The 113291-nt window shown below is 63.9% G+C and carries 108 protein-coding genes and 1 tRNA gene (2 of these 109 running past the window's edge); 65 read left to right on the top strand and 44 right to left on the bottom strand.

Features of this window, described 5'->3' with window-relative positions; all coding sequences use genetic code 11:
- Both phaC and F3I16_RS04450 read left to right on the top strand, forming a co-directional pair.
- Positions 1-938: the 3' portion of a class II poly(R)-hydroxyalkanoic acid synthase gene (gene phaC / locus F3I16_RS04455; RefSeq protein WP_160492512.1), read on the top strand. 745 nt of this gene lie to the left of the window's left edge; only the last 938 of its 1683 coding nucleotides appear in the window; the start codon falls outside the window, past its left edge; it ends in the stop codon at positions 936-938.
- 78 nt (positions 939-1016) lie between these two features.
- Positions 1017-1631: a TetR/AcrR family transcriptional regulator gene (locus F3I16_RS04450; RefSeq protein ID WP_160492511.1), complete on the top strand. Its 615-nt coding sequence runs from the start codon at positions 1017-1019 to the stop codon at positions 1629-1631.
- A 50-nt stretch (positions 1632-1681) separates the two neighbouring features.
- Here F3I16_RS04450 and F3I16_RS04445 read toward each other — a convergent pair whose 3' ends face one another.
- The 3 genes from F3I16_RS04445 to F3I16_RS04435 all read right to left on the bottom strand — a co-directional run bounded on the left by F3I16_RS04445 (position 1682) and on the right by F3I16_RS04435 (position 3303).
- Positions 1682-2446 (bottom strand): phasin family protein, encoded by a 765-nt coding sequence (locus F3I16_RS04445; RefSeq protein WP_160492510.1) that lies wholly within the window; start codon positions 2444-2446, stop codon positions 1682-1684.
- A gap of 10 nt (positions 2447-2456) precedes the next feature.
- Complete coding sequence (locus F3I16_RS04440; RefSeq protein WP_160489439.1) at positions 2457-2906, bottom strand: phasin family protein; 450 nt, start codon at positions 2904-2906, stop codon at positions 2457-2459.
- Positions 2907-3024: 118 nt separating this feature from the next.
- A complete protein-coding gene (locus tag F3I16_RS04435) occupies positions 3025-3303 on the bottom strand; it encodes a polyhydroxyalkanoic acid system family protein (RefSeq protein ID WP_160078213.1) in 279 nt (92 codons plus the stop codon).
- Positions 3304-3417: 114 nt separating this feature from the next.
- On the opposite strand from F3I16_RS04435, the gene ubiE reads away from it, so the two are divergent.
- From ubiE to F3I16_RS04385, 10 genes are all read left to right on the top strand, one after another.
- On the top strand, positions 3418-4188 hold the full coding sequence (gene ubiE / locus F3I16_RS04430) for a bifunctional demethylmenaquinone methyltransferase/2-methoxy-6-polyprenyl-1,4-benzoquinol methylase UbiE (protein WP_160492509.1): 771 nt from the start codon (positions 3418-3420) through the stop codon (positions 4186-4188).
- Complete coding sequence (locus F3I16_RS04425; protein ID WP_160492508.1) at positions 4188-4802, top strand: SCP2 domain-containing protein; 615 nt, start codon at positions 4188-4190, stop codon at positions 4800-4802. The genes ubiE and F3I16_RS04425 overlap by 1 nt, the downstream gene beginning before the upstream one ends.
- Entirely contained in the window at positions 4799-6388 is a 1590-nt protein-coding gene (gene ubiB / locus F3I16_RS04420; RefSeq protein WP_160492507.1) for a ubiquinone biosynthesis regulatory protein kinase UbiB, read from the top strand. The genes F3I16_RS04425 and ubiB overlap by 4 nt, the downstream gene beginning before the upstream one ends.
- Positions 6389-6515: 127 nt before the next feature.
- Positions 6516-6917 (top strand): phosphoribosyl-AMP cyclohydrolase, encoded by a 402-nt coding sequence (gene hisI / locus F3I16_RS04415; RefSeq protein ID WP_160078205.1) that lies wholly within the window; start codon positions 6516-6518, stop codon positions 6915-6917.
- Positions 6910-7245 (top strand): phosphoribosyl-ATP diphosphatase, encoded by a 336-nt coding sequence (locus tag F3I16_RS04410; protein ID WP_160492506.1) that lies wholly within the window; start codon positions 6910-6912, stop codon positions 7243-7245. The genes hisI and F3I16_RS04410 overlap by 8 nt, the downstream gene beginning before the upstream one ends.
- A 21-nt stretch (positions 7246-7266) precedes the next feature.
- Complete coding sequence (locus tag F3I16_RS04405) at positions 7267-7527, top strand: twin-arginine translocase TatA/TatE family subunit (protein WP_160492505.1); 261 nt, start codon at positions 7267-7269, stop codon at positions 7525-7527.
- A gap of 9 nt (positions 7528-7536) precedes the next feature.
- Entirely contained in the window at positions 7537-7890 is a 354-nt protein-coding gene (gene tatB, locus F3I16_RS04400; RefSeq protein ID WP_160492504.1) for a Sec-independent protein translocase protein TatB, read from the top strand.
- A complete protein-coding gene (gene tatC / locus F3I16_RS04395) occupies positions 7887-8675 on the top strand; it encodes a twin-arginine translocase subunit TatC (RefSeq protein ID WP_160492503.1) in 789 nt (262 codons plus the stop codon). The genes tatB and tatC overlap by 4 nt, the downstream gene beginning before the upstream one ends.
- On the top strand, positions 8672-9379 hold the full coding sequence (locus F3I16_RS04390) for a 16S rRNA (uracil(1498)-N(3))-methyltransferase (protein ID WP_160492502.1): 708 nt from the start codon (positions 8672-8674) through the stop codon (positions 9377-9379). The genes tatC and F3I16_RS04390 overlap by 4 nt, the downstream gene beginning before the upstream one ends.
- Positions 9380-9431: 52 nt before the next feature.
- Positions 9432-9845 carry a UPF0158 family protein gene (locus tag F3I16_RS04385; RefSeq protein ID WP_160492501.1) on the top strand — a complete coding sequence of 138 codons (414 nt, stop codon included), beginning with the start codon at positions 9432-9434 and terminating at the stop codon, positions 9843-9845.
- 24 nt (positions 9846-9869) lie between these two features.
- Here F3I16_RS04385 and dtd read toward each other — a convergent pair whose 3' ends face one another.
- Both dtd and pip read right to left on the bottom strand, forming a co-directional pair.
- A complete protein-coding gene (dtd, locus tag F3I16_RS04380; protein WP_160492500.1) occupies positions 9870-10307 on the bottom strand; it encodes a D-aminoacyl-tRNA deacylase in 438 nt (145 codons plus the stop codon).
- Entirely contained in the window at positions 10304-11275 is a 972-nt protein-coding gene (gene pip, locus F3I16_RS04375; RefSeq protein WP_160492499.1) for a prolyl aminopeptidase, read from the bottom strand. Before pip ends, dtd begins: the two co-directional genes overlap by 4 nt.
- 143 nt (positions 11276-11418) lie before the next feature.
- Here pip and F3I16_RS04370 point away from each other — a divergent pair, with 143 nt between their 5' ends.
- Complete coding sequence (locus F3I16_RS04370; protein ID WP_160492498.1) at positions 11419-11850, top strand: hypothetical protein; 432 nt, start codon at positions 11419-11421, stop codon at positions 11848-11850.
- A 22-nt stretch (positions 11851-11872) separates the two neighbouring features.
- On the opposite strand, the gene F3I16_RS04365 is transcribed toward F3I16_RS04370, so the two are convergent.
- A complete protein-coding gene (locus F3I16_RS04365; protein WP_160492497.1) occupies positions 11873-12427 on the bottom strand; it encodes an isoprenylcysteine carboxylmethyltransferase family protein in 555 nt (184 codons plus the stop codon).
- A gap of 104 nt (positions 12428-12531) precedes the next feature.
- On the opposite strand from F3I16_RS04365, the gene F3I16_RS04360 reads away from it, so the two are divergent.
- From F3I16_RS04360 to F3I16_RS04335, 6 genes are read left to right on the top strand one after another with little or no spacing between them, the layout of a single operon-like run.
- Positions 12532-12939: a beta-hydroxyacyl-ACP dehydratase gene (locus F3I16_RS04360; RefSeq protein ID WP_160492496.1), complete on the top strand. Its 408-nt coding sequence runs from the start codon at positions 12532-12534 to the stop codon at positions 12937-12939.
- Positions 12932-13816, top strand: coding sequence for an ABC transporter ATP-binding protein (locus F3I16_RS04355; RefSeq protein ID WP_160492495.1), 885 nt, complete (start codon positions 12932-12934; stop codon positions 13814-13816). The genes F3I16_RS04360 and F3I16_RS04355 overlap by 8 nt, the downstream gene beginning before the upstream one ends.
- Positions 13813-15000 carry an ABC transporter permease gene (locus tag F3I16_RS04350; protein ID WP_160492494.1) on the top strand — a complete coding sequence of 396 codons (1188 nt, stop codon included), beginning with the start codon at positions 13813-13815 and terminating at the stop codon, positions 14998-15000. The genes F3I16_RS04355 and F3I16_RS04350 overlap by 4 nt, the downstream gene beginning before the upstream one ends.
- On the top strand, positions 14982-15251 hold the full coding sequence (locus tag F3I16_RS04345) for an acyl carrier protein (RefSeq protein WP_160492493.1): 270 nt from the start codon (positions 14982-14984) through the stop codon (positions 15249-15251). The genes F3I16_RS04350 and F3I16_RS04345 overlap by 19 nt, the downstream gene beginning before the upstream one ends.
- Positions 15248-16366, top strand: coding sequence for a beta-ketoacyl synthase N-terminal-like domain-containing protein (locus F3I16_RS04340; RefSeq protein WP_160492492.1), 1119 nt, complete (start codon positions 15248-15250; stop codon positions 16364-16366). Before F3I16_RS04345 ends, F3I16_RS04340 begins: the two co-directional genes overlap by 4 nt.
- Positions 16363-16920: a hypothetical protein gene (locus tag F3I16_RS04335; protein WP_160492491.1), complete on the top strand. Its 558-nt coding sequence runs from the start codon at positions 16363-16365 to the stop codon at positions 16918-16920. Before F3I16_RS04340 ends, F3I16_RS04335 begins: the two co-directional genes overlap by 4 nt.
- A gap of 228 nt (positions 16921-17148) precedes the next feature.
- Here F3I16_RS04335 and F3I16_RS04330 read toward each other — a convergent pair whose 3' ends face one another.
- The 4 genes from F3I16_RS04330 to F3I16_RS04315 are packed head-to-tail and all read right to left on the bottom strand — an operon-like array spanning position 17149 to position 20652.
- A complete protein-coding gene (locus tag F3I16_RS04330) occupies positions 17149-18162 on the bottom strand; it encodes a BtrH N-terminal domain-containing protein (RefSeq protein WP_160492490.1) in 1014 nt (337 codons plus the stop codon).
- Positions 18159-18566 carry a hypothetical protein gene (locus F3I16_RS04325; RefSeq protein WP_160492489.1) on the bottom strand — a complete coding sequence of 136 codons (408 nt, stop codon included), beginning with the start codon at positions 18564-18566 and terminating at the stop codon, positions 18159-18161. Before F3I16_RS04325 ends, F3I16_RS04330 begins: the two co-directional genes overlap by 4 nt.
- A 3-nt stretch (positions 18567-18569) precedes the next feature.
- The gene (locus F3I16_RS04320) at positions 18570-19715 is read right to left on the bottom strand and encodes a beta-ketoacyl-ACP synthase III (protein ID WP_160492488.1); all 1146 of its coding nucleotides are present in this window, start codon (positions 19713-19715) and stop codon (positions 18570-18572) included.
- A gap of 19 nt (positions 19716-19734) precedes the next feature.
- Entirely contained in the window at positions 19735-20652 is a 918-nt protein-coding gene (locus F3I16_RS04315; RefSeq protein ID WP_160492487.1) for a dialkylrecorsinol condensing enzyme, read from the bottom strand.
- Here F3I16_RS04315 and F3I16_RS04310 point away from each other — a divergent pair.
- Positions 20629-21132: a DUF2141 domain-containing protein gene (locus F3I16_RS04310; RefSeq protein WP_256670065.1), complete on the top strand. Its 504-nt coding sequence runs from the start codon at positions 20629-20631 to the stop codon at positions 21130-21132. The genes F3I16_RS04315 and F3I16_RS04310 overlap by 24 nt on opposite strands.
- A gap of 299 nt (positions 21133-21431) precedes the next feature.
- On the opposite strand, the gene F3I16_RS04305 is transcribed toward F3I16_RS04310, so the two are convergent.
- From F3I16_RS04305 to bioB, 17 genes are all read right to left on the bottom strand, one after another.
- The gene (locus F3I16_RS04305; RefSeq protein WP_160492486.1) at positions 21432-22001 is read right to left on the bottom strand and encodes a lipocalin family protein; all 570 of its coding nucleotides are present in this window, start codon (positions 21999-22001) and stop codon (positions 21432-21434) included.
- Complete coding sequence (gene bamE, locus F3I16_RS04300) at positions 22001-22255, bottom strand: outer membrane protein assembly factor BamE (protein WP_160492485.1); 255 nt, start codon at positions 22253-22255, stop codon at positions 22001-22003. The genes F3I16_RS04305 and bamE overlap by 1 nt, the downstream gene beginning before the upstream one ends.
- Positions 22256-22325: 70 nt before the next feature.
- The gene (locus F3I16_RS04295) at positions 22326-22925 is read right to left on the bottom strand and encodes a DUF924 family protein (protein ID WP_160492484.1); all 600 of its coding nucleotides are present in this window, start codon (positions 22923-22925) and stop codon (positions 22326-22328) included.
- Between the two features lie 3 nt (positions 22926-22928).
- Entirely contained in the window at positions 22929-23936 is a 1008-nt protein-coding gene (locus F3I16_RS04290) for a class 1 fructose-bisphosphatase (protein WP_160492483.1), read from the bottom strand.
- A gap of 85 nt (positions 23937-24021) precedes the next feature.
- The gene (gene estP / locus F3I16_RS04285) at positions 24022-25980 is read right to left on the bottom strand and encodes an esterase EstP (RefSeq protein ID WP_160492482.1); all 1959 of its coding nucleotides are present in this window, start codon (positions 25978-25980) and stop codon (positions 24022-24024) included.
- A gap of 135 nt (positions 25981-26115) precedes the next feature.
- Entirely contained in the window at positions 26116-27480 is a 1365-nt protein-coding gene (locus F3I16_RS04280; protein ID WP_160492481.1) for a DUF3999 domain-containing protein, read from the bottom strand.
- On the bottom strand, positions 27477-31082 hold the full coding sequence (locus tag F3I16_RS04275; protein ID WP_160492480.1) for a DUF2339 domain-containing protein: 3606 nt from the start codon (positions 31080-31082) through the stop codon (positions 27477-27479). The genes F3I16_RS04280 and F3I16_RS04275 overlap by 4 nt, the downstream gene beginning before the upstream one ends.
- Before the next feature lie 392 nt (positions 31083-31474).
- The gene (locus F3I16_RS04270; protein WP_160492479.1) at positions 31475-33253 is read right to left on the bottom strand and encodes an acyl-CoA dehydrogenase C-terminal domain-containing protein; all 1779 of its coding nucleotides are present in this window, start codon (positions 33251-33253) and stop codon (positions 31475-31477) included.
- 162 nt (positions 33254-33415) lie between these two features.
- Positions 33416-34750 carry a GGDEF domain-containing protein gene (locus tag F3I16_RS04265; protein ID WP_218573101.1) on the bottom strand — a complete coding sequence of 445 codons (1335 nt, stop codon included), beginning with the start codon at positions 34748-34750 and terminating at the stop codon, positions 33416-33418.
- Between the two features lie 359 nt (positions 34751-35109).
- Positions 35110-36915: a phenylacyl-CoA dehydrogenase gene (locus F3I16_RS04260; RefSeq protein ID WP_160492477.1), complete on the bottom strand. Its 1806-nt coding sequence runs from the start codon at positions 36913-36915 to the stop codon at positions 35110-35112.
- A 168-nt stretch (positions 36916-37083) separates the two neighbouring features.
- Positions 37084-37836 carry a putative metalloprotease CJM1_0395 family protein gene (locus F3I16_RS04255; protein ID WP_160492476.1) on the bottom strand — a complete coding sequence of 251 codons (753 nt, stop codon included), beginning with the start codon at positions 37834-37836 and terminating at the stop codon, positions 37084-37086.
- Positions 37837-37883: 47 nt separating this feature from the next.
- A complete protein-coding gene (locus F3I16_RS04250; RefSeq protein WP_160492475.1) occupies positions 37884-38156 on the bottom strand; it encodes a hypothetical protein in 273 nt (90 codons plus the stop codon).
- Positions 38157-38250: 94 nt separating this feature from the next.
- Complete coding sequence (gene bioD / locus F3I16_RS04245; protein ID WP_160492474.1) at positions 38251-38940, bottom strand: dethiobiotin synthase; 690 nt, start codon at positions 38938-38940, stop codon at positions 38251-38253.
- A 1-nt stretch (position 38941) separates the two neighbouring features.
- Positions 38942-39745, bottom strand: coding sequence for a malonyl-ACP O-methyltransferase BioC (gene bioC / locus F3I16_RS04240; protein ID WP_160492473.1), 804 nt, complete (start codon positions 39743-39745; stop codon positions 38942-38944).
- Positions 39738-40469: an alpha/beta fold hydrolase gene (locus tag F3I16_RS04235; protein WP_160492472.1), complete on the bottom strand. Its 732-nt coding sequence runs from the start codon at positions 40467-40469 to the stop codon at positions 39738-39740. The genes bioC and F3I16_RS04235 overlap by 8 nt, the downstream gene beginning before the upstream one ends.
- On the bottom strand, positions 40462-41631 hold the full coding sequence (bioF, locus tag F3I16_RS04230) for an 8-amino-7-oxononanoate synthase (RefSeq protein WP_160492471.1): 1170 nt from the start codon (positions 41629-41631) through the stop codon (positions 40462-40464). Before bioF ends, F3I16_RS04235 begins: the two co-directional genes overlap by 8 nt.
- Positions 41632-41719: 88 nt before the next feature.
- The gene (gene bioB, locus F3I16_RS04225) at positions 41720-42778 is read right to left on the bottom strand and encodes a biotin synthase BioB (protein ID WP_160492470.1); all 1059 of its coding nucleotides are present in this window, start codon (positions 42776-42778) and stop codon (positions 41720-41722) included.
- A 72-nt stretch (positions 42779-42850) separates the two neighbouring features.
- Between bioB and F3I16_RS04220 the strand changes: the two genes are divergently transcribed.
- The 5 genes from F3I16_RS04220 (at position 42851) to rarD (ending at position 47354) form a co-directional block, all read left to right on the top strand.
- The gene (locus tag F3I16_RS04220; RefSeq protein ID WP_160492469.1) at positions 42851-43585 is read left to right on the top strand and encodes a ComF family protein; all 735 of its coding nucleotides are present in this window, start codon (positions 42851-42853) and stop codon (positions 43583-43585) included.
- 86 nt (positions 43586-43671) lie between these two features.
- Positions 43672-44415 (top strand): molybdate ABC transporter substrate-binding protein, encoded by a 744-nt coding sequence (gene modA, locus F3I16_RS04215; protein WP_160492468.1) that lies wholly within the window; start codon positions 43672-43674, stop codon positions 44413-44415.
- Positions 44378-45091, top strand: coding sequence for a molybdate ABC transporter permease subunit (gene modB, locus F3I16_RS04210; RefSeq protein WP_218573100.1), 714 nt, complete (start codon positions 44378-44380; stop codon positions 45089-45091). Before modA ends, modB begins: the two co-directional genes overlap by 38 nt.
- 61 nt (positions 45092-45152) lie before the next feature.
- Complete coding sequence (locus F3I16_RS04205) at positions 45153-46127, top strand: serine/threonine protein kinase (RefSeq protein WP_160492466.1); 975 nt, start codon at positions 45153-45155, stop codon at positions 46125-46127.
- A 333-nt stretch (positions 46128-46460) separates the two neighbouring features.
- Positions 46461-47354: an EamA family transporter RarD gene (rarD, locus tag F3I16_RS04200; protein WP_160492465.1), complete on the top strand. Its 894-nt coding sequence runs from the start codon at positions 46461-46463 to the stop codon at positions 47352-47354.
- 73 nt (positions 47355-47427) lie between these two features.
- Here rarD and F3I16_RS04195 read toward each other — a convergent pair whose 3' ends face one another.
- From F3I16_RS04195 to F3I16_RS04185, 3 genes are read right to left on the bottom strand one after another with little or no spacing between them, the layout of a single operon-like run.
- Positions 47428-48192 (bottom strand): TerB family tellurite resistance protein, encoded by a 765-nt coding sequence (locus F3I16_RS04195; protein WP_160492464.1) that lies wholly within the window; start codon positions 48190-48192, stop codon positions 47428-47430.
- A 1-nt stretch (position 48193) separates the two neighbouring features.
- A complete protein-coding gene (murU, locus tag F3I16_RS04190; RefSeq protein ID WP_160492463.1) occupies positions 48194-48865 on the bottom strand; it encodes an N-acetylmuramate alpha-1-phosphate uridylyltransferase MurU in 672 nt (223 codons plus the stop codon).
- Entirely contained in the window at positions 48862-49887 is a 1026-nt protein-coding gene (locus F3I16_RS04185; protein WP_160492462.1) for an aminoglycoside phosphotransferase family protein, read from the bottom strand. The genes murU and F3I16_RS04185 overlap by 4 nt, the downstream gene beginning before the upstream one ends.
- 127 nt (positions 49888-50014) lie before the next feature.
- Between F3I16_RS04185 and F3I16_RS04180 the strand changes: the two genes are divergently transcribed.
- The 11 genes from F3I16_RS04180 (at position 50015) to F3I16_RS04130 (ending at position 64094) form a co-directional block, all read left to right on the top strand.
- Complete coding sequence (locus tag F3I16_RS04180; RefSeq protein WP_160492461.1) at positions 50015-52786, top strand: LPS-assembly protein LptD; 2772 nt, start codon at positions 50015-50017, stop codon at positions 52784-52786.
- Entirely contained in the window at positions 52761-54059 is a 1299-nt protein-coding gene (locus F3I16_RS04175; RefSeq protein ID WP_160492460.1) for a peptidylprolyl isomerase, read from the top strand. Before F3I16_RS04180 ends, F3I16_RS04175 begins: the two co-directional genes overlap by 26 nt.
- Before the next feature lie 122 nt (positions 54060-54181).
- Positions 54182-55174: a 4-hydroxythreonine-4-phosphate dehydrogenase PdxA gene (gene pdxA, locus F3I16_RS04170; RefSeq protein ID WP_160492459.1), complete on the top strand. Its 993-nt coding sequence runs from the start codon at positions 54182-54184 to the stop codon at positions 55172-55174.
- Positions 55175-55268: 94 nt separating this feature from the next.
- Positions 55269-56081 (top strand): 16S rRNA (adenine(1518)-N(6)/adenine(1519)-N(6))-dimethyltransferase RsmA, encoded by an 813-nt coding sequence (gene rsmA, locus F3I16_RS04165; protein WP_160492458.1) that lies wholly within the window; start codon positions 55269-55271, stop codon positions 56079-56081.
- A 31-nt stretch (positions 56082-56112) separates the two neighbouring features.
- The gene (gene apaG / locus F3I16_RS04160; protein ID WP_160492457.1) at positions 56113-56493 is read left to right on the top strand and encodes a Co2+/Mg2+ efflux protein ApaG; all 381 of its coding nucleotides are present in this window, start codon (positions 56113-56115) and stop codon (positions 56491-56493) included.
- Positions 56493-57317 carry a symmetrical bis(5'-nucleosyl)-tetraphosphatase gene (locus tag F3I16_RS04155; protein WP_160492456.1) on the top strand — a complete coding sequence of 275 codons (825 nt, stop codon included), beginning with the start codon at positions 56493-56495 and terminating at the stop codon, positions 57315-57317. Before apaG ends, F3I16_RS04155 begins: the two co-directional genes overlap by 1 nt.
- Positions 57314-57643, top strand: a complete 330-nt coding sequence (gene glpE, locus F3I16_RS04150; RefSeq protein ID WP_160083045.1) for a thiosulfate sulfurtransferase GlpE — start codon at positions 57314-57316, stop codon at positions 57641-57643. The genes F3I16_RS04155 and glpE overlap by 4 nt, the downstream gene beginning before the upstream one ends.
- A 276-nt stretch (positions 57644-57919) precedes the next feature.
- The gene (locus tag F3I16_RS04145; protein WP_160083047.1) at positions 57920-59842 is read left to right on the top strand and encodes a PrkA family serine protein kinase; all 1923 of its coding nucleotides are present in this window, start codon (positions 57920-57922) and stop codon (positions 59840-59842) included.
- Positions 59843-59916: 74 nt separating this feature from the next.
- Positions 59917-61185 (top strand): YeaH/YhbH family protein, encoded by a 1269-nt coding sequence (locus tag F3I16_RS04140; protein ID WP_160492455.1) that lies wholly within the window; start codon positions 59917-59919, stop codon positions 61183-61185.
- Between the two features lie 11 nt (positions 61186-61196).
- Positions 61197-62762 carry a SpoVR family protein gene (locus F3I16_RS04135; RefSeq protein WP_160492454.1) on the top strand — a complete coding sequence of 522 codons (1566 nt, stop codon included), beginning with the start codon at positions 61197-61199 and terminating at the stop codon, positions 62760-62762.
- 99 nt (positions 62763-62861) lie between these two features.
- The gene (locus F3I16_RS04130; protein WP_160492453.1) at positions 62862-64094 is read left to right on the top strand and encodes a multifunctional CCA addition/repair protein; all 1233 of its coding nucleotides are present in this window, start codon (positions 62862-62864) and stop codon (positions 64092-64094) included.
- Positions 64095-64165: 71 nt separating this feature from the next.
- Here F3I16_RS04130 and folK read toward each other — a convergent pair whose 3' ends face one another.
- Both folK and folB read right to left on the bottom strand, forming a co-directional pair.
- Entirely contained in the window at positions 64166-64699 is a 534-nt protein-coding gene (gene folK, locus F3I16_RS04125) for a 2-amino-4-hydroxy-6-hydroxymethyldihydropteridine diphosphokinase (RefSeq protein ID WP_160492452.1), read from the bottom strand.
- Entirely contained in the window at positions 64696-65049 is a 354-nt protein-coding gene (gene folB / locus F3I16_RS04120; RefSeq protein WP_160492451.1) for a dihydroneopterin aldolase, read from the bottom strand. Before folB ends, folK begins: the two co-directional genes overlap by 4 nt.
- Before the next feature lie 76 nt (positions 65050-65125).
- On the opposite strand from folB, the gene plsY reads away from it, so the two are divergent.
- Positions 65126-65695 (top strand): glycerol-3-phosphate 1-O-acyltransferase PlsY, encoded by a 570-nt coding sequence (plsY, locus tag F3I16_RS04115; RefSeq protein ID WP_160492450.1) that lies wholly within the window; start codon positions 65126-65128, stop codon positions 65693-65695.
- Between the two features lie 20 nt (positions 65696-65715).
- Here the strand turns inward: plsY and tsaD are convergent, their stop codons facing one another.
- Positions 65716-66741, bottom strand: a complete 1026-nt coding sequence (gene tsaD, locus F3I16_RS04110) for a tRNA (adenosine(37)-N6)-threonylcarbamoyltransferase complex transferase subunit TsaD (RefSeq protein ID WP_160492449.1) — start codon at positions 66739-66741, stop codon at positions 65716-65718.
- A gap of 202 nt (positions 66742-66943) precedes the next feature.
- Between tsaD and rpsU the strand changes: the two genes are divergently transcribed.
- The 6 genes from rpsU to F3I16_RS04080 all read left to right on the top strand — a co-directional run bounded on the left by rpsU (position 66944) and on the right by F3I16_RS04080 (position 76324).
- The gene (gene rpsU, locus F3I16_RS04105) at positions 66944-67159 is read left to right on the top strand and encodes a 30S ribosomal protein S21 (RefSeq protein ID WP_021702507.1); all 216 of its coding nucleotides are present in this window, start codon (positions 66944-66946) and stop codon (positions 67157-67159) included.
- Positions 67160-67312: 153 nt separating this feature from the next.
- Positions 67313-69289: a DNA primase gene (gene dnaG, locus F3I16_RS04100; protein WP_160492448.1), complete on the top strand. Its 1977-nt coding sequence runs from the start codon at positions 67313-67315 to the stop codon at positions 69287-69289.
- Between the two features lie 67 nt (positions 69290-69356).
- Positions 69357-71201 (top strand): RNA polymerase sigma factor RpoD, encoded by a 1845-nt coding sequence (gene rpoD / locus F3I16_RS04095; RefSeq protein WP_160083065.1) that lies wholly within the window; start codon positions 69357-69359, stop codon positions 71199-71201.
- Positions 71202-71298: 97 nt separating this feature from the next.
- Positions 71299-75030 (top strand): bifunctional diguanylate cyclase/phosphodiesterase, encoded by a 3732-nt coding sequence (locus F3I16_RS04090; protein WP_160492447.1) that lies wholly within the window; start codon positions 71299-71301, stop codon positions 75028-75030.
- A gap of 16 nt (positions 75031-75046) precedes the next feature.
- A tRNA-Ile gene (locus F3I16_RS04085) sits at positions 75047-75123 on the top strand.
- Positions 75124-75250: 127 nt separating this feature from the next.
- Positions 75251-76324, top strand: coding sequence for a site-specific integrase (locus F3I16_RS04080; protein WP_160492446.1), 1074 nt, complete (start codon positions 75251-75253; stop codon positions 76322-76324).
- A 389-nt stretch (positions 76325-76713) separates the two neighbouring features.
- Here the strand turns inward: F3I16_RS04080 and F3I16_RS04075 are convergent, their stop codons facing one another.
- From F3I16_RS04075 to F3I16_RS04065, 3 genes are all read right to left on the bottom strand, one after another.
- On the bottom strand, positions 76714-77550 hold the full coding sequence (locus tag F3I16_RS04075; protein ID WP_160492445.1) for a hypothetical protein: 837 nt from the start codon (positions 77548-77550) through the stop codon (positions 76714-76716).
- Positions 77551-77934: 384 nt separating this feature from the next.
- Positions 77935-78477: a hypothetical protein gene (locus F3I16_RS04070; protein ID WP_160492444.1), complete on the bottom strand. Its 543-nt coding sequence runs from the start codon at positions 78475-78477 to the stop codon at positions 77935-77937.
- Positions 78474-79898: a MarR family transcriptional regulator gene (locus F3I16_RS04065; RefSeq protein ID WP_160492443.1), complete on the bottom strand. Its 1425-nt coding sequence runs from the start codon at positions 79896-79898 to the stop codon at positions 78474-78476. The genes F3I16_RS04070 and F3I16_RS04065 overlap by 4 nt, the downstream gene beginning before the upstream one ends.
- Before the next feature lie 89 nt (positions 79899-79987).
- Between F3I16_RS04065 and F3I16_RS04060 the strand changes: the two genes are divergently transcribed.
- From F3I16_RS04060 to F3I16_RS04045, 4 genes are read left to right on the top strand one after another with little or no spacing between them, the layout of a single operon-like run.
- The gene (locus F3I16_RS04060) at positions 79988-80212 is read left to right on the top strand and encodes a DNA-binding protein (RefSeq protein WP_160492442.1); all 225 of its coding nucleotides are present in this window, start codon (positions 79988-79990) and stop codon (positions 80210-80212) included.
- A complete protein-coding gene (locus tag F3I16_RS04055) occupies positions 80209-81042 on the top strand; it encodes a hypothetical protein (protein WP_160492441.1) in 834 nt (277 codons plus the stop codon). The genes F3I16_RS04060 and F3I16_RS04055 overlap by 4 nt, the downstream gene beginning before the upstream one ends.
- A 47-nt stretch (positions 81043-81089) precedes the next feature.
- On the top strand, positions 81090-81353 hold the full coding sequence (locus F3I16_RS04050; protein WP_160492440.1) for an XRE family transcriptional regulator: 264 nt from the start codon (positions 81090-81092) through the stop codon (positions 81351-81353).
- Positions 81338-81625 (top strand): hypothetical protein, encoded by a 288-nt coding sequence (locus F3I16_RS04045; protein ID WP_160492439.1) that lies wholly within the window; start codon positions 81338-81340, stop codon positions 81623-81625. The genes F3I16_RS04050 and F3I16_RS04045 overlap by 16 nt, the downstream gene beginning before the upstream one ends.
- A 4-nt stretch (positions 81626-81629) precedes the next feature.
- Here F3I16_RS04045 and F3I16_RS04040 read toward each other — a convergent pair whose 3' ends face one another.
- Positions 81630-83084: a MobA/MobL family protein gene (locus tag F3I16_RS04040; RefSeq protein WP_256670064.1), complete on the bottom strand. Its 1455-nt coding sequence runs from the start codon at positions 83082-83084 to the stop codon at positions 81630-81632.
- A 269-nt stretch (positions 83085-83353) separates the two neighbouring features.
- On the opposite strand from F3I16_RS04040, the gene F3I16_RS04035 reads away from it, so the two are divergent.
- The 12 genes from F3I16_RS04035 to F3I16_RS03980 all read left to right on the top strand — a co-directional run bounded on the left by F3I16_RS04035 (position 83354) and on the right by F3I16_RS03980 (position 99145).
- Positions 83354-83797 carry a conjugal transfer protein TraD gene (locus tag F3I16_RS04035; RefSeq protein WP_160492437.1) on the top strand — a complete coding sequence of 148 codons (444 nt, stop codon included), beginning with the start codon at positions 83354-83356 and terminating at the stop codon, positions 83795-83797.
- A gap of 48 nt (positions 83798-83845) precedes the next feature.
- Complete coding sequence (locus F3I16_RS04030; RefSeq protein WP_160492436.1) at positions 83846-86497, top strand: type IV secretory system conjugative DNA transfer family protein; 2652 nt, start codon at positions 83846-83848, stop codon at positions 86495-86497.
- Positions 86494-87588: a hypothetical protein gene (locus tag F3I16_RS04025; protein ID WP_160492435.1), complete on the top strand. Its 1095-nt coding sequence runs from the start codon at positions 86494-86496 to the stop codon at positions 87586-87588. The genes F3I16_RS04030 and F3I16_RS04025 overlap by 4 nt, the downstream gene beginning before the upstream one ends.
- A gap of 260 nt (positions 87589-87848) precedes the next feature.
- Positions 87849-88895, top strand: coding sequence for a hypothetical protein (locus F3I16_RS04020; protein ID WP_160492434.1), 1047 nt, complete (start codon positions 87849-87851; stop codon positions 88893-88895).
- 742 nt (positions 88896-89637) lie between these two features.
- Positions 89638-91359 carry an Eco57I restriction-modification methylase domain-containing protein gene (locus F3I16_RS04015; protein WP_256670063.1) on the top strand — a complete coding sequence of 574 codons (1722 nt, stop codon included), beginning with the start codon at positions 89638-89640 and terminating at the stop codon, positions 91357-91359.
- On the top strand, positions 91360-92100 hold the full coding sequence (locus F3I16_RS04010; protein WP_160492433.1) for a PaeR7I family type II restriction endonuclease: 741 nt from the start codon (positions 91360-91362) through the stop codon (positions 92098-92100).
- A 108-nt stretch (positions 92101-92208) separates the two neighbouring features.
- Positions 92209-93798 (top strand): AAA family ATPase, encoded by a 1590-nt coding sequence (locus F3I16_RS04005; protein ID WP_160492432.1) that lies wholly within the window; start codon positions 92209-92211, stop codon positions 93796-93798.
- Positions 93795-94685 (top strand): hypothetical protein, encoded by an 891-nt coding sequence (locus F3I16_RS04000; RefSeq protein ID WP_160492431.1) that lies wholly within the window; start codon positions 93795-93797, stop codon positions 94683-94685. The genes F3I16_RS04005 and F3I16_RS04000 overlap by 4 nt, the downstream gene beginning before the upstream one ends.
- A 315-nt stretch (positions 94686-95000) precedes the next feature.
- Positions 95001-96140, top strand: a complete 1140-nt coding sequence (locus F3I16_RS03995) for a Fic family protein (protein WP_160492430.1) — start codon at positions 95001-95003, stop codon at positions 96138-96140.
- A gap of 101 nt (positions 96141-96241) precedes the next feature.
- Positions 96242-97012, top strand: coding sequence for a nuclease-related domain-containing protein (locus tag F3I16_RS03990; RefSeq protein ID WP_160492429.1), 771 nt, complete (start codon positions 96242-96244; stop codon positions 97010-97012).
- Between the two features lie 31 nt (positions 97013-97043).
- On the top strand, positions 97044-97670 hold the full coding sequence (locus tag F3I16_RS03985; RefSeq protein ID WP_160492428.1) for a hypothetical protein: 627 nt from the start codon (positions 97044-97046) through the stop codon (positions 97668-97670).
- Entirely contained in the window at positions 97655-99145 is a 1491-nt protein-coding gene (locus tag F3I16_RS03980; protein ID WP_147289517.1) for a hypothetical protein, read from the top strand. The genes F3I16_RS03985 and F3I16_RS03980 overlap by 16 nt, the downstream gene beginning before the upstream one ends.
- Here the strand turns inward: F3I16_RS03980 and F3I16_RS03975 are convergent.
- The gene (locus F3I16_RS03975; RefSeq protein WP_081693943.1) at positions 99138-99890 is read right to left on the bottom strand and encodes a hypothetical protein; all 753 of its coding nucleotides are present in this window, start codon (positions 99888-99890) and stop codon (positions 99138-99140) included. The genes F3I16_RS03980 and F3I16_RS03975 overlap by 8 nt on opposite strands.
- Here F3I16_RS03975 and F3I16_RS03970 point away from each other — a divergent pair.
- From F3I16_RS03970 to F3I16_RS03955, 4 genes are all read left to right on the top strand, one after another.
- Complete coding sequence (locus F3I16_RS03970; RefSeq protein WP_021699892.1) at positions 99890-100606, top strand: thymidylate kinase; 717 nt, start codon at positions 99890-99892, stop codon at positions 100604-100606. The genes F3I16_RS03975 and F3I16_RS03970 overlap by 1 nt on opposite strands.
- Positions 100607-100656: 50 nt before the next feature.
- Positions 100657-101082 carry a hypothetical protein gene (locus tag F3I16_RS03965; RefSeq protein ID WP_021699893.1) on the top strand — a complete coding sequence of 142 codons (426 nt, stop codon included), beginning with the start codon at positions 100657-100659 and terminating at the stop codon, positions 101080-101082.
- A 501-nt stretch (positions 101083-101583) separates the two neighbouring features.
- Positions 101584-103350, top strand: a complete 1767-nt coding sequence (locus F3I16_RS03960) for a diguanylate cyclase (protein ID WP_160492427.1) — start codon at positions 101584-101586, stop codon at positions 103348-103350.
- A 225-nt stretch (positions 103351-103575) separates the two neighbouring features.
- Positions 103576-104739 (top strand): glutathionylspermidine synthase family protein, encoded by a 1164-nt coding sequence (locus F3I16_RS03955; RefSeq protein WP_160492426.1) that lies wholly within the window; start codon positions 103576-103578, stop codon positions 104737-104739.
- Here F3I16_RS03955 and F3I16_RS03950 read toward each other — a convergent pair.
- The 4 genes from F3I16_RS03950 to F3I16_RS03935 all read right to left on the bottom strand — a co-directional run bounded on the left by F3I16_RS03950 (position 104707) and on the right by F3I16_RS03935 (position 109077).
- Complete coding sequence (locus tag F3I16_RS03950) at positions 104707-105474, bottom strand: hypothetical protein (protein WP_160492425.1); 768 nt, start codon at positions 105472-105474, stop codon at positions 104707-104709. The genes F3I16_RS03955 and F3I16_RS03950 overlap by 33 nt on opposite strands.
- Before the next feature lies 1 nt (position 105475).
- Complete coding sequence (locus tag F3I16_RS03945; protein WP_160492424.1) at positions 105476-106345, bottom strand: hypothetical protein; 870 nt, start codon at positions 106343-106345, stop codon at positions 105476-105478.
- Between the two features lie 11 nt (positions 106346-106356).
- Entirely contained in the window at positions 106357-107154 is a 798-nt protein-coding gene (locus F3I16_RS03940; RefSeq protein ID WP_160492423.1) for a DUF1190 domain-containing protein, read from the bottom strand.
- Positions 107155-107289: 135 nt separating this feature from the next.
- Positions 107290-109077 carry an alkyl/aryl-sulfatase gene (locus F3I16_RS03935; protein ID WP_160492422.1) on the bottom strand — a complete coding sequence of 596 codons (1788 nt, stop codon included), beginning with the start codon at positions 109075-109077 and terminating at the stop codon, positions 107290-107292.
- Positions 109078-109174: 97 nt separating this feature from the next.
- Between F3I16_RS03935 and F3I16_RS03930 the strand changes: the two genes are divergently transcribed.
- The gene (locus tag F3I16_RS03930; RefSeq protein ID WP_160492421.1) at positions 109175-110083 is read left to right on the top strand and encodes a LysR family transcriptional regulator; all 909 of its coding nucleotides are present in this window, start codon (positions 109175-109177) and stop codon (positions 110081-110083) included.
- Positions 110084-110282: 199 nt separating this feature from the next.
- On the opposite strand, the gene speB is transcribed toward F3I16_RS03930, so the two are convergent.
- Both speB and F3I16_RS03920 read right to left on the bottom strand, forming a co-directional pair.
- Positions 110283-111236, bottom strand: coding sequence for an agmatinase (gene speB / locus F3I16_RS03925; protein ID WP_160492420.1), 954 nt, complete (start codon positions 111234-111236; stop codon positions 110283-110285).
- A 10-nt stretch (positions 111237-111246) separates the two neighbouring features.
- Positions 111247-112320 carry a polyamine ABC transporter substrate-binding protein gene (locus F3I16_RS03920; RefSeq protein WP_160492419.1) on the bottom strand — a complete coding sequence of 358 codons (1074 nt, stop codon included), beginning with the start codon at positions 112318-112320 and terminating at the stop codon, positions 111247-111249.
- A gap of 193 nt (positions 112321-112513) precedes the next feature.
- Here F3I16_RS03920 and F3I16_RS03915 point away from each other — a divergent pair, with 193 nt between their 5' ends.
- Positions 112514-113291, top strand: the 5' portion of a protein-coding gene (locus F3I16_RS03915; protein WP_160492418.1) for a LysR family transcriptional regulator. The gene runs 116 nt beyond the window's last position; the window shows 778 of its 894 coding nt (coding positions 1-778); the start codon lies at positions 112514-112516; its stop codon lies beyond the right edge, outside the window.

Below are 113291 nucleotides of genomic sequence, written 5' to 3'. Positions count from 1 at the left end.
AGACCTTCGTCATCAGCTGGCGCAACCCGGATGCGCGGCATCGCGAGTGGGGCCTGTCGAGCTACGTGCAGGCCCTCGAGGAGGCCGTCGACGTGTGCCGCGCCATCACCGGCAGCAAGGAGGTCAACCTGATGGGCGCCTGCGCCGGCGGCCTGACCATCGCCGCCCTGCAGGGCCATCTGCAGGCCAAGAAGCAGCTGCGCAAGATCGGCTGCGCCACCTATCTGGTCAGCCTGCTGGACAGCCAGGTGGACAGCCCGGCGATGCTGTTCGCCGATGAGCAGACGCTCGAGTCGGCCAAGCGCCGCTCCTACCAGAGCGGCGTGCTGGACGGTCGCGACATGGCCCGGGTGTTCGCCTGGATGCGCCCCAACGACCTGATCTGGAACTACTGGGTCAACAACTACCTGCTCGGCAAGGAGCCGCCGGCCTTCGACATCCTCTACTGGAACAACGACAACACTCGCCTGCCGGCCGCCCTGCACGGCGACCTGCTTGACCTGTTCAAGCACAACCCGCTGACTCGCGCCGGAGCCATGGAGATCTGCGGCACGCCGATCGACCTGAGCAAGGTCACCCTCGACAGCTTCAGCGTGGCCGGAATCAACGACCACATCACCCCCTGGGACTCGGTGTACCGCTCGGCCCTGCTGCTGGGCGGCGACAGCCGCTTCGTGCTGTCCAACAGCGGGCATATCCAGAGCATCCTCAACCCACCGGGCAACCCCAAGGCCACCTACCTGGACAACGGCAAGCTCAGCGGCGATCACCGCGCCTGGTACTACGACGCGAAGAAACAGGAAGGCAGCTGGTGGCCCGAATGGCTGGCCTGGACCCAGCAACGCTCCGGCGAGCGCCGCGAGACCGTGCTGAACATCGGCAACAGCAAGTATCCGGCCATGGAGGCGGCGCCCGGCACCTATGTGCACGTCCGCTGAAGAGCGACTAAAACGACTGGCCGGGGCGCGCCCGGCCGGTTATGGTCGGAGCTCCCGCGGCCACAGAACACTCATGGAATGAAGACTCGCGATCGCATTCTCGAATGCGCCCTGAACCTGTTCAACCGGGAGGGCGAGCCGAATGTCTCGACCCTCGAAATCGCCAATGAAATGGGCATCAGCCCGGGCAACCTGTACTACCACTTCCACGGCAAGGAGCCGCTGATCCTCGAGCTGTTCGAGCGTTTCCAGAGCGACCTGGCGCCGCTGCTCGACCCGCCCCTGGATGCCGAGCTGGGCGCCGAGGATTACTGGCTGTTCCTGCACCTGATCGTCGAGCGCCTGGCGCAGTACCGCTTCCTGTTCCAGGACCTGTCCAACCTGGCCGGGCGCCTGCCCAAGCTGGGCCGCGGCATCCGCCAGTGGCTCAACCTGCTCAAGCGCACCCTGGCCACCCTGCTGGCCCGGCTCAAGGCCGAAGGCCAGCTGCAGAGCGGAACCCAGTCGCTCGGCCAACTGGTCGAACAGATCACCCTGACCCTGCTGTTCTCCCTCGACTACCAGCGCATCGTCGGTGCCGATGGCGAAGTGCGCCTGGTGGTCTACCAGATCATGATGCTGGTCGCCCCCCACCTCACCCCCGGTTCACGCCACGCCGCCGAACAGCTGGCGCAGCGCTACCTGGAAGCCTGAAACGCAAACGCCCGGCACTGGGCCGGGCGCTTGTGGTACTGAGCGAAAACTCAGGACGGGGTAGCAGGCGCTACCGGAGCAGCGACCGGAGCCGCAGTGACAGCAGGCGCGGCAGCCGGAGCAGCAGCGGCCGGCTTGGCGGCAACCGGCTTGGCTGCGGCTTTCGGTGCAGCCGGCTTCTTCACCACGGCCGGCTTGGCCGCCGGCTTCGCAACAGGCTTGGCTGTGGCCTTGGCGACCGGCTTGGCAGCGGGTTTGGCCGCTGGCTTGGCGGCAGCTTTGGCAACCGGCTTGGCAGCAGCCTTGACCGCCGGCTTGGCAGCCGGTTTAGCGGCAGGCTTGGCGACCGACTTCACCGACACACCGGTGAGCTTCTCGATCTGCTTGGTCAGGGTGTCGACCTTGGTCTGCAGCGCCTTCACTTCGTTGCGGCTCGGCACGCCGAGGCGGGAGATCGCGCTGTTCAGACGCTTGTCGAAAGCCTCTTCCAGCTCGTTCCACTTGCCCAGGGCCTTGTCCTTGACTTCGTCGACTTTCGACTTGGCCGTGTCAACAGTCGAACCGACGGTGGTCTTCACCGCGCCCAGCTGCTTGTCGACTTCGGTCTTGGCTTGCTTCTCGGCTTTCTCGCCATCCTTGACCAGACCGTCGAACAGCTTGGTGCCGTCCTTGCTGACCTTGGAATAGGCGCCGAGACCGGCCAGCCAGATCTGCCGCGAATACTTCTCGACTTCGCCGATCCAGGAACTGGTTTCCTTCTTCGCCGCTGGCTTCTTAGCTGCCGGTTTTGCAGCGGTAGTTTTTTTAACAGCCATCCTGCTCTCCTTATTGGGTACGCGCGACACGTTCAAGCAATGCATTCAACTCGTCCAGCTTAGCAGAGAGTGCCTCAACGTCTTGCTTGGACGGAATACCCAGACGATTCAGTGCGCTGGCAACGCGGCTGTCGAAGGCTTTCTCGACCTTGTCGAGCTGCACTTCGACTTTCTCTTTAACGCCGAACACGCTGCTCTTGACGCTTTCCAGCTGGCTGCTGATCTGGCTGTTGGCCGCATCGACCTGCTCGGTCACCAGCTTCTTGCCCTGCTTCTCGACGCCTTCACCGGCCTTGACCAGTTCCTTGAAGTAACCAGCACCTTCCTGGCCGGCCTTGACGTAGGCACCCAGGCCTGCCAGCCAGACCTTGTGGGCATAGGCCTTCACGTCGGTCAGCACGGTGGCTTTGCTTTCGACTTCGACAGCGACTTTCTTCTTAACGGCGGCTTTAGTGGCCATGGGGCACCTCACGCTCAAGTGATGGAAAGTTGGTCCTTTCGCAGGACTTGAGCTCAAGGTAGGGAGAAAAATTAGAAATCACATACTAGGTGGCGAAATAGCTGCGCCACGTCAGCCTTCACGCCTGCAAATGCTTGTCCAGGGTGTCTTCGATTTCGCGCTTGATGGTGCCGCCCAAGGCCGACAGCAGCAGGCCGAGGTTGAGTTTGACCCGTACCTGGTCGGCACTCACTTCGATAGTGCCGTCGGCGCCGCTGCGCTTGAACTCCAGGGTATCGCCGGCCCAGCGGTATTTCACGTCGTATTCGCGCGCCAGGCGCTCGGCGAGCATCTCGGCCTTTTCGCGAGCGGCTTCGCGGCCAAGGGAATGGGAACGTTCGACGGTGATACGGGCCATGCACAACTCCGACAGCGACCTGGTGTCGCACGACTATACCGCGCCGCCTGGCGCCAAGACAAAGGCCGGCCACGGGTTTAGAATGGCCGCCACTTTGATTCCGGTGACCGCGACATGAACGATCCGCGCAAGGCCCACGACAGCGAACCGACCACCCACTTCGGCTTTCAGGACGTCCCGGAAAGCCAGAAGGCCGAGAAGGTCGCCGAGGTGTTCCACTCGGTAGCCGCCAAATATGACCTGATGAACGACGTGCTGTCCGGCGGCATGCACCGCCTGTGGAAGCGCTTCACCATCGAACTGTCCGGCGTACGCCCGGGCAATCGCGTGCTGGATATCGCCGGCGGTACCGGCGACCTGGCGCGCAAGTTCTCCAGCCTGGTCGGCCCGACCGGCGAAGTGGTGCTGGCCGACATCAACGAGTCGATGCTCAAGATCGGCCGTGACCGCCTGCTCGACAAGGGCGTGGCCGGCAACGTGGTGTTCGTCCAGGCCGACGCGGAGAAGCTGCCGTTCCCGGACAACCACTTCGACGTGGTCACCATCGCCTTCGGCCTGCGCAACGTCACCCACAAGGAAGACGCCCTGCGTTCCATGCTGCGCGTGCTCAAGCCGGGCGGCCGCCTGCTGGTGCTGGAGTTCTCCAAGCCCTCCAGCCCGCTGCTGGCCAAGGCCTACGACGCCTACTCGTTCGCCTTCATGCCGCTGGCCGGCAAGCTGATCACCAACGACGCCGACAGCTACCGCTACCTGGCCGAATCGATCCGCATGCACCCGGATCAGGACACCCTCAAGGCGATGATGGTCGAGGCCGGTTTCGAGCGCGTCACCTACCACAACATGACCGGCGGCATCGTCGCCCTGCACCGCGGCATCAAGCCCTGATGTTGTTGACCGGGCTCCTGGCTGGCGTCGAACACGGCCTCAACCGCGTGCTGGCCATGGACAGCACCGCGTTGCCGCGTCTGGCCCGGCTGGACGGCAAGGTCATCGCCATCGACTGCCAGAGCCCGGCGCTGCAGCTGTTCCTCCTGCCCAGCGGCGAGGGCCTGCAACTGGCCAGCCAGTGGAGCGCTGCCGACTGCACCCTGCGCGCCCCGGCCGCCAGCCTGCTGCGCCTGGCCCTGGCCAGGGACAAGACCAGCGTGCTGCACCGCCCGGAAGTCGAGCTGGATGGCGACAGCGCCGCCCTGCTGGAACTGACCAACATTCTCCAGGACCTCGAACTGGACTGGGAATACGAGCTGTCGCGCTGGCTCGGCCCGGTCGGCAGCCAGCTGCTCGGTGGCCATCTGCGCAGCCGGGCGAACTGGGCCGGCCACAGCCTGGACAGCCTGCGCCACAACCTCGCCGACTACCTCAGTGAAGAATCGCGCCACCTGGTCGGCCAGCGCGAGGCCGATGCGCGCTTCGCCGAACTCGACCAGCTCAAGCTCGCCCTCGACCGCCTCGACGCGCGGATCGAGCACCTCGCCCGCAAGGTAAAACCCTCCGAATGAAGCTGCTTGCCGCCCGCCGCCTGCTGCGCATCCTGCGCGTGGTGATTCGCTACCGCCTCGACGACCAGCTGCTGCACCTGCCGCTGCCCACCTGGATGCGCGTGCTGCGCTTCGCCCTGCCCTGGCGCTGGCTGCCGCGTCGCGCCTCAACCCTGAGTCGTGGCGAGGCCCTGCGCCTAGCCCTGGAAGACCTCGGGCCGATCTTCATCAAGTTCGGCCAGCTGCTCTCCACCCGCCGCGACCTGCTGCCGCCGGACATGGCCGACGAGCTGGCCAAGCTGCAGGACCAGGTTCCGCCCTTCCCCGCCGCCGAATCGGTGGCGCGCATCGAGCAGCAGCTCGGCGCCAAGGTTGGCGAAGTGTTCGCCCGTTTCGAAGTGGAACCGCTGGCCTCGGCCTCGGTGGCCCAGGTGCATGCCGCGCAGCTGAAGAGCGGCGAGGAAGTGGTGGTCAAGGTGATCCGCCCCGGGCTCAAGCCGATCATCCGCTCGGACCTGGCCTGGCTGTTCCTCGCCGCCCGCCTCGCCGAGAAGGCCTCGGCCGATGCCCGCCGCCTGCGCCCGGTGGAAGTGGTCAGCGACTACGAGAAGACCATCTACGACGAACTCGACCTGCTGCGCGAGGCGGCCAACGCCAGCCAGCTGCGGCGCAACTTCGACGGCTCCGAGCTGCTCTACGTGCCGCAGGTGTACTGGGACTGGTGCCGGCCGAAAGTACTGGTGATGGAGCGCATCTACGGCGTGCCGGTGACCGACATGGCCACCCTGGCCGACCAGCGCACCAACATGAAACTGCTGGCCGAACGCGGCGTGGAAATCTTCTTCACCCAGGTGTTCCGCGACAGTTTCTTCCATGCCGACATGCACCCCGGCAACATCTTCGTCAGCACCCGCACGCCGTGGAGTCCGCAGTACATCGCCATCGACTGCGGCATCGTCGGCAGCCTCACCCCCGAGGACCAGGACTACCTGGCGCGCAACCTGATCGCCTTCTTCAAGCGCGACTACCGCCGCGTGGCGCAGCTGCACATCGACTCCGGCTGGGTGCCGGCCGAGACCCGCGTCAACGATTTCGAGGCGGCGATCCGCACCGTCTGCGAGCCGATCTTCGAGAAGCCGCTGAAAGACATCTCCTTCGGTCAACTGCTGCTGCGTCTGTTCCAGACCGCACGTCGCTTCAACATGGAAGTACAGCCGCAGCTGGTGCTGTTGCAGAAGACCCTGCTCAACATCGAGGGCCTGGGCCGCCAGCTGTACCCGGACCTGGACTTGTGGAGCACCGCGCAGCCCTTCCTCGAACGCTGGATGCGTGAACGCATAAGCCCGCTGCACCTGCTGCGCAATCTGCAGCAGCAGGCCGAGCAGGTGCCGCACCTGTCGCAGATGGCCCGCGACACCCTGGAGCGCCTCAACCAGCAGCCTGCTGCCGCCACTGTGGTGGCCGCACCAACGCACGCCTGGCCACTGCGCCTGATCGGCGCAGCACTGATCGCCGGCGGCGTCAGCCAGGGCCTGAGCCTGGCCGTCGCCAGCTGGGCGGCCTGGCTCAGCCTGAGCGCCGGCCTGCTGCTGATCCTGCGCCGATAGCCAGTGCCGGCCACGGCTGGCACACTAACCGAGCGCCAATTGTGTGCAGCACCTGCACCAACAGCGCCCAGCATTTACCGGCTGCGCCCAGCGCAGCCTGAGACAAGCCCGCACGGGCGGAATAGCGATGACTGACTGGCTCGACGAAATCACCTGGAACGAAGACGGCCTGGTCCCGGCCATCGCCCAGGATTACAAGACCGGGCGCGTGCTGATGATGGCCTGGATGAACCGCGAGGCCCTGGCCCTGACCGCCGCCGAGCAGCGTGCCATCTACTGGTCACGTTCGCGTGGCAAGCTGTGGCGCAAGGGCGAGGAGTCCGGCCATGTGCAGAAGCTCCACGAGCTGCGCCTGGACTGCGATGCCGACGTGATCATCCTGATGGTCGAACAGCTCGGCGGAATTGCCTGCCATACCGGGCGCGAAAGTTGCTTCTACCGGGTGTGGCAAGATGGCGCTTGGCACAGCGTCGATCCGGTATTGAAAGACCCGCACGCCATCTACCATACGGAACACAAGCATGAGTGACACCCTCACCCGCCTGGCCGAGGTGCTGGAGGCGCGCAAAGGCGCGGCGCCGGACAGCTCCTACGTGGCCAGCCTGTATCACAAGGGCCTCAACAAGATTCTGGAGAAGGTCGGCGAAGAGTCGATCGAAACCATTCTTGCGGCCAAGGACGCAGCCATCAACGGCGATTGCAGCGACCTGATCTACGAAACCGCGGACCTCTGGTTCCACAGCCTGGTCATGCTCGCCGCCCTCGGCCAGCACCCGCAGGCCGTGCTGGACGAGCTGGATCGGCGTTTCGGCCTGTCCGGGCATGCCGAGAAAGCGGCGCGTCCCACATCCGACTGATCATTTGCGAGGACTGATTACATGGGCATTTTCGACTGGAAACACTGGGTCGTCATTCTGATCGTGGTGGTACTGGTGTTCGGCACCAAGCGCCTGAAGAACCTCGGCTCCGACCTGGGCGAGACCATCAAGGGCTTCCGCAAGGCGATGAACACCGAAGAAGACAAGCCCGCCGAGCCGCAGCCGCAACAACCGGCCCCGTCCGCCGGCGAGCAGCTGCACAAGCCGCAGACCATCGACGCCCAGGCCCAGCGGGTCGAAGAGCCTGCGCGCAAGGACTGACCCCAGGCCATGTTCGATATCGGCTTTTCCGAACTGCTGCTGGTCGGCCTGGTGGCGCTGATCGTCTTCGGCCCCGAGCGACTGCCCGGCGCCGCGCGCACCGCTGGCCTGTGGATCGGCCGGCTGAAGCGCAGCTTCGGCGCGATCAAGGCCGAGGTGGAGCGCGAGATCGGCGCCGACGAAGTGCGCCGCCAGCTGCATAACGAGCAGATCCTGCAGATGGAGCGCGAGCTCAAGCAGTCGATCCTGCCGCCGGCCAGCGCCCCCGCCGACACCCCGGCCGGCGAGCCGCCTGCCGCTGCCGCGGCGAACCCCGCCAGCAGTGCCCCCGCCCAGCCTTCGGAGCCTTCGCGCCTGCCATGAGTCAAAGCCAAACCGAAGCGGATGCCGAGATGCCCCTGGTGGCGCACCTCACCGAGTTGCGCACCCGCCTGCTGCGCTGCGTGATCGCGATCTTCGTGGTGTTCGCCTGCCTGTTCTACTTCGCCCAGGACATCTACACCCTCGTCTCGGCGCCGCTGCGCGCCTACCTGCCGGAAGGCGCGACGATGATCGCCACCGGCGTCGCCTCGCCGTTCCTCACCCCGTTCAAGCTGACCGCCTGGTGCGCGCTGTTCCTCGCCGTGCCGATCATCCTGCACCAGGTCTGGGGCTTCATCGCGCCGGGGCTGTACAAGCACGAGAAGCGCATCGCCATGCCCCTGCTGGTCTCCAGCATCCTGCTGTTCTACGGCGGCATGGCCTTCGCCTACTTCCTGGTATTCCCGATCATCTTCCACTTCTTCGCCAGCGTGACTCCGGAAGGGGTGGCGATGATGACCGACATCAACGAGTACCTGGACTTCGTCCTGACCCTGTTCTTCGCCTTCGGCGTGGCCTTCGAGATCCCGGTGGCGACCTTCCTGGTGATCTGGGTCGGCGTGGTCGATATCGCCACCCTGAAGAAGAGCCGCCCCTACGTGATCGTCGGCTGCTTCGTGGTCGGCATGATCCTCACCCCGCCGGACATCTTCTCGCAGACCCTGCTGGCCGTGCCGATGTGGATGCTGTTCGAGGTCGGCCTGCTGTTCGGCGGCCTGGTGCGCAAGCGCAGCGAACATGAGCCGGACGACGACTCCGGCGACCAGCCGCCCGCGCCGCTGCCGTGAACCTGCTGCTGCTGGAAGACGCCGACTTCGTCGCGGCGGATCGCGTCGTCCTCGCCGGGCGCCGCCTCAAGCACCTGCAGGAAGTGCACCGCGCCGCCGTCGGCGACAGTCTGCGGGTCGGCCGCCTCGGCGGCCTGATGGGCAGCGGCACCCTACTGCAGCTGACCGAGCAACACGCCGAGCTGCAGGTCAGCCTGGACCAGCCGCCGCCAGCCAAGCTGCCACTGACCCTGCTGCTGGCCCTGCCGCGGCCGAAGATGCTCAAGCGCGTGCTGCAGACGGTCAGCGCCATGGGCGTGCCGCGCCTGGTGCTGCTCAACAGCTATCGGGTGGAAAAGAGCTTCTGGCAGACCCCCTTCCTCGAACCCGAGGCCATTCGCGAGCAGCTGATTCTCGGCCTGGAACAGGCGCGCGACACGCTGCTGCCCGAAGTGATCATCGAGAAACGCTTCAAGCCCTTCGTCGAGGATCGCCTGCCGGCCATCGTCGCCGAAAGCCTCGGCCTGGTCGGCCACCCCGGTGACTTCCCCGCCTGCCCGCGGGCGGTCGAGCAGCCGGTGACCCTGGCCATAGGCCCGGAAGGCGGCTGGATCCCCTACGAAGTCGACAAGCTGCGCGAAGCCGGCCTTACCCCAGTGCAGCTGGGCGAGCGCATCCTGCGCGTGGAAACGGCAGTACCGGCCTTGCTCGCACGGTTGTTCTGAGCCATCGCACGGCATAGGCTGGGGCCATCCCAGCCTTGCCGAGGAGCTCAGCATGCGCCCCCTGACCATCGACCTGGATAGCCTGGCCGCCGCGTTCGTCAGCAGCGCCGGCGACTTTCGCCTCGACCTGCTCAGCGGCCGGATCCTCGACATCCCGCCCGCCGGCACCGATCCGCAGATCGAACAGCTGCTGGAAGAGGAGCCCGAGCGCCTGCTGGCGGTGGACAGCCTGACGCCGGGAGAGATCCTCGCGCTGATGGCCGAGTTCCTCCCGGAAATCGAACAACCAGCCGCCTACACCGCCCTGCAGGCCGCCCTGGACAGCCGCAAGCCGCTGCGCAGCTTCCACAACGCGCTCAAGCAGTTCCCCGACGTGCAATCCGCCTGGCAGGCGTTCGAGGCCGAGCGCCTGCGTGAACTGGCCCTGGATTGGCTGGCGGAAAATCAGCTAGAGCTGCGCGCATAGGCCGCATTTAGAGCAATGCTCGGCTCAGCTTTCCAGCAGAAAGGTCACCGGCCCATCGTTGACCAGATGCACCTGCATGTCGGCACCGAAGCGCCCGGTAGCCACCTGCGGGTGCTGCTGGCGGGCCAGCTCGACCAGCTGCTCGAACAGCTCGGCGCCCAGCGCCGGCGGCGCCGCGCAGGAGAAGCTCGGGCGCAGGCCGCTTTTGGTATCGGCGGCGAGGGTGAACTGCGAGACCAGCAGCAGGCCGCCCTGCACATCCTTGAGCGACAGGTTCATCTTGCCTTCGCCATCGCCGAACACCCGGTAATTGAGCAGCTTGTGCAGCAGCTTGGCGACACTGGCCGGGTTGTCCTGCGGCTCGACGCCGACCAGCGCGAGCAGGCCCTGGTCGATGGCGCCGACGATCTCCCCGGCCACTTCGACGCGAGCACCGCGCACGCGCTGGATCAGCGCCTTCATGCTTCTTCGAGCGGCAGGTCGAGCAGGCGCCGGGCCATCTGGTCGGCGGCGCGCACCAGGGCATCGGTGATGCCGACTTCGGCGGCGGCATGGCCGGCATCGCGGATGATCTGCAGCTCGCTGTTGGGCCAGGCCTGGTGCAGCGCCCAGGCGTTGTCCAACGGGCAGATCAGGTCGTAGCGGCCGTGCACTATCACCCCCGGCAGGTGGGCGATCTTCGGCATGTCACGGAGCAACTGATCGGGGGCGAGGAAGGCGTTGTTGACGAAGTAGTGACACTCGATGCGGGCGATCGACAGGGCGCGGTGCGGCTCGCTGAAGCGATCGACCACCTGCGGGTTGGGGCGCAGGGTGGCGGTGCGCCCTTCCCAGGTCGACCAGGCCTTGGCCGCGTGCATCTGGGCGATCTGGTCGGGGCCGGTGAGGCGATTGTAGAAGGCCTGCATCAGCGCGCCACGCTCCTCCGGCGGGATCGGCGCCAGGTAGTCCTCCCAGTAGTCCGGGAACAGGCGGCTGGCGCCTTCCTGGTAGAACCAGTGGAAGTCCTGCGGGCGGCACAGGAAGATGCCGCGCAGGATCAGCCCGTGCACCCGCTCCGGATGGGCCTGGGCGTAGGCCAGGGCCAGGGTCGAGCCCCAGGAGCCGCCGAACAGCACCCACTTGTCGATGCCCAGGTGCTCGCGGATGCGCTCCATGTCGGCCACCAGCTCCTGGGTGGTGTTGTGCTCCAGGCTGGCATGCGGGGTGGAGCGGCCGCAGCCGCGCTGGTCGAAGGTGACGATGCGGTACAGGTTGGGATCGAAGTAGCGGCGGCTGGCCGCATCACAGCCGGCCCCCGGGCCGCCGTGGATGAACACCACCGGCAGGCCGTCCGGAGTACCGCTTTCGTCCACATAGAGGACGTGCGGTTCCTGCACCGCCAGCTCGTGGCGGGCAAAGGGTTTAATCTCCGGATACAAAGTCTGCATGCTGCACTCCCGAATTTGTGCGAAAGAGACTGCCCGGTGGCGGCATAGGTGCCGTCCATCCCGTGCAGGCTCGGAGGCCCCTTTTGATCAGGCGCCAATCGTCTACCGTGCCGGCCATCATAACCATGAAAGCGGAGTTGAGCATGCCCACCAGGTTATTTGCCCTGTCTTTCCTCGTCCTCCTCAGCCTGCTCGGCGGCTGCACCCAGAGCGACCCGCAAGCCGCGCTGGAAGCGGCCGTGCAGCAGCTGCAGGACAATCTGGAGGCGAAAGACACCGGCGCCGTGCTGGAGCAACTACAGCCGCAGTTCAGCGCCCAGCAGCAGTACGACCGGGCCTGGGCCCAGCGCACCATGGCCCTGCTGTTCCTGCGCCACAAGCAGGTCAAGGTGCTGGCCCTGAGCCAGAGCAGCCGCATCGACCCGACCTACAGCAGCAAGGGCCATACCGAGGCGCAAATCGCCATGACCGGCGCCGAGGGCCTGATCCCGGACAGCGCCCGCCATTACAGCGTCAAGCTGGAGTGGTGGCTGGAAGACGGCGAGTGGCGCCTGGCCAAGCTCGACTGGGAATAGGCACCCTACGGCAGAGGAACCTTCAGAACAGGTAGGGCACGAACATCTTGCTGCGCGCCATATAGGCGCGGTACGCATCGCCGAAGTAGGCCAGGCATTCCGCCTCGTCGCGCCGCGCCGCCAGGTACAGCAGCAGACTGGCCAAGAGGGCCAGGGGCAAGGTCAGGCCATTGAGCTGTTTGCAGGCGATGCCCCAGGTCAGCAGCAGCAGCGAGCAGAACAGCGGGTGGCGGATGAAGCGGTAGATGCCGCCGGTGACCAGTTGCGAAGTGCGCTCGAAGGCATACAACTCGTCGTCGACCCGCTGCTCGCTCGGCCGGCCATCGCGGCGCAGCTGGAAGATGCCCAGTCCCAGCACCAGCAGCGAAGTGAACAGCAACAGCCAGGACAGCTTCTGGTGCAGGGCGTAGCGGTCCTCGAACCAGACCGGCGCATTCAGTACCAGCAGCGCCAGCATCACCTCCCAGGCGAAGAAGCGGTAGAAACCATGGGACTGCGGACGACGCAGCACTCGCCAGGAAATCCCGATCAGGGCTGCCGAGCCCAGGGCAAAGGCCAACCACTGCTGCCACATCATCCTTGCACTCCTTCTTCAATATGCCGCGCAGGCTACAGGCCAGGCGCTGCGCCTGCTGCAGGCCCTCTGTTACACTGCGCGGCCACCTGTTTCGACCGCCCGCAATGGACCGCACCCAACTGCACGCCCTGCTGCCCCATCAAGGCCCCGCCCTCTGGCTGGACGGCCTGCTGGCGCACGACGCCCAGCGTATCGAAGGGCTCAGCGCCTGGCAGCATCTGGCCGCCTTCGGCGCCGATGCCTCGCCCTGCCTGCTGTTCGAGGCGGCAGCGCAATTATGCGCGGCGCATGGTGCCCTATACGGCGCCGATAGTGCCATCGAAATGGCCCTGGTCGGCAAGCTCTCGCAGCTGCAGTTGCACCATGAGCCGAGCCAGCGCCAGGGCGCGCTGCGAGTCGCCGCCAGCCAGGAGGCCCTGAGCCCGGCCGGCGCGCTGTACGCCTTCACCATCCATAGCGACGAGCGCCTGCTGCTCGACGGCAAACTGCTGCTGGTGCTGGTCCGTGCTTGAGCTGCGCGACCTCGGTTTCCGCTACCCGGGCAGCGAACGGACGGCGCTGCATGGTATCAACCTGCAGCTGCAAGCCGGCCAGTGCCTGGGCCTGCTCGGCAGCAACGGGGCCGGCAAGACCACCCTGCTCTCGCTGCTCAGCGGCGTGCTGCCGCTGCAACAGGGCGAGCTGCGCTGGAGCGCCACCCCGCGCCTGGGCCTGGTACCGCAGCAACTGGCCTTCTACGCCGGGCTCAAGGTGCGCGAGAACCTCGAACTGTTCGCCGACCTCTATCGCCTGCGCGGCGACGAGCGCCGCCAGCGCCTCGACCAGTGCATCGCCACCTGCGCCCTAGAAGACAAGTTGTCACGCCGCGCCGAAGGCCTGTCCGGCGGCGAGCAGCGCCGCCTGAACTTCGCCATTGGCCTGCTGCAACCGGCCGATCTGTACCTGTTCGATGAGGCCACGGTGGGCGTCGACGCGGCCAACCGCCAGGCCCTGCTCGGCGCCATCGAACAGCTGAGCGGCGCCGGCAAGACGGTGATCTACACCAGCCACTACCTGGAAGAAGTCGAACGGGTCGCCCAGCGCATTCTCCTACTGCACGAAGGTCAGGTGCGCCTGGATCTGGACAAGCGCCAGCTGCTCGGCGACGACCACGGCCTGCTGCTGGAATGGCCGGACGCCGCGCCGGCGGGCCTGCAGGAGCTGCTCGCGCGCCTGCAGTTGACGGTCGAGGTGCTGCCCGGCGGACTGCGCATTCCCCAGCTGGATGGCCAGCAGCTGCTGCAGATCAGCCAGTTCATCGCCGCGCAGAAACAGCTGCCCAACCTGCTGCGCTTCGGTCGGCCGTCGCTGGAGCAGCTCTACCTGCGCCTCAACGGAGGCCGGCTATGAGGCTGCAGGCCCTGGTGCGCAAGGAAGTCCGCCTGCTGCTGCGCGACCCCCACGCCCTGGCCGTGCTGTTCATCATGCCGGCGCTGTTCCTGGTGCTGATGGCCGGCGCCATGTCCAGCTATCTGCAGGACCGCCCGCCGGCCCTGCGCCTGGTGCTCGACATCCCCAGCGCCAGCGATTCCAGCCAGTTCTTCCAGGCGGCCCTGCAGGCGCAGTTGCCCGGTAGCGAGCTGCAGGCCGAGAGCAGCGAACCCCTGGCCCATGTGCGCCTGAGCGCCGAGTTCGCCGCCACCCTGCTGGACAGCCCGCACCAGGGCCCCAGCCTGAGTTTCCCCGCGCAGTTCGACAAACTGGCGCGCCAGCGCCTGCACAGCGCGGTGAGCATCGCCCTGGCACAGACCCGCCTGCAGGCCTTCCTCGTCGACAGCGGCATGCTCGACCCGGCACTGAGCCTGGACGAGCGCCTGCAACAGGTGCAGCAACGCACCCAGAGCCAGATCGACGAGCAGGAACAGTTGGCCAGCGGCGACCTCAGCGGCCGCGCCAATGCCAGCCAGCTGAGCGTACCGGCCTGGCTGATCTTCGGCATGTTCTTTATCACCCTGCCGATGGCCGGCGGCTTCCAGCGCGAACAGCAGAGCGGCACCCTGCTGCGTTTCCGCTGCCTGGGGCTGAGCCTCGGCACCCTGGCCCTGAGCAAGCTGCTGCCCTACTTCGCCCTCAACCTGCTGCAGTTCGCCCTGCTCCTGGCCTTGGGCGTGTACGGCCTGCCCGCCATCGGCCTGCAGGCCCTGAGCCTGCCCGGCAGCGCCGGCGCCTATGCCCTGCTGGCCGTCAGCGTGGCCCTGGCCACCTGCAGCCTCGGCCTGCTGCTGGCCGCCCTGGCGCGCAGCAGCGAGCAGGCGCTGCTGCTCGGCGGCGGGCTGAACATCCTGCTCGCCGCCATCGGCGGGATCATGGTGCCGAAAAGCGTGATGCCGGCGGCCATGGCCCAGCTGGCCGAAGTTTCCCCGATGAGCTGGGCGCTGGACGCCTTCCTCACCCTGCTGGTGGGCCACGGCTCATCGGCCGACATCGCCCCCTACTGCGCGCGCCTGCTGCTGTTTGCAGCGGTGTGCGGGCTGGCCGGGCTGCTCCTGTTCCGCCACCGAGTGCAGCACACGCAATGGACCACAGACTACTAGAACAACAACTCAAGCAACTGCTGATTCGTGAGTGCGACAAGGAAGACGACATCGACTGGCAGAGCATCGCCGACGACGAGCCGCTGTTCGGCACCAAGAGCCGCATCGCGATGGACAGCCTGGACGCCCTGCAGGTGTCGCTGGCCCTGCAGCAGCACTACGGCGTGCGCATCGAAGGGGCCAAGGACGGTCGCAAGATCCTCGGCAGCATCGCCAGCATCGCCGACTACATCCGTAGCAGCGCAAAGTGATTCCGGTCTACCTGCAACGCGGCGTGTTGCACAGCTGCCTGGGCGACGACCTGGCCAGCGCCGCCCACGCCCTCGGCCAGGGCACGCTGCCGCCGGCCGGGCAGTTCCTCCTGCATGAGCAACGGCAGCCGCGGCCCTACCTGCACGCCGGCCCCAGCGCGGACGACCTCAGCCTGCGCCTTGATCACCTGCTCGATGAGCTTCTCGGCGCCGACGCCCAGGATCTGGACGACTGCCTGCTGATCATCGCCAGCACCAGCCTGGATATCACCGAGCTGGAAAGCCGCGCCAGCGCCGAGCAGGGCTTTCGCCCGGAGCATTCGACGCCGCTCGATTTGCTGGCCGAACGACTGCGCCAGCGCCGCGACTTTGCCGAGGCCTTCACCCTCAACACCGCCTGCACCAGCGCGGCCAACGGCCTGCTGTATGGCGCCCGCCTGCTCGCCGCTGGCGCTTACCAACGGGTGGTGCTGCTGGCCTTCGAGACGCCCAGCGCCCTGGCCATGCAGGGCTTCGGCGCGCTGGAGCTGACCAGCGCCAGCGGCCAGTACCGGCCGTTCCACCCCGAGCGCGACGGCCTGATCCTCGGCGAATGCTACGCCGCCAGCCTGCTCGGCCTGCAACCCGGCCCGGCCCCCTTGGCGCGCCTGCTCGGCGGCTACAGCGCCTGCGACACCAGCAGCCTGACCACCACCTGTGAAGACGGCAGCCACATCGACGCGGTGATGCAGCAGGCCCTGCGCAGCGCCGGGCGCAGCGCCGCCGAGGTGGCTCTGGTCAAGCTGCACGGCACCGCCACCGGCGCCAACGACCACGCGGAGAGCAACGGCATGCGCCGCCTGTTCGGCGCACAACTGCCGGCGCTGTGCGTGCTCAAGCCCTGGCTCGGCCATACCCTCGGCGCCTGCGGCCTGAGTGAAACCCTGCTGCTGGCCCAGCGCCTGCAACAGGGCGCCCTGCCCGGTCTCGATTACGCAAACGAAGCGCTGTTGCTCCTGCCGGCTCAGCCCCTCGATGTGGCGACGGATGCCTTGCTGCTGGCCAACTTCTTCGGTTTCGGCGGCAATAATGCCAGCCTGGTGCTGCAAGGCTGCAGCGCAGGAGCACGGCCATGAGAGTGATAGCCGCCAGCGAGATCCACGGCCGCGCCGCCACCAGCGACAAGGAGCTGAAGGCCGCACTGAGCCAGTGGCTGGACAGCCCGCCCCGGCGTATCGACCGTCTGATCTTCCAGGCCCTGCTCGGCGCCGCCGCGCTGAAGGCACAGGTGCGTAGCGACTGCGGCCTGTACCTGGCCTCGCGCCACCCGGCGCGACCGACCATGGGCGCGCTACTGGATGCCGTGTGCGTGCAGCACAAGCAGCCAAAACCCTTCGAATTCGTCAACAGCGTGAGCAATGCCGCCGGCTTCCACGTCGCCCAGCAGCTGGGCCTGGAAGGGCCGAACCTGTTTATCGGCGCCGGATCGCGCGTATGGCCGCAGCTGCAGGCACTGGCTGGGCTGGACTTGCAGGATGGGCTGATCGGCCAGGCGCTGTTGCTGCTGGTCGAGGAAAGCGAGGATTTCCGAGTGCAAGGGGTGTTGCTGGAAGGCAATCAGCCAGGCACGCCAGCCGCGGATTTCGCCGCATTGACGGCCGGCATCGAGGTGCGGCGCCTCGACCTGTAGATACTGTTATTCAGCACAAGCTTTTTGCAGGAGCCAGGGGGACGCCTAGTCCTTGCTGGCGATCAGCGGGACGCTGTCTGCGTATCGCCAGCAAGCTGGCTCCTACAGGATCAGGCGGTGGATGACGCTCTTTTCATCCATCATCTGCCCCGCTCGGTGGATCGATCAGGCGCGCCCTGGTTGTAGCCCTCTCCCTAACCCTCTCCCGTAAACGGGAGAGGGGAGCCATCAGCCTTTGCGCTTGGCCCAGGCACCCAGTTCTTTCATCAATACCCGCTCCTGCCCGGCAATGCCGCGCAGCATTTCGGCTATCGGGCGGAAGTCCGGCGCCTCGCCCTTGTTGCGGCTGGCGCGCACGCAGGCCGAGGCGAACTGGCGCCAGTCGTCGCCGATGGCGGTGAGCTGGGCCGAAGCCTGCTGCAGCGGGGCCGCGCCGATCAACTCGCCGGCCTCCTGCAGGAAGCTGGCGTACATGAAACGGAAGCCGGCGCCGCCGGTGCCGATCTCTTCCTGCATACGCACGATATGGGTCAGGTACAGGCGGTTGTACTTGGCCTGCGCCGGGTCGAGCTGCTCGATCTGCTTGGCCAGGTGCTGGATGCCACGAATGCCGATCCACGGCAGCGGCATGCCGTCGAGGATGCGCGTGGTCGACAGCACGCTCTGGCGTACCAACTGCTCCCAGTCCTGCTCCAGCGGCACCTCGTCGAGCCAGTACATCAGGCCCTTGGCCGCCAGCGCGCCCTTGGCGAAGCGGGCTTTCTGCAGGTCGGCGCTGGCGCAGCGCACCGGCTCCTCGAACACCGGATCGCTGATCAGGTACTCGTCGCCATCCCGGCCGTAGGCCAGCAGGTTGTGCGCGTTGAAGTGGAAGCGCATCTCCGGCGGGAAGTACGGCAGCCAGAACACCGAGCTCTGCAGGCCAGCCAGGCGCCCGCTGTCCAGCAGCGCATCCAGTTCGCGGCGGCCCTGCTCGGGGTTGCCGAAGGTGCGGCTGTGCAGGCGTGCGCCAAGGCGTTTGCTGAGGGTCTTGATCAGGTGCTTGGGCGGCATGCGGTAGGCAATCAGCGGCATACCGCTGAGCTTGACGATCGGCAGGTAGGCGAAGGCCAGACCCGAGGCCAGACCGAACGCCATCGGCTCACTCATCGGCAGGCCGGCATGGCTCAGCAGACTGGCCATCACCCCGCTCTCGCAGTGGGCGCTCTGGCGGTGCTGGAAATGCGGTTCGAAGCGGGTCATGCCGGGGCCTTCTGGTAAGCGATCAATTGCGCGACGGGCAAGCCGAACGCATCGGCGTAGCGAGCCAGGATGGCGGCGCTCAGATTGCGGTAGATGGCCGGGCGAAAATGCCGGCGAATGCGCCATTGCCACAGCCCGGTGATCTGCGCCAGCGCCGGCTCATCCAGGCGGTAGCGGTACATCAGGCATTTCAGCGGCGACAGCTCGCCGCGCTGCCAGGCGGCTTCGGCCTCTGCTTCCTGCTCCTGCAGCTCGGCCACGGCGAGCTGGGTGGCATAGGCCTCCGGCTCCCAGCCATCGCTCTGCGCGCGCTGGTAATGGCCGCTGGCGTCCACCGCGTAGACCAGCTTGCTGTGGCCACCGTAGGTGGAGCTGTGGTCCTGGGGCACTTCGTCGAGCTTCATGGGCTAAACCACCGTCAGATGCATAAAGGCACTGGAAAAACGCCCGCTTTCGGGCACATAGCAGAGCAAGCGCTGACCGCTGCGCAGACTACCGCCGTTGAACAGTTCTTCGAGGATGATGAAGATCGACGCCGCGCCGGTGTTGCCCTTGCTGGTCAGGTTGGTGAACCAGCGCTCCTGCGGGATCGGCAGGTCGGCATTGGCCAGGCCCACGGCCAGCGGCTCGCGGAAGAACTCCGAGCTGTAGTGCGGCAGGAAGTAGTCGATCTCCTCCACGCGCAGCTCGCGGCGCGCCATGATGCGCTTGAGGGTTTCTTCCACCGTGTATTTGACGATGTTGTCGTTGAGCAGTTTGACGTCCTGCTTGATCGCCATCACCGAGCGGCGGTTACGCTCTTCGGCATCAAAGCGGCTCCAGCCGGTCAGCTGGCCATCCCCCATCTCGGCGCCGGCGTACATGCACGGCGGCATCTGGTCGGCAAAGGAGAGGATGTCGATCCAGTCGATGCGCAGGCTCGGCCCACTGGCATTCGGCTGGCCCTGCAGCAGCACCGCGCCGGCGCCGTCGGAGAGCATCCAGCGCAGAAAGTCCTTCTCGAAGGCGATCTCCGGGTGGTGTTCAAGCTCGTCGACGCGGCTTTCGTATTCGGCGTTGAAGTTGCGCGCGTGCATCAGGCTGGAGGCGACCTCCGAGCCGCAGGCCACGGCGTTGCGGCTCTCGCCGCTGGCCACACTGAGCCAGGCGTACTTCAGCGCGGTCATGCCGCACAGGCAGATGCCGGCGGTGGAGACCACCTCGCACGGCGGGTTGCCCAGCTCGCCCTGAACCATCACCGCATGGTTGGGCATGACCTGATCCGGCGAGGAGCTGCTGGCCACCAGGCAATCCAGATCGGCCAACTCGAAGCCGCCACCCAGCAGGCCACGCACGGCGGCGGCGCTGAGCTGGGCATTGCTCAGGCTCGGCTCGCCGCTGACGGGGTCGATCACATAGTGGCGCTGCTGGATGCCGTTGCGCCGCAGCACCAGCTTGCGCGCCCGCGACGGCTGGCCGCCGACCAGGCCCAGGCGCGCTTCCATCTGCTCGTTGTCCACTGGGGCGTGGGGCAGACAGGCGCTGATGCGGTTGATGAACACGGGTTGTACCACGGGCATTCCTCGGGTCACTTCACTCGCCGGACGGGCCGGCAAAGTAGGCCTTCTCACGCTGGATGCGCGCCTTGAACAACGGCGCCAGCAACTTCTTCAACAGGGCACTGAGCGGCACCACGGTGACGATCAGGCACAACAGGAAAACGATATAGATCACCAGCCCCACGCCACGCCGCCGACTCTGCTGCGGGCCGAGGGCGGCGAGCAGGCGGCTCCACAGCTGGAAGCTGCGGTTGCCGACCTTCTCGCTGGCGATCAGCTTCTCGTCGATCTTCACCGCGCCCAGGCCCTTGAGCATCGGTTGCTCGATCGGTAGTCCGTCGGCGCTCAGGCGCGTGGCCATGGCCGCGCCGAAACGGCTGGCCGCGGCGATCTCGGCCGGATCTATGCCGGCACGCGGCACCCAGCTATAAGCCTTCTGCCGACCGGTGAACAGCCACAGCGGGGTGGCCAGGAAGCTTGCCGCAGTGCCGCAGGCGTCGGTCAGGGCGATGTTATCCACCAACCGCGCACCCAGTTCGGCGAGCCGCAGCTTGACCTTCTCCTGGGCCATCAGCCACATGTTGCGGCAACCGATCAGGGTCACCACCGGGGTGTCCTTGAGCAGGCGCGCGGCCTCGGGCGAGGCGAGGAAGCTGGTCAACGGCAGCGACGGCGAGAGAAACCACACCTGGTAGGCAAGGATCACCAGGTCGTAACGTTTGCCGGCATCCACCGCCAGCGGCAGCAGTGGTTGCGGGCGCTGCAGCACGGTTTCCGGGAAGATGCGGAAGAAACCGAGGAACGGCCAGGGAAAGGGAAACGGCTGCGCCGGCTGCAGAGCGAGGAAGTCCACCTGGATATCGCTGCACGCCTGCAACGGCGCGCACACCGACTCCACCAGCCGATCGAGCTGGCCGGTTTGCGAAAAATGGACCACCAAAACCTGGCGCATTCCGAGCTAATTCCCTGCAAAATGCGCAAGATTATGCCACAGCGAATTCTTCAAACCGTAACCAGGGCCGGCTATCAAGGTCTGTTAGGCCTGCTGTTCGTCAGCTCGCCAGCCTGGGCCGGTGACATTCTGGTCAGCCTAGAAGGCAAACAGGCCAATGGCGCCGTGCACCTGGCGCTGGTCTTCGCCGACCGCCCTGCGTGGCAGGAACCGCCGCTACGCCTGATCCAGGGCGAGGAGTCGCTCTTGCGCCTGCGCAACCTGCCGCCCGGGCGCTTCGCCATCCAGCTGTTTCAGGACAGCAACGGCAACGGCCGTCTCGACCTCAGCCCCCGTGGCATACCGCTGGAGCCGGTGGGGTTTTCGAACAACCCCGCCCTGCTCAATGGCAAACCCAAGCCGCTGGATTGCCTGATCGTGCATGGAGCGGCGGACAGTCAGCTGACGGTCCGGCTGCAGGCGCCGCGGGGCAAGCCTTAGAAACGCTTAGGCCTCGACGTCGACGGCAATGGTGGATAAGTGGAGCGTTATCCACACGGCCTGATCCTGTAGGAGCCAGCTTGCTGGCGATAGGCAGACAGCGTCCCGCTGATCGCCAGCAAGGACTAGGCGTCCCCCTGGCTCCTGCAAAAAGCTTGTGCTGAATAACAGTATCTAAAAGCAGGCACAGAGAAGCGCCCCTCTCCCCAGCCCTCTCCCGTAAACGGGAGAGGGGGCAGAAGCGCGGATATCTGCCTATCGCCGCTTCACTGATGCAAGAAAGATCATTACAGGCCCTGTTACTGGCCGATCTTGTCATCCGCCACGCGCCAGATCAGCTCGCTGGTGTCATAGCCGCGCGCTTGGGCCTGCTGCAGCATCTCGGAACGTGTCTCCAGGGAAATCTGCGCGTCACGCGTCAACAGCCAGAGGTACTCGCGATTGGGATTGCCGACCAGCGCGGTGCGGTAATCGCTATCCAAGTAGAGCACCCAGTAATCGCCCTTGGCCACGCCAGGGAACAGGTTGCTGAACCAGTTATCGAAGCTGACCCACAGCTTGTCCGTCTGCCCGGCCACCTGCGGGGTCGCCTGGCCTTTGGCTTCGATCCACTCACCGTCGAGGGTACGACAGCGGTTGAGCACGCCAACCGCGCCATCGTCCTGCAACTGATAATGCGCCTCGGATTGCGCGCAGTTGCGCTGGAAGAACATCGGCAAGCGCGCCTGCTCGTACCAGGTGCCCTGGTAGCGTTGCAGATCGACTGAACCGGCGGTCTGCGGCGCCTCGCTGCTGGCACCCGGGCCGGCGCAACCGATCAGGCCCAGCAGAACCACAGGGAGCCCCAGGCCATACCATTTGCGCGCCATCACTTCAGGCCCTGGCCGGAAAACATCATGACCTTGTCGCCAGCGTACTGCACGCTGATGAAGACCTTCTCATCGCCCCAGTTGCAGCTGGTGATACCGATGGCGCCGGAGCACTCGGTGGGGCTACCGAGCAGACTTTCCACTTCGGCCTTGGGCATGCCGGCCTTGAGCTTGGCGTAGTTTTCCTGATTCACCTTGCTGCACGCGGCGAGCAGGACACAGGCGGACAGCAGGGCAAGATTGCGCAGCGACATGGGAGACTCCTGAGGTTCTTGAACTGCGGGAGAGCTTGGCACAGTCAGCCCGCTTGTGCGCCATTGGACGTCAGAAGCGTGAGCCGGGTTCCTGCAGGAAGGTCATTTCGTCCGGCGTCGAGATACGTGCGAGGATCGCGTTGCGATGCGGAAAGCGGCCGAAACGGGCGATTACATGCTGGTGGCGCACGGCATAGTCGAGGTATCCGCCAAACAGCTCGCGCTCGATGGCCGGCACCTGCTCACGCAGGGCGCGGAAACGCTCGACGGCCAGGTTCTGCGTGACCAGATCCTCGGCATGTTCCAGCACCAGATAGACGAATACCTGGCGAATCGCCGCGAGCTGCCGCTCCAGGCCTTGGGCCAGCCCCCAGCGCACCAGTTGCTGGGCGCGGGCATCGCCGGCAAAGGCCTGTGGCGTAGCGCGATGGATCATCCGTGGCAGCTGGTCGAGCAGCAGGATCAGCGCCAGCCAGCCCTCGGCCTGCTCGGTCCAGTCCTGCAGTCCGCCGGCCAGGGCCTGGGCACTCAGCTCACCGAAGCGCTCACGCGCCTCGGCATCCTGACTGGCCTGGTAGCCGAACCAGAGTTTGCTGCGCTGGGCAGCCACCGCGCTGGCGGCTTCGGCGTCACCGAACCACCAGTCGAGCAAGGGCTGCCAGGCCGCCACGCGTCAGGCCTGGTGGTAGGCCGTGGCGCGCTCGACTTCTTCCTTGGACCCTAGGAAGACCGCCACGCGCTGGTGCAGGGACTCCGGCTGGATGTCGAGAATGCGCTGGGTGCCGTTGGTGGCAGCGCCGCCAGCCTGCTCGATCAGCATCGACATCGGGTTGGCTTCGTACATCAGGCGCAGCTTGCCCGGCTTCTCCGGCTCACGGGCGTCGCGCGGGTACATGAACAGACCGCCACGGGTGAGGATGCGGTGCACGTCGGCCACCATCGAGGCGATCCAGCGCATGTTGTAGTTCTTGCCCAGCGGGCCTTCCTTGCCGGCCAGCAGCTCGGAGACGTAGCGCTGCACCGGGGCTTCCCAGTGACGCTGGTTGGACATGTTGATGGCGAACTCGGCGGTGCTTTCCGGCACGCGGATGTTCTCGTGGGTGAGCACGAAGCTGCCCATTTCGCGATCCAGGGTGAAGCCCATCACGCCATCGCCGAGGGTCAGCATCAGCATGGTCTGCGGGCCGTAGATGGCGTAACCGGCGGCGACTTGCTGGGTGCCCGGCTGGAGGAAGGCCTCTTCGCCAAGATCACCGCTTTCGCCATTGCGATCTGGGCAACGCAGCACGGAGAAGATGGTGCCGACCGAAACGTTGACGTCGATGTTGCTGGAGCCGTCGAGCGGGTCGAACACCAGTAGATAGGCGCCTTTCGGGTACTGGCCAGGAATCTGGTAGGCATTGTCCATTTCTTCGGACGCCATGCCGGCCAGGTGGCCGCCCCACTCGTTGGCTTCGAGGAGAATTTCGTTGGAGATTACGTCGAGCTTCTTCTGCACTTCACCCTGCACGTTCTCGGTGCCCATGCTGCCGAGTACGCCACCGAGGGCGCCCTTGGACACGGCGTGGCTGATTTCCTTGCACGCACGTGCGACCACTTCGATGAGGAAACGCAGATCAGCCGGGGTGTTGTGGCTGCGGGTCTGTTCGATCAGATAGCGGCTGAGGGTGACGCGCGACATGGGAGAGGCTCCGGGAGGGAAGTCAAAATCGCGCGCAGTTTAACCGGTCGGAGGCGGCGGCGTCTCACCGCCGCCCGACCGTTCGTTACAAATCCCAGGACAGGGACAGGTTGATCCCCTGCTGGTCGTCGTCATCGCTGTTGCGATAGGTGTAGCTACCGCGCAGCGCCAGGCCTTCGACCAGCTGGTGGCTGACGCCCAGGGTGGCGCGGGTGGTCTTGTCGGTCGGCACGTAGCCTTCCAGGGTGTACTCGATGCCCGGCAGGCTGTTCAGCGACATGCTGACTTCGCTGACGTCGTCCTCGTACTCGCGCTCCAGCGCCACTTCACCGAACAGGCGGGTCTGCTGGCTGAGGTCGAACAGGCCCTGCAGACCCACGCCCAGACGCTTGGAGTCGCGCTCCTGGTCGTCGTAGCTGAGCGCCGTGGAGAGCTGGCCGTCTTCCCCGTAGCCATCGACTTCGACCCGCGCGTAGTCGGCACTGACGAAGGGGCTCAGGTGCCACTGGCTGTCCGCGCTCGGGGCGATGTCGTAGCCGAGCCGGCCGGTGAAGGCCCACAGATCCCCCTCGGTATCGCCCTTCTCGGCGCGGGTGGTCGGGCCCAGGTCGAGCTGGCGCTTGAGGTCGTCGTAGTCCAGGTAGCCGGCACTGGCTGCCAGCTCGCCCCACCAGCGGTTCTGCTGATACTGGGCAAAGGCGGTGGCCAGGTAACTGTTCAGATCGTAGTCGGAGTCGGCCTCACCGGCCTCCAGGCTCTGCTCGTAGAAGCCTGCGGCCAGGCCGACCCGCCAGGCCTCGGTGAGGCGATAGCTGCCACCGAAGTTGAGGTTGTAGCCATTGCCATCGGCGGAACTGTCGTAGACGTCGTAGTCGAGGCGCTGGCCGCCGGCATTGGTGAAGGCACGCCACTGGCCGACCGCCTGCCAGGCTTCCCAGTCGGCCTGCCACTGGGCGCGCAGCTGGTCCTGGTGCGAGCGCAGGTTGCCATGGGCCATTTCCGGCAGCAGGGTGATTTCCCAGGGCGCCGCCAGCAGCGAGTAGGCGTAGTCGGCGAAGAGCATCTGCCCCGCGATCGTTGGGTGCACGCCATCGTCGAACAGCAGCCGGGTTGGGTCCGGCGTGCTGCCATTCATCCCGTAGACCGGGTTGGGGACGGCGCAATCGTCAAAGCAGCTAGCCACCAGGTCCTGATCGGCGGCCAAGCCATAACGCCCTGGGTCTTGCAGGACCTCATGCACCAGCAGCGGCACATTGAGCGGGATGATCTCCACATCGATGGCCTGCAACTGGCTGACCAGTTCCTGGTTGAAATCGCTCACCAGCCCGGAAATGGTGCCGGGCAGGGAGGGAATGATGCCGCCCAGGTTAGTCGCAAACGGCGTGCGCCCCACGTCCGGCAGCAGCGACACCATGATGTAGCGCGCACCCGCCCCTTCCAGCGCCCGGACGCCATCGACCAGGCGCGTTGCCGCCTGCTGGGCCTGCAACGTCGCCACATCCGGCGCCGCAAGAGGGTTGATCAGCCCGTCGAGAAAATCGTTGCCACCGCCATTCACATAGAACAGGGTATTGGCATCCACCCGCCGGCCACTGCTGGCCAGCTCCGCGAGATAGCCGGGACGCTGGCGCAAGTTGGTGCCATCACTCAGCTCAACGACCGAGCCCTCGCCAGTGCCGACAATGGAGTCGGTGATCTGCGACGTGGTGTTGCCCCCCACCGCGTAGTTGCTGCCGTCGGGCAGCCCCAGCGACTGGTTAACCGGGGAAGTGGAGCCGCTCATGCTGCCAAAGCCCAGTTTGCCATTGAGGATCTGGGTGGCATTGAGGCCATAGGACTCGCCACTGCCGGGCTGGTAGGTGGGACCGGTACGGTTGGTGAAGCGGACGGTCGAGCCGGCCGGGCCGTCCGGGTCGGCAAACTGCCCGGCATCGCTCAGGCTGTCGCCGAACACCACCAGGGTCGAATAGGGGGATGCCTGCAGGGAGAACGAGGTACTGGCCAGCAGGCAAGCCGCCGCCAAAGGAGTCAGAACGCGCTTCATCGGGATGTCCTTATGATTGTTATTGGACCGCGTGGCACCGACCGACTCTAGCGTGATTCGCGTCTCAATTCACCAGGGGCCCCGGCAAAAAAACGCAAAGACCGCCAATCGCAGGGGTTGGCGGCCTGATTCTGGCTATTGGCCGCCAATTGCCGGTTTACGCAACAGACTGAAGGCCATCCCGCCCAGCAGGGCGACCCCGGCCAGCAGCACCGCCCACAACCCCATGCGTTTCCAGTCGGCCTGGCTCCGCGCCTGCTGCGCCACCGCCTCGACGGCGGCCGGCACGCGCTGTGGCGCCTTGGCCAGGCCGAGGCTGGCCAGCCGCGCCGGCTCGTAGCCGGGAATCAGCGTGCCGAGCGACAAGGCTGCCGACTGCGCGCCCGGCCTGCCGATGGCCAGCCGGTAGGGCGCCGAACCGCGGGCGAGGAACACCACCTGAGTGCTGCGCAGCGCCACCTGCAGGTGTGGCGCATCCGGGCCCAGGCCACCGCCGCGCTGGTCGACCTGCAGGCGCAGCTGCTGTACCGGCGTGCCGTACAGCTCGATCTCGTCCTGGCGCACTTCCCGGCCATCCTGCGGCAGGCGATAGAGCAGGCCGCGCGCCAGCGCTTGCCATTCCAGCTTGCCGTCGCGGCGACTGGCCAGGCTGACCGGGGCCAGGGTATTGGCCTGCGGCAGGCTGAAGCGCACCCGCTGCAGCGGCAGCGACAGCGGCAACGTCCAGCTGTACTCGCCCGGCTTGTCGCTCTGCGCCGCCAGCGGCGCCGACCAGGCCAGCGGCGGCGCCTGCTCGCTGTTGCGGATGCTGATCAGGTTGGCCGCCAGCAGGGTCGGCGCCTGCTGCGGCGCCTGCCAGAGCAGGCGCAGGTAGCGCGCCTTACGCCCGGGCAGCTCGACCTCGCGCTGGTCGATGCGCTCGTTGGCGAAGCTCAGTCGGGCGATGCTGCCCTCGCCCCAGGCGCTCCAGTGCTGCAGGTCGTCGCTGGCCTCGATGGAGAAACGCTGGAAGCCGTCGCTGTCGCTGCTCCAGTCCAGCTGCAGGCGATGCAGCGGCAGGTCCACGGCGCTGGCGTCGAGCAGCCAGCCGCGGCGTACCTGGGTGGCACTGCCCGCCTCCTCCGGCGCCACTTCGACCAGGGTGCCGCTGGTGCTGCGCTGCACGCGGATGGCCGGCGCCCCCGGCGCCGCGACCTCGCCCAGCAGCGGGAACCACTTCACCGCCGCCTGCTGGCGCTGCTCGCTGGACTGCCCGTCGCCCAGGGTCAAGGCGTAGGCCAGGGCCTCGCCCTCGGCATTGAACACCCGCAGATCGCGCAGGTCGGCATGCCGGGCGGCAAAGTGCAGGGCCAGCGGCAGCTCCAGGCGATACCAGGGCCCCTCGCCTTCGAGGGTGAGCGGTACGCGGGTGGCGTAGTCCTCCGCCTGTTCCTTGGCCACGGCCCAGGGGGCCAGCAACAGCGCCGCCAGCAGCGGGCCGCAGATCGACAACTTGTTCATGCTTTCACCTGTGCGGATGCGTCATCCGCCTTGCGTGGCGGCAACGGCGCGAAATAGCCGACGATCAGCAGCAACACGCCGACGCCGATAAAGGAAATGATGCGTTCCAGGCCGCCGCGGTTGCCCAGCTCGACGAAGAACAGCTTGGCCACCACCACGCCGATCAGCGCGGCACCGACCAGCCACAGCTCGCGCCGCGCGCGCAGGTGGCCGACGATCATCAGCGGCAGGGCGATCAGGGTCCAGACGATGGACAGCCCGGCCTGCACCAGCATCGAGTCGAGCAGCGGCTGCGGCGCGTAAGGCACCCCGCCCCAGTGGTGGGCGGCACGGAACACCGTGGCGGTGAACAGGGCGAACAGCGAGATGCCGGCCAGCAGCTGCGCCGCGCGCTCCACCCGGGGCGCCGCAACGCCCAGCTGCGGCAGGCCGCGGCGCAGCCACTGGTGCACGCCGAGCAGGGCGAACAGCAGGCCCAGCTCCAGCGGGTTGAGCAGCGGCAGATAGGGCAGCGGCTCGGCACTGCCGTCGCTGGCCAGATTGGCCAGCCAGAACCAGCCGAGCAGCAGCGCGGCCAGCGGCGCCGCCGCCCACAGCCGGTACTCGCGCGGATAAGCCGCCACCGGCCACGGCCACTGCCGCGGCGCCGCCATCAGCAGGAGGAAGGTGCTCGGCAGCAACGCCCAGCCCAGCCAGCGCCAGGCGTTGTACTGCTCGGACAGCAGCATCAGTACATAGCGCAACTCCAGCGCCAGCACCCCGAGGATCAGCCAGCAGCCCAGCACATGGGCGGCACTCAGGGCGCCACTCGGCAACAGGCCGGCCAGGCGGCGCAGCGACAGCAGGTGCACGGCGCACAGCAGCCCCCAGGCCAGCCAGCCGAAATCCGCCGCCGGGTGATAGCTGCGCTCGCCGATGTGCAGCAGGATCGCGCCGGCCACCGGCACCAGCAGGGTGCACAGCAGGGCCAGGGCACGCCAGCGCAGGCGCGCCGCCAGCCAGCCCCACAGCGCCACGCTCAGCGCCGCCGCCAGCAACAGCAGCGCGCCCTGCAACCCGGGCGCGACGAAGCGCACGATCTCCGCCGCCAGGGCCAGCGTCCACCAGCCCGCGCCCCAGGCCAGCAGCAGCTGCGCCAGCCGTTGCAGGCTCAGGCTGCCCAGTGCGCCGGCCTGCTGGCACAGCAGTACGTGACGCAGGCGCCAGGCGCCGATCTGCGCAGCGATGGCCAGCACCAGCGGCGTCCAGAAGCCGGCGTGGGCCAGCGGACGCAGCCCCTCGCTGGGCAATTGGCCGAGCAGCAGCGGGCTGGCGGCGAGGAAGGCGATGCCGCCGACCACCTGCAGCAGCAGACCGAAGAAGAAGCTGGCGCGCAGCTGCAGGTGCAGGCTGAGCCAGATGATCAGCAGGCCGCTGCCCGCCCACACCGCGCTGGCGCTGGGCCAGGGCAGGACGAACAGCACAGCCAGGTTGATGAACAGCAGGCCGACCAGCAGCACCAGGGACAGGCCGCGCAGCAGGCGGCGATCCTGGCTGACCAGCTTGTCGCGTGCGGCGATCAGCATGCCGGCCACCAGCGCCAGGCCGATCAGCGAACAGACCAGCAGGCCGCGCCAGCCGGAACCGAGTACGCCGGCCTGGCCCGAGCCAGCGCCCTGCAGCTGACCGAGGAAGACCAGGCCGCCGAGCAGCTGCACGGCGAAGGCGCCGAACAGGAAGGTGCGCGACTGCAGACGCAGACCGACCCACAGGGTCGCCAGGCCGGCCAGCGCCCAACTGATCGCAGTGCCCTCGGCGGCGAAGCACAGCGGCGCGATCAGATAGAGGAACAGCAAACCGCCCACGGCCAGCAGCGGCAGGCCGCGGCGCTCCCAGGCCTTGCTGGCATCCGCCGGGGCCTGGCGCAATTGCCAGAAGCTGAACAGCAGCGCCGCGCCGAGCATCAGCGCGCCCAGCGGGGCACCGTCCAGCAGGGTGGCGGCGCCGATGTCCAGCCCGCCGAGGAAGGCCAGCGCCGCCCCCGCCTGCAGCAACAGGGCGAAGGCACGCGCCAGCGGCCGCCCCTGGCGCAGGCCCAGCCAGAAGATCCCCGCCCCCTCCACCGCCCAGGCCGCCGACGTCCAGCGCGCATCCAGGCCCAGGGGAATGGCCAGGGTGGCGAAGACTACGCCGAGGGCCAGGCAGGTTTCCACCAGCAGCAGGGTGCGCCCCGGCGCGCGGCCGTTGAACGCCCGAGCCAGCAGCAGGTAGAACAGGCCCAGGCCCAGGGCGCTGAAGGCCGTGGCGAATTCGATGTGCCGCACCAAGGCGTACTGCAGGCCGAAGCCGATCAGCGGCGTGCCGAACAGCACGCTGCTGTCGACGTAGTCGGCCTTGTCCCGCGCCCAGCGCAGCAGCTCGCCACGCTCCTGCGGCGCCGACTCGGCCTCGCGCAGCTTGCGCCGGGCGAACAGCAGGCCGATGGCCACGTACATCAGGAAGAACAGGATCAGGAACGGCTCGCTGCTCCACAGCAATTCCGGCTGGTACGAGCGCAGCCCCCAGGCGAAGCCGATGCCGAAGGTACCGAGGAAGCCGACCAGATTGAGCAGGCGCCAGGCCTTGAACCAGGCGATGGCGAAGATGCCGCCGTTGAGCAGGATGAAGTAGGAGAACAGCGCCACATGGTTGCCGCTGCCGGTGGACGTCAGGATCGGCGCGGCGAAGCCGCCCAGCGCCGCGGCCAACGCCAGGCCCCGAGCGTTCTGCGCCACCGCCAGGATCGCCGAAAATACGGTGACCAGCACCAGCAGGCCGAGGGCCAGCTTGGGATCGAGCAGCGGATGCAGGCGCATGGCGGCGAAGGTGGTCAGGTACAGCACGGCGACGCCCGTACCCTGCAGGATCAGGCCGTAACTGCCGACCCGTTCGCGCAGCCACCAGCCCAGCCCCAGCAGGGCGATGGCACTGGCGGCGACGCCGGCATAGCGCATCTCGGCCGGTACCACCATGCCTTCGGTGGCATAGCGCAGGAGGAAGGCCAGGCCGAGGAACAGCAGCACCACGCCGACCCGCAGCACGGTATTGCCGCCCAGCAGCCAGGCCTGGGCCAGGTCGATGGCACGCTCGATGGGCGAAGGTTCGCGCGGCGTGGGCGGCGCCACCCGTTCGGCCGGACGGACCGGGTGGAGCGGCTCTGCCCGCCAGCCGGCCGTGGGTTCGCGGGGCGATTCGGGCAGGGCATCCAGCTCCGGCAGCTCGAAGACCAGCTCGCCAGCCGGCTCGGCCTGGGCCGGTGCGGCGACAACCACAGGTGCGGCAGGCAGATCCGGCGCGGGTGGAGCCGCCACGGGTTGCCCCTGCGCCACGGGCGGCGCCTGTTCCGGCGTAGCCGTCGCCTCGAGCTTGAGCAAGCGCTCGTACATCGCCGTGGTGCCGCGCTCGAAGCGCTCGGCAAAGCCCTGCAGCTCCCGGCGCAAGGTGGCGTTATCCGCCTCCAGGCGGTGCAGGCGCAGGGCCTGACCCACCGCCAGGCCGACCACCCCACCGAGCAGGGCGCTCGTCACCGACTCTCCGGCCAGCGCACCGAGCAGCAGACCGACCAGCATGAAAATCCATTGCATGCATTAATTCCCTGAGCAAAAACCATGGGCCACGGATGCCGGCCCCACAGCGGCGGTTCGAGTATATCGGCCAGCCGGGCCGACCTTATACAGACGAATGCTGCCCGGCTCACAGGCACAGGCAAATCCCGGCGCCGGGAAAAAACCCAGGCAGAAAAAAACCCCGCCGAGGCGGGGCTTTTTCACTGCAGACAAGAATCGGATCGAGGATCTCGCGAGCTAGAGCCAGGCTAGGCGAGATCGGGTGAAGAAGCGCAGTTCACATCAGGTGAATGAGCATGACTCGCTTTTCTCGCCCCTTCGGGGCCGCCCTATGGGCGTTAGCCGCAAGCTGCTTCTGAACCCGGTCTCAACGACGCCTGGCCGACGCGCAGCAGATCGTCGGCCGATTCTCAGAACTGAGCAGCATCCAGCAGATACAGCGACTCGCTGCCGGCCTTGACCGACGCGGTCAGCGAGTGGATGCGCGGCAGCAGGCGGGCGAAGAAGAAGCGCGCGGTGCCCAGCTTGCTCACGTAGAACTCCTCGTCGCCCTGCTTGGCCAGTGCGGCACGGGCCATCAGCGCCCAGACGTAGGCGTAGGCGGTGTAGCCGAACACCTGCAGGTACTCGACCGACGCGGCGCCGATCTCGTTCGGGTTGCTCTTGGCCTGGGCGATGACCCAGGCGGTCAGCTCGTCGAGGTTGGCGATGGCGGCTTGCAGCGGCTCGGTGAACTCGGCCAGCGAGGCATCGGCGCTGCCGATAAAGGCTTTGATCTCGTCGGCAAAGTGCTTGTAGAAGCTGCCGCCGCTACCGACGATCTTGCGCCCCATCAGATCCAGCGACTGGATGCCGTTGGTGCCTTCGTAGATCTGGGTGATGCGGCAGTCGCGGATCAGCTGCTCCTGGCCCCACTCGCGGACGAAGCCGTGGCCGCCGAAGATCTGCTGGCCGTGAATGGTGGTTTCCAGACCCATGTCGGTCAGGAAGGCCTTGGCCACCGGCGTCAGCAGGGCAACCAGTTCTTCGGCGCGCTTGCGGGTGGCGGTGTCTTCGCTGTACTTGGCGGTGTCCAGCTGCATGGCGACGTAGCTGGAGAAGGCGCGGCCGCCCTCGTTCAGCGCCTTCATGGTCAGCAGCATGCGACGCACGTCCGGGTGCACGATGATCGGGTCGGCGGCCTTGTCCTTGTTCACCGGGCCGGTCGGCGCGCGGCTCTGGATGCGGTCACGGGCGTACTCGACGGCGCTCTGGTAGGAACGCTCGCCCAGGGCCAGGCCCTGGATGCCGACGCCCAGACGCTCGTAGTTCATCATGGTGAACATGGCGTTGAGGCCCTTGTTCGGCTCGTCGACGATCCAGCCGGTGGCGCCATCGAAGTTCATCACGCAGGTGGCCGAGGCCTTGATGCCCATCTTGTGCTCGATCGAGCCGCAGGACAGCGAGTTCTTCTCGCCCAGCGAGCCGTCGGCGTTGACCATGACCTTGGGTACCAGGAACAGCGAGATGCCTTTCGGGCCGGCCGGGGCGTCCGGCAGCTTGGCCAGCACCAGGTGGACGATGTTCTCGGTCAGGTCGTGCTCGCCACCGGTGATGAAGATCTTGGTGCCGGAAATCTTGTAGCTGCCGTTGGCCTGCGGTTCGGCCTTGGTGCGGATGATGCCCAGGTCGGTACCGGCATGCGGCTCGGTCAGGCACATGGAACCGGCCCAGACGCCGGCGTACATGTTCGGCAGGTACTGCTGCTTCAGCTCTTCGCTGGCGTGGTTGAGGATCGACAGGCAGGCGCCGGCGGTCAGCATCGGGTACAGGCCGAACGACAGGTTGGCCGAGTTGACCATTTCCTCGACCTGGGCGCCGATCACTTTCGGCATGCCCATACCGCCGAATTCCGGCGAGCCGCCCACGCCAACCCAGCCGCCGTCGGCGTAGGTCTGGTAGGCCTCGGGGAAACCGGCCGGGGTTTTCACCACGCCGTTGGTCCAGGAGCAGCCTTCTTCGTCGCCACTGCGGTTCAGCGGGGCGATCACGCCACCGGTGACCTTGCCGGCTTCTTCGAGGATGGCGGCGGCGGTGTCTTCGTCGACGACTTCGGCCAGGCCTGGCAGCTGAGCCCAGAGTTTGGAAACCTCGAAGACTTCATTGAGAACGAAGCGCATGTCGCGCAGGGGAGCTTTGTAATCAGCCATGGAGCAATCCTCGGAGGGGCCAACGGGGCGGTTTGCGGACCGCTTTTACGGGAAGCCTCGAGTTTATATGAACAACAAGGAAGGGACAAAGAGTCATCACGTGACTATTAGTAAAAATTAAGTCACGCAAAAATCTTCGTTCGAATCACCGGCCGCGAGCACTCAGGCCTCGACGGCCGCCTCCTTGAGCGCTCCCCGCCGGTTCTGCCCATGCGCCATCACGCAGTTGCGCCCGGCGCGCTTGGCACCGTACAGCGCCTGGTCGGCCTCGCGAATCACTTCATCGGCGCCGCGATGGCGGACTTCACGCTCGGCCATGCCGATGCTGATGGTCACCGACACGCTGCTGGCCGAGGCCGCGCGCCGGCGCTGGCGCCCCTGCTTGTCGTCCTGCGGCCGGCTGCGCGTGTCGCGCAGCTGCAGGCTGTAGCCTTGCACCGCCTGGCGTACCGCTTCGAGGTGCGGCCGGCAGTCTTCCAGGCTCTTGCCAGGAAACACCAGGGTGAATTCCTCGCCGCCGTAGCGATAGGCCCTGCCGCCCCCGCCGATCTTGCGCAGCTGGCTGGCCACCAGCTTGAGCACCTGGTCGCCGACATCGTGGCCATGGGTGTCGTTGAAGGCCTTGAAGTGGTCGACATCGGCCATGGCCAGCACGTAGGTGCGCCCCAGGCGCTCCAGCCGGTCATTCAGCGCGCGGCGCCCGGGCAACCCGGTGAGTTCGTCGCGAAAGGCCATCTGGTAGGCCTCGTGCGCCACCGCGGCGACCAGCATGAGCATCACCAGGCTGCTCATCACCTGCAGGGCGTGAGGCTGGCTGAAGGTCTTCGGCAACATCCACAGCAGGCCGAACAGGCCGCACAGGGCGGCGGCATGCAGCGGTCTGGGCTGGCGCAGGTACTGCACCAGCAACAGCACCACGGCCAGGGCAAACAACGGGTAGGCCAGCTGCACCAGGCTCATCCACTGACCATGCAGCAGCGGCCAATGGACTTCCGCCAGCCAGCCCAGCAGGGCCTGGGGAAAGCGCCGGGCCAGGGCCACGGCCACCCCGCCCACCGCTAGCAGCACGGCGGCGCGTGCCACCAGGTCCTGCAGCAGGTGGCTGCGCTCGCGCCAGGCGGCGAACAGGCCGTAGAGCAACGGCAGCAGCAGGCTGCACAGGTGGAACACCAGGGCGGCGTCCTCGCGCACCTTGCCGTGCTGGCGGAAATGGTCGGTCTGGGTATCCAGCAGGAAGTAGGCGAGGTAGACCACCACCAGCAGCGACAGCTCGCGCTGGCGCTTGTAGACCACGCAGAAGGCGCCGCCGAGCAGCAACAGCAAGGTCGGCAGGACATTGAACAGCGACAGGAAGAACTCGTTGAGCACCGCCAGCTGCGCGCTCAGCGCGCCGCCGAGCAACAGCAGCAGGGGCAGCAGGAAGTGACTGAAACGAACGGCGGCCAGACGAAACACGGCAATCTCCAGTGCGCGCGGCACTGCAACGGGATGCGTCATTCTGCCTGCGCGCGAGGATTGCGGCAGCAGCCCAGCACGCATTTTGCGATGCGCGCCGAGCCCTGGAGACGGACTGTTTGCAGTCGTGGCGGTAAACCCAAGGCGAAAAAAAACCGCGACCCGAGGGCTGCGGTTTTTCTGACCTGAGGTCGGAAGGGCGTAGAGCCTGTTTTGGGTCTTTTGAGCTAGAGCCAGGCAAGGCGCAACGACCAGCGGGAGTAACAGCCGCAGGCTGGCCCGAAGGGTGAGCGCTAGCGAATAAATTGGGCGAGGACGCGGAATTTACAAGATGTAAATGAGCAGTCCGAGCCCAATTTCAACGCAGCATGGCCGACGATCAAGAGATCCGAGACAGGTTCTTAGTAGCCCAGGTCGAAGTGGGCTTCATCCATTTCCATCAGGTTGCCGGCGCCGGACAGCATGGCTTCGACGTGCGCGCGGGTACGCGGCAGGATACGGGCGAAGTAGAAGCGCGCGGTCTGCAGCTTGGCCTTGTAGAAGGCCTCGTCGGCAGTACCGGCAGCCAGCTTCTCGGCAGCCAGACGCGCCATGTCGGCCCAGAAGTAGGCCAGGCAGGCGTAACCGGAGTACATCAGGTAGTCCACCGAGGCGGCACCGACTTCTTCGCGGTCCTTCATCGCGGCCATGCCCACTTTCATGGTCAGGTCGCCCCACTCCTTGTTCAGCTTGGCCAGCGGCTCGACCAGGCCCTTGATGGCCTCGTTGGCTTCGTTGGTCTGGCAGAACTTGTGCACGATCTTGGTGAAGCCTTTCAGCGCTTCGCCCTGGGTCATCAGCACTTTACGACCCAGCAGGTCGAGGGCCTGAACACCGGTGGTGCCTTCGTACAGCATGGAGATACGGCTGTCGCGAACGTTCTGCTCCATGCCCCACTCGGCGATGAAGCCGTGGCCGCCATAGATCTGTACGCCGTGGTTGGCCGCTTCGAAGCCGACTTCGGTCATGAACGCCTTGGCGATCGGAGTGAGGAAGGCCAGCATCGCGTCGGCGGCTTTCTTCTCTTCTTCGTTCTGGCTGTACTTGACGATGTCGACCTGCTTGGCGGTGAAGTACACCATCGCGCGGTTGCCTTCGGCGAAGGCCTTCATGGTCAGCAGCATGCGACGCACGTCCGGGTGGACGATGATCGGGTCGGCGGCTTTTTCCGGCGCTTTCGGGCCGGTCAGGGAACGCATCTGCAGACGCTCGCGAGCGTACTTCAGGCCGCCCTGGAAGCCGATTTCGGCGTGGGCCAGACCTTGCAGAGCAGTGCCCAGGCGGGCCGTGTTCATGAAGGTGAACATGCAGTTCAGGCCTTTGTTCGCCGGGCCGATCAGGAAGCCGGTGGCGCCGTCGAAGTTCATCACGCAGGTGGCGTTGCCGTGGATGCCCATCTTGTGTTCGAGCGAGCCGCAGGAAACGGCGTTGCGCGAACCCACGGAACCGTCGGCGTTGACGTTGAACTTCGGCACGATGAACAGGGAGATGCCTTTGGTGCCTTGCGGCGCGTCGGGCAGGCGGGCCAGCACGATGTGGACGATGTTGTCCGACATGTCGTGTTCGCCAGCGGAGATGAAGATCTTGGTGCCGGACACCTTGTAGGAGCCGTCAGCCTGCGGCTCGGCCTTGGTGCGCAGCATGCCCAGGTCGGTACCGCAGTGCGGTTCGGTCAGGCACATGGTGCCGGTCCACTCGCCGGATACCAGCTTGGTCAGGTAGGTGTGCTTCTGCTCGTCGGTGCCGTGCTCGGACAGGGTGTTCATCGCACCGTGCGACAGACCCGGGTACATGCCCCAGGACCAGTTGGACTCGCCAACCATTTCGCTGACGGCCAGACCCAGGGATTCCGGCAGGCCTTGGCCGCCGTGCGCCACGTCATGGGCCAGGGAAGGCCAGCCGCCTTCGACGAACTGCTTGTAGGCTTCCTTGAAGCCGGTCGGGGTCTTCACGCCTTCCGGGGACCAGGTGCAACCTTCCAGGTCACCCACGCGGTTGAGGGGGGCGATTACCTGCTCGCAGAACTTGGCGCCTTCTTCCAGAATGGCGTCAACCATGTCCGGGGTGGCGTCTTGGCAGCCAGGCAGGCTCTGATAGTGCGCTTCGTAGCCGAGCAGTTCGTCGCGAACGAAGCGGATATCACGCAAGGGGGCCTTGTACTCAGGCATAGCGGTAAACCTCTACGGTGGATTCCTTGATTTTGTTTGACCGGATCAATCACGGTCGCTTGTGGGATTTCTCCCAGAGCCCGGCAGCCATGAGCTGGCGCAGCAATCAAACAGGCGTTTGAAACATACGTTTACGCCCCACCCTTGTCAAGCACCCGCCAGCACCGTTCAGGCCAGCAGATCGACCGTCGCGGCCGGCTCCTGCAACCGGGCCAGATTACGGTACAGCTCAAGACTAGGTGCAGATGGCAGAGGCTGCTGCGTGGCTGGCGCTGCTTCGCCCTCGGCCGCTTCGGCTGCCTTGCGCTGCTCGGCACTCAGGCGGCGCTCCTCGCGGGCGGCGAGCGCCTCCTCGCGGCGCATCTCGGCCAGTTCGGTGCGCGCCTGGCTGGCCTGGGCCTGGGCCTGAGCCGCCACGCGGCGGTCCTGGGCGGACGGCTCGGCCGGGGCCAGCGCGGCACGCTGCACCACGTCCATCTTGCGCAGGGTGGCTTGCGGGTCGCCGGGGATCGGGCTGACGTCGATGCCCACTTCGCCACCGACCGCGTAGGTCTTGCCGTCCGGGCCGCGCTGGTAGGTGTAGCTCGGCGCCCCGGCGTAGGCGCCGCCGACCGCGGCATGCGCCTGCTCGTGACTGCGCACCTCGCGGTCGCGGCTGGCCAGGCTGGCGATCTGCTGCTGTTCCTCGCGCAACTGCTCGGCCTCGGCAGCCGGGCGTTCGGCAGCCCTGCCTGGGGACGGCTCATCCCCTTCGCGCAGCGAAGCCTGGCCGGCAGCGGCCTGGGCGGGGGTGGCGGGTGCCTGCCCGGCACGGATCAGCTCGGGAGAGGACGGTCCGGCGGAGTCACCGGACAAAAAGGGTCTGGCCGGCAGGGAAGACGGCAAAGGCGCGACATGGGGCATGGCGCTGCCGATCTGCATGCAAGCCCTCCTCACTCCCGGCGCGGGGTGAGACTAGATGCGCCTGCTCAGGCGCGGGTATCGATCAGGGTGCCGAGCACTTCATCGGCGGTTTCGACCACCCTGGCCCCCGCCTGCGCTTCGACCTTGCCCAGGTTCAGGGCGACCAGGTTCTCGGCCAAGTCGGCCTGGACGCTGCGCTCGCTGCCGGGTGTCGGCGCCGCCTGCTGGGCCTGGGGCAGCGTGACGCCGGCGATGCCGGCAGCCGCTTGGTCGACCCGGCGCTGGCCCGTCTGGATGGCGCTGAGCCCGGAGCTGAAGGCGCTGGTGGAGATTTCCATACCGCAGTTCCCCTTGGGGATGGACACATGACGTCAAGTGAAGCAGAAAATGTTCATTTTCTGTACACGAAAAAGGCGCTGGCCGACCAGCTGCCTATAGCGGCAGGCCCAGCGGCGCCAGGTGCAGGTGCGCCGCCACCGCCGCCGGGCTTGCCTGCGGCAGGCGCGGCACCCGCCCCAGACACGGCGCCGGCAGGCGTTCGGCGAGGGTCGCGAGGTTCTCTTCCAGGCGCGCGGTCTGCGGGTCGAGGATATTCGCCACCCAGCCGGCCAGGACCAGGCCATCGCGCAGGATCGCCTCGGCCGTCAGCAGCGCATGACTGATGCAGCCCAGGCGCACGCCGACCACCAGGATCACCGGCAGCCCTAGGGCGACGGGCAGGTCGGACAGGCTGGCCGACCCCGTCAGCGGCACCCGCCAGCCACCGGCGCCTTCGACCAGGGTGAAGGCGGCGCCCTGGTCGAGGATATGGCGCACCGGCCCGAGCAGGGCGTCGACACTCAGCTCGATGCCTGCCTCGCGCGCCGCCAGGTGCGGGGCGATGGGTGGGGCGAAGGCCAGCGGATTGACCTCGGCATAACTCAGCGCCAGCGTGCATTCGCCGAGCAGGGCCAGGGCATCGCCGTTGCGCAGCCCCGCGGCCGTCGCCTCGCAGCCGGAGGCCACCGGCTTGGCCGCCGCCGTGCTCAGGCCCGCCTGGCGCGCCGCATGCAGCAGGCCGGCGGCGATGGTGGTCTTGCCGGCGTCGGTATCGGTGCCGGTGACGAAGAACGCCATGCCCATCTCAGGCCTCCTTGCGCAGCACGCCGTAGACCACCTGGTAGGTGGCCGGCAGGCCCTGGGGCTGGCGGAAGCCTTCGTAGGCCGCGACCAGGGCGCGAATGCGTGCCCGCCCGGTCAGGCCGCCGGGGCGCCCGGGGTTGAGGTTGTGCGCACCGAGTGCCTTGAGCTCGTCGGTCAGCTGGCGCAGATCGCCGAAATGCAGGCAGTGCGCCTGGCGCTCCAGGGTCAGCAGGCGCAGGCCACTGGCCGCGCACAGCTGCTGGTACTCGGCGAAGCGGCGGAAATGGTTGACGTGGACGAAGCCGTCCACCGCCTGCCAGCTGTCGCGCAACTCCTGCAGGGTGCCGACGCACAGGCTGGTGAAGGCCAGCACGCCGCCGGGCCGCAGCGCCCGGTGCGCCTCGGCCAGCACCGCGGCGAAATCCGCGCACCACTGCACGGCCAGGCTGGAATAGATCAGGTCGAGGCTGCTGTCGCGCAGCGGCAGGCGCTCGGCATCGCCGACGATGTAGCGCTGCGCGCCGCCGAGCGGACGGGCGTGGCGCAGCATGCCTTCGGCCAGGTCCACGGCCACCCCTTCGGCCGCCGGGAAGCGCGCCGCCAGCACCCGGCTGAAATGCCCGGTGCCGCTGCCCAGGTCGAGCCAGCGCTGCGGCGCCAGCGCCGCCGGCAGGCGCGCCAGCAGCTCGATGCCGACCGCGCGCTGCAGGGCGGCGACGCTGTCGTAACTCTCTGCCGCGCGGGAGAAGGAGGCGGCGACCCGGCGCTTGTCCGGCAGGCCGCTCTGTTCGTGCCAGTCAGTCATCACCGGCCTCGCTGAGGAACGCCAGGATCGCCGCCGCCACTTCATGGGGCCGCTCCAGCACGAAGGCGTGGCTGACATCTTCGATCAGGCCGACCTCGATATCCGGCTGCAGCGCCAGCAGATCGCCGGCCACCTCGGCCGGCACCAGCGCATCGGCGCCGGCCAGCAGGTGCAGCTGCGGCCCGGCGAAACGCTGGATGGCGCTGCGCCCGTCGAAATTGCCGAGCACTTCGAGGCCGGCCAGCAGTACCTCGGGCGCCAGCTGCGGCGCCGCGGCCTGCAGCTGGCGGGCCAGGTCGCGGGCGGTGGCGGCGCCCTGGCTGCAGAGCAGACTGAAGCGCTTGCGGGTGGCGCGCGGGTCCTGCCGGCAGGCGTCGACGAAGGCATTGAAGGTCGCCTCGGGCATGCCGTGCGGCCAGTCGGCGCCGGCGACGAAACAGGGGTTGCTGGCCAGGGTCAGCAGGCCGCGGCAACGCTCGCCACGCAGCGCCGCCAGTTCGCTGGCGAGCATGCCGCCCAGCGACCAGCCACCCAGCCAGGTGTGTTCGGGCAGGCGCTCGTCCAGCTCCAGCAGCCAGTCGCGCGGCTCGCCGCTGGCCAGCTCGGGCAGCGGCTCGATGTCCACCCGCAGTTGCGGGGCCAGGCCGCGCAGGGCCTCGACCAGCACCTCCAGGGGCAGGCCGCCGAGGCCCCAGCCGGGCAGCAGGATCAGTTGTTCACGCATGGTCTTGTACCTGCGGCCAGCACTCGGCCAGCGCCTCGAGCAGTTGTTCCAGCTGCGCCTCGCTGTGCGCGGCGGACAGGGTCACCCGTAGCCGCGCGCTGCCGGCCGGCACGGTGGGTGGGCGGATGGCGCCGACCAGCAGACCGCGCTCTTTCAACAGGGCGGAGAGTTGCAACGCGCGCTCGCTGTCGCCGACCAGGATCGGCTGGATCGGCGTCGGGCTGTCCATCAGGTGCAGGCCGATCTCGCTGGCGCCCTGGCGGAAGCGCGCGATCAACCGGTTCAGGTGTTCGCGGCGCCAGCCTTCCGTGCGCAGCAGTTCGAGGCTCTTCAGCGTGGCGCAGGCCACTGCCGGTGGCTGGCTGGTGGTGTAGATGTAGGGCCGGGCGAACTGGATCAGGGTTTCGATCAGCTCCTCGCTGCCGGCAACAAAGGCCCCGGCGGTGCCGAAGGCCTTGCCCAGGGTACCGACCAGCACCTGCACATCGTCCAGGCCCAGACCGAAATGCTCGACTATGCCGCCGCCGGTGGCGCCCAGCGGGCCGAAGCCGTGGGCGTCATCGACCATCATCCAGGCCTGTTTCTGCTTCGCCGCGGCGCACAGCGCCGGCAGGTCGGCGAGGTCGCCGTCCATGCTGAACACCCCGTCGCTGACCACCAGGGTGTTGCCCGTGGCCTTGTCCAGACGGCTGGCCAGGCTGGCCGCGTCGTTGTGCAGGTAACGGGAGAAACGCGCCCCGGACAGCAGCCCGGCATCCAGCAGAGAGGCGTGGTTGATGCGGTCTTCCAGCACCGTGTCGCCCTGCCCGACCAGGGCGGTGACCGCCGCCAGGTTGGCCATATAGCCGGTGGAGAACAGCAGCGCGCGCGGGCGCCCGGTGAACGCGGCCAGCGCTTCTTCCAGCTCGTGGTGCGGGGTGCTGTGGCCGATCACCAGGTGCGAGGCGCCGCCACCGACGCCCCACTGCTGCGCGCCCTGCTGCATCGCCCGAATCACCTCGGGATGATTGGCCAGGCCCAGGTAGTCGTTGGAGCAGAAGGCCAGCAGCTGGCGGCCGTCGACCCGTACCAGCGGCCCCTGCGGGCTGTCCAGCAAGGGGCGCTGACGGAACAGATGGGCGGCGCGGCGCTCGGCGAGGCGAGCGGATAGATCGAAAGGCATGGCAATCATCCGTAGGAGCGAGATCTGCTCGCGAAAGGGCCGCCAGGGGTGCCGTTCGCGAGCAGAGCTCGCTCCCACATAAAAAGAATCAGGCCGAAGTGGCGTCGTAGAACAGCTTGGAGTCGCGCTGCTCGACCAGGGCCTGCTCGATGGCCGCCTGGTGCACTTCGTCGGCGTGTTCCTCGCGCTCTTCCGGCTTGATACCCAGGCGCTTGAACAGCTGCATGTCCTTGTCCGCCTGCGGGTTCTTGGTGGTCAGCAGCTTCTCGCCGTAGAAGATCGAGTTGGCGCCGGCCATAAAGGCCAGGGCCTGCATCTGCTCGTTCATCGCCTCGCGCCCGGCGGACAGGCGCACGTGGGACTTCGGCATCATGATCCGCGCCACGGCCAGCATGCGGATGAAGTCGAACGGATCGACGTCCTGCTCCTCGGCCAGCGGCGTGCCCTTGACCTTGACCAGCATGTTGATCGGCACGCTTTCCGGGTGTTCCGGCAGGTTGGCCAGCTGGATCAGCAGGCCGGCGCGGTCGTCCAGCGACTCGCCCATGCCGAGGATGCCGCCGGAGCAGATCTTCATCCCGGACTCACGCACATAGGCCAGGGTCTGCAGGCGTTCCGAGTAGGTTCTCGTGGTGATGATATTGCCGTAGAACTCCGGCGAGGTATCCAGGTTGTGGTTGTAGTAGTCGAGACCGGCCTCGGCCAAGGCGCGGGTCTGCTCCTGGTCGAGCTTGCCGAGGGTCATGCAGGTTTCCAGGCCGAGCTTCTTCACGCCTTCGACCATCTTCAGCACGTAGGGCATGTCCTTGGCCGACGGATGCTTCCACGCCGCGCCCATGCAGAAGCGGGTGGAGCCGATGGCCTTGGCTTCGGCGGCCGCCTCCAGCACCTTCTGCACTTCCATCAGCTTTTCCTTGTCCAGGCCGGTGTTGTAGTGGCCGGACTGCGGGCAGTACTTGCAGTCTTCCGGGCAGGCGCCGGTCTTGATCGACAGCAGGGTCGAGACCTGCACGCGGTTAGGGTCGAAATGCGCGCGGTGCACGGTCTGGGCCTGGAACAGCAGGTCGTTGAACGGCTGCTGGAACAGGGCCTTGACCTCGGCGAGGCTCCAGTCGTGGCGGGTGACGGAAGAAATGCTGGCACTCATCGGGGGTATTCCTTATTCGTTGGCTGCTAGGCTGGTCGCAACACGGCTGTTCGGCATCGTCAGGGAAGGACCATGCGCTGTCAACCACACCAGGACAACCAGGTTTACATCTGGACAAAAAACAAACAAATCTGCCTGCTCTGCGATGAAACGGCCGACACCGAGCACAGCCTGTGCAGCGCCTGCGAGGGCGAGCTGCCCTGGCTCGGCGGGCATTGCCAGGTCTGCGCCCTGCCGCTGCTGGCCACCGGGCTGGTCTGCGGTGAATGCCTCAAGCGCCCGCCGCCCTTCGCCCGGGTCGAGGCGCCGTGGCGCTACGCCTTCCCGGTCGACAGCCTGATCACTCGCTTCAAGCATCGCAGCCAGTGGCCAGTGGGACGCCTGCTGGCCGGCCTGCTGTCACATCATCTGCTGCATGCCTATGGCGAAGGCCTGCCGCGCCCCGACGCGCTGCTGGCCGTGCCCCTGAGCCGCCAGCGCCTGCGTCAGCGCGGCTTCAACCAGGCCGGGATGCTCGCCGACTGGCTCAGCGCCAGCCTGGCCATTCCCACGGCCAGCCACTGGCTGCTGCGCCCGCAGGACACCGCGCACCAGCAGGACCTGGATGCCGCGGCGCGCAAGCGCAACCTGCGCCGCGCCTTCGCCCTCGGCGAGCGGGCCGCGGTGCAGGGCCGGCACCTGGCGCTGGTCGACGACGTGCTGACCACCGGCGCCACCGCCGCCGCCATCGCCCGCCTGCTGCACCAGGCCGGCGCGGCGCGGGTGGACATCTACTGCCTGGCGCGCACGCCCAAGCCCGGCGACTGACCCGCGCGGAGTAGGCTGGCGGATAGCCGGCCGCCCCGGTTGTCCGCTACTCTCGGCCTCCTCGCTTTCTGGCCCGGATCAGCCACATGCGCCTGCCGCTCGTCTTCCCGCTCCTTGTCCTGCTCGCCAGCACCAGCCTGGCAGCTGCCGAACCCGTGCGCATCGCCGTGGCCGCCAACCTGCTGCCGGTGATGGAGCAGATCGCCACGCAATACCAGCAACAGGGCGGCAACCCGGTGCAGGTGATCGGCGGCTCCAGTGGCGCCTTCTTCGAGCAGATCCGCCGCGGCGCGCCCTTCGACCTGTTCTATTCGGCCGATGCCGAGCGCCCGGAGCAGCTGGCCGCCGCGGGCACCGGCAGCGCCGTGCGCACCTATGCCTGCGGCCGCCTGGCACTCTGGACGCCCAAGACCGCGCCCAGGCTGGACGCCCTGCCCGCCGGCAAGATCGCCCTCGCCCAACCGGCCACCGCGCCCTACGGCAAGGCGGCGCAACAGGCCCTGCAACGCAGCGGCCAGTGGCCGCACCTGCAGGCGCGGCTGGTCTACGGCCAGGACATCGGCCAGGCCTTCCAGTTCGTCAATAGCGGGCACGCCCCCGGCGGCTTCGTCGCCCTCAGCCAGCTGACCGCGGCCGGGATTCCGGCCGCCCAGTACCGCCTGGTCGACGCCGCCCTCTACGAGCCGCTGGTGCAGAAGCGGGTGCTGCTGGCCAAGGGCGAGCGCCAGGCGGGCGCCGAGGCCTTCCTGGCGTTCTTCGACGCCCAGCACGCCACCCTGAAATCCGCGGGCTATGCCCTGCCCGGCGAGGCCGACTGTGCTGCTGAGTGACAACGACTGGCAGGCCCTGGCGATCACCCTGCGCCTGGCGGCGGTGTCCACCGCCCTGCTGCTGCTGATCGGTGTGCCGCTGGCGGCCTGGCGCGTGCGCCGGCAGACGCGCCTGCGCCAGGTGCTGGACGCCGTGCTGGCCTTGCCGCTGGTGCTGCCACCGACCGTGCTGGGCTTCTACCTGCTGGTGCTGTTCGCCCCGCAGACCCAGCTCGGCGCCGGCTGGCAGTGGCTCACCGGGCACGGCCTGGCCTTCAGTTTCAGCGGCCTGGTGCTGGGCTCGGTGATCTACTCGCTGCCTTTCGTGGTGCAGCCGCTGACCGTGGCCTTCCGCGAGATTCCGGCGAGCCTACTGGAGGCCGCGGCCAGCCTCGGCGCCAATCGCTGGGAGCGCCTGCGCTGGGTGGTCATGCCGCTGCTGCGCCGCGGCCTGCTGGTCGCCGCGACGCTCGGCTTCGCCCACACCCTCGGCGAATTCGGCGTGGTGATGATGCTCGGCGGCAGCATCCCCGGCGAAACCCAGGTGGTCTCCATCGCCCTGTTCCAGCACGTCGAAGCGCTGCGCTACGCCGAGGCCCATCGCCTGGCGGCCTGCCTGCTGAGCCTGTCGTTCCTCCTCCTGCTGCTGGTCTACGGCCTCGGCGACCCGCGCCGCAGCGCGGCGCTGCGCGTCTGAAGCGTTCCCCGCCAACCCGGCCAATAGGGCTAGACTAGGCGCCCACCGAACGGAGCCGCCCATGTCCCATCCCTTTGCCACCCTCACCCCCGACCTGGTGCTGGATGCCGTGGAGAGCCTCGGCTACCTCAGCGACGCCCGCGTGCTGGCGCTGAACAGCTACGAGAACCGCGTCTACCAGGTGGGCATCGAGGACGACACGCCGCTGATCGCCAAGTTCTACCGACCGGGGCGCTGGAGCGATGCGGCGATCCGCGAGGAGCATGCCTTCAGCGCCGAACTGGCCGCCTGCGAGATCCCGGTGGTGGCGCCCCTGGTGCGCGACGGCGAGACCCTGTTCGAGCACGCCGGCTTTCGCTTCGCCCTGTTCCCCCGCCGCGGCGGCCGCGCCCCGGAGCCGGGCAACCTGGATCAGCTGTATCGCCTCGGCCAGCTGCTCGGGCGCCTGCACGCAGTCGGCGCCAGCCGCCCGTTCGCCCACCGCGAGGCGCTCGGCGTGGATAACTTCGGCCACGCCTCGCTGACCACCCTGCTGGACGGCAACTTCATCCCGCGCAGCCTGCTGCCGGCCTACGAGTCGGTGGCGCGCGATCTGCTCAAGCGCCTCGACCAGCTGTTCGCCAGCGTGCGCTACACGCCGATCCGCCTGCACGGCGACTGCCATCCGGGCAACCTGCTGTGCCGCGACGACAGCTTCCATATCGTCGACCTCGACGACTGCCGCATGGGCCCGGCCGTGCAGGACATCTGGATGATGCTCGCCGGCGAACGCCACGAGCGCCTCGGCCAGCTGGCCGAACTGGTCGACGGTTACAACGAGTTCCACGACTTCGCCAGCCGCGAACTGCCGCTGATCGAAGGCCTGCGCGCCCTGCGCCTGATGCATCACAGCGCCTGGATCGCCCGGCGCTGGGACGACCCGGCCTTCCCCCGGGCCTTCCCCTGGTTCGCCAACGAGCGCTACTGGGGCGAGCAGATCCTCATGCTGCGCGAACAGCTGGCGGCGCTGGATGAAGAGCCGCTGAAACTGTTCTGACCGGCGCCAACCCTATCAGCAGACTGGGCGCCTGATCGTCCCCACGCTCTTCAGGCACGGCGTGAACCCGTTGGGCTTCGTCGCGTTGCTCCTCAACCCAACCTACGGCCACCCGCCCATCCACGGCGCCAAGCCAGACCTCACGGGTGTAGGTTGCGGCTGAGCGCAGCGAAGCCCAACCAGGGTTGGCGCGCATGCTCTGGCGTGGCTGTAAAAGCTTCCTTACGCTTATCGAACCCGCACACCCAGCATAAAAGCTGAACACACAGACAAGCCCAGACGCCTGCGACTAGAATCCACAGCTTTAGTTAGCTGCCTAACCAAGGATTTCTCATGGCCACCGCCAACCCGCAGCGCGGGTACCTGCTGGGCATCATCGCCTACACCATCTGGGGCCTGTTCCCGCTGTATTTCAAGGCCATCCAGGCCGTCCCGGCCATGGAAATCATCGCCCACCGGGCCATCTGGTCGGCCCTGTTCGGCGCCGTTCTGTTGCTGCTGTGGAAGCATCCGGGCTGGCTGCGCGAACTGCGTAGCAACCCCAGGCGCCTGGGCGTGCTGGCCCTCAGCGGCCTGCTGATCGCCAGCAACTGGCTGGTCTACGTGTGGGCGGTGAACAACGGGCGCATGCTCGAAGCCAGCCTGGGCTACTACATCAACCCGCTGATCAATGTGCTGCTCGGCATGCTGCTGCTCGGCGAACGCCTGCGCCGCCTGCAATGGCTGGCCGTGGCCCTGGCCGCGCTGGGCGTGCTGCAGCAGCTGTGGCAGGTCGGCAGCCTGCCCTGGGTATCGCTGGTGCTGGCGCTGACCTTCGGCTTCTACGGCCTGATCCGCAAGCAGGCGCCGGTCGCCGCCCTGCCCGGCCTGGTGGTGGAGACCTGGCTGCTGCTGCCGCTGGCCCTCGGCTGGCTGCTCTGGCACCCGGCGGCGATGAGCACCCAGGCGGCGTTCTGGACCAGCAGCGAGGCACTGTGGCTGATCGCGGCCGGGCCGATCACCCTGGTGCCGCTGCTGTGCTTCAACGCCGCCGCGCGGCACCTGCCCTACACCACCCTGGGCTTCCTGCAGTACCTGGCGCCGACCCTGGTGATGCTGCAGGCGATCTTCCTGTTCGGCGAGCACTTCGAGCCGAGCAAGCTGCTGGCCTTCATCTGCATCTGGGCCGGCCTGGCCCTGTACAGCCTGGATATCTGGTTGAGTCTGCGTCGGCGCCAGACAGCCTGAAACACACAGAGGTCGTAGGGTGCACCGCGCCCCTATCGAGGCGGTGAAATGGCTGAGGCTAACATTGCTGGGGTCAACGGAAGCCATGCCGCGTGCGGATCAGCTCATAGGCCTGGTGCAGCGCGCCGGTGCGCTCGGTGGCGGCGCGAATCTGCGCCGGAGTCGCCCCGGCTCCGGCCAGCTTGTCCGGGTGGTGCTGGCTGAGCAGCTTGCGATAGGCGCGCTTGATCACCGCCGCCTCGCTGTCGCGGCGCACCCCGAGCAAACGCAGGGCCGTTTGGTAATCGGCAGACGGCACTTCGGCCTTGCGCCGGGCGGGTTCGTACTCGTCGGCCAGGGCATTCAGGTCTTCCAGGGCCCAGCCCAGGCAGCGCCCCCACTGCTGGATCAGCTCGTACTCGCGCGCGCTGACCCGGCCATCGGCCCAGGCCATGCGCCAGCATCCGCGCAGCACCAGGTCGGCCCGCTCCGGACGGCCGCGCAGGCCCTGCAGCGGCAGGGCAAAATCGTCGCCGGCCAGCTTGCCGCGGTTGAACGCCTCCATCGCCCGGAGCCGCGCCGCCTCGCTCAGGCCCAGGCGCTGCATCTCCTGGCGGGCCTGCTGGATATGCAGCTGCAACACGCGACCGCCGCTCTTGGCCAGGCGGCCGAGGAGCATGAACAGCAACTCGTCGTCATCCACCGTCGCCCCACCGAACAGGGCGCGCAGCGCGGCCCAGGAGGTCAGCCGGAGGCGCCGGTCGACCACCTGGCCGAGCACGCCGCCGAGCAGCGCCCCAGGAATGCTCGCCAGCGCCCAGCCGGCCAGGGCGCCGAGCACGGTTATCGGCCAGAGCACGTCAGGGCCTCGCCGCCAGCAACTGTTCGACCTCGGCCAGGCGTTCGTGGGTGCCGACATCCACCCAGCGCCCGCGGTAGTGCTCGCCGCTCACCAGGCCGTCGGCCATGGCCCGGCGCAGCAGCGGCGCCAGCTTGAACGCGCCGGCCTGGCAGCCGGTGAACAGCTGCGGATGCAGCACGGCCACGCCGCTGTAGGTCAGGCTCGACTGCCCGGGCCGGAGTTCGCCGACCCGCCCGTCCTGCAGGCAGAAGTCGCCGCTCGGGTGATGGGGCGGATTGTCCACCAGCAGCAGATGCGCCAGGCCCGCCAGCGGCCGGCGCAGGCCGGCGAAATCGCAGTCGGTCCAGATATCGCCGTTGACTACCAGGAACGGCTGCTCGCCCAGCAGCGGCAGGGCGCGGAAAATCCCGCCGCCGGTCTCCAGCGGCTCGCCCTCGGCGGAGTAGTCGATGCGCACGCCGAAGCGCGCGCCATCGCCCAGGTAATCCTCGATCTGCTGGCCGAGCCAGGCATGGTTGATCACCAGTTCGCGGAAACCGGCCGCGGCCAGGGCGCGCACATGGAACTCGATCAGCGGCACGCCGCCGGCACGCACCAGCGGTTTTGGGGTATGCAGGGTCAGCGGGCGCAGGCGCTCGCCCTTGCCCGCGGCAAGGATCATCGCCTTCATGCCGGTTGCAGCGCCTGGTGCGGCAGGCTGGCGAGCAGCTCGCCGAGCGCCGCCAGTTCCGGCCGGCGGGCCAGCACGGCGTCTATATAGGCGAAGAAGCGCGGCACGTCGGCCAGGTACTTGGGCTTGCCGTCGCGGTGGCAGATGCGCGCGAAGATGCCGATCACCTTGAGGTGACGCTGCACCCCCATCAGGTCGCTGGCCCGGTGGAACGCCGCGAAGTCCGCCGGCAGCTCGATGCCGGCCTCGCCCGCCAGCTGCCAGTAGCGCTGCAACCAGCCCAGCACGCGCTCCTCCGGCCAGCTGAGGAAGGCATCTTTGAACAGGCTGGTGACGTCGTAGCTGACCGGGCCATGCACCGCATCCTGGAAGTCCAGCACGCCGGGGTTGGGCGAACTCAGCATCAGGTTGCGCGGCATGTAGTCGCGATGCACCAGCACCCGCGGCTGCGCCAGGGCACTGTCGACCAGCAGATCGCAGACCTGCCGCCAGAGCTCCTGCTGCGCGGCATCCAGCTCGACGCCCAGGTGGCGCCGCAGGTACCAGTCGGGGAACAGCTGCAGCTCGCGGCGCAGCAGGGCGTCATCATAGGCCGGCAGCCGGCCGTCGACCGGCAGTTTCTGGAATGTCACCAGCGCCTGCAGGGCCTGCTCGAACAGGGCATCGGCATTCTCCGCGGTCAACACTTCCAGCCAGGTCTGCCGACCCAGGTCGTCGAGCAGGAGGAAACCGCGCTCGACATCGGCGGCGAGAATCCGCGGCACGTGTACGCCGGCAGCGGCGAGCATGCCGGCCACCTTGACGAAGGGCCGGCAGTCTTCCTGGGGCGGCGGCGCGTCCATGACGATCAGCGTGCGCCCGGCCCCCTGCCAGCGGAAATAGCGGCGAAAACTGGCATCGCTGCTGGCCGCGGTGAGCTCGGCAGCGGGCACCGCGCCCCAGCCTTCGGCGGCGAACAACGCAGGCAAACACTGCTCCAGCCAGCCCTGCAAAAGCTGGAGGCGTACATCTTGATCAGGCATTACAAGGGTCTCCGACGGCGCTAGCCGTTGTGCGGGTCATGCTTTATTATCCAGCATCTTTTTTCGCCCATCGAGAGGCGTGCGGCCCCCGCGGGTCGAAGGCGCGCAGGAAGCCCGGACTAACAAGATGGCAGTAAAACTCCCCGTGTTCCGTAAAAAATTCCCATTGCTGGTCACCGGCAGCCTACTGGCCCTTCAGCCCGTAGCCACGCCTTTTGCTGTCGCCGCCGAGCAGTTCGACTGCCAGGCCTCCGCCACCGGAGGCTGGGCCTGCGCCCCCAAGACCGCGAACGCCGCCCAGCTGCCGCGCCCGCAGCATAGCGCGACGGCGGTCAGTACTGTCGCCGGCAGTGGCGCCGCCCAGTCGGCCGACGGCCAGGCCGCCAACGCAACCGTACTGGTGACCGAAAGCGAGGGCAAAGGCCTGAGCAGCCGCAGCGCCGACTACAGCCACCTCGACTGGGTACCACGGGACAAGCTGACCGCCGCCCAACTGGCCGAAGTCGGCCCGTACTGCGCCGGCTCCTATGTCGAGCCACTCCGTCCGGGCATGAGCGACGACACGCCGATGGACGAAGCGCCGATGTTCGTCTCGGCCAAGGCCTCGCGCTATGCCCAGGAAACCCAGACCGCCACCCTCGCCGGTGACGTCGTGCTGCGCCAGTCCGGCATGCAGATCGAGGCCGACGAGGCCAAGCTGCACCAGACCGAGAACCGCGGCGAGCTGATCGGCAACGTCAAGCTGCGCGACCAGGGCACCCTGGTGGTGGGCGACCGCGCCGAGATCCAGCTGGACAACGGCGAGGCCAAGGTCGAGAACGCCGAATACGTCCTGCACAAGGGCCACGTGCGCGGCAGCGCGCTGTACGCCAAGCGCGAAGACAGCGCGATCATCCGCCTCAAGGATGGCACCTACACCCGCTGCGAACCGGGCAGCAACGCCTGGAACCTCAAGGGCAACAACATCAAGCTGAACCCGGCCACCGGCTTCGGCACCGCGACCAACGTGACCCTGCGGGTAAAAGACATTCCGGTGTTCTATACCCCCTACATCTATTTCCCGATCGACGATCGCCGCCAGTCCGGCTTCCTCGCCCCGAGCATCGGCTCGTCGAGCGACACCGGCTTCCTCCTGGCCACCCCGTACTACTTCAACCTGGCGCCGAACTACGACGCCACGCTGTACCCGACCTACATGAGCAACCGCGGCCTGCTGATGGAAGGCGAGTTCCGCTACCTGACCAAGGGCAGCGAAGGCCAGGTCGGCGGTGCCTGGCTGGACGACGCCGAAGACGAGCGCAAGCTGCAGTCCGAATACGAAGACCAGCGCTGGATGTACAACTGGCAGCACAAGGGCGGCCTCGACTCGCGCCTGCTGGCCGAAGTCGACTACACCGACATCAGCGACCCCTACTACTTCCAGGACCTGGACAGCGACCTGGAGGTCAGCAGCACCACCTTCGTCAACCAGCGCGGCGCGCTCACCTACCGCGGCGACAACTTCACCGCCGGCCTGAACGCCCACGCCTACGAACTGGCCACGGTCACCGACATCACCCCCTACGACCGTCTGCCGCAGATCACCTTCGATGGTGCCCTGCCGTTCCAGCCGGGCGGGCTGAACTTCGCCTACCAGACCGAGTTCGTGCGCTTCGACCGCGACCTGCGCAGCGGCAACTTCAGCGACGAAGACGGCAACCTGGAACCCTGGTACGACACCCGGATCAAGGGCCTGGCCCGCGCCAATGGCGACCGCATCCACCTGGAGCCGGGCGTCAGCCTGCCGCTGAACTGGAGCTGGGGCTACCTCAAGCCGACCATCAAGTACCTGCACACCGACTACGACCTGGACCTGGACCAGGAGGGCAAGAACACCCTGCTCGCCGAACAGGAATACAGCAGCAGCCAGGACCGCGGCGTCGGCCTGTTCAACCTGGACAGCGGCCTGTACTTCGACCGCAACACCTCGCTGTTCGGCACCAACTACCGGCAGACCCTCGAACCGCGCCTGTACTACCTGTACGTACCGGAAGAAGACCAGACCGACATCCCGGTGTTCGACACCGGCGAGAACACCTTCAACTACGCCTCGCTGTTCCGCGAGAACCGCTTTTCCGGCAAGGACCGCATCGGCGACGAGAACAAGCTGTCGCTGGGCGTGACCAACCGCTGGATCGAGTCGAACGGCTTCGAGCGTCAGCGTTTCAGCATCGGCCAGGCGATCTACTTCGCCGACCGTGAAGTACAGCTGCCCGGTATCGACTACCGCACCCGCGACGATGCCCAGGCCAATGTCTCGCCCTATGCGCTGGAATACCTGTACCGCTTCAACCGCGACTGGCGCTTGTCGTCCGATTTCAACTGGGATCCGGACAGCAGCAGCACCCGTTCCGGCAGCGCGATGTTCCACTACCAGCCGGAAGAAAACCCGAACAAGGTGGTCAACGTCGGCTATCGCTACCGCAACGACACCGTGCGCTACGACCAGTCCACCGGCGATTGGGTGGTGGGCGGCGGCGACTTCGGCACACCCGGCCAGCCCGGCTACATCAAGGACTACTACAAGATCGAGCAGCATGACTTCTCGGTGATCTGGCCGATCGTGCCGCAGTGGAGCGCCATCGCCCGCTGGCAGTACGACTACAACCAGACCCGCACCCTCGAGGCCTTCGGCGGCTTCGAGTACGACAGTTGCTGCTGGAAACTGCGCCTGATCAACCGTTACTGGGTCGACTACGACGAATACAGTCTGAACCCGGACCAGAACGACCAGGCCGACCGCGGTATCTTCCTGCAGATCGTCCTGAAAGGGCTCGGCGGCGTGGTGGGTAACAAGGCGGAAAGTTTCCTCGACCAAGGCATCCAAGGTTATCGTGAACGTGAAGACCAAGCTTTCTGATTGCCTGCGCCCGCTGCTGTTGGGCGCAGTATTCCTCGGCACTGCGGCGCAGGCCGAAGTTCAGTCCCTCAACCGCGTGATCGCCATTGTCGATAACGATGTGATCATGCAGAGCCAGCTGGACGCCCGCACCCGCGAGGTCCAGCAGACCATCGCCAAGCGCGGCGCCCAGGTGCCGCCGGCCGACGTGCTCAGCCAGCAGGTGCTCGAACGCCTGATCGTCGAGAACCTGCAACTGCAGATCGGCGAGCGTTCCGGCATCCGCATCACCGATGAAGAACTGAACCAGGCGATGACCAGCATTGCCCAGCGCAATCGCCTGACCCTGGAACAGTTCGGCGCCGCCCTGGCGCGTGACGGCCTGACCCTCAAGGATGCCCGCGAACAGATTCGCCGCGAGATGGTCATCAGCCGCGTGCGCCAGCGCCGCGTGGCCGAGCGCATCCAGGTCACCGACCAGGAAGTGCAGAACTTCCTCGCCTCCGACATGGGCAAGATGCAGCTCTCCGAAGAGTTCCGCCTGGCCAATATCCTGATCCCGCTGCCCGAAGGCGCTTCCCCGGAAGCCATCCAGGCCGCCGCGCGCAAGGTCAGCAGCCTCTACGACGAACTGCGCAGCGGCGGCGATTTCGCCCAACTGGCCATCGCCAACTCGGCCAGCGAGAACGCCCTGGAAGGCGGCGAGATTGGCTGGCGCAAGGCCGCCCAGCTGCCGCCGCCGCTGGATGGCGTGATCGGCGCCCTGGCCCCCGGCGAGATCACCGAGCCGATTCGCACCCCCAACGGCTTCATGATCATCAAGCTGCTGGAAAAACGCGGCGGCGACAGCATCGTGCGCGACGAGGTGCACGTGCGCCACATCCTGATCAAGCCCAGCGAGATCCGCAGCGAAGGCGAGACCCAGCGCCTGGCCGAGCGCCTGTACGAGCGCATCGTCGCCGGCGAAGACTTCGCCGAACTGGCGAAGAGCTACTCCGAAGACCCGGGCTCGGCCCTCAATGGCGGCGACCTCAACTGGATCGACCCCAACAGCCTGGTGCCCGAGTTCCGCGAAGTGATGGCCAAGACCCCCAGCGGCGAACTGTCCAAGCCGTTCAAGAGCCCCTACGGCTGGCACGTGCTGGAAGTCATCGGCCGCCGCGCCACCGACAGCAGCGAACAGGTTCGCGAGCAGCAGGCGATGAACGTGTTGCGCAACCGCAAGTACGACGAGGAACTGCAGGCCTGGCTGCGCCAGATCCGCGACGAGGCCTACGTCGAAATCAAGCTCTAACGGGGCTTGCTGAAATACCCAAGCCCGGCTCAGCCGGGCTTTTTTTCGTCAGTGCCTTTCGGCGTAGAGTGCTGGTACTTGCCGCCCTTGGCACCCGACCGTTATCCAGAAGAGAGCCCGCGATGACCGCCGCCCACCTTTTCGCCCTGACCCCCGGCGAGCCTGCCGGCATCGGTCCGGACCTGTGCCTGCTGCTGGCCCGTAGCGCCCAGCCCTACCCGCTGGTCGCCATCGCCAGCCGCGAGCTGCTCGCCGCGCGCGCCGCGCAGCTCGGCCTGCACATCGCCCTGCTGCCGGCCGAGCCGGGCCACTGGCCGAGCGCGCCGGCCCCGGCCGGCAGCCTGTATGTTTGGGATACCCCGTTGCAGGCGCCGGTCGTGGCCGGCCGGCTGGACAAGGCCAATGCCGCCTATGTCCTAGAGACCCTGACCCGCGCCGGCCAGGGCTGCATCGACGGCCACTTCAGCGGCATGATCACCGCCCCGGTGCACAAGGGCGTGATCAACGAGGCCGGCATCGCCTTCTCCGGGCACACCGAATTCCTCGCCGAGCTGACCCACACCGAACAGGTGGTGATGATGCTGGCCACCCACGGTCTGCGCGTGGCCCTGGTCACCACCCACCTGCCGCTCAAGGACGTGGCCGCCGCCATCACCGCCGAGCGCCTGGCGCGGGTCGCGCGCATCCTGCACACCGACCTGGTGGAGAAATTCGGCATCGCCCGGCCGCGCATCCTGGTCTGCGGCCTCAACCCGCACGCCGGCGAAGGTGGGCACCTGGGCCGGGAGGAAATCGAGGTGATTGAGCCGACGCTGGAGCAGCTGCGCGGCGAAGGTCTGAACCTGATCGGCCCGCTGCCGGCCGATACCCTGTTCACCCCCAAGCACCTCGAACACTGCGACGCGGTGCTGGCGATGTACCACGACCAGGGCCTGCCGGTGCTCAAGTACAAGGGCTTCGGTGCGGCGGTCAACGTCACCCTGGGCCTGCCGATCATCCGCACCTCGGTCGACCACGGCACCGCCCTGGATCTGGCCGGCAGCGGCCGGATCGACACCGGCAGCCTGCAAGTCGCCCTGGAAACCGCCTATATGATGGCCACCAGCAGGAGCTGAGCCCGGCCGCCTACGGCCTGCCCCGGCAATGCTGTTAAACTGCCGCTCTTTGCATGCGCTTTGAGCGTGCGGCTTGAAGCCTGGAGCTGTCCCGATGTCCGAATACCAACACCGCGCGCGCAAGCGCTTTGGCCAGAACTTCCTGCACGACGCCGGGGTGATCCATCGCATCCTGCGCGCCATCCACGCCCGTGAAGGCGAGCGCCTGCTGGAGATCGGCCCGGGCCAGGGCGCCCTCACCGAAGGCCTGCTCGGCAGCGGTGCGCAGCTCGACGTGATCGAGCTGGATCTCGACCTGATCCCGATCCTGCAGGGCAAGTTCGGCCATCTGGCCAATTTCCGCCTGAACCAGGGCGACGCCCTGAAGTTCGATTTCAACCGCCTCGAAGCCGCGCCGCACAGCCTGCGCGTGGTCGGCAACCTGCCCTACAACATCTCCACCCCGCTGATCTTCCACCTGCTGGATAACGCCGAGCTGATCCGCGACATGCACTTCATGCTGCAGAAGGAAGTGGTCGAGCGCCTGGCCGCCGAACCGGGCGGTGGCGACTGGGGCCGGCTGTCGATCATGGTGCAGTACCACTGCCGCGTGGAGCACCTGTTCAACGTCGGCCCGGGCGCCTTCAACCCGGCGCCCAAGGTCGACTCGGCCATCGTCCGCCTGGTTCCCCACGAAGTGCTGCCGTTCCCGGCCAAGGATCACCGCCTGCTCGAGCGGGTGGTGCGCGAGGCCTTCAACCAGCGCCGCAAGACCCTGCGCAACACGCTCAAGGGCCTGCTCAGTAGCGCCGAGATCGAAGCCGCCGGTGTCGATGGCAGCCTGCGTCCGGAGCAGCTCGACCTGGCCGCCTTCGTGCGCCTGGCCGATCAGCTTGCCGTGCAATCCAAGGTCCAGACCCAGGACTAAACTGCATTTCCAGCTTCCCGAGTTGCCACCCATGTCCGATCCGCGCTATCAGGTCGACGTCAGCGTCGCCACCCGCTACCTGCCGGAGCAATCCAGTCCGGAGCAGAACCGCTTCGCTTTCGCCTACACGGTGACCATCCACAACAACGGTACGGTGGCCGCCAAGCTGCTCAGCCGCCACTGGGTCATCACCGACGGCGATGGCCGCGTGCAGGAAGTCCGCGGTGCCGGCGTGGTCGGCCAGCAGCCGCATCTGCAGCCAGGCGAGAGCCACGTCTACAGCAGCGGTACGGTGATGGCGACCAAGGTCGGCAACATGCAGGGCAGCTACCAGATGCTGGCCGACGACGGTAAACGCTTCGATGCCGTGATCGCCCCGTTCCGCCTGGCCATGCCGGGGGCCCTGCACTGATGGCTACTTATGCCGTGGGCGACCTGCAGGGCTGCCTGCAACCGCTCAAGTGCCTGCTCGAACGGGTCGCCTTCGACCCGGCCAAGGACCGCCTGTGGCTGGTCGGCGACCTGGTCAACCGCGGCCCGCAATCCTTGGAGACCCTGCGTTTCCTGTTCGCCATGCGCAATGCGCTGGTCTGCGTGCTAGGCAACCATGACCTGCACCTGCTGGCCGTGGCGCACAACATCGAGCGCCTGAAGAAGAACGACACCCTGCAGGAAATCCTCGACGCCCCGGATCGCCAGGACCTACTCGACTGGCTGCGTCTGCAGAAGCTGATGCACCATGATGCCGAGCGCGACATCGCCCTGGTGCATGCCGGCATCCCGCCGCAGTGGACCGTGGAAAAGGCCCTCAAGCGCGCCGCAGAAGTCGAGGAAGTGCTGCGCGATGACGCGCGCCTGCCGCTGTTCCTCGACGGCATGTACGGCAACGAGCCGGCCAAATGGGACAAGGACCTGCACGGCATCCCGCGCCTGCGGGTGATCACCAACTACTTCACCCGCATGCGCTTCTGCAAGGCCGATGGCACCCTCGACCTGAAGAGCAAGGAAGGCGTCGGCACCGCCCCGCCCGGCTACGCCCCCTGGTTCAGCTACCCGCAACGCAAGAGCCGCGGGCGCAAGATCATCTTCGGCCACTGGGCGGCGCTGGAAGGCAACTGCGACGAACCCGGCCTCAGCGCCCTGGACAGCGGCTGCGTGTGGGGCGGGGCCCTGACCCTGATGAATATCGACAGCGGCGAACGCTTGCGCTGCGACTGCCCGGAGAACAGCCCATGAGCGAATTCAAACGCATCCCCCCGCAGCAGGCCCAGACCCTGCGCGAGCAAGGCGCCGTGGTGGTCGACATCCGCGACCCGCAGAGCTTCGCCAATGGCCATATCAGCGGCTCCCGGCACCTGGACAACCACTCCCTGGCCGATTTCATCGCCAAGGCCGACTTCGACCAGCCGCTGATCGTCACCTGCTACCACGGCAACTCCAGCCAAAACGCCGCCGCCTACCTGGCGCACCAGGGCTTCGCCGAGGTCTACAGCCTGGATGGCGGCTTCGAGCTGTGGCGCAGCCAGTACCCGGGCGAAGTGGCCCAGGGCGGCAGCGAGTAAAAAAACTCTGCCGGCGCGAGCCCGCGCCGCGCCTGCCCTTCAGCGCTTTGCCGACGAGCGGCAATATCCTGTCACCCTTACGCCATCCTTGCGCCTGCCGAATCCGAACTACTCTTAAGTCGAGGCCATCCAAAAGGAAGAGCCGGCACACCGGTTCCGGGCCATCGGTTGCGTTTTTGAGGTGTTCTGGGGGATTTCCGACGGCCGCTGTGGCGGCCAGCCCTGCACCCGCCCGATTCCCCAGTGCCGGCTCCATGCAGCGAGCGAGGTGCAGTCATGAGCATATTCAGCCACTTCCAGCAACGCTTTGAAGCGACCCGCCAGGAGGAATATTCCCTTCAGGAATATCTGGAGCTGTGCAAGACGGATCGCAGCGCCTACGCCACGGCGGCCGAACGCCTGCTGATGGCCATCGGCGAGCCGGAGCTGATCGATACGTCGAGCAACTCGCGCCTGTCGCGGATCTTCTCCAACAAGGTGATCCGTCGCTACCCGGCCTTCGCCGACTTCCACGGCATGGAAGAGTGCATCGACCAGATCGTCTCCTACTTCCGCCACGCCGCCCAGGGCCTGGAAGAGAAGAAACAGATCCTCTACCTGCTTGGCCCGGTCGGCGGCGGCAAGTCGTCGCTGGCGGAAAAGCTCAAGCAACTGATGGAAAAAGTGCCCTTCTACGCGATCAAGGGCTCGCCGGTGTTCGAATCGCCGCTGGGGCTGTTCAACGCCGATGAGGACGGCGCCATCCTCGAAGAGGACTACGGCATCCCGCGGCGCTACCTGAACAGCATCATCTCGCCCTGGGCCACCAAGCGCCTGACCGAGTTCGGCGGCGACATCAGCCAGTTCCGCGTGGTCAAGCTGTACCCCTCGATCCTCAACCAGATCGCCGTAGCCAAGACCGAGCCGGGCGACGAGAACAACCAGGACATCTCCGCCCTGGTCGGCAAGGTGGATATCCGCAAGCTGGAGGAATTCCCACAGAACGATGCTGACGCCTACAGCTACTCGGGCGCCCTGTGCCGGGCCAACCAGGGCCTGATGGAATTCGTCGAGATGTTCAAGGCGCCGATCAAGGTGCTGCACCCGCTGCTGACCGCCACCCAGGAGGGCAACTACAACAGCACCGAAGGCCTCGGCGCGATCCCCTACAGCGGCATCCTGCTGGCCCACTCCAACGAGTCGGAGTGGCACAGCTTCCGCAACAACAAGAACAACGAGGCGTTCATCGACCGCATCTACATCGTCAAGGTGCCGTACTGCCTGCGCGTCACCGACGAGGTGAAGATCTACGACAAGCTGCTGTTCAACAGCTCGTTGGCCCACGCCCACTGCGCGCCGGACACCCTCAAGATGCTCGCCCAGTTCTCCGTGCTGAGCCGGCTGAAGGAGCCGGAGAACTCCAACATCTACTCGAAGATGCGCGTCTACGACGGCGAGAACCTCAAGGACACCGACCCCAAGGCCAAGTCGATCCAGGAATACCGCGACACCGCCGGGGTGGACGAAGGCATGACCGGCCTGTCGACCCGCTTCGCCTTCAAGATCCTGTCCAAGGTGTTCAACTTCGACCCCCACGAGATCGCCGCCAACCCGGTGCACCTGCTGTACGTGCTGGAGCAACAGATCGAACAGGAACAGTTCCCCGCCGAAGTGCGTGAGCGCTATCTGCGCTTCATCAAGGAATACCTGGCGCCGCGCTACATCGAGTTCATCGGCAAGGAAATCCAGACCGCCTACTTGGAGTCCTACAGCGAGTACGGGCAGAACATCTTCGACCGCTACGTGCTGTACGCCGACTTCTGGATCCAGGATCAGGAATACCGCGACCCGGAAACCGGCGAAATCCTCAACCGCGTGGCCCTCAACGAGGAGCTGGAGAAGATCGAGAAACCGGCCGGGATCAGCAACCCGAAGGATTTCCGCAACGAGATCGTCAACTTCGTGCTGCGCGCCCGCGCCAACAACAACGGCAAGAACCCGACCTGGCTCAGCTACGAGAAGCTGCGCGTGGTGATCGAGAAGAAGATGTTCTCCAACACCGAGGATCTGCTGCCGGTCATCAGCTTCAACGCCAAGGCGAGCAAGGAGGACCAACAGAAGCACAACGACTTCGTCACCCGTATGGTCGAGCGTGGCTACACCGAGAAGCAGGTGCGCCTGCTGTCCGAATGGTATCTGCGGGTTCGCAAGTCGCAGTAACCCGTCGCCGGCGCTCCTCCGTGGCCGCGCCGGCTGCCGCGGGCCTGCACGGGCCTGCGTGCTAAGGAGACGTCATGAGCTATGTCATAGACCGACGCCTGAATGGCAAGAACAAGAGCACGGTGAACCGCCAGCGCTTCCTGCGGCGTTACCGTGACCACATCAAGAAGGCCGTGGAGGAGGCCGTCAGCCGGCGCTCCATCACCGACATGGAGCACGGCGAACAGATCAGCATTCCCGGCCGCGACATCGACGAACCGGTGCTGCACCACGGCCGCGGCGGCAAGCAGACCACCGTGCACCCGGGCAACAAGCAGTTCAGCGGCGGCGACCATATCCCCCGGCCCCAGGGCGGCGGCGGTCGTGGCGCCGGCAAGGCGAGCAACTCCGGCGAGGGCATGGACGAGTTCGTCTTCCAGATCACCCAGGAGGAATTCCTCGACTTCATGTTCGAGGACCTGGAGCTGCCCAACCTGGTCAAGCGCCACCTGACCGGCAGCGACACCTTCAAGACCGTGCGCGCCGGCATCAGCAACGAGGGCAACCCGTCGCGCATCAACATCGTGCGCACCCTGCGCTCGGCCCATGCGCGGCGCATCGCCCTGTCCGGCAGCAGCCGCGCCAAGCTCAAACTGGCCCTGGCCGAACTGGAGCGGCTGAAGGTCGAAGAGCCGGACAACTTCGGCGATATCCAGGAAGTCGAGGCGGAAATCGGCAAGCTGCGCGCGCGCATCAACCGCGTGCCGTTCCTCGACACCTTCGACCTCAAGTACAACCTGCTGACCAAGCAGCCCAACCCCAGCTCCAAGGCGGTGATGTTCTGCCTGATGGACGTGTCCGGCTCGATGACCCAGGCCACCAAGGACATCGCCAAGCGGTTCTTCATCCTCTTGTATCTGTTTCTGAAGCGGAACTACGACAAGATTGAGGTGGTGTTCATCCGCCACCATACGAGCGCGAAAGAGGTCGACGAAGAGGAGTTCTTCTACTCGCGGGAAACCGGCGGCACCATCGTCTCCAGCGCGCTGAAGATGATGCAGGAGATCATGGCCGCGCGTTACCCGGTCAACGAGTGGAACATCTACGCCGCCCAGGCGTCGGACGGCGACAACTGGAATGACGATTCGCCGGTCTGCCGCGATATCCTGATCAATCAGATCATGCCGTTCGTGCAGTACTTCACCTACGTCGAGATCACCCCGCGCGAACACCAGGCCCTGTGGTTCGAGTACGAACAGGTCGGCGAAAGCTACGCCGACACCTTCGCCCAGCAGCAGCTGGTCTCGGCTGCGGACATCTACCCGGTGTTCCGTGAACTGTTCCAGCGCCGCCTGGTGACCTGAGGGGAGCCGCGATGACCGCCACCGAGAAAAAACGCCAGCCGATTTCCACCGGATCGGAATGGACCTTCGAACTGGTGCGCGCCTACGACCGCGAGATCGCGCGCCTCGCCGAGCGCTATGCGCTCGACACCTACCCCAACCAGATCGAGGTGATCACCGCCGAACAGATGATGGACGCCTACGCCTCGGTCGGCATGCCGCTGGGCTACCACCACTGGTCCTACGGCAAGCATTTCCTCGCCACCGAGAAGGGCTACAGCCGCGGGCAGATGGGGCTGGCCTACGAGATCGTGATCAACTCCGATCCGTGCATCGCCTACCTGATGGAAGAGAACACCATGTGCATGCAGGCCCTGGTGATCGCCCACGCCTGCTACGGCCACAACAGCTTCTTCAAGGGCAACTACCTGTTCCGCACCTGGACCGACGCCAGCTCGATCATCGACTACCTGGTGTTCGCCAAGCAGTACATCATGCAGTGCGAGGAGCGCCACGGCATCGATGCGGTGGAAGACCTGCTAGACTCCTGCCACGCCCTGATGAACTACGGCGTCGACCGCTACAAGCGGCCCTACCCGATCTCCGCCGAGGAGGAGCGGCGCCGGCAGAAGGATCGCGAGGAGCACCTGCAGAAGCAGATCAACGACCTCTGGCGCACCATCCCCAAGAGCGCCAGCAAGGGCCACGACCAGGACAGCAAGCGCTGGCCGGCCGAACCGCAGGAAAACATCCTGTACTTCCTGGAGAAGCACGCGCCGCTGCTGGAACCCTGGCAGCGCGAGGTGATCCGCATCGTGCGCAAGATCGCCCAGTACTTCTACCCGCAGCGCCAGACCCAGGTGATGAACGAGGGCTGGGCGACCTTCTGGCACTACACCCTGATGAACGACCTGTACGACGAGGGCCTGGTCACCGACGGCTTCATGATGGAGTTCCTGCAGTCGCACACCAGCGTGATCTACCAGCCTGGCTTCGACAGCCCCTACTACAGCGGCATCAACCCCTACACCCTGGGTTTCGCCATCTACAGCGACATCCGCCGCATCTGCGAGCACCCCACCGAGGAAGACCGCCGCTGGTTCCCCGACATCGCCGGCAGCGACTGGCTGTCCACCCTCAAGTTCGCCATGGCCAACTTCAAGGACGAGAGCTTCATCCTGCAGTTCCTCTCGCCCAAGGTGATCCGCGACCTCAAGCTGTTCAGCGTGATGGACGACGACCAGCAGGACGACATGCTGGTGCCGGCGATCCACGACGAGCCGGGCTACCGCCTCATCCGCGAGACCCTGGCCGCCCAGTACAACCTGGGCAACCGCGAACCCAACGTGCAGATCTGGAGCGTCGACCGCCGCGGCGACCGCTCGCTGACCCTGCGCCACCAGCAGCACGACCGCAAACCGCTGGGTGACTCCACCGACGAAGTACTCAAGCATCTGCACCGGCTGTGGGGCTTCGACATCCACCTGGAGGTGCGCCAGGGCGAGCAGACCATTGCCGTGCAGCATGTGCCCCCGCGCGGCGAAGCGGCAACCGAGGGCGACTACCCGCGCCTGGACCTGATGCTCCCGCCACCCTGAGGCCTGTTCCCGTTTCGCTCGCAACCGCGACCAAGCCACCAGCGCCGCCCGCCCGGCGGCTTTTTCGCTTATCCTCCGCCGCTACGGAGGAATCAACTCATGCAGATCTACAAGGTCGGCGGCGCCGTGCGCGACCGCCTGCTCGGGCGGCCGGTCAGCGATATCGACTGGGTGGTGGTCGGTGCCGATGCGGCGACCATGCAGGCCCAAGGCTATCGCCTGGTGGGTGACGACTTCCCGGTGTTCCTCCACCCGCAGAGCGGCGAGGAATATGCGCTGGCCCGCACCGAGCGCAAATCCGGCCAGGGCTATGGCGGCTTCACCTTCTACGCCAGCCCGGACGTGACCCTGGAAGAAGACCTGATCCGCCGCGACCTCACCGTCAACGCCATGGCCGAGGACGACCAGGGCCGGGTCATCGACCCCTACGGCGGCCAGCGCGATCTTGAGGCGCGGGTGCTGCGCCATGTTTCCCCGGCCTTCGCCGAAGACCCGCTGCGCGTGCTGCGCGTGGCCCGCTTCGCCGCGCGCTATGCGCCGCTGGGTTTTGTCGTAGCGCCGGAGACCCTGGCGCTGATGCGCCAGCTGGCCGAATCCGGCGAGCTCAGGGCGCTGACCGCGGAGCGTAGCTGGAAGGAAATCTCCCGCGCCCTGCTGGAACCCTGCCCCGAGGTGTTCATTCAGGTGCTGCGCGACTGTGGCGCCCTGGCCGAGCTGCTGCCGGAACTCGATGCGCTGTTCGGCGTGCCGCAAACCGCCGCCCATCACCCGGAAATCGACACCGGCCTGCACAACCTGATGGTCCTGCAGCAATGCGCCCGCCACCAGCAGCCGCTGACCGTGCGCTGGGCCTGCCTGCTGCACGACCTGGGCAAGGGCACCACGCCGCCAGCCGAGTGGCCGCGGCATATCGCCCATGAAACCCGCGGACTGAAGCTGATCCGCGCGGTCAACGCGCGCTGCAAGGCGCCCAAGGATTGCGCCGAACTGGCCCTGCTGGTCGGCGAGTACCACACCCACGGCCATCGCGCCCTGGAGCTACGGGCTACGACCTTGCTGGAGCTGTTGCAGAGCTTCGATGTCTACCGCCGGCCGCAGCGCTTCGAGGAGTTCCTCGCCGCCTGCGAGATGGATGCCCGCGGCCGTCTCGGCTTCGAAGAGCGCGCCTACCCCCAGGCCCCCTACCTGCACGGCGCCATGCAGGCCGCCCGCGCGGTGGCGGTGCAGCCCCTGCTGGCCCAGGGCCTGCAGGGCGCCGAGCTGGGCGAGGCGCTCAAGCGCGAACGCCTGCAGGCACTCAAGGCCTACAAGGCCGGTGCGTCGGTCGAATAAACGGCGCAAGCGATCATCGCGCTCAGTAGGGTGCGCCATGCGCACCGGCACGCGGCTTCGTCGATGGCTGCCTAGCGCGGCGCGGGAAAGGCCTGGATCAGCGCGGGCGGAGTCAGCGCCACGCCACGCCAGTCGAAGGCGACCGGCCACAGCTGCTGGTCGATCTGCGCAGCCTCCCAGAGCCGAGCGAAGGGCTGGCCGGTTGCCGGGTGCAACACCTCGGGCACCAGTAGCGCCAGCGGCCAGAGTACGAAGGCATTCTTGAGGATTTCCGGGCGCGGCAGGATCAGCCCATCGAAGTTGCCGACCAGTTCGTCGTACAGCAGCACGTCGATATCCAGCGGCAAGCCCTTGCGGTTCGGCGCATAGCGGCCGTTGTCGGCCTCGATGAACTTCAGCCGGCGATCCAGCTCGGTCAGCGGCAGGTCGGTGCGCGCGCTCACCACCAGGTTGAAGAACGGCCCGCTCTTGATCCCCACCGGCGCGCTCTCGAACACCGGAGAGCAGCGCAACTCATGGAGAAAGCCGGCCAAGGCCTCCAGGCCGGCCCGCAGATGCAGTTCGCGCTCGAAATTGCTGCCCAGGCCGAGCAAGACCCGGCTCATGGCCGACTGCGCTCGATTTCCACCCCGACCGCACGGGCCGCCGGATTGGCGCCGGGCTTGGTCACCTTGAGGCGCAGCCAGGGCATGCCGAAGTGCTCCAGCAGGCTCGCGGCCAGGCGCTCGGCAAAGGTCTCCACCAGCTGGAACTGCGCGGCGCCAGCAAACGCCTGCACATGCCGGTTCACCGCCGCGTAATCCAGCGCCTGGCTCAGGTCGTCGGTGGCGGCGGACGGGCGGATATCCCAGGCGAAGGTCAGGTCCAGGCGCAGGCACTGGCGAATGCCGCGCTCCCAGTCGTACGCACCGATCAGCGTGTCGACTTCCAGGCCCTCGATAAAGACTTTGTCCAAGCACTTAACTCCACAGCACGACAAGGAGTGCGTCCCGCCGCTAGAATCGGGGCTCACTCGCCCCGGAATGGATACCATGTTCTGGCTGTTGGTACTGCTCGCCTACCTGCTCGGCTCGCTGTCCTTCGCCATCCTGCTCAGCCGCCTGAGCGGTGGGCCGGACCCGCGCGCCAATGGCTCCGGCAACCCCGGCGCCACCAACATGCTGCGGGTGGCGGGCAAGAAGCTGGCCATCCTCACCCTGCTCGGCGATCTGCTCAAGGGCCTGCTGCCGATCCTGATCGCCGGCCAGCTCGGCTTTGCCATCCAGCAACAGGCCTGGATCGGCCTCACCGCCGTGATCGGCCACCTGTACCCGCTGTATTTCCGCTTCAAGGGCGGCAAGGGCGTGGCCACTGCTGCCGGCATGCTGCTCGGCCTGTATCCGCCGGCCGCCCTGCTGGCCCTCGCCGCCTGGGCGCTGACGTTCATCCTCACCCGCACCAGCTCGCTCGCCTCGCTGATCGCCACCCCGCTGACCCTGCCCCTGCTGGCCTGGCAGCAACCGGCGGCGCTGCTGCCGATGTGCGCCCTCACCGGGCTGATCGTCTGGCGTCATCGCCGCAATCTACGCGACCTGTTCGCCGGACGCGAACGCCACTTCTGAATCCCCGCGTCGCGCCGGTCTTACAGGGCCGGCAGCTGCTCCATCGGCCAACGCGCCTGCACGCCGATGGCCGGGCCATCCTGCTGGCCGGCCTGCAGGCGCTGGCAGCCGGCATAGGCGATCATCGCGCCGTTGTCGGTGCAGAAGCGCGGCCGGGCGTAGAACACCTGGCCCTTGAACTCGCCGAGCATCTTCTCCAGGGAACGACGCAGCGCCTGGTTGGCGCTGACCCCGCCGGCGATCACCAGGCTGTTCAGGCCGCACTGTTTGAGCGCGCGCCGACACTTGATGGTCAGGGTATCGACCACCGCCTGCTGGAAGGCCAGGGCCACGTCGGCACGGGTCTGCTCGCTGGCGTCGCCGGCGTCGCGGCACTGCGTCCAGGTATTGAGGGTGAAGGTCTTCAGCCCGCTGAAGCTGAAATCCAAGCCGGGGCGATCGGTCATCGGCCGCGGAAAGGTGAAGCGCCCCGGCGTCCCGATTTCGGCCAGGCGGGCGATCTCCGGGCCACCCGGATAGGGTAGGCCCATCAGCTTGGCGGTCTTGTCGAAGGCCTCGCCGGCGGCGTCGTCCAGCGACTCGCCGAGCAACTGGTAGCGGCCGATGCCGTCGACGCGCACCAGCTGGGTATGCCCGCCGGAAACCAGCAAGGCGACGAACGGAAAGGCCGGCGGCTGTTCTTCCAGCATCGGCGCCAGCAAGTGGCCTTCCATATGGTGCACGCCGAGGGCCGGAATGCCCCAGGCAAAGGCCAGGGCCTGGGCGCAGGAGGCGCCGACCAGCAGCGCCCCGACCAGGCCGGGGCCCGCGGTATAGGCAATCGCGTCGATCTGCGAACGTTCTACGCCGGCCTCGGCCAGCACCTCACGGATCAGCGGCAGCATGCGCTTGACGTGATCGCGCGAGGCCAGCTCCGGCACCACCCCGCCAAACACGCGGTGTTGCTCGATCTGGCTGAACAGGGCGTCGGCCAGCAGACCGCGTTCGCTGTCGTACAGGGCGACGCCGGTTTCATCGCAGGAAGTTTCCAAGCCCAGCACCAGCATGGGTTTGCGCCTTTAATAACGGGGGAATTCGAAGGCGCGCATAATAATCGCCGCCCTTCGGGCCGACCAGCGCTTTTCGATCAGAGGCTTTGCATTCTGTGGCGCTTGGCGTTAATATCCGCAGCCCTTGAAAACCGACGTATTCCCGTGCCCTAGCCGGATCGCGTCGTCCATTCGGTAAAACAGTGAAGGTACGACCTGGATGCCAGCCGTCAAAGTTAAAGAGAACGAACCCTTCGACGTAGCTCTGCGTCGCTTCAAGCGCTCCTGCGAAAAGGCCGGTGTATTGGCCGAAGTGCGCAGCCGCGAGTTCTACGAGAAGCCAACCACCGAGCGCAAGCGTAAGGCAGCTGCTGCTGTTAAGCGTCACGCGAAGAAAGTGCAGCGCGAACAGCGCCGCCGCGAGCGCCTGTACTGAGTCATCAGTCACGCCGCAAAGGTTTCCGCATGGCCCGGCTCACGCCGGGCTTTGCATTTTCAGGCTCCACCCCACTCCGCTTCGCCAGCCGGCGAATGATCGGAGTTTTTTCGTTTATGCTCCCGCCTCTGGCACCAGCACACTGACGACTCCATGGCCGGCCTGATCCCGCAATCCTTCATCGATGACCTGCTCAACCGCACCGACATAGTCGAGGTGGTGAGTTCGCGCATCCAGATCAAGAAGGCCGGCAAGAACTACACGGCCTGCTGCCCGTTCCACAAGGAAAAAACCCCCTCCTTCAGCGTCAGCCCGGACAAACAGTTCTACTACTGCTTCGGTTGCGGCGCCGGCGGCAACGCGCTCGGCTTCATCATGGACCACGACAACCTGGACTTCCCCCAGGCCATCGAGGAACTGGCCAAGCGCGCCGGCATGGAAATTCCCCGCGAGGAAGGCGGACGGCACAGCAAGCCACGCCAACCCACCGACTCGCCGCTCTACCCGCTACTGACCGCCGCCAGCGACTACTACCGCCAGGCCCTGAAGAGCCACCCGACGCGCAAGGCGGCGGTGGACTACCTCAAGGGCCGCGGCCTGTCCGGCGAGATCGCCCGCGACTTCGGTCTCGGCTTCGCCCCGCCGGGCTGGGACAACCTGCTCAAGCACCTGGGCGGCGACAGCCTGCAGCAGAAGGCGATGATCGACGCCGGCCTGCTGATCGAGAACGCCGAAACCGGCAAGCGCTACGACCGTTTCCGCGACCGCGTGATGTTCCCCATCCGCGACAGCCGCGGGCGCATCATCGCCTTCGGCGGCCGGGTGCTCGGCGACGACAAGCCCAAATACCTGAACTCCCCGGAAACCCCGGTGTTCCACAAAGGCCAGGAACTCTACGGCCTGTACGAGGCGCGCAAGAACAACCGCGACCTCGACGAGATCATGGTGGTCGAAGGCTACATGGACGTCATCGCCCTGGCCCAGCAAGGCCTGCGCAACGCCGTGGCCACCCTCGGCACCGCCACCAGCGAGGAACACCTCAAGCGCCTGTTCCGCATCGTACCCAGCGTGCTGTTCTGCTTCGACGGCGACGCCGCCGGACGCAAGGCCGCCTGGCGCGCCCTCGAATCGACCCTACCGAGCCTGCAGGACGGACGCCGCGCGCGCTTCCTGTTCCTCCCCGAAGGCGAGGACCCGGACAGCCTGGTCCGCGCCGAAGGCACCGACGCCTTCCGTGCGCGCATCAACCAGCACGCCCAGCCGCTGGCCGACTACTTCTTCCAGCAGCTCTGCGAAGAGGCCGACCCGCGCTCCCTGGAAGGCAAGGCCCACCTGGCGACCCTGGCCAGCCCGCTGATCGAGCAGATTCCCGGCAACAACCTGCGCGCCCTGATGCGCATGCGCCTGGGCGAGATTACCGGCCTGCACGCCGACGCCCTGGCGCAGCTGAGCCGCAACACGCCACCCCCCGCACCCAGCAGCCCGCAGGATCACGCCCCCGCCGCCGACCACTATTACGATGCGCAGCCGGAATACGGCGATATCGCCGACTATGCCGACCATATCGAGCCGCCCCAGGAGGCCTTCGAGCCGAAGAAGAACTGGAAGAAAGGCGAAGGCAAGCCATGGAAGAAGGACGGCAACTGGAAGAAAGGCGGCCGCGACGACCAGCCGCGCATACCGCGCAAGGCCGTCAGCGTCGAATCGCCCACCCTGACCGCCCTGCGCACCCTGCTGCATCATCCCAACCTGGCGCAGAAGGTCGAGGATGTCAGCCATTTCGCCGCCGAAGACGACACCTACGCCCAGCTGCTGGTCGCCCTGCTCGGCGCCCTGCAGAAGAGCCCGAACCTGCGCTCGCTGCAGCTGATCGCGCGCTGGCACGGCACCGAACAGGGCCGCCTGCTGCGCGCCCTGGCGGAAAAGGAATGGCTGATTTCCGTCGACAACCTTGAACAACAGTTTTTCGACACTATAACTAGCTTGGTAGCCCGCCAACGCGAGCGCAGCCTGGAACAACTGCTGCGCAAAGCCCGTCAAAGTGAATTGAATACCGAGGAAAAAGAGCAGCTGCGAAACCTGCTCAATCGCAACCATTCGCCCGCTTCCCCGACCTCAACTGGCGCTTGAGGCCTCGAATCGGGTATAATCCTCGGCTTGTTTTTTGCCCGCCAAGACCTTCAATGGATAGGGTGTTATGTCCGGAAAAGCGCAACAGCAATCTCGTTTGAAAGAGTTGATCGCCCGCGGTCGTGAGCAGGGTTACCTGACTTACGCGGAGGTCAACGACCACCTGCCGGAGGATATTTCCGACCCGGAACAGGTGGAAGACATCATCCGCATGATCAACGACATGGGGATCAACGTATTCGAGACTGCCCCGGATGCGGATGCCCTGTTGTTGGCCGAGGCCGACACCGATGAGGCCGCTGTCGAGGAAGCCGCAGCCGCCCTGGCGGCCGTGGAGACCGATATCGGCCGCACCACCGACCCGGTGCGCATGTACATGCGTGAAATGGGCACCGTGGAGCTGCTGACCCGCGAAGGCGAAATCGAAATCGCCAAGCGCATCGAAGAAGGCATTCGCGAAGTCATGAGCGCCATCGCTCACTTCCCGGGTACCGTCGACAGCATCCTCGCCGACTACCAGCGCGTCACCAGCGAAGGTGGCCGCCTGTCCGACATCCTCAGCGGTTATATCGACCCGGACGACGGCAGCCTGCCTGCCGAAGAAGTCCCGGTCGATCTGAAAACCGCCGCACCGGCCGCCGAAGCCGCCGATGACGAGGAAGAAGAAAGCGACAGCGACGACGAAGAAGAAGGCGATGGCGGTCCGGACCCGGAAGAAGCCCTGCGCCGTTTCACCGCCGTCTCCGAGCAGCTGGAAAAAGCCCGCAAGGCGCTGAAGAAGCATGGTCGCAGCAGCAAGCAGGCAATCGCCGAACTGCTCGCCCTGGCCGAGCTGTTCATGCCGATCAAGCTGGTGCCCAAGCAGTTCGATGCCCTGGTCGAGCGCGTACGCGGCTCGCTGGAGCAGTTGCGCGCCCAGGAACGCGCCATCATGCAGCTGTGCGTACGTGATGCGCGCATGCCGCGTGCCGACTTCCTCAAGCTGTTCCCCGGCCACGAAGTCGACGAAAGCTGGGCCGCCGGCCTGGCCAAGGGCAAGGCCAAGTACGCCGAGGCCATCGGCAACCTGCAGGCCGACATTCTGCGCTGCCAGCAGAAGCTGATCGCCCTGCAGAACGACACCAGTCTGACCATCGCCGAAATCAAGGACATCAACCGCCGCATGTCCATCGGCGAGGCCAAGGCCCGCCGGGCGAAGAAAGAGATGGTCGAGGCCAACCTGCGCCTGGTTATCTCCATCGCCAAGAAGTACACCAACCGCGGCCTGCAGTTCCTCGACCTGATCCAGGAAGGCAACATCGGCCTGATGAAGGCGGTGGACAAGTTCGAATACCGCCGCGGCTACAAGTTCTCGACCTACGCCACCTGGTGGATTCGCCAGGCGATCACCCGCTCGATCGCCGACCAGGCACGCACCATCCGTATTCCGGTGCACATGATCGAGACGATCAACAAGCTCAACCGTATCTCCCGCCAGATGCTGCAGGAGATGGGGCGCGAACCGACCCCGGAAGAGCTGGGCGAGCGCATGGAAATGCCCGAGGACAAGATCCGCAAGGTCCTGAAGATCGCCAAAGAGCCGATCTCCATGGAAACCCCGATCGGCGACGACGAAGACTCGCACCTGGGCGACTTCATCGAGGACAGCACCATGCAGTCCCCGATTGACGTAGCCACGGTGGAAAGCCTCAAGGAAGCCACCCGCGAAGTACTGGCCGGCCTCACCGCCCGTGAAGCCAAGGTCCTGCGCATGCGCTTCGGCATCGACATGAATACCGACCACACCCTCGAGGAAGTCGGCAAGCAGTTCGATGTGACCCGCGAGCGGATCCGCCAGATCGAAGCCAAGGCGCTGCGCAAGCTGCGTCATCCGACGCGAAGCGAGCATCTGCGCTCCTTCCTCGACGAGTAAAACCACAACCCCCGGCCCAAACCGGGGGTTTTGTTTTCTGTCCCATGCCACGCCCGGCTACACTGCAGCAATATCCCTTGCTGCGGAAACCGCCTGCATGTCGCGTTGGCTGGCCATTCTCCTGTTGTGTCTGGCGTACTGGGCAAGCCCGGCGCACGCGCTCACCCTCAGTGCAACCGAGCAAGCCTGGCTGGCCGAACACCCGCAACTGCGCCTCGGCGTCGACGCCTCCTGGCCGCCTTTCGAGTTTCGCGACGAGCAGGGCCGCTACCAGGGGCTCAGCGCCAGCTATGTGGGACTGATCGAAGAACGCCTGGAGATCGACCTGGTGCCGGTCGAGCCACGCAACTGGAGCGAACTGCTGAGCAGCGCCAAGGGCGGCCAGCTCGACCTGCTGCCGGGGGTGATGGCCACCCCGGAGCGCCAGCGGGATCTGGCCTTCACCCGCCCCTACCTCGACTTCCCGATCGTCATCATCGCCCACACCGACGGCGCCCAGCCGCGCACCCTGCAGCAGCTGTACGGCCTGAAAGTCGCGGTGGTCAAGGACTACGCCCCCCACGAGCTGCTGCGCAGCCGCCATCCGGACCTCAACCTGCTGCCGCTGGCCAGCGTCAGCGCCGCCCTGCAAGCGGTCGCCACCGGCCAGGCCGACGCCCTGGTCGGCGATCTCGCTTCCAGCGTCTGGAGCATGCGCCAGCTCAAGCTCGAAGGCCTCTACGTCAGCGGCGAGACGCCCTACCGCTACCAGCTGGCGATGGCCGCGCCGCACAGCCAGGCGGTGCTGGTCGGCATTCTCGACAAGCTGTTCGCCGAACTCAGCGCCAAGGAAATCGAAACGCTGCAGGAGCCCTGGATAGGCGGCGTGCTGGATCGCCGGCAGTTCTGGCAGCAGGCCCTGCTCTACGGCCTGCCGGCGCTGCTGGCGGCAGCCCTGATCCTCACCGCCCTGCTGCGCATCAACCGCCGCCTGAGCCAGGAGATACGCGGGCGCCACGCGCTCGAACTGCAGCTGCGCAACAGTGCCCAGCACTACCGCGGCCTGGTCGAAAGCCTCAACGCGATCGCCTGGGAAATGCGCCTGGACGACTACTGCTTCACCTACGTCTCCCCGCATGCCGAACGCCTGCTCGGCTACCCGCTGAACGACTGGCTGGAGCCGGGCTTCTGGCAGCGCACGCTGCACCCGGACGATGCCGAATCCGCCCTCAACTACTGCGTCAGCGAGAGCCTGGCCGGCCGCGCCCACAGCCTCGACTACCGCATGCTGGCGGCCGACGGCCGGGTGGTGTGGATTCGCGATATCGTCACGCCGATCCAGCAGGACGGCAAACAGATCCTGCGCGGCCTGATGATCGATATCAGCGACACCAAGCAGGCCGAACAGGCGCGGCAGCTGTCCGAACAGAAGTTCACCTCGGTGTTCCACAACTGCCCGGACATCCTGGTGATCACCCGGCGCAGCGACGGCGTGCTGCTGGAGGTCAACCAGACCTTCGAGCAGGAATTCGGCATTGCCGCCGCCCAGGCCGTCGGCAAGACCGCCACCGAGCTGGATATCTGGGGCCTGCCGGGCATCGGCCCGCAGCTGCTCGCCCGCCTGCAGGGCGAGGCGCTGAGCAACCTCGAAATGCCGTTCCGGCGCAGCAACGGCGAACTGTTCAGCGGCCTGATCTCGGCCCAGCCGGTGCTCATCGACGGCCACCAGGCGCTGATCGTCGCGGTGCGCAACATCACCGAACTGAAGCGCACCCAGCAGCAGCTGAAGATTTCCGAGGAGAAGTTCGCCAAGGCCTTCCACGCCTCGCCGGACGGCCTGCTGATCACCCGCCTGCAGGATGGCTGCATGCTGGAAGCCAACGAGGGCTTCAGCCGCATCACCGGCTACGAGAGCCAGGAAGTGATCGGCCAGTCCACCCTGCAGCTCGAGCTGTGGGCCGACCCGCAGGATCGCCTGCAGATGATCGAGCAGCTCCACCAGCATGGCCAGGCCCGCAACCTGAACGCCTGGATCCGCACCCAGAGTGGGCAACTGCGTCTCACCGAACTGTCGGCGCAGCTGATCATGGTCGATGAGGAACAATGCATCCTCACCATCGCCCGCGACATCACCGAACGCCAGCAGATGCAGGAACGCCTGCACCAGGCCGCCACCGTGTTCGAGAACACCGCCGAGGGGGTGATGATCACCGACACCGATCAGCGCATCACCGCGGTCAACCGCGCCTTCAGCGAGATCACCGGCTACAGCGAGGCGGAAGCCCTCGGCCAGTCACCGCGCCTGCTCTCCTCCGGCCAGCACGACAGCGCCTTCTATGCCGCCATGTGGCACCAGCTCTCCGCCGTCGGCCACTGGCAGGGGGAGATCTGGAACAAGCGCAAGAACGGCGAGCCGTTCCCGGAATGGCTGACCATCAGCGCAGTGCGCAATGCCGGCGGCAGCATCACCCACTTCGTCGCCGTGTTCGCCGACATCAGCACCCTCAAGCATGCCCAGGCGCGCCTCGACCACCAGGCCCACCACGACCCGCTGACCGGCCTGCCCAACCGCCTGCTGTTCGAGAGCCGGCTGAATGCCGCGCTCAACGATGCGCGCTCGGACAACCAGCAGGGCGCCGTGGTCTTCCTCGACCTCGACCGCTTCAAGCACATCAACGACAGCCTCGGCCACCCGGTCGGCGACGCCCTGCTGAAGAGCATCGCCCAGCGCCTGCGCGAGCAGCTGCGCGACGTCGACACCGTGGCCCGCCTGGGCGGCGACGAGTTCATCGTCCTGCTCCCCGGCCTGCACCAGCAACGGGATGCCGAACGCGTCGCGACCAAGCTGCTGACCTGCTTCAACGCGCCGTTCCAGGTCGACAGCCACGAGTTCTTCATCAGCGCCAGCATCGGCATCAGCCTGTTCCCGGAAGACGGCAACGACGTCGCCACCCTGGTGAAGAATGCCGACGCGGCCATGTACAGCTCCAAGGCCAAGGGGCGCAACCGCATCGAGTTCTACACCCGCAGCCTGACCTTCCAGGCCACCGAGCGCATGACCCTGGAACACGAACTGCGCCGCGCCATCGAGCGCGACGAACTGAGCCTGCACTACCAGCCCAAGATGTGCCTGAGCAGCGGCCGCCTGATCGGTGCCGAGGCACTGATCCGCTGGAGCCACCCGGTGTTCGGCGAGATCCCGCCGGACCGCTTCATCCCCCTGGCCGAAGAGAACGGCATGATCCTCCAGCTCGGCGACTGGGTCCTCCAGGAAGCCTGCCGGCAGATGCGCACCTGGCAAGACAGCCACGCACCCTTCGGCCCGCTGTCGGTCAACCTCTCCGGCAGCCAGCTGCGCCAACCGCAACTGGCCGCACGGATCGCCGACACCCTGCGCGACTACGGCCTGCACGCCAGCCGCCTGCAACTGGAAATCACCGAAGGCTTCATCATGACCCAGGCCGAAGAGGCCCTGGGCATCCTCCACGAACTCAAGGCCCTCGGCCTGCAGCTGGCGATCGACGACTTCGGCACCGGCTACTCCTCGCTCAGCTACCTCAAGCGCCTGCCGCTGGACATCCTGAAGATCGACAAATCCTTCGTCCGCGGCCTGCCCGGCGACCCCGACGACGCCGCCATCACCCGCGCCATCATCGCCCTCGGCCGCAGCCTGCAGATGACCGTGATCGCCGAAGGGGTGGAAACCAAGGCCCAGGAAATCTTCCTCAGCAGCGAAGGCTGCGCGCAGATCCAAGGCTACGTGGTCAGCCGGCCGCTCTCGGCGGAGTCCTTCGCCAGCAACTTCCTCGGCCCCTTATCGATTGGCAGCAGCGAAAGGGCGCCGGTATAATCCGCCCGCCTTCTGGGGGCCTATAGCTCAGTTGGTTAGAGCAGAGGACTCATAATCCTTTGGTCCACGGTTCGAGTCCGTGTGGGCCCACCAACTCCAAAGCCGCGCACTGCGCGGCTTTTTCATGTCCGCAGCAAAAACAGCTAGACCAGTCCTATAGTCCAAAGGTACAAAATCAGTACAGTGCCGGTACAGCAGCACGCCTTTGGAGCAAGTAAAAATGGCCACCATCGTCAAAACGGAAGCTGGCACTTGGAAGGCCCTGGTACGCAAAACCGGCTGGCCAACCAACACCAAAACCTTCCGTACAAAGCGCGATGCCGAGGACTGGGCACGCCGCACCGAAGATGAAATGGTCAGGGGCGTGTACATCCAACGCAGTGGCTCCGAGCGCATGACCTTGGAAATGGCGCTCAAACGCTACCTCAGCGAAATCAGCCCCACCAAGAAGCCGACCACCCAGCGCGCCGAAGCCACCAAAGCCCAGCAGCTGATCAGCCATCTGGGCAAATACTCCATGGCTGCCCTCTCGGCCGAGATCATCGCCGGCTATCGTGATACCCGCCTGGCTTCGATCACCAATCGTGGCAAGCCCACCAGCAACAACACCGTGCGACTGGAACTGGCCCTGCTCAGCCACCTGTTCACCGTAGCGATTCAGGAGTGGGGCTTGGGCCTGAGCTTCAACCCAGTGCTGAATATCCGCAAACCCAGCCCCGGAGAAGGCCGCGATCGCCGCCTATCTGCGGAGGAAGAACGTCGCCTGCTGACAGCTGTAAACAATCACAGCAACCCCATGCTGGGGTGGATCGTCCGCATCGCCTTGGAAACCGGCATGCGCTCATCCGAGATCACATCCCTGCGCAGGCATCAGGTCGATATGAAAAAGCGCGTGGTGCGCCTCTCCGACACCAAGAACGACAGCGCACGCACCGTCCCACTCAGCAAATGGGCCACAGAGACCTTCCAGGCGGCGCTGAACAATCCGATACGTCCGATTGACTGTGACCTAGTGTTCTTTGGCGAGCCGGGCAAAAACGGCAAGCGCGCGCCCTACGCTTTCACCAAAACCTGGGGACTACTGAAGACCAAGCTCGGCATGCCCGATCTGCGCTTCCACGATCTACGCCATGAAGCAGTCAGCCGGCTGGTCGAGGGTGGCCTGTCTGACCAGGAGGTCTCGGCAATCAGCGGCCACAAGTCGATGCAGATGCTCAAGCGCTACACTCATCTGCGAGCCGAAGACCTCGTTGGCAAGCTGGACAAGCTGCAACGCCAACGCGAAGCACCTTGATCAGCATGTAATACATACACGAACTCTTTACCGAGTTGATTGAAGGCTTCGAAGCCCTGGCAAAGGGACGCAAGAGCAAAGCGGAGCCGTGATCCACAGATGCTCAACGGACTGAGCCGCAGAGATCCAATCTGGAACCCCAAAGGAGTTCGCTTGAACAAGCGATGGGGGTACAAAACTGCTACATTGCAGCACTCGCCAATCAAAATATATCAAGCCACTTCTCTTCCGGCAGAGGATCCACCGGAAGAGAAGCGCCTCACCTCCCAAAGCAGTTAGCCACGTAACTGCAGCAGCCTGACCAGCCAACTCTGCTGATAATAGATGCGCCTTAAGAGCATCCTGACGCCAACACGTCGAAGATAACACCCTAATATCATCTACCTTGATCAGCCACGCTTACGCGAGCTCGCCTTCTGTCGCCTACGCACAGCTGCGGCGTTTTGTGACTTGCGCTGGGCTAACTGCCGGTTAAGGGACTCCAGCTTTTCATCTAGACGACCGTATAGATTATGTTTCGACCTGACGACTTCGCTGAAGAAGTAGCGTTTGAACGCCGATGCTTCGAGACGCCCCTGACTCCATGCGTGCAGAAGAAAGTTGCTACTCAAGAAGAAGCAGACGCCGCAGAAGAGAATAGTCAATTGCAGATACAAAGCTTGATCCGTTTCTAATTCACCAGATGCGTTTTTAACCAGCATCCAAAACGCTACCACGGTAACCGACAACACCACAAAGAACATCAGCAATGGTGCCTGCTTACGCACACGCCGCCCACCTATGCTCAGATATGTGCATTGAATCATGGTATATAAGGAGTTAACCAAAAATGGAAAGCCAACGAAGGCGATATCGATACCCGAGAAGCCGTAACTCACCGAATCAAGCCAATAGATACTTGCCAGCACCAATGCGGTAAGTCCAGCTACAACCAGATCCTTCTGCAAGGACTTGGCATAATCCAGATACTGCCGACCATTTTTACCTGCCCGCGAATGGAGATAATCGACCAGCTCGATATAGGCAATCGGCCAAAACACTGCCGTGAATAAAATAATGTATGTAGCCTTGAGCAGCTCGAAGAACTGCAGATCGTAAAGTAGCGCTAAGGGATTGATCCTCAGCGACAAGACACCCCACCCCAGAGCTATAAGCAGAATCGGATAGAAGATGAGACGATGCAAATACCGTATGGATCTAGTTCCCATGGAGCTGACTGCACTCATTTAATGACACCAATTGAGGAGAGCATGATTACCCATCCTGCCCTTGCGCTAGCATTGGCCAATAAATAATTGCAACTCAGAAAAATAATGTCCATAGGCAACACTTCGTTCAGCTGCTGGTCGTTCTTGTAATTTTTTCAGGGGAGGGGGCGGCCACTCTATATAATCAAGAAGCACGACCTATATGGCGCTCTGGCAGAGGCCAACGCGAACACCGACAGGGCGAGGAGGCTGCTCCCAGATAGCATGGGCAGCTTCGGATCATTTGCGACCGACTGCGGCCTACGCATAATAAGCCCAATGATTGAGCTAACCGGCAGACAAGAGTGCAGCTTTGGGCTGTTCAGAGAGCTAAAGAAAGCGATTGAACACCGAAATTACGAATTATATATTGAAGTCATTGCTCCCAAGATTGATGATAAATGCCTGAAGAGCAGCCCTGGCCTTACTTCGATCATTCAATAGCGCTGCATATTCACTTGCCGCCTCTGCGCCGGGCGAACTCTCAAGCAAACTTAATAAATAGTTATTGGCTGCCTGATGAGAGTCTGCATAAGAATTCATGAGCACTCCAAGCCGAGCTCTCGAGCCCTCATCCCCATACATCCTTAGATACCTGTGAATCTCGACCAAATTAACAGTTGAGTCGTAGATATTTGCCTCTTGATTGAGGGCGCGCATCGTACCCATAGCCCCCTCATATGTATCAAAATGCGGAGACAAATCTAAGGAGGCCGACTTCCTCAGCGCATCACCCACATCTTCTGAAAACTTCACAATGGCATCATTTATTTTTTCTGACACCTCGCGAGACAATTTCTTATTCTCTTGATAAAGAGAAAAAGTCCATCCCCCCATAGATATAATAATCGCACACAATCCTGTCACCAACGCAGTCTGCACTGATGCCTTCTGATACCATTTCATCGTACTTCTCCGTGCGCGAAAGGCACGCGCATCATGCGCACCAATCCATCTACCGTACCTTTAGTCAGCCTGACTTGCTTTGCAATCGCTGCAACCGGCAGACCACGCGCCAAGCAATTCCCGATGGCTTCACGGACATGATGCGGCACTTGAGCTTCGCCTGTTGTAGGGTTGAGATAGCTACCCGCATGGTGAGCATTCATCAGCGACTCAAGACTCTTTTTGGCCTTTGAAATGGCCTGACGCGAAATACCCAGCCGCCTAGCCATCTCCGACTGGCTCATGCCCTCCTGGTGCATCATCCAGACCTTTTCACGCAACCCGAGCGAGCCCCTACGGCTCGGCGCAATTGCATGTAGCCCCGAGTGCACCTGGTCATAGGCAACCTTTCTGACCTCCTGCAGGTCAGCCGCGTCAGGTAATCGCAGGTTGAAGGCAAACTCAGATCTGGCTGCGCCAGTCAGCACAGAAAGGTGATGTTGAAACGCTGCCAGATAGCGCAAATCAGCGTGGTACTTTGGAGAGCCCGGCTGATGAACCGAGCAGTATTGGCGACTCAGGTTTCCCGCTACGATTCTCTCAGCGCGGAACCGGTCGAATATGGCCCTGAGGTTTGCGACCTCTGTTTTCGATAGCAGCGCGCATGAGCGAGGGAGATGCTGGCAGACCTTCAGCATCAGGGCCTGTGCCCACCGTGTTTCTTGGATACCCCCAGTGAATCGGCCGGCCCTCACAACCTTGCCAACTTCCTGTTTCTCTTGAGCGTCCAGCTCCTGCAACCTCCTGGATCTGATACTCAGCCGCCAGCAGAGCGCACAGTAAGCCTCTCCTTGCGGCCGCGTCCGATCATCCTGCAGCGCATCAAAGTCCACCAGAGCACCAGTGCGCTTGGGCCTGAAGTGACGCAACAACCGGAACAGTTCACGTACCGACTCAAGAGCGCCACATAAAGCCTCTGCCCCCGACAGCGGGAGCCCCTTAGGGCCCAGAAGGCTCCGGATCGCAAACCGCAGATTTGCATCCCAGCGATCCATGTTCAGGAGCTGCCAGTCGACCTCGGGCATGCCTTCCGGCTTGGCCGTAACAAACTCACTCGCTACGACCTTCGCGGCTAACGATCCTGAAGATTCGGTGCAGGGCATCGCGCAGAATTGGGGCGGCTGCTGTGCCATTTCCGAAAGGCTTGCACCGCTCAGTAGCTCCTTTGCCCACACTCCACTGTAGCCAGCAATGCAGACCTCCAGGGCACCGTCTAGATTCGCACGAACCAGGGGCCAGATCGGATAGCGCCTAGAGGTCAAGCTCGAAGACTCGGCCAGGCCTGACAGCACAACGTTGTAGCCCGCCGCGAACTGGTCAGGACAGCGCGGATCGCAGGCATAATCACTGAGGCTAGAGAGCACGTAGTCTAGGCGAGCCATGTCAACCTAAAAGACAAATAAACATGCTCTATACTAGTCGTAGTTATCCGTAGTGTTCCACCTACATTCCCAAATGCAGGTGATGACACATGACAACCGAAGAACTGATCCTCAGCAGAACTGGCGGATCTCCCTTGCTCTCCCTGACGCAAGTAGCCGAGATCCTGCACCGCAGCCCGGAGGGACTGAGGATCACCCTCTCTGGGGATAACGAACTGGCCCGGAACCTCAGGCCGTGCAGGGTCAAAATCGGACGGCGCGTCTACTTCAAAATCCAGGACATTGTGCGGCTGATCGATGGGGCCGGCGCATGAGCAGGCAGCGGACGATCAATGACTCCGCGTTCTGGCGGTCACCCAAAATGGCAGGCAGAACGCAGGAGGATAGGGCAACACTCACCTACCTACTGACCTGCCCTTTCAGCAACATCATCGGCGCTTACCAGATCGTTCCACGCATTGCGGCATCAGAAATGGGCTGGGATACAGAGTCCCAATTCATGCCAATCCTGCGCCGGCTGCAGGAAGCTGGATTCATTGAATACGAGGCCGAGGCCAGTTTTGTATGGGTGCATATTTGGTGGGATCACAACTACCCGCTGATGGCCCTTGCGCCCAAACTGCGCCAGAAGACGTTCAGTCAGATTCGTGAGCTACCCGAGAAATGGCGCCCCCTCTACATCGAGGATCTTCTGGAGCGACTCCCCAGCAATGAGGAGCTAAGAGACCTCATAGCCAGCACATTTGGCTTACCCTCGACAGCAGATCAATGCCCTACCGGTGGGGTATCGATACCCTATGCATACCCTATCGATAGGGTGCGGGTTAACAGTAACTCTAAAAGTAACTCTAACCCTACTACCCTTGACCTCGGGCCACTTGAGCAGTTATCCACAGGCGAGCGAGAGAAAATCATCGCGTTACTACGTGATGTCTCCGACGAAGACGCCCGAAATCTGCTGGCAGAGCTCTCAAAAGCGATGACGCGGCCTGGGCATATCACCCAGTCACCCATTCAGTATTTCCACGGGATTTTGCAGCGTCATCGCAGCGGGGACTTCGTTCCAACTACTCCAGGGGCAAAAGCTGCAGCTGAGCTCGCACGAGCAGAGCTAAAGTCGCTGATAGCAAAGCCAGGGGCATAAGGCGCTTCCGTGGGCCTGCCTCTTCTATTCAGAAAGCGGTAACCACCATGATCAATGCAGAAACGAGCAGTGGGAATGTGTACGCAGACCTTGGCCTAGCCGACGCGGATACTATGCAGGCAAAGGCCCGAGTGGTGGCCACAATGCTTCAGATCATCGAAGAGCTGCGGCTATCGTTCGACTGTACCGCCCGCCTGGCAGGCATACCGGAAGATGAACTGAAAGCCATTCTGGCCGGTCAGTTCCGAAGCCACCCGCTCAGCGCGCTGGAGCGCATACAAAAGGAGATTCAACAGTGTACGGAGACATAACTGCCCCACCCCTCGAACAACCCGGCTACTGGCGGGAATACTTCACGGCCCTGGACAAAGATCCCCTCAGCCTTTCCATCTGGCGAAATGTCTTCGATGACACCGAGCTGAGCGAATTCATCACCGCCCCTAGTGAGACGCTTGAAGAGGCCAGCCAGCGCCATCAGCGCAAGCTGACAGCCATGCTGGAGGCCTTGGAAGAACTGCAGCTGCCCGAGCAGGAGTGGCTGGTTACGCGACTCCGCCGGGAGCTGAAACTGCAGTCACTTTGAATCGTTAGCGCTCCATATCCTGCTCATCGCTACGCTGCTCTTTGGCTGCTGCGCGAGCCTCGGCCTGCTCCCGCATTTGCTCTAGCGAGTTACGTGCTCCGGCGCCCCCCTGCTCGCCTTCTTGCATCGAATCTTTAAGGTGGCCCCTCTCGCCTGCACGAACCTTCATCTGATCCATGCTGACAACGTTCTGCGCCGGCTCTCGGACATGCCCTTTGATATGTCCTTGCTGAACGGCCCGGGCCTTCATCTGCTCTATTGCATTCGGATGTTTGGCAGGCTTTTGGCCATCTTCACGCTGTAGGTGATTAACCAGTCGATCTTGCTCATCGCGCCGCTCCTGCTCCATTTGGCGCCGCTGTTCCTGGGCCGCCTGTGCCTGGTCGGCGCGTTCTTTTTGGACGCGCAGATCCTGAGCCGCTTTCTCTGCGTCGGGCCCTTTCCCCTGCAACCGCATAGACTCCTGATTCTCGCGGCGCTCATTCTGCCGAGCCAGAGCGGTGGCGATTCGGCCAGCCTCTTTTGCACTCGCTCGCTCAGCCAGCTCCTTATTGGCTGAGGATGTGTTTTTCGTGTTCTTTGCCATGTGGCTATGCTCCCCTTCTCTGCCAGCTGCGAAGCCGGCTCCATGTGATACGTCCGGTCCATTTCGTTCTGCGAGTCGTCGTTCTCGCTCAAGCTCAAGGCTGATGATTTCTGCACCCGTACTGGGCACCTCACGCCGCAACACTTCGCGGCTTTGAGACAGCTCCGCCCGCGCCTGGCGAAAGTCGATAACCTTGGCCCTCAGTGCGGGATCTCTCCACTCACTCGGCAGATACTTGCGCTCAGGTATGAGTCCAGTATTCCGCTGAGCATGGCTTCGCATGTCTATCCGCTCGGCCAGACCGGCTCGCTCCAAATGGGCATTGCACGTCTTCTCCCAACGGTCGCGGAGCTGACGTAGCTCGGCCTTGCGCTCCGCTGCGCTCAAGGTCATTCCTGCACTAGGGCCATAGCCCTTGCGGGAGCCACCAAGCGCCGGATTCTTGCTGTTGTAGCGCTTGAAATACTGCTCAGGATCTCGCTCGATGCGATCCCGCTGACGCTCACTGAACATCAAATGAACGTGCGGCTGCTCACCGCCATCTGCTGCTCGCGGTGAATGAATAGCCCATTGATAAGCATGGCGCTCACCGATCTCTTGGCGCACGAAATCGCGCACCAGGTCAGCCCGCTGCTGAGCTGAAAGCTCGCGCGGTAAAGCGATTTCCATCTCTCGATAGGTCGTGCCGTTTTTCCGCTCATTCAGGTCAGCGGCTTTCCAGAACTCCTGTGGGTGCTGCCGAGCCCAGACAGGCATGTTTCCAGACTCCGATGCCTCCAGCTTTTCATTCCGATCAAGCCTTGTGGCGTACTTACCTTCACGGGCGATATAGGCGGCATGAGGCCCAGCCTTTCCAGCTTTGCCAACCTTCATGCTTAACCGACCAATCGCCATAGCGAACCCACCTCAACCTCTTTGAATTTTCGCGTCCGCGAAAATGCGCCTCTGCTTTTCGCTCTGATTTTCGCGTCCGCGAAAATTTGCTTTGGCTTCTGCCCCCGGCAGGGCGCGCTGTTTCTGAGGAACGAAGAAACAACTAAGCGCGCCTTCCAATACTTGGAAGGATATAGCAGCCCGCGCACACATCACATATAAAAGTTATAATTAAAGCCCCAATATGCAATTAAGCGTAATTAAGCGAAATGAAAGAAAACTGGATTGCCGAAAGACTGCTTTACATAAGAAACCTGAAATCGCCAAACGACCAACAGCGACTACTCCTTCTGTTATCCGAGAAGGAAGAGCGCACAACGGAGGACAACCGGAAACTGAATTTTTTGCTCAAAGCCGAGTGGGCAGAGGTCAAGGCGCACAAGGCGCGCAGCGACGTTGCACGCATTGTCCAAGCAGAGAAGGACTCGGCACGAAAAGCCCGTGACCGCGAGCTGTATCAAGCAGCAGGACTTCTAATTCTCGCGGGGCTTGTCGACACCAAAACTGGAACGCCAGTTAATGATCGAGGCGAACTTTTAGGCGCATTGCTCGGAATGGCAAAGGTTCCAGCAAACGACCCTATTCGCACCGAATGGAAACGCACAGGCGATGCTCTTATTGCCAGCAAGGAGAAAGCAAGAGCAGTAATTTAGCGGCGAATTAACGCAACTTAAAATTCAACTATCGGGCAAGCGATAACCATGAATAAACTTTCAAAAAACAGGCCCTTCGATGATCCTGTCTCAAACTTGAAAAGCTGGCTTTTGCACCATGAGCAAAAGCGCATGCGCTCCGTAATCGGTCGCAAATATGAAGGCATCCTCGACCCTCAGGTCTACTGGATCACGGGAACGGATACCGAACACGACGGGCTTTCGAGTGAACGTCTCGAACGTATGGTTCAACGCCTGTCCCTGTCGCAGATTGGTGTTTTTCTCGCGCAACGCATTTGGGCAAAGCGAACCTGGCTTCTGATGCCGGCGCTCCTGCTGATAGGCCTGCTGCTTGCGTACATTCTGCTGAACAAAGCCGGAACCACGACCAGCGATACACTCATTCCGCTGGTGTTCACCGGCACGATATGGTTCAGCGCCATACTGTGCTGCTCGGCCACGTTGTTCGGCTCCTTGGTCGCTCAAATCTTTCTGCCGGGGACACCCGTTCGCCAGGATGAAATCGACGCCGTTAAGGGCGTCATTTCCCGCTGCGTCGTCCGCGATCTGGAAGCCGATACGCCACCTGATCTGGCTGACCGCGCACGACTGTTAGTGGCGGACTCCAACGGCCACTCTGTGGCTGGTCAGGTGCTGGCAACTGACTTGGAGTACTCGGCAGTACGCGCTGAATGGATGACAACTAAGGCCGTGCTCTTCATGGTTGGCCTGGTGATGCTCTCGCCTGTGCTTGCCGTCTCCTCGCCCATCCTGGCACTACTGAATTATTTTGCGCTGCTGGCTTGGAAGAGACTGGCATTCTGGATTCCCCGCGATGATGACCAGGGCCAACGGGGAGCAGGCAAAAGCGAACCCTCGGTGTTCTTCTTCGCGATCAAATTCGTGATCGTTCCGCTGCTGATACTCATCGGCCTATCCGCCTCCTACAAGGAGCATCTGGATACGTTCGTTCGCCTCGATGCCCAGCTCATCCAGTGGGCCTATGTGATCGGCATGTGGGCCTTCGCGCTCCACCTCGCCTTCACCGCAAAATCTCCTCTTACTGTGCGAGCCATGATGCTCGACCAGGCCGTGCGCGAAAGCGGCACAGAGCTACTGATCGACAAGGCTGGTCAAGCGCATTTCCAGCACCTCGAAGAGGCTCGGCTGACCCAGATTCACAACGCGAAAATTGACGAGTCTCCGTTTATCCACCTGGGAACCAGTACAGGCCTCCTAGCCCAGCGGCGCGACCCGCTAGCCCCCACCGAGGCAGGACTGCCCTTTGGGCTATCGGTGACTGATCTGGCCACGCATGTTGGCGTTCTTGGAGCCAGCGGCACCGGTAAAACTTCAGGTGTGATTCGACCACTGACCAAACAGTGGATTGAGCATGACCTGGGCGGACTTCTGGTGCTCGATGGGAAGGGGGCATTGCCACTGGAGTTCAATGGCATCGAGGGTTATCAGCTGATTAGCCCCGCACACGGCCCATTCAACCCGATCAGCGGCATGACGCCGGATGCCCTGGCTGACGTACTGCCGGATGTCTTCGATGACGGCAAAGGCGATGCCTTCTGGCGCGACTCCGCGCGGCTGATGCTTCGCATGGCTGCGATTCTGGTTGAGGCCCATCCCGAGCTTCCCTACACGCTCACTCAGATTCAGCAGTTCTGCCTGGCCAGCCACCAGGAGCGGGCGGACTGGCTGGACCCGATGGCCGATGCAATTGACGCGGACGTTCGTTTACTCGCCGCCGCCCACTATTGGCTGCTGGAGTATCCCGAGATCCCCGAGAAAACGGCCGGCAGTATCAGCAACATGGTGCGCACCTGGTTGGGCAATATCCTGCTGCAAGAGAGGCTGGGGCCATGGGTCAACACGACCGACAGCCAGTTCATGGTTGAGGACGTGATGACCGGCCAGAAAATTGGACTGCTATTGCCCGAATCTGAGTACGGCATTGGCGGAGTAGCCATTTCTGCGCTGTGCATGCGTCGGGTTTACGATGCGGTGAAGAAGCGCGGCGACAACTGGCGATCCCTCGACGGGCACACTCCCGTACTGCTTGCTGCAGATGAAGTGCAGAACCTATTGACCAGGGCCGACCTGGAAACCGTTCCCGTCGCTCGTAGCCTGGGGCTGTACCTCATGTTCGCCACGCAGAACGTAGACGGCCTGTATAAGCGCCTGGAGCGTGATGGCGCAGTGCAGATGCTGGGCAACCTTGCCAGCATCATCGCCCTGGCACCCCGTACCGACGACTCAAACAGCTACATCTCCAAGCGTATTGGCCATGTGTGGAAATCCTCCACACAGAGCTTCCACGGACTACCTGACGCTGCCAGCGACCTGGGCCTATACCGCAACTCCGGCACGGATCACGTCATGCAGGCGGTCACGCTGCATCGGCACGGCCGGCATGGTGCTCCTCGCTTGTCGTATGCCATCGGCCTCTGGCATCGCCAGTGGACGCCCAAGGCCATGAACTGGTTCGACGGAATGGCTATGCCAGACGACCCCAGCCAGGCACCCCAGCGTCCAACCCTCCAACTCGAACTCACGCCACTCATTACCCCAGAGGAAATTGACACCCTGCTAGCGATACCCGGCACAGCGCTGGCGATCATCAACCGAGGAAGAATCCAACGCCGCGACGTTATCCGCCTGTACCCAAAACAGCAGGGAGCAGCAGCATGAGAACTCTGGAGCAATATCTACCGGCCATGCGCGAAGCTCAGGGGCATTGGTACTGGCCGCGCACATCCAAGGTCGCCCCTATGGTTGCAATAGCCCTGCTTCTGGTGGCCTTTGTGTATGCCTATCGCTATCCAACCATGAAAACCGAGGAAGCGGCCTTGCGCCTGGAGCGCTTCAACGTCTTGACCCTCGACGCGGCGCAGAAAACCCAAGCTGCGCTGACACGCCTGCAGGCTCTGGTAGCTGAACAACCCGAATGGCTGCAAGAGGTGGTGACCAAACAGGTCGGCACCCTCAATGCCCATCTGGCCCTGATCCAACCGCTGACAAGAGAACAGGTGCTGCAACAGGCACAGGACCAACAGGAGGCTTACGAGAAGGCTCAGCAGCTCATTGAGGCCTCCCCGTTCAAAGGTCTGACAACGCAGCAGGTACCTTTGAGTGCCGAAGGCAAAGCCTACCTGGACGCACTGGAGATTGAGCGCCCGTCACGTTTTGATTATCAACGCTTGGCGGACGGCGTTATCAGCGCACTACCAACCCTGCAGGCCGGACTCAAGTTGCAGGCACAAGCGGAGAGCCTGGCTCACGAATTGGATGTGCGCTTGAACGGGGATAAGGCAGCCACTGCCACTCAGACAATCGCCCCTGTGGCGGAAGCATTACGCCCAGTCGCAGGGTCGACACAGCAGGTAGCCAAATCTGATGTTCCGATCAATGCACTGACCAGTGCACTGCGCCAAGCCGAGCGGGAGGCTGAACGACAGCAACGGCAAGCGGAGCTGGCTGCCGAAAGCCAACAGCGACAGCTCGAACGTGCAGCAAGACAGGCAGAGCTTCAGGAGCAACGCAGGCAACAACAGGCACAGCGCGCCGCAGTACAGCAACAACGCGATTCGGAACGTCAGGCCAGGGCAGCAGCCGAGGCTCGACAACGCGCAGAGCGGGATGCCGAGCGCCAGGCAGCCGCCGAGCAGCGTCAGGCTCAAGCAACCATAGAAGCGAAAAAGCGGGAATGCACTGCGAGCCTTGTTGCTCGGGCAAGATGTGCAGCTCAGGGGTACAACCCGCTGACAGGCATGAAGAACTGAGTGATGGCGAGCCGGGGGCAAGCCCGGCCCGCCGCTCCCGTACACAGCGGCAAGACCGCACACAGGATTGCGCTAGTAGACGTCACGCCTCCCCTTTTGACAACCGCTTTCAGTTGTCAAAAGGGGCTAGCCCATTTTCGCGTCCGCGAAAAACGCGTCTAAATGCCTTTCCATTTTCGCGGACGCGAAAATAAATCTGGATTGGGTCATGCCGGTGACGCCAGCCAATGCAACCTCTAAAAACGCAGGGAGAAGGGCAGATGACAGCAAGCGACGTACTGGATCTTGGGGTTTCAGAGCACATGGCTACTGCTTCGCGCGAGCTATGCGACCTGAAATACCACCTCGACATGCTCAGCCGTAATGGAATCTTCCAAGACTTCCAGAATGACTGGATGGGCGCATCCAGCACCTGTGCTTTCCACGGGGCTACCTTTCTTTCCAGAGTGGTACCGTTCCTTGATTGGGAATCGTCCCCTCAAGCTGAGCCTTTCAATGCAATGGTGGATTGCCGGCACGTACTGGGGGCAGCGATCAAGGGAAAGCCCGGGAACATCGAGGCTAAGGAGATAACCGAACGGATTGCCCGGTACTCCAAGCACCATACGGATAATGACCTTCTGCAAGCCTCGTATTGGTGGTATCGGCCATTGGGCATCCTGGTAGCACATGAGGGAAAGCACCGCGTAGCCTTTATGCGAACGAATGGCGATCTTCCTATCGCCGCTCGGGTAACCCCAGTCGGCTATCCGGCTCCCGAACGGCTGAAACTGGTTGAGGTAGCCGGCGATCACCCTCAGTACTTCGCCATGCTCGATGAGCGCTATCTACAAGCGCTGGAGCGTCCGGACGTAACACGTAAATATCTTTCAGCGTATGGAGTGAAAACCTTACATTGGTCGTCACTCAAGGCGCTGCCAGATCTGAACCTGGTACAGGCGGCGATCAAACTAGGCCAGCAAGAAACCGTAGACATTCAGAAGCTCAACGCCTTCAAGGCCACGGAGCTGGATGAGCCGAGGAAGCAGAAGCTAGAGTTGCACAACCTCGAAGGGTACGACTTTGAAAAATGGCACTACTTCGCAATCTGCCTGGGCCTCATGGCAACGGCTCTCACAGCATCCATCGCATCCACACTGATTGAATGGCGCCCCCTGGAGTTTGGCACCTGCGTTTTGCTCGGTGCCTGCACCGCACTGGCCGCAGCTCCATGGGTAATGCGATGGAGAAAACGTCCAGATCACAACCGCCTCGCTGCCTGGTTCAGCAATAGAGCTCCCGGCAAAAAAACACGCTGTCTCGGCTAAGAACCTACCCCGCACTCAGGGCGTTGCAGATCCATACCAGCAGCGCCCTGCCGCGCCACCATGCGTCAGCCCGTATCAACTTTTTCGCGGACGCGAAAATGTCGCATCCTGCTCCCACCTGCCTCCTAAATGGAGCCCAGCTTTTCTAGCGAGCTGGTGAGGGCCAGGGTGACTTGTCGCGCTGGCCCTCACCAGCAGACACAGCGAACTTTCAGCACAACTCATTTTCGCGTCCGCGAAAATTTGCCCACCTCTCCGCCCCAAATCAGGGAAGGATTCCGGGTACCCCCTATGCCAGTATGCGGGGAGCGGCCCCCAGCACGACCCATGGGGGAAAGATTCCGGCTCAAGGCGTGATACCCAGATCAAGGCTACAAAACGGCCAGACGATGCATGCTGACGATACGCCTCCCTGGTTATCCATTTTCGCGGACGCGAAAAAACCGGTGTAGCGGTAGGCTCTCAAAGCAAGCGCATACGCCCACCAAAGGAGGAAGGATTCCGGCTTTGTCTGCGACGACACATAGGGCGCGGCCTATGTAATGGCCGTTGGGCGAAAGATTCCGGCTTGCCACGTAAGCGCCGTGCGCGCCCCTACCTCGCATGGCAGAATGCGGCTTCACGGTGGGCATGATGCTTTATCCAAGTAGATAAAAGGCTGTACGCCACCGTTTGAGCAGGTGGCACTCAGCTTCGAGCAGCCCCTATCACTAGACCCCCTCACGACTCAACGAGGTCAACTATGGCCATGCTCGGTAGAGCCATGCCTCTCTTCGCAGATGAATTCTGCCCAGCACACGCAGCAGCAGAGCTGCTTGCGCAAGATGGAGGAATTGAAGCTCGCGGAGCAATCTTCACCCGTGCAGAGGTAGTCGATTTTATTCTCGATCTAGTTGGGTACACAGCAGATCGCCCACTTCATGAGCTGAGGCTGCTGGAGCCTTCTTTTGGTGGAGGAGACTTCCTACTGCCGATCATCAAACGGCTATTGAAAGCCTGGCGAGAGGCTGATGCTCCACAACCCGCTGCAGTTGCGTTGAGCAATGCAATTCGAGCTGTAGAGCTGCATCGAGAGACATTCCGCGCCACAGCTGATGCAGTGACTTCTTTACTCCAACAAGAAGGGATCGAGCCAACTACAGCATCGACCTTGGCTGCCCAGTGGCTGAAGCAGGGAGATTTCTTGCTGTTGCCTCTGGAAGGGCAATTTGACTTTGTAGTGGGCAACCCGCCCTACGTTCGCCAAGAGCTGATACCAGCCCCATTGCTGGCGGAGTATCGCAATCGCTACCAGACAATGTACGACAGAGCAGACGTCTACATTCCATTCATTGAGCGTTCGCTGTCAGCATTATCTGAACGTGGCCACCTAGGCTTCATCTGTGCAGATCGCTGGATGAAGAACCGCTACGGTGGTCCGCTCCGTAATCTAGTAGCCAGTAGATTCCACCTCAAAATCTACGTCGACATGGTGGACACTCCAGCATTTCACTCGGATGTAATTGCCTACCCCGCAATTACGATCATCACCCGGGAAAAGCCAGCGCCCACACGGATCGCACATCGTCCGCCCATCGAACGGACAGCCCTGGTAGCGCTGGCTGCTCAGCTGCAAGTACACGCCCTTCCCAAAGACTCTAGTGCCGTGCGAGAACTTGCTCGTGTCCCGAATGGGGCAGAACCTTGGCTGCTTGAGTCTTCCGACCAGATGGCCGTAATTCGTCGCCTTGAGTCCTGCTTTCCTCTGTTAGAAGAGGCGGCATGCAAGGTCGGTATTGGTGTAGCTACGGGGGCAGATAAAGCCTTCATTGGCGACTTTGAGTCGCTGGATGTTGAGCACGACCGTAAGCTCCCCCTGGTGACAACGAAGGACATCATGTCCGGTGAAGTGCAATGGCGCGGACAAGGCGTCATCAACCCTTTTGCTGCATCAGGCGGGCTAGTCAACCTTGACGCATACCCTCTGCTACGACGTTATCTGGAAGAGCGGCGAGAGATCATTGCAGGAAGGCACTGTGCCCAAAAAAGCCCAGCAAACTGGTACCGGACAATTGATCGCATTACCCCTGCATTGGCAGCCAAACCTAAGCTTCTAATTCCAGATATCAAAGGTGAGGCACACATCGTCTTCGAGAAAGGCGAGCTCTATCCTCATCACAATCTCTACTTCATTACGTCAGACGAGTGGGATCTTCGTGCATTGCAGGCAGTTCTGTTATCTGCTGTCACCCGTCTGTTTGTGGCGACTTATTCAACAAAAATGCGGGGGGGCTTCCTTCGATTCCAAGCACAGTACCTACGTCGTATTCGGCTTCCGCGCTGGCAAGACGTACCGAAAGATCTACGTATCGAGCTGGCTGAAGCAGCGGTAAAACGAGATATCTCTGCATGCAACCGCGCAGTTTTTGATCTGTACGACTTAAGCAAGGAAGAGCGCTCTGCCCTAGGAGGCAATGGAGATTAAATGGCCCTAGATCTAGTCGACTACGAACAAAAAGCTCATGAAGCAGTAAAAGCCTTTTGGGGTAACAGGGAAGCAGCAAAGCAGAAGCAGATCGAGTCCGGACGAGCCGATCAGGGCGAACGGGCAGGTGTAACGGCCGGGAAGAATATGGATGGGTTCCTGGCCCTGGTGCTGGACATCATCGAAGCCAACGGGCTCTCGCATGCCGAAATACATCAGAAAAGGGCGATGCTGACGCTTCCAGGCTACTTTCGCCCTACAAAGCTATGGGATCTTCTGGTGCTCTATAAGGGTCAGCTCATCGCAGCAATCGAGCTGAAAAGCCAGGTGGGCCCATCTTTCGGGAATAATTATAATAATCGTACAGAAGAGGCCATCGGAACCGCTCACGATCTATGGACTGCGTATCGTGAGGAGGCCTTTGGTAAGCAACCTCGGCCCTTCGTGGGTTGGCTGATGATGGTTGAGGATGCCCCAAGCTCACGCAGCCCCGTTCGTGATGCCTCCCCCCACTTCCCGGTCTTTAAGGAGTTCAAAGGTGCGTCATACCTACAACGGTATGACCTACTGTGCCAGCGCTTAGTGCAGGAGCAGCTTTACACTACAGCGGCGGTTATAGCTGCTGAGCGCAGCGCTGTTGAGACCGGAGTGTTCACTGAGCTATCCCCCATGACTGGCCTGAAGACTTTTGTAACGTCACTTGCAGGCCATGTCGCCGCAGAAGCAGCCAGACTTGGGTGATAGGAATAGCAACGGCACTGCGGAGACCAACTTAAGAGACTATTAATCAGTCTCTTATACTCCAGTTATTAACTCCTTCAGTATAAGCCCGGGCGATCGAGAGTAAACATGAGAAATGCCAGACTTGTCTCTCTAGAAATCAAAAATTTCAAGTCCTTCGAAAGCTCCGGAGAAATCGAGCTTTCCCCCCTGACAATAGTCATCGGGCGAAACAACTCTGGGAAAAGCTCACTCATACAAAGCATATTGCTTCTCAAGCAAACACTCGCGGCCCCTAGACCAGACGTCATGCTGAAGCTAGAAGGCATGGTTGACGCATTTAACTTAAGGGAGCTTACTTTCGGATGGCCAGCGGCTGCAGAAGAAGTCCCCGGCCCAGAAATATCCATCGGATGGGAATGCTTAGTCAATAAAACCGAAGCACTCACCGGAAGCCCCGACCTAGAAAATCTAGCGAAACACTCTAAAGTTTCCTGGCTCAACACCCCCACCAATGAAAAAAACCTAAGAACAACTATAAAGATCTGCACAGCGGAAATCCATGGCAGCGCACAAATTACAAAAGTACTTCTTACGTCTTACGACGACAAGAACACAACCCTAGAAATACTTCTGGAAAACAATAAATGGGTATGCCTCTGGAACGGCAAAGCAGCCCCTAAGCTTGAAGTTGAATTTGACAACTTCCTCCCAATACTGAACATAGATCGAAGCAGTGTTGGCCGGCGCTCCGCAGAACGCGCATATCATAATGCATACCTAGTATTATTCGCCCAACCTCTAGATGCACTAAAAGCAATATTGGCCGATTTCCACTACCTAGGTTCGTCGCGCATACCAGCGCCCAGCCTATTTAAACCAGCAACATCAGACCCCAATGAAATAGGAGTTAGCGGCGAATATGCCGCTCAGCTTTTACATCGAAAAAGAAAGGACATCGTCCACTACCTCCCTGTAGGGGCCCTAACTAACGGGAGTACTTGCGACCAAGTAGTCGTTGCAGCACCATTAGAGGAGGCAGTAAATTCGACAATGAACGCCCTCTCAATAAACGCACCATTAAATATCAAAGACATAGAGAATGTTGGCTTTCAACTAATGTTTGGAAGCGCTAGTCTTGGCCATGTTGGCAGGGGCCTCGGACAACTCCTGCCTCTTGTAGAGCTAGGCCTTTTTGCAGACCCCCTAAGGTTTAAAGGGGAGCAGCAGAACCTTCCTCTAGAAGAATATTTACGCACATGTCCAGGGCATGGACACATCGCTCTTGAGGAACCAGAGGCACACCTACACCCTAAAGTCGCAAGCCTTCTTGCGCACTGGCTTGTTAGCCTTGCACAGTCAAAACGGCGAATAATAGTAGAAACACATAGCGATCACTTAGTAAGAAGACTTCGGGGGCTGGTGGCTAGAGCGGGACGATCTAGTCCACTCGAGACATGGCTTTTGGAAAACGTGGTCATTCTGAGCATTGAGCAGAACGCGTCTGGCAAATCCTCTATAAGCTCAAGCAAACTGACATCGGATGGAAGCATGTCCGAGGTATGGCCTGCTGATTTTATGGATGAGGCCTCAGATGAAGAAAGCGCAATTTATTTTGCACAACTTGACAAAAACGCCCCCGCGCGCGAGGTCAAGAGCTCTAAAACCAGCGATATTTTCATACCTGGAGACGAGCCAGAGTCGGACATAGAGCCATGAGGCTAATATTGTTAGATCCTATTCTCTTCGAGCTTAGACCTGAGGCTCAAGTTGTAGAAGATCTCAACAAAGTGCTATCCATATGCAGAATGCCTGATACATTTATGCCCGAACTACATGAGTACTGGAATTATATTTGGTCAGAGCTTGCCAGGGACTTAATTAGCACTCTTTCGCCTCAAGGAAAACGCCCGATCTACGAGATTCAGAAATTTGCAAAACCAGACAACATAATCCCCCCATATAAATCCGACGGAAATGTATGGAAGAGCGGCTTCGAAGAAATGTTTGGGTCGACTGATGACTCTCAATGGCCTGAGAGGATGGCAAACGCCATATTACGGGCCGTGTCATCTGGTCATGAAGCCGTACTCGTAACGCGCTTGAAAGCTGGCCGAAATTTAGTAATCCGCAACGCAGGCAATAGCACCTTGGATGAAGTCACTCGATGGATGCTGCACGTTCAAATTAAGCAACATGGACACAAACAAGTCTTATGTGTACACCATCCAAGGAACCTCCAAATTCGATGGACCACCAGATATGACTGGCGACTTCCAGCCATTGAGGACAGGGGCGGAAACTATAATTTCACCCCCCAACAAAGATGGTGGAAAGGCTCCACAACAGCATTTCGTGTATCCAACTCTAAATACTGCTGGATTGACGAGCTAGACAACGGCTGGGCGAGACCTAACATAGTAGGTGGTAGCGGATATCACTGGGATGTCTATATTTCAAAGCAAGGATTGGTCGAGAGAATAGGCCTCAATCAAATCAATGTAAAAGAATATGGCTCATCACTTGCCGAGGGACTACCCGGCCAGATACACCATATACCAGATAATAAAAAAGCCCGATTTCAAGACCGAGGCTGGGGAATTTGAAACTCACAAGAGACAAGCATGGCCTCATCCAAGGCCCCCCCCCCACCAAGGCCGGCACTTATGACGTGCTGATATACGGAAACACCTTTGGCACCCAATGCACGGGCCAAGATGTGGAGCGGCTTTATCAGCTCGAAGTGGAAAACTAGCGGCCAGTGTCTGGAAAGTCGGGGGCGATTCAGCCCGATCAGGCGTGCCCCCTCAAGCCAGGCAGCTTAGGCTTGAGGATTAGACAGTGAGCCGAATAGCCGGCATTATCGGCTCACCATATGAGCCGAATAAGCCCACTAATCGGCTCACAGACGAGCAGCCCTCATGAATGACCCGCTCTGGATCTGGCAGCAGCCCAACTGGCCGCACTTCAGCTGGCAAGCAGATGCGCTTGCACCGCTGCTGCGCGCGTGCGGCCAGGCGCAGGGCCGCTTGCTCGGGATGCTCGGTGCAGTGGGCAGTGACACCGAAGTGCAGAGCAGCCTGGATGCGATGCTGCAGAACATCGTCACCTCATCAGCCATCGAGGGTGAGCAGCTGAATGTCGGCTCCGTGCGCTCGTCATTGGCCCGGCGCCTGGGGCTGAATGAAGAAGGCCGCACCACCTCTCGCTCCGAAGGCCTGGCGGAGCTACTGCTCGATGCCACCCGCGCCTATCAGCAGCCGCTCGATCTGCAGCGGCTGTTCACCTGGCATGGCTGGTTGTTCCCCAGCGACGACCATCTGCTGATGCGCCCGCTACGCGTGGGCATGCTGCGCGGGGAAGAGCCCATGCAGGTCGTTTCGGGCCGGCTCGACCACCCTACCGTGCATTTCGAAGCCCCACCCCGCGCCGGGCTGGAAGGGCAACTGGACGAATTCCTTGCCTGGTTCGAAAGCAGCCGCAGCGATGCCAGCCTCGACCCGTTTCTGCGGGCCGGCATTGCGCACTTCTGGTTAGTCACCCTGCACCCCTTCGATGACGGCAACGGTCGCCTTACGCGCGCCATCACCGACCTGGCACTTGCGCAGGGAGACCAGCAGGCCATCCGCTTCTACGCCATGTCGGCCAGCATCCTCGACGACCGGGCCGGCTATTACCGCATCCTGGAAGCGAGCCAGAAAGGCACGCTGGATATCACCGCCTGGCTGCAATGGTTCCTCGCAACGCTACTCAAGAGCCTGGAGCAGGCCCTTGCTCGTATCGACCGCGTGCTGGTCAAAGCACGCTTCTGGCAGGCTCACCGCAGCCAAGCTTTGTCTGCCGAGCAGATCAAAGTGCTTAACCGTCTGCTTGATGGCGGCGAGAGAGGTTTCGAGAACGGCATCAGCGCCGCGCAATACCAGGCTGTGGCCCAGGTCTCGAAAGCCACAGCCACGCGCCATCTGAGCGATCTGGTTGAGAAGGGCTGCCTCGTCCGACTCCCGGGTGGCGGGCGAAGCACGCGTTATCAGACGAATCATTCCGCAGGCACCCAGGGTTAAGCAGCGACAAAGAAACGCAGCAAAAGCACCCTAATACTGTCGTGCCATCACGCCGGCTTTGGGTACTATCCGGTTAGCTCAGCAAAACCCAGGGACAGGAAATGGATTTCACCCCCGTCATCGCCCAAGCCTGGGCCAGCATCGCCTGGTTCGTCCCGCTGATACTGCTGATCAGCCTCCTCAAGTCACGCTGGGCCAAGGGTCATATCGGCGAGCTTCTGGTACGGCTGTTTGCCCACTGGCAACTGGACAAGCAGACCTACCGCCGTCTGCACAACGTCACCCTCGACACGCCCGACGGCACTACGCAGATCGACCACGTCTTCCTCTCGCCGTACGGCCTCTTCGTGCTGGAAACGAAGAACATGAGCGGCTGGATCTTCGGCAGCGAGAAGCAGGCGCAGTGGACGCAGCAGATCTACAAGCAGCGCTTCAAATTCCAGAACCCGCTGCGGCAGAACTACAAGCACCTCAAAGCCCTGGAAGCCACCCTTGGCGTCAGCCCCGAGCACCTGCACTCGGTCATCACCTTTGTCGGCGGCAGCACTTTTAAAACCGAAGTCCCGGCCAACGTGACCCAGGGCATCGGCTTTATCCGCTATATCAAGTCATTCCAGCAGCCGCTATTCAGCGAGGCCGAAGTCGACGCCATGCTGCACGCCCTACAAACCGGTCGCCGCGCGCCGACCCTCGCCACCCACCGCGAGCATGTGCAAAACCTTAAGCGCCGGAATGATCCGACAGCCGAGCGGCAATGCCCGAAATGCGGCAGCGCGCTGCTGATACGCACAGTGAAATCGGGGGCAAAAGCAGGGCAGCAGTTTTGGGGATGCTCGGCGTTTCCCAAGTGCCGAACCATGCAAAACCTTTAGCACTCATCGACCCGCGACACGGAGTACATCAATGCTTATTGCCTTTGCGGGACTTCCAAGCTCTGGAAAATCGTCTACAGCTAAAGCCCTAGGGCGGTTGATTAATGCTGAAGTGCACCTTGAGCCAGAAGAGTCAGCGTGGCCAGAGCTGGTCAGGGAAAGAGCTACTGTCGGTGCTTTTACTGCTTTGACTTGGTTCCGAACAGTGCGTGTACCTCAGTTATTCAAAGCAAACGAGACCAGGAAGAGCGGCAGGCTGTCTGTAATTGACAGCTATTACGATATTCTTATCGCCTGTTATCTTGGCGACGATTCTTTTGAGTGGCTGCTATCTAGAGACGACCCCTACTTTCCCACCGCGCACGCAATGGTTCAAGCAGACTGGAAAAATCTCCCCAAAGCGGATCTATTAATCTTTCTCCGACTAGACGAGAAAACTTGGCATGAATTCATGGATCGCCGTGACAGGGACTTTGACCGCACGGCAGAACTAACTAAGCACTTCGAGATGCAAGCCAAAATGGAGCAAGCTTGCAGGAAAGCAGCAGAAGATCACGGCACTCGCTTAATAATTATTAATCAGACATCAGCGACACCAGAGATCACTGCTCGCAAAGTAGCCGCCTCCATTGGAATAGCAATATGTCCGCATCAGTAGCTCTGACTCTTGCCCAAACCACCGCAGCAATCCGCCGAGGAGACAACTCAACAGCTTTGCTCTCCTCGCCTCTTACACCCGCGCAATCGGGCTGCGCCCTCAGACTTATCCAAGCCGGCGGGTTAACCACTGAAGCCGCTGCAACTCAAGCAGTAATTAATGCAGAAACTATAATTAAGCAGACTTTCAGCAAAGGTAGTGAAGCAGCAACAATGCTCGGCCAAGCAACTTCTTTGCAAACTCTCGAAAGAGTTGCTGGGCGCTGGTTTTCCCCAGAACTAAAGGATGTTTGCAGTGAGACAGCTGCCGGCTACTGGCTTGCAGATGCATTCATACGCGGGGTTACTCTATCAGAGGCAACGAACCTTACACGCTTCTTAGCAGGACCTCCCGCAGTCCGCTATCAGAACAGAACAATCTCAGCCAGACGATATCCAACTGGTGGAATATCAGAAAAACAAGCATTGCTACTTCCCCCACTTATGCGCGCTCTTGCGCATGAGTTCCGCTGGTGCTCTCCCTTTCTAGTCGCAGCTAAACTAGCCCATACCGGAGGTACTCGTGACAAGCTTGCGGTAATCCCTGGATTCAAGATTGCTAGTGCGGCCGAACTTCCGATATGGGATGGAGTAGATCGCCCAGTTCGCTATTTCTCAGCAGGTACAGAATTATGCCCTCGTGATGCAATGATGTACCGCATTCGCGGTGAAACCGGAACCGTAGCAGACACTGGCTTGATGTCATCTAGCATAATGTCTAAGCAAATCGCATTACCCGCTGACGTCATTATTTTAGACATACTGCACGGCCCTACAGCTTTTTTGCAAACCCGCTTAGAGGCTGAGAAGTTCGGAATTATGTGTGAGATGATCGGAAAATCAAACGATGTCAAAATCGTCACAAAACTCAGAAAATCCGCAAACATCCTTGGCCGATCAATAGGCTCAAGCACAGAACTAGTTGAAGCGTCCGAATTACTACGAGGAGACATCCGCGATAAATCAGGCCAAAGAGAGATTACAACCTCGTTAGGATTTATTAAGACCTTTGCGAAGGAGCTTGACTTAGATCCAGAGAAAGTATGTAAGAGAGCCGAAATAGCCCTCAATAATGGAGAGGCATTCGATGCAATGCTCGCCCTATTTGCAGACCATGGCGCAGACCACAATTACATACGCTCTTTCGCTAACAATCCACGAAATACAGTTCTCGGCAACCTTAAGAAAACGACAGTACTGGCCTCACGCCCAGGCACACTAATGTGGAATGCAGTATCAATAGCAGACATAGCAAACAATATAATAAATTCATATGTACAGAATAGCCAACTCAGCGACACGATAAACCAAGGAGGAATCGAACTTATTGCACAGGACGGCACACAAATACAAGAAGGGGACCCGCTGGCTATAGTCTACGGAGAAAGCTCAGAAACAGCAGCAAGAATACTATCAAGCGCGATGACGATTACTTAGCGTCCACGGATGGCATAGCTACACTTGCCGTCTGCCAAAGCGCATCAAAATCCTCCATCTGCTTTTCAAACAGCCAGCCCTTACCAAGCTTCAGAGTAAATGCTGTGGCACTTTTAGCAGATGCGGGATATGGGCCAGTAAAAAGCGTATCGTCAATTCTATAAACCATCATGGAGAGATGGCGCTTTGATAGCCTTACCTCTACACCCTCAATGTTACCAAGCGCCTTGAGCAAAGCATTCCGAGAGCCCAAATACTGTCCAGCTGATTGATTCTCAGCTGCCTCCATGATCTGAGAAGCCTCCGAATCGGGGTCAACCAAAAGGATACGAACCCTGATTGGTTTTCCTTTCGCGGCCCTTGCCCTAAGCACCGCTTCATTCTGCTCGCTAAACGACTTAAGCGTGTAGCCAGTGACGTCAATAACCTTGGCATCAGCAACAAGCGCATCGTATTCTTCTGTCAGGTTCCTTCGGGGATAGGCGGCAACCAGCCCCGTCTGGATGAGATCCTTTATCCTGATCTCTTCGCCATTTCTTATCTGCTCTATCCATAGCGTGGCGAGAGACATCAGGCCCCCTGCAATCAACGACGTTCCGATAGACAGTGCGAATGCGTTGTCGAGCGTAGCTAGATAAATCCCTAGCACCAGGAAAAAGGCAAAAACAAGTGCAACCGTGGTGCGCGACCTGAAGAACAAGTGACGCGCATCGGCGAGCGCAAATTTATCCGGAGTAATTTTCAATGCCATCCCTTTCAGAAATTCAGCCAGGCTACTTGGTAATCATCGAGGGCGGTGACGGGCTTGGCAAGTCCACGCAGCTGAACATGCTGAAAAACCAGCTCGAATCACAAGGTCGACGTACAGTGACTTACGACTTCCCCAACAAATCAGGTACACCTATCGGCCAACTGATTGGTGATTTTCTGCGAGGCCGTTTTGGGCAAGTCACACCAGAATTCCTGGGGCTCGCATTCGCTGCTGATCGTCTTGTCGCGCGTAAAAGCATCATAGAAGCATTAAGCGCCGGTACTGTCGTGCTATGTGACCGATACGTTGCATCTAACATTGCATTCCAAGGAGCCAAAATTCCCGACGACCAGCGCCGAGCGCAGCTGGACGACCTACTGCGCTGGCTTGAGTATGACGTTTATGAGCTACCACGCCCCGACCTTGAAATTGTTCTGACAGCCTCTGATCGACACTACCTGGAAGGGGCTCATCTTGTGAGAGCAAATGACCCCACACGGGCCTACGCAGAAGGCCAAGCGGACATTCACGAGGCGTCATCAGATCTTCAGCGAGCGGTTAATCTCTACTTTCGGAGCCTGCACGAGACCCCAGCTCTAAGAAAAGTAGACATTGAAGACACCGAAGGAAACAGGCGCAGCGTTGAGGAAATGGCAGCAATCATTTGGGGGGCAGTAAAGGCCGCAATACAGCCTAGCCAGCGGGGCTGATCCTCCGCACAATAGAGCTTTGAAAAACTCACGGCCACCTGGAAAAAGCAATGAATCAGAACATCGAGGATCTCATCCGCGACATCTGGCAGTCGGAAAATCCGATACGTCGGACAGAAGAGCTTAGCCAGGCACTACAAGATGACACCAAGGCCGTAATACGAGAGGTTCTCAAAAACATTCAAGCCCGTGCGACCGCACGCTCGAACCTTACGTCAGGCAGCGTATCCAACATCGCCGACGATGCTTCTGCCTCGGTCGAACCCCGCTCAAATCAAAACTCTCTTCTTTTGCTGTACTTTGCGATGTACGACGCGGATAGCCTCTCGGATGTATCACGAGACTCACGAGAGCGCTGTTTGAAGAGCTGGTCAGAACAGACTGGCTTTTCCATTGACGTCGTCCGAGAAGCCGTAATTCTCGGCCAAAATGGCCTCAGACCATTGATATCAGCGTCCTCGTCCAATCTTGAATGAGGTACACCAGCGGTACAGTGACCAGCTTCTACCCATTTCGCCAAATTACGCTCAACATCAAGAAACACGCTACTTTCAGCTCACTGTACCTGCACCAAGCTACGCCCGATTTCACTGGGCTTGCAGCGTTTCTAGGCAACTCATAATCCTTTGGTCCACGGTTCGAGTCCGTGTGGGCCCACCATCTGCATCAAAGACCTAGACCAGCCCGCGCGCTGGTCTTTTTCTTTCCGCCTAAACACAGCAGCTGCTTGGCTGTCGCCTTGCAACAATCAGGGCGTGTGACGACCTATACATCACCCCGAACTCCGCCAGTTCTCCCCTGCCGTAGGCCGGCGCACCAGCGGGAGTAACTCCCTCCACTCCACCATCACCACTCCCTGTCACATGCCATGCATCCAAACCGAGGTGTAACGCCTGCTGCCATTATGGGTAGACTGCAATTCTTCATGGCCGATCGACACCAGGCGGCGTCCACAGTCCTGGCGAAGCAGAGTCCACATGCAGCCGTTACCTTCTATCAAGGCGCCGGATAGCGCCCACGATGAGCGACTCCATGGCCTGGCACGCCTGGCCAGGCGCCACTTCGACGTTCTCGCCGCGCTGGTGACCACGAGCGCCGGGGACAGCCAGCAGGTCAGGAGCTGCGATGGTTTGCCCCTCGGCAATGCCTCCTGGATCGAGCGCGGTGACCAGCCCTGGAAGGACGCCGATGCGTTTCTCATGGTCCCCGATCTTCATCGCGACGCGCGTTTTCGCGATCACCACCTGCTCACAGCGGTTCCCCATGCGCGCTTTCTGGCCGCCTGCCCGCTGCTGGCAGCCGATGGCAACGTGTTCGGCATGATCTACCTGCTGCACGATCAGCCCCGCGAGCTGGACGCCGCCCAGCAATACGTGCTGCACGAGCTGGCCCAGCTGACCGCCAACCTGCTCGCGCGGGAGGCGGCGGACGCCCGCCTGCAGCTGGAAGTCGAGGCGCTGCGCGAGAGCGAGAAACGCATGGCCCTGGCCATCGACGGCAGCGCTACCGGCATCTGGGATCGCAACGTGGCCACCGGCGAGATTCACTACTCCAGCGGCTGGCGGGCGCTGCTGGGGTACGCCGAGCATGAGATCGGCAATCGCATCGAGGAGAGCTACACCCGCGTCCACCCGGCGGACCTGGATTATGTGCAGGCGAGCATTCAGGCCCATCTCGAGCAGCGCACCGAAGCGTACGAAGTCGAGCATCGCCTGCGTTGCCGCGATGGCAGCTACAAGTGGGTGTGCAGCCGCGGCAAGGTGGTCGAGCGCGACAGCGCCGGCAAGCCCTTGCGCATGATCGGCACGACCACGGACATCACCGCCATGCGCGCCCTGTCCGAGCAAGTGCAGCAGACCGCCGCGCTGATGACCGACCTGACCAACGAGATCCCCGGCATGGTCTTCCAGTACCGGCGCCAGGCGGACGGCCGCTCGTTCCTGACCTATGCCAGCGCCGGCGTTCTGGATATCTACGGGCTCACCGCGCAGCAGCTGGCGGACGATCCGCAGGCACTGCTGGCGATCATCCACCCGGACGATCTGCCGCTCTACCTGGCGTCCTTCGAAGCCTCCGCGCAACAGCTGGCGCCCTGGCACCTGGAGTACCGGGTGCAGCTGCCGGGGAGGGAAGTCTCCTGGCGCCAGGGCGATGCGCGGCCCAGACAGCTGGAGGATGGCAGCGTGCTCTGGCACGGTTTCATCACCGACATCACCGAGCGCAAGCAGATCGAAGCCGAGTTGCAGGTGTTCGCCACCACGGACTTCCTGACCCAGCTGGCCAACCGCCGCCATTTCATGCAGCAGCTCGAAGCCGAGCTGGCCCGGGTGCAGCGCAGCGCGGGCCACCGCGCGACCATCCTGATGTTCGACCTGGACCACTTCAAGGCCATCAATGACCGCTGGGGCCACTCGGTCGGCGACCAGGCGCTGCGCCATTTCGCGGCCATCCTGAGCGCACAGCTGCGCAAGACCGATGCCGCCGGACGGATGGGCGGCGAAGAGTTCGCGGTGGTGCTGAGCGAAGCCGACCTCGACCAGGCCATGAGCTTTGCCCGGCGCATCCAGGACGAACTCGCCAACGCGCCCCTGGCCCATGGTGCGGAGCAGATCCCCCTGGCCGTCAGCGTCGGCATCACCGCCATCAGCGCCAGCGACATCAGCCCCGGGACAGCCCTGTCGCGCAGCGACATGGCGCTGTATGGCGCCAAGCGCGGCGGCCGCAACCGGATCGAATGCCTGTGAGCGCGGAGCGCTCCCGGTTGCCTTTCGCCATGGCGCGACGCCCATAACGGACGGGCCAGGAGGCGCAGCGCTGCCCCTCACCCCGCACAGCAGGCTAACCAGCCACTCCTGCGTGGCGATGACGTTTCTGCGAGGGGCTTCACCGTCATGCCATCCGGACCGCCCCGCGTACCAGCACGGTGGTAAAGTGGCGCCCCGTTTGCCCCTGCACCACATGGACGTCACATGCTCAGGCACAGCATCCCTCCGCGCCAGAACTGGCGCACCCAGGCCGCCTCGCTCGGCTTTCACTTCCACTCCATCGGCGGCGAGCCCTACTGGGACGAGAGCGTCTGCTACCGCTTCAGCCTGCGCCAGATCGAAGACGCCATCGAGGCGCCCAGCGCCGAGCTGGAGGTCATGTGCCTGGCCCTGGTGGCCGAGGTGGTGGACAGTGAGGCGCTGCTGCGGCGCATGGCGGTTCCCGAGGCCCACTGGCAACTGATCCGCGACAGCTGGCAGGCCCGCGAGCCGGCGCTCTACGGGCGCATGGATCTGGCCTACGACGGCCAGGGCCCGGCGCGTTTCTACGAATACAACGCCGATACGCCAACCGGCCTGTACGAGGCGGCCTTCTTCCAGTGGGTGTGGCTGGAGCAATGCCGCGAACGCGGCCTGCTGCCCGAGGCGGCCGACCAGTACAACCGCATCCAGGAGGCGCTGATCGAGCGCCTGCAGCAGATCGGCCTGGCCGGGCAACCCCTGCACCTGGCCTGCTGCCGCGACCATATCGAGGATGAGGGCACCCTGACCTACCTGGCCGATTGCGTCAGCCAGGCCGGCCTGCAGCCCCAGCTGATGCATATCGACGACATCGGCCACCTGCCCGGCAAGGGCTTCGTCGACCTGCGCAACCAGCCGCTGCAACAGCTGTTCAAGCTCTATCCCTGGGAATGGCTGCTGCAGGAGGACTTCTCCCGCCATCTGGCGCAGAGCCACACACGCTTTATCGAGCCGGTGTGGAAGACCCTGCTGTCGAACAAGGCCATCCTGCCGCTGCTCTGGCAGCGCCACACCGGCCACCCCAACCTGCTGCCGGCCTGCTTCGCCGATGCGGCGGATGCCGAGCTGCTCGGCACGCGCTGGGTGCGCAAGCCGTTCTTCTCCCGCGAGGGGGCCAATATCCGCGTGGAAAGCGCCAACGGCGTGGAGCTGGAAGTACCCGGCCCTTACAGCGCCGGCCCGGCGATCCTGCAGGCCTGGTGCCCGCCACCGAGCATGGGCGGCCAGCATCCGATCATCGGCAGCTGGCTGGTCGGCGGTGAGCCGGTCGGCATGGGCGTGCGCGAGGACCTGGGCGTGATCACCCAGGACAGCTCACGCTTCGTCCCGCACTACATCCTCGATTGAGCGACCGCCGAGCAGGGCCTGGCAGCGCACGGCGACGCGCTGCTGCAGGGCAAAACCAGCCAGACCGCAGGCCAGAGCGGCCAGACCGAGCACCAGGTGCGCCAGCAGGAAGCCGACCAGGTCGAAGCTGATGATCAGGAAGGTCACCAGAAATGTCTCGGCCACCACTGCGCTGGCCACCAGCACCTCCGGGCTGAACAAGCGCCGCAGATAGCGGCGCAGGGGCAGCGGTCGATAGGCGTCGATGGCCTGCAGTTGCTTCCAGTCCAGCTCGCCCAGCACCAGGGCGCTGCACGGCAGCAGGATTTCCTGGGGATGCGCGGTGACACTCAGTGGCGTCAGCGCCGCCTGCCGCACCCGCTGCACCTGCGCAATGCCTGCCAAGTCGATGGCCTCGCCGCTGTTCAGGTGCAGCAGCCACTGGCGCCGGGGATTGAACAGATAGGCGTTCGGGTAGGCGCCAGCCAGCAGGCAGTAGCCCAGGAACAGCAGCCACAGGCATCCCCAGGCCAGCAGGGTCAACTCGAAGTTGCCCAGTGGCCAGGGGCGGAACTCAAGGGCCAGCTGCCCCGCCAGCAGCACGCCGATCAACAGCGGGGTCAGCAGGCAGAGCAGTTGCGCCAGCAGTTGCTGACTGCCCAGCAACAGCACCGTCTGACTAGCAGCATCGCGCCGCAGGATTCTCACCGGCGGCTCGTCGAACAGCGCGTCAGGCATTTCCAGGGGGCTACTCATCTCAGGACCTCGCATCCAGGCGGACCATCAGCAACTGCCACTGGCGGTCGCTCCACAGGGCGCGGGCCTGCGTCGGTTGGCGATTGGCGGGGAGCAGCACCATGGCGAAGGAACGCCCGCCCAGTTGCAGCTCGGCCAGCTGCAAGGCCGGCACCACCCCTTCCAGCCGTGACGGGACGCCCACCAGGGCTTCGACCACAGCGGGCTTGGCCAACGCCGTCCACCACGCCTGCCAGGCATGCAGCCCGCTCAGGCGCGAACCACTCAGGCGCAGGCGCCCGTCGCGGTGCAGGGCGAGCAGATCCTTGGGCCAGGCCTCTGGGGCGCCATCCTGCCAGCCGGGCCACTCCTCGAGGGGGGTGTCGACCAGGCTCTGCCAGACACTGTCGAGCTGTTGCAGCTCCTGCGGGGACGCCTGTGCCATGGCCTGGACCATGGCCTGCTCGCTGTCCAGGGCGGCATCTTCCTGCGGTTCAATATGCATGCGCCTCAGGTCATTGACGTGCATACGCAGCACCCGTCCGTTCTGCCACCCACTAACGCTGTAATCCCAGAAGATCGCCGCCTGCACCTGGGTCATGCCGCCGCCAGTGGCCTCCATGCCCATGCACTGGCTCATGGCCCGTACCGGCGGGGCCGCACGCACCAGCACCGGCGGCCGGCAGAGCGGATACAGGCCCAGCTCCTTGAGGCTGTGGCGTTGATTGCGCGCAGGCAGTTTGACCTGCAGCGATTCGGGCTGGTGGTGTATCTGCTGGTGCAACTGGGCCAGCAGCGCTTCGGCCTGGCCGATGCTGTGGCCCAGGCTCTGTGCACGCGCCACGCCGCAGCAGGCCAGGCACGCGCACAGCAGCAGCCAACGAGGGGGCATCCGCATCCTACTCACCCCGTGGCCAATGCCATGCTGCTGCGCGCCGAGGCGCCAAAGCCACCGCGGACCGTGCCGCCCATCCGCGCAGGCAGCGAGTTGCCCTGGAAATGCTGGGCGTAGCCGGCGCCGGCCTGCAGCTGGCTGGTGTGCAGGTTCAACTGACGGCTGTTCTGGTCGCCCAGGTACTGCCCCTGGCTGGTGAACATGTGCCAGTTGCGATTGCTGGAGCCGCCGTAATAGCCCGGATAGTGGTAGGTGGAGGCATAGCCGCCGCTGCCACCGCCGAGGTTCTCGTCGCTCATGCCATAGACCGGCTGCAGTTCCTCCATGCCCAGTTCCGCCAGGGCCGGCTGCTCGCCCTGGCGCAGGCGTTCGAGCAGGGATTCGCTGACCAGGAAGGCCGCCGGGTTCGGCCGGGCCAGGCCGTCATCGCCCAGCGCACAATTCTGCACGGCCTGCGGCTCGCACCAGGTGCCGTCCTTGCAGCTTGGGCTGATACGCAGAAAATCGCTCTCGCAGGCGGTGAAATTGACGAAGCTCGGGGCGATCTGCGCATTGCGCCGCAGCGCCTCGTCATACAGCTTCTGGCACTGCTCGGCAGACAACGGGCTGTCGCTGTCGCATACCGCCACGCTGGGGAAGACCCGCACATCACGGTACAGCGGGTCCCACATGAGAATCGCCAACGGCGCCACGCCCATCAGGCTCAGGGTCAGCAGGCTGGCACGCTTCTGCCGGCGGGCAAGCGCCGGGGTGGCGCGGGGAAGGACAGCGGGCACAGGAGCCGCGAGGGTATCGGCATCAGACATAAAACTTCCGTGTTTGCAGTCAGCAGGCCGGGCATTACAAAGGCTGCGCGAGCGCCGGTCAACCGCGCCGTCCAGCGCGGCCAGGAAGATGTGAACCAGTCCCGGCGGCGCGAAACGGCCGCCGGCAACAGCCCCTCAGCGCAGCGTCAGGGCGATCGGAGCATCCTCGAAATCGAAGCAGCCGAGGAAGGTCTTGATCTCCAGCAGGCTGCCGTCAACCTGCACATCGCCCAGCAGCGCGCCCTTGAGCAGGCCGTTCTCGCCACTCATCACGGTGTCCAGGTAGCTCTTGTCGAGGGTCAGTTTGAGCGAGGTGCCCGCGGGGATGCCCTGGTGCAACTGCACCACGCCGCGGCGCACTTCCAGCGCCCACTCCTCGTTGATATCCGGGAAGCTGAAACCCAGGGTCAGCTCGACATCATTGGCCTGGTCCGGGTCGATGCGGGTGATCCAGTTCTGCAGGAAGATGCGCGCCGGAAAGGTTTTCAGCATGTCCGCCGAGAGGAACGCGCTGCGCATGCTCAGGGCCATCTGCTGCACCTGATCACCGGCCAGCTTACCCTCCAGTTCCATGGCGCTCATCAGGTACCAGTTGCGCCAGTTGATGTTCATGCTGGCGTAGCCGAGCTTGCGGAAACTGCGCGCCTTGATGTCACGGGCCAGCTGATCATCGCGGTCCAGGCTGATGACATAGCTGGAAAGCTCCGCGGCCCACTGGTGCTCACCCTTGAGATAGGCCTCGCCGGCGGCCAGCAGTACCTTGTCGCGCCCGCCCATCAGGGCGATCAGCCGCTCGGCCTTGTCTTGCGGCGGCAGCGGGTCGAGCGCCACCGGGTCGCCCTGGAACCAGCCCAGGTAGCCGTTGTAGATCTGCCGCACGCTGTGTTTCACCGTGCCGTAGTACTCGCGCAGGTAGGGCGTGTAACCGGCCAGATGGGGCGGCAGCTTGACCTTCTCGACCAGCTCGTCCGGGGTCAGGCCCTTGTTCATCCAGCGCACGCTCTGGTCGTGGATATAGGCGATGCCGTCGCGGGTCATGCGCAGCACTTCCTCGACCTGCGCCTGGCCGCTGACCGGGCGGCCATGCAGCGGCACCATATGCTCGGCCTGGTAGGCGCGCAGCTTGTCCAGGCTCTCGACCCACACCACCGGGTCGCGGAACTTGGTGCCGCGCAGGGTGTGGATATTCGGCAGGGTCGGCCCCTGTTCCACCTCGGCGCTGATCAGCACGCGATTGGCCGGCAGGTAGACGGTGATCTCGTCCGGCGCCTCGCTGGGCACATGCAGGAACTGCAGATCCAGACCGGCGATACGAGTGTCGAGCTTGTCCTTGAAGGTCAGGGTCGGCGCGATAAAGGTCGAGGCCTCGGCCTTGGCCAGCGGGCCGATGCCGGCATTCATCTGCTCGTGGTCACTGGCCGGCAACGCGGCACCGAAGCTGTAGCCGGAGCGCACCGAGAGAATCGGCCCGACCAGCGCGCCCTGGGCCACCACATTGGCCAGCAGGGTGTCGTGGGCGATGATCTGCACCTCGCCGCTGCGCACCTGCTCCTCCGTAACGAAGGCCTTCACGCCGTTGATATGGTCAGGGTGGAAGTGGGTGTAGACCACGGCCTTGACCGGCTTGGCGCTGATCTTGCGGAACTCGGCCATGATCTTGCGCGACTCGCTGACCGACTCACCGGTGTCGACGATGATCAGCCCTTCCGGCGCCTCGATCATCGCCACGTTGCCCAGCTGCCAGCCGACGGCGGAATAGACGTTGCCGGCCACCTGGTAGACCTGTTGCGCGAAGTGCTTGCTGTGCTCGGCCAGCTCCGGATGGATTGAGGCGGCAATCCGTTCTTCGGGCAGCGCCGCCTGGCTGCTCAGGGGTAAGGCCAGGCTCAGCAGCACGGCGGCCATTCGATTGCGTGAAAACATGCGCAGACGCTCATGGTTGTTGGCAGTGCTGGCAGATTGGCCAATGCAAGCCAATAATTCCAATGCATTCCAACTCAACAAGCGATGCAAACCGCGCATGAATGATCTTCGCCAGCTCCGCCACTTTGTCGCCCTCGCCGAGCATGGCCACTTCGCCCGTGCCGCCGAGGCCGTGCACCTCAGCCAACCGGCGCTGAGCCGCAGCATCCAGGCCCTGGAAAGCAGCCTCGGCTGCAACCTGGTTGACCGCCACAGCCGTGGCATCAGCCTCACCGCCCACGGCGAGCTGGTACTGGAGCATGCCCGCCGCCTGCTCGCCGGCAGCCGGGCGCTGAGCAATGCGGTGAGCCAACTGGGCAATCTGAGCAGCGGCGAGCTGCGCCTGGGCGCCGGCCCCTACCCCGCCGCGCGCCTGATGCCGCAGGCCATCGGCCAGTTCGCCAGCCGCTTCCCGCGGGTGCGCGTGCAACTGCTGATCGACAACTGGCAGCAGTTGCGCAGCCGTTTGCTGGAGGACCAGATCGAGCTGTTCGTCGCCGATACCCGCGAGCTCCACGACGATTCCCAACTGCAGGTGACGGCGCTGCAGAGCCACCACGGCGTGCTGTTCTGCCGCCCGCAGCACCCGCTGTGCCAGCGCCAGCCGCTGACGCCGGCCGCCCTGAACGAATTCCCCCTGGCCGGCACGCAGATGCCGCTGGAGGTCGAGCGCCTGCTGCAGCGCCTGGGCGACGGGGAAAATCCGCTGAGCATCCAGTGCGACAACTTCATGGTGCTCAAGGAACTGGTGTCGACCAGCGATGTGCTCAGCCTGGCGCCCTGGGATGTGGTGGCCGCCGATGTGCAGGCCGGGCGCCTGGTCACCCTGCGCCTGGCCGGCGACCCGGCCCTGGCCCGCTCGGCCTATGGCATCGTCAGCCGCGCCGGGCACAGCCTGTCGCCGGCGGCCGAGCAGTTGCAGCGGATCATTTGCCAGCAGGATGGCCAGGGGCTGACGCAGGAGTAGGTTGGGTTGAGGCGTGCAGCGCCGAAGCCCAACCGCGGGGTCGCCTGGGCTCCTGTTCGTTGGGCTTCGCTGCGCTCAACCCAACCTACGGCACGCCCTTGTGGGAGCGGATTCATCCGCGATAGACAGGCAGCCGCGAACCGGCCCTGATCGCGAATGAATTCGCTGCCACAAAAGCGGTTCATACAGGCAGGCAGCGTTACAGCTTATGCCGCGCCGCGTACAGGCAGATCATCTCCATGGCCAGGGTGGCGCCGGCCAGGGCAGTGACTTCGGCGTTGTCGTAGGGCGGCGCCACTTCCACCACGTCCATGCCGACCAGGTTGATGCCGCGCAGGCCACGCAGAATTTCCAGGGCCTGGTGGCTGCTCAGCCCGCCACACACCGGAGTGCCGGTGCCGGGGGCGAAGGCCGGGTCGAGGCAGTCGATATCGAAGGTCAGGTACACCGGCTGGTCACCGACGCGGGCGCGGATCAGCTCGGCGATCTGCTCCGGGGTGCTGCGGTTGACCTGCCGCGCATCCAGCACCTGAAAGCCCATCACGTCATCGTTGGTGGTGCGCAGGCCGATCTGTACCGAGCGCGCCGGGTCGACCAGGCCCTCCTTGGCCGCGTGGTAGAACATGGTGCCGTGGTCGATGCGCGCGCCCTCCTCGTCCGGCCAGGTGTCGCTGTGCGCGTCGAAGTGGATCAGCGACAGCGGACCGTGTTGCTTGGCATGGGCCTTGAGCAGCGGGTAGCTGATGAAGTGGTCGCCGCCCAGGGTGAGCATGGCGCAGCCGGCGGCGAGGATCTTGTCGGCATGCGCCTCGATGGCGGCCGGGGTGTCCTGCGGGGTGCCGTGGTCGAAATGGCAGTCGCCGTAGTCGATGCAGGCCAGCAGATCGAACGGGTCGAACTCCCAGGGATAGTGGCGGGCCCAGGCCGACTGGATCGAGGCGGCGCGAATCGCGCGCGGGCCGAAGCGGCTGCCGGGGCGATTGGTGGTGGCGGTGTCGAACGGCACGCCGCTGACCACCAGATCCACGCCACGCAAATCGCGGGTATAGCGGCGGCGCATGAAACTGGTGATGCCGCCGTAGGTCGGTTCGGCGCAGGTGCCGTACAGGCTGTCGCGGGTGATGGCCTGGTCGTTGTCGAAGGCTTGGTCCATGTCGGTCTCCTTAATATTGGGTGCGGAAGGCGGCCCAAAGCCGGGTACGTTCGCGCTGGGCGCGCAGCGGCAGGATCTGTTCGGCGAACAGCTTGTCGCGCACCGCCCGTGGCGGGTAGATATCCGGGTCGCTGCTGACCGCCTGGTCCAGCAAGGGGGTGGCCGCGCGGTTGGCGTTGGCGAAGTACAGCGCGTTGGTCAGCTCGGCGATGGCCTCGGGCTTGAGCATGTAGTCGATGAAGGCCCGCGCCGCCTCGGGGTGCGGCGCATCCATCGGGATGGCCATGGTGTCGAACCAGATCAGCGTGCCTTCGCGGGGAATGCGGTAGAGCACCTCGAACGGCTGCTGGGCCTCGGCGGCGCGGGCGGCGGCCATGCCGGCGTCGCCGGTGTAGGTCAGCGCCAGGCAGATCTCGCCCTTGGCCAGGTCGTCGATATGCCGCGCGGTCGCCACGTAGCGCAGGTTGGGCTGCAGCGCGGCGAGCAGCGCCTTGACCGCCTGCAGGTCATCCGGATTGCCGCCGTAGGGCTTCTTGCCCAGGTAGTTGAGGGCGATGGCCACCACCTCCTGCGGCGAATCGAGCACGGCGATGCCGCAGTCCTTGAGCTTGCCGGCGTATTCGGGCTTGAACAGCAGGTCGAGGCTGTCCAGCGCCACGCCGGGCAGGCGCCGCTCCACGGCCTGGCGGTTGATGCCCAGGCCGACGGTGCCCCAGGTGTAGGGCACCCCGTAACGGTTGCCCGGATCGATGAAGGCCAGCTTGGCCAGCATCTCCGGGTCGAGGTTGCCGGCGTTGCTCAGGCTGCCGACCGGTTGCACGGCCTTGGCCTGGATCGCCCGGCCCAGGCCGCTGGAGGCGGGAAACACGACGTCGTAGCCGCTGCCGCCGGTGAGTAACTTGGCGTCCAGCACCTCGGCGCTGTCGAAGGTGTCGTATTTGACCCGGATGCCGGTCTCGCCCTGGAAGCGCTTGAGCGCCTCGGGCGCCACGTAATCAGCCCAGTTGTACAGGTTGAGGACTTTCTCCTCGGCCTGCAGCGGCAGGGCGAAGGCGAGCATGAACAAGCTTGCAGCAAGACGCATGGTGGACAACCTCGTTGGACTGACTGGGCGCGACTTCCGTAGGAGCCAGCTTGCTGGCGATCTCCAATGCCTGGTGTGCGCTGGATCGCCAGCAAGCTGGCTCCTACAGGCTGCATCCTGCGCCCGGCATTGCTTCGAATAAATACGAAGTGATCTACTCTGGCATCGCTATCTATCAATGTATGGAGCCGGCATGCTCAGCCAACTGCGCGACCTCGACCTGCAACTGCTGCGCCTGTTCGTCTGCGTGGTGGAGAGCGGCGGCTTCAGTGCCGCCCAGGGCGAACTGGGGATCGGCCAGTCGACCATCAGCACACAGATGGCCAAGCTGGAGACACGTCTGGGCTTTCGCCTGTGCGAGCGCGGCAAGGCCGGCTTTCGCCTGACACCCAAGGGCGAGCAAGTGCTGGTGGCCACGCGCAAGCTGTTCGGCGCCATCGAGACCTTCAAGGGCGAGGCCCAGGGCATGGCCGACAAGCTGCTCGGCGAGCTGCATGTCGGCCTGTCCGAGGCGCTGGCCGACGAGGTGCTGGCACAGGTCGCGGCGGCCATCGGGCGTTTTCGCCGGCGCAACCAGGCAGTGCAGATCGAACTGCTCAGCGCCGTGCCGGCCGAACTGGAGCGGCGCCTGCTGCAAGGCCAGCTGCAACTGGCCATCGGCTATTTCTCCGGGGCGCAGACGGCGCTGGACTACCGGCGGCTGTTCAGCGAGCAGCAGCATCTTTACTGCGGTCGCGGCCATCCGCTGTTCGGCAAGAGGCAGGTCGAGGCCAGCGATCTGCAGCACTGCGACGGCGTGTTGCACCCCTACCGTTTCATCGCCGCCGACGAGCCCTGGCAGGCCGGCAGCAGCAGCGCGCGCAGCGAACAGGTGGAAGGCACCCTGGCCTTTGTCCTGTCCGGCGCGCATATCGGCTACCTGCCCGAGCACATCGCCGCGCCCTGGGTCGCGCGCGGCCGGCTGCAGGCCG

It is taken from the genome of Pseudomonas sp. L-22-4S-12 (assembly GCF_009799935.1).
GTDB lineage: Bacteria > Pseudomonadota > Gammaproteobacteria > Pseudomonadales > Pseudomonadaceae > Aquipseudomonas.
The sequence above is the reverse complement of the archived record's forward strand: the minus strand, read 5'-3'. Positions and strand labels throughout refer to the sequence as shown.

Coding starts and splice junctions, on each gene's coding strand:
- F3I16_RS04450 (WP_160492511.1), top strand. CDS start 1,017: ATGAAGACTCGCGATCGCATTCTCGAATGCGCCCTGAACCTGTTCAAC.
- F3I16_RS04445 (WP_160492510.1), bottom strand. CDS start 2,446: ATGGCTGTTAAAAAAACTACCGCTGCAAAACCGGCAGCTAAGAAGCCA.
- F3I16_RS04440 (WP_160489439.1), bottom strand. CDS start 2,906: ATGGCCACTAAAGCCGCCGTTAAGAAGAAAGTCGCTGTCGAAGTCGAA.
- F3I16_RS04435 (WP_160078213.1), bottom strand. CDS start 3,303: ATGGCCCGTATCACCGTCGAACGTTCCCATTCCCTTGGCCGCGAAGCC.
- ubiE (WP_160492509.1), top strand. CDS start 3,418: ATGAACGATCCGCGCAAGGCCCACGACAGCGAACCGACCACCCACTTC.
- F3I16_RS04425 (WP_160492508.1), top strand. CDS start 4,188: ATGTTGTTGACCGGGCTCCTGGCTGGCGTCGAACACGGCCTCAACCGC.
- ubiB (WP_160492507.1), top strand. CDS start 4,799: ATGAAGCTGCTTGCCGCCCGCCGCCTGCTGCGCATCCTGCGCGTGGTG.
- hisI (WP_160078205.1), top strand. CDS start 6,516: ATGACTGACTGGCTCGACGAAATCACCTGGAACGAAGACGGCCTGGTC.
- F3I16_RS04410 (WP_160492506.1), top strand. CDS start 6,910: ATGAGTGACACCCTCACCCGCCTGGCCGAGGTGCTGGAGGCGCGCAAA.
- F3I16_RS04405 (WP_160492505.1), top strand. CDS start 7,267: ATGGGCATTTTCGACTGGAAACACTGGGTCGTCATTCTGATCGTGGTG.
- tatB (WP_160492504.1), top strand. CDS start 7,537: ATGTTCGATATCGGCTTTTCCGAACTGCTGCTGGTCGGCCTGGTGGCG.
- tatC (WP_160492503.1), top strand. CDS start 7,887: ATGAGTCAAAGCCAAACCGAAGCGGATGCCGAGATGCCCCTGGTGGCG.
- F3I16_RS04385 (WP_160492501.1), top strand. CDS start 9,432: ATGCGCCCCCTGACCATCGACCTGGATAGCCTGGCCGCCGCGTTCGTC.
- dtd (WP_160492500.1), bottom strand. CDS start 10,307: ATGAAGGCGCTGATCCAGCGCGTGCGCGGTGCTCGCGTCGAAGTGGCC.
- pip (WP_160492499.1), bottom strand. CDS start 11,275: ATGCAGACTTTGTATCCGGAGATTAAACCCTTTGCCCGCCACGAGCTG.
- F3I16_RS04370 (WP_160492498.1), top strand. CDS start 11,419: ATGCCCACCAGGTTATTTGCCCTGTCTTTCCTCGTCCTCCTCAGCCTG.
- F3I16_RS04365 (WP_160492497.1), bottom strand. CDS start 12,427: ATGATGTGGCAGCAGTGGTTGGCCTTTGCCCTGGGCTCGGCAGCCCTG.
- F3I16_RS04360 (WP_160492496.1), top strand. CDS start 12,532: ATGGACCGCACCCAACTGCACGCCCTGCTGCCCCATCAAGGCCCCGCC.
- F3I16_RS04350 (WP_160492494.1), top strand. CDS start 13,813: ATGAGGCTGCAGGCCCTGGTGCGCAAGGAAGTCCGCCTGCTGCTGCGC.
- F3I16_RS04345 (WP_160492493.1), top strand. CDS start 14,982: ATGGACCACAGACTACTAGAACAACAACTCAAGCAACTGCTGATTCGT.
- F3I16_RS04335 (WP_160492491.1), top strand. CDS start 16,363: ATGAGAGTGATAGCCGCCAGCGAGATCCACGGCCGCGCCGCCACCAGC.
- F3I16_RS04330 (WP_160492490.1), bottom strand. CDS start 18,162: ATGACCCGCTTCGAACCGCATTTCCAGCACCGCCAGAGCGCCCACTGC.
- F3I16_RS04325 (WP_160492489.1), bottom strand. CDS start 18,566: ATGAAGCTCGACGAAGTGCCCCAGGACCACAGCTCCACCTACGGTGGC.
- F3I16_RS04310 (WP_256670065.1), top strand. CDS start 20,629: ATGGACCACCAAAACCTGGCGCATTCCGAGCTAATTCCCTGCAAAATG.
- F3I16_RS04315 (WP_160492487.1), bottom strand. CDS start 20,652: ATGCGCCAGGTTTTGGTGGTCCATTTTTCGCAAACCGGCCAGCTCGAT.
- F3I16_RS04305 (WP_160492486.1), bottom strand. CDS start 22,001: ATGGCGCGCAAATGGTATGGCCTGGGGCTCCCTGTGGTTCTGCTGGGC.
- bamE (WP_160492485.1), bottom strand. CDS start 22,255: ATGTCGCTGCGCAATCTTGCCCTGCTGTCCGCCTGTGTCCTGCTCGCC.
- F3I16_RS04290 (WP_160492483.1), bottom strand. CDS start 23,936: ATGTCGCGCGTCACCCTCAGCCGCTATCTGATCGAACAGACCCGCAGC.
- estP (WP_160492482.1), bottom strand. CDS start 25,980: ATGAAGCGCGTTCTGACTCCTTTGGCGGCGGCTTGCCTGCTGGCCAGT.
- F3I16_RS04280 (WP_160492481.1), bottom strand. CDS start 27,480: ATGAACAAGTTGTCGATCTGCGGCCCGCTGCTGGCGGCGCTGTTGCTG.
- F3I16_RS04275 (WP_160492480.1), bottom strand. CDS start 31,082: ATGCAATGGATTTTCATGCTGGTCGGTCTGCTGCTCGGTGCGCTGGCC.
- F3I16_RS04270 (WP_160492479.1), bottom strand. CDS start 33,253: ATGGCTGATTACAAAGCTCCCCTGCGCGACATGCGCTTCGTTCTCAAT.
- F3I16_RS04265 (WP_218573101.1), bottom strand. CDS start 34,750: ATGACGCATCCCGTTGCAGTGCCGCGCGCACTGGAGATTGCCGTGTTT.
- F3I16_RS04260 (WP_160492477.1), bottom strand. CDS start 36,915: ATGCCTGAGTACAAGGCCCCCTTGCGTGATATCCGCTTCGTTCGCGAC.
- F3I16_RS04255 (WP_160492476.1), bottom strand. CDS start 37,836: ATGCAGATCGGCAGCGCCATGCCCCATGTCGCGCCTTTGCCGTCTTCC.
- F3I16_RS04250 (WP_160492475.1), bottom strand. CDS start 38,156: ATGGAAATCTCCACCAGCGCCTTCAGCTCCGGGCTCAGCGCCATCCAG.
- bioD (WP_160492474.1), bottom strand. CDS start 38,940: ATGGGCATGGCGTTCTTCGTCACCGGCACCGATACCGACGCCGGCAAG.
- bioC (WP_160492473.1), bottom strand. CDS start 39,745: ATGACTGACTGGCACGAACAGAGCGGCCTGCCGGACAAGCGCCGGGTC.
- F3I16_RS04235 (WP_160492472.1), bottom strand. CDS start 40,469: ATGCGTGAACAACTGATCCTGCTGCCCGGCTGGGGCCTCGGCGGCCTG.
- bioF (WP_160492471.1), bottom strand. CDS start 41,631: ATGCCTTTCGATCTATCCGCTCGCCTCGCCGAGCGCCGCGCCGCCCAT.
- bioB (WP_160492470.1), bottom strand. CDS start 42,778: ATGAGTGCCAGCATTTCTTCCGTCACCCGCCACGACTGGAGCCTCGCC.
- F3I16_RS04220 (WP_160492469.1), top strand. CDS start 42,851: ATGCGCTGTCAACCACACCAGGACAACCAGGTTTACATCTGGACAAAA.
- modA (WP_160492468.1), top strand. CDS start 43,672: ATGCGCCTGCCGCTCGTCTTCCCGCTCCTTGTCCTGCTCGCCAGCACC.
- modB (WP_218573100.1), top strand. CDS start 44,378: ATGCCCTGCCCGGCGAGGCCGACTGTGCTGCTGAGTGACAACGACTGG.
- F3I16_RS04205 (WP_160492466.1), top strand. CDS start 45,153: ATGTCCCATCCCTTTGCCACCCTCACCCCCGACCTGGTGCTGGATGCC.
- rarD (WP_160492465.1), top strand. CDS start 46,461: ATGGCCACCGCCAACCCGCAGCGCGGGTACCTGCTGGGCATCATCGCC.
- murU (WP_160492463.1), bottom strand. CDS start 48,865: ATGAAGGCGATGATCCTTGCCGCGGGCAAGGGCGAGCGCCTGCGCCCG.
- F3I16_RS04185 (WP_160492462.1), bottom strand. CDS start 49,887: ATGCCTGATCAAGATGTACGCCTCCAGCTTTTGCAGGGCTGGCTGGAG.
- F3I16_RS04180 (WP_160492461.1), top strand. CDS start 50,015: ATGGCAGTAAAACTCCCCGTGTTCCGTAAAAAATTCCCATTGCTGGTC.
- pdxA (WP_160492459.1), top strand. CDS start 54,182: ATGACCGCCGCCCACCTTTTCGCCCTGACCCCCGGCGAGCCTGCCGGC.
- rsmA (WP_160492458.1), top strand. CDS start 55,269: ATGTCCGAATACCAACACCGCGCGCGCAAGCGCTTTGGCCAGAACTTC.
- apaG (WP_160492457.1), top strand. CDS start 56,113: ATGTCCGATCCGCGCTATCAGGTCGACGTCAGCGTCGCCACCCGCTAC.
- F3I16_RS04155 (WP_160492456.1), top strand. CDS start 56,493: ATGGCTACTTATGCCGTGGGCGACCTGCAGGGCTGCCTGCAACCGCTC.
- glpE (WP_160083045.1), top strand. CDS start 57,314: ATGAGCGAATTCAAACGCATCCCCCCGCAGCAGGCCCAGACCCTGCGC.
- F3I16_RS04145 (WP_160083047.1), top strand. CDS start 57,920: ATGAGCATATTCAGCCACTTCCAGCAACGCTTTGAAGCGACCCGCCAG.
- F3I16_RS04140 (WP_160492455.1), top strand. CDS start 59,917: ATGAGCTATGTCATAGACCGACGCCTGAATGGCAAGAACAAGAGCACG.
- F3I16_RS04135 (WP_160492454.1), top strand. CDS start 61,197: ATGACCGCCACCGAGAAAAAACGCCAGCCGATTTCCACCGGATCGGAA.
- F3I16_RS04130 (WP_160492453.1), top strand. CDS start 62,862: ATGCAGATCTACAAGGTCGGCGGCGCCGTGCGCGACCGCCTGCTCGGG.
- folK (WP_160492452.1), bottom strand. CDS start 64,699: ATGAGCCGGGTCTTGCTCGGCCTGGGCAGCAATTTCGAGCGCGAACTG.
- plsY (WP_160492450.1), top strand. CDS start 65,126: ATGTTCTGGCTGTTGGTACTGCTCGCCTACCTGCTCGGCTCGCTGTCC.
- tsaD (WP_160492449.1), bottom strand. CDS start 66,741: ATGCTGGTGCTGGGCTTGGAAACTTCCTGCGATGAAACCGGCGTCGCC.
- rpsU (WP_021702507.1), top strand. CDS start 66,944: ATGCCAGCCGTCAAAGTTAAAGAGAACGAACCCTTCGACGTAGCTCTG.
- dnaG (WP_160492448.1), top strand. CDS start 67,313: ATGGCCGGCCTGATCCCGCAATCCTTCATCGATGACCTGCTCAACCGC.
- rpoD (WP_160083065.1), top strand. CDS start 69,357: ATGTCCGGAAAAGCGCAACAGCAATCTCGTTTGAAAGAGTTGATCGCC.
- F3I16_RS04090 (WP_160492447.1), top strand. CDS start 71,299: ATGTCGCGTTGGCTGGCCATTCTCCTGTTGTGTCTGGCGTACTGGGCA.
- F3I16_RS04080 (WP_160492446.1), top strand. CDS start 75,251: ATGGCCACCATCGTCAAAACGGAAGCTGGCACTTGGAAGGCCCTGGTA.
- F3I16_RS04075 (WP_160492445.1), bottom strand. CDS start 77,550: ATGAGTGCAGTCAGCTCCATGGGAACTAGATCCATACGGTATTTGCAT.
- F3I16_RS04070 (WP_160492444.1), bottom strand. CDS start 78,477: ATGAAATGGTATCAGAAGGCATCAGTGCAGACTGCGTTGGTGACAGGA.
- F3I16_RS04065 (WP_160492443.1), bottom strand. CDS start 79,898: ATGGCTCGCCTAGACTACGTGCTCTCTAGCCTCAGTGATTATGCCTGC.
- F3I16_RS04060 (WP_160492442.1), top strand. CDS start 79,988: ATGACAACCGAAGAACTGATCCTCAGCAGAACTGGCGGATCTCCCTTG.
- F3I16_RS04055 (WP_160492441.1), top strand. CDS start 80,209: ATGAGCAGGCAGCGGACGATCAATGACTCCGCGTTCTGGCGGTCACCC.
- F3I16_RS04050 (WP_160492440.1), top strand. CDS start 81,090: ATGATCAATGCAGAAACGAGCAGTGGGAATGTGTACGCAGACCTTGGC.
- F3I16_RS04040 (WP_256670064.1), bottom strand. CDS start 83,084: ATGAAGGTTGGCAAAGCTGGAAAGGCTGGGCCTCATGCCGCCTATATC.
- F3I16_RS04035 (WP_160492437.1), top strand. CDS start 83,354: ATGAAAGAAAACTGGATTGCCGAAAGACTGCTTTACATAAGAAACCTG.
- F3I16_RS04030 (WP_160492436.1), top strand. CDS start 83,846: ATGAATAAACTTTCAAAAAACAGGCCCTTCGATGATCCTGTCTCAAAC.
- F3I16_RS04025 (WP_160492435.1), top strand. CDS start 86,494: ATGAGAACTCTGGAGCAATATCTACCGGCCATGCGCGAAGCTCAGGGG.
- F3I16_RS04020 (WP_160492434.1), top strand. CDS start 87,849: ATGACAGCAAGCGACGTACTGGATCTTGGGGTTTCAGAGCACATGGCT.
- F3I16_RS04015 (WP_256670063.1), top strand. CDS start 89,638: ATGGCCATGCTCGGTAGAGCCATGCCTCTCTTCGCAGATGAATTCTGC.
- F3I16_RS04010 (WP_160492433.1), top strand. CDS start 91,360: ATGGCCCTAGATCTAGTCGACTACGAACAAAAAGCTCATGAAGCAGTA.
- F3I16_RS04005 (WP_160492432.1), top strand. CDS start 92,209: ATGAGAAATGCCAGACTTGTCTCTCTAGAAATCAAAAATTTCAAGTCC.
- F3I16_RS04000 (WP_160492431.1), top strand. CDS start 93,795: ATGAGGCTAATATTGTTAGATCCTATTCTCTTCGAGCTTAGACCTGAG.
- F3I16_RS03995 (WP_160492430.1), top strand. CDS start 95,001: ATGAATGACCCGCTCTGGATCTGGCAGCAGCCCAACTGGCCGCACTTC.
- F3I16_RS03990 (WP_160492429.1), top strand. CDS start 96,242: ATGGATTTCACCCCCGTCATCGCCCAAGCCTGGGCCAGCATCGCCTGG.
- F3I16_RS03985 (WP_160492428.1), top strand. CDS start 97,044: ATGCTTATTGCCTTTGCGGGACTTCCAAGCTCTGGAAAATCGTCTACA.
- F3I16_RS03980 (WP_147289517.1), top strand. CDS start 97,655: ATGTCCGCATCAGTAGCTCTGACTCTTGCCCAAACCACCGCAGCAATC.
- F3I16_RS03970 (WP_021699892.1), top strand. CDS start 99,890: ATGCCATCCCTTTCAGAAATTCAGCCAGGCTACTTGGTAATCATCGAG.
- F3I16_RS03965 (WP_021699893.1), top strand. CDS start 100,657: ATGAATCAGAACATCGAGGATCTCATCCGCGACATCTGGCAGTCGGAA.
- F3I16_RS03960 (WP_160492427.1), top strand. CDS start 101,584: ATGCAGCCGTTACCTTCTATCAAGGCGCCGGATAGCGCCCACGATGAG.
- F3I16_RS03955 (WP_160492426.1), top strand. CDS start 103,576: ATGCTCAGGCACAGCATCCCTCCGCGCCAGAACTGGCGCACCCAGGCC.
- F3I16_RS03950 (WP_160492425.1), bottom strand. CDS start 105,474: ATGAGTAGCCCCCTGGAAATGCCTGACGCGCTGTTCGACGAGCCGCCG.
- F3I16_RS03945 (WP_160492424.1), bottom strand. CDS start 106,345: ATGCCCCCTCGTTGGCTGCTGCTGTGCGCGTGCCTGGCCTGCTGCGGC.
- F3I16_RS03940 (WP_160492423.1), bottom strand. CDS start 107,154: ATGTCTGATGCCGATACCCTCGCGGCTCCTGTGCCCGCTGTCCTTCCC.
- F3I16_RS03935 (WP_160492422.1), bottom strand. CDS start 109,077: ATGTTTTCACGCAATCGAATGGCCGCCGTGCTGCTGAGCCTGGCCTTA.
- F3I16_RS03930 (WP_160492421.1), top strand. CDS start 109,175: ATGAATGATCTTCGCCAGCTCCGCCACTTTGTCGCCCTCGCCGAGCAT.
- speB (WP_160492420.1), bottom strand. CDS start 111,236: ATGGACCAAGCCTTCGACAACGACCAGGCCATCACCCGCGACAGCCTG.
- F3I16_RS03920 (WP_160492419.1), bottom strand. CDS start 112,320: ATGCGTCTTGCTGCAAGCTTGTTCATGCTCGCCTTCGCCCTGCCGCTG.